100 protein-coding genes, 2 tRNA genes and 9 pseudogenes (1 of these 111 running past the window's edge) are annotated in these 113,978 nt (G+C 66.6%); 44 read left to right on the top strand and 67 right to left on the bottom strand.

Annotation, left to right across the window (positions count from 1 at the left end; genetic code table 11):
* The first annotated feature begins 137 nt into the window (after positions 1–137).
* Together CLG85_RS06770 and CLG85_RS06775 are read left to right on the top strand one after the other, a co-directional pair.
* Positions 138–554: a tetratricopeptide repeat protein gene (locus tag CLG85_RS06770; protein WP_235865482.1), complete on the top strand. Its 417-nt coding sequence runs from the start codon at positions 138–140 to the stop codon at positions 552–554.
* A gap of 215 nt (positions 555–769) precedes the next feature.
* Positions 770–895 carry a hypothetical protein gene (locus CLG85_RS06775; RefSeq protein ID WP_260348613.1) on the top strand — a complete coding sequence of 42 codons (126 nt, stop codon included), beginning with the start codon at positions 770–772 and terminating at the stop codon, positions 893–895.
* Positions 896–965: 70 nt separating this feature from the next.
* Here the strand turns inward: CLG85_RS06775 and CLG85_RS06780 are convergent, their stop codons facing one another.
* On the bottom strand, positions 966–2,024 hold the full coding sequence (locus CLG85_RS06780; protein ID WP_095883684.1) for a hypothetical protein: 1,059 nt from the start codon (positions 2,022–2,024) through the stop codon (positions 966–968).
* An 11-nt stretch (positions 2,025–2,035) separates the two neighbouring features.
* The gene (locus tag CLG85_RS06785) at positions 2,036–2,926 is read right to left on the bottom strand and encodes a ribosome-recycling factor (protein ID WP_260348614.1); all 891 of its coding nucleotides are present in this window, start codon (positions 2,924–2,926) and stop codon (positions 2,036–2,038) included.
* 355 nt (positions 2,927–3,281) lie between these two features.
* Here CLG85_RS06785 and CLG85_RS06790 point away from each other — a divergent pair, with 355 nt between their 5' ends.
* Entirely contained in the window at positions 3,282–3,413 is a 132-nt protein-coding gene (locus CLG85_RS06790) for a hypothetical protein (protein WP_260348615.1), read from the top strand.
* A 154-nt stretch (positions 3,414–3,567) separates the two neighbouring features.
* On the opposite strand, the gene CLG85_RS06795 is transcribed toward CLG85_RS06790, so the two are convergent.
* From CLG85_RS06795 to CLG85_RS06835, 9 genes and pseudogenes are all read right to left on the bottom strand, one after another.
* Positions 3,568–3,762, bottom strand: coding sequence for a hypothetical protein (locus tag CLG85_RS06795; protein ID WP_260348616.1), 195 nt, complete (start codon positions 3,760–3,762; stop codon positions 3,568–3,570).
* The gene (locus tag CLG85_RS06800) at positions 3,759–4,055 is read right to left on the bottom strand and encodes a hypothetical protein (protein WP_095883686.1); all 297 of its coding nucleotides are present in this window, start codon (positions 4,053–4,055) and stop codon (positions 3,759–3,761) included. The genes CLG85_RS06795 and CLG85_RS06800 overlap by 4 nt, the downstream gene beginning before the upstream one ends.
* 104 nt (positions 4,056–4,159) lie before the next feature.
* Positions 4,160–4,840 (bottom strand): Crp/Fnr family transcriptional regulator, encoded by a 681-nt coding sequence (locus CLG85_RS06805; RefSeq protein WP_176476683.1) that lies wholly within the window; start codon positions 4,838–4,840, stop codon positions 4,160–4,162.
* Between the two features lie 325 nt (positions 4,841–5,165).
* Positions 5,166–7,106 carry a methyl-accepting chemotaxis protein gene (locus CLG85_RS06810; protein WP_176476684.1) on the bottom strand — a complete coding sequence of 647 codons (1,941 nt, stop codon included), beginning with the start codon at positions 7,104–7,106 and terminating at the stop codon, positions 5,166–5,168.
* 467 nt (positions 7,107–7,573) lie between these two features.
* Positions 7,574–8,095, bottom strand: coding sequence for an ABC transporter permease (locus tag CLG85_RS06815; RefSeq protein ID WP_260348617.1), 522 nt, complete (start codon positions 8,093–8,095; stop codon positions 7,574–7,576).
* 145 nt (positions 8,096–8,240) lie between these two features.
* A pseudogene (locus CLG85_RS27680) lies at positions 8,241–8,495 on the bottom strand (ABC transporter permease subunit); the annotation flags it as partial.
* The gene (locus CLG85_RS06825) at positions 8,492–9,553 is read right to left on the bottom strand and encodes an ABC transporter permease (protein WP_260348619.1); all 1,062 of its coding nucleotides are present in this window, start codon (positions 9,551–9,553) and stop codon (positions 8,492–8,494) included. The pseudogene CLG85_RS27680 and the gene CLG85_RS06825, both read right to left, overlap by 4 nt.
* On the bottom strand, positions 9,546–10,943 hold the full coding sequence (locus CLG85_RS06830) for an ABC transporter ATP-binding protein (RefSeq protein WP_260348620.1): 1,398 nt from the start codon (positions 10,941–10,943) through the stop codon (positions 9,546–9,548). The genes CLG85_RS06825 and CLG85_RS06830 overlap by 8 nt, the downstream gene beginning before the upstream one ends.
* 159 nt (positions 10,944–11,102) lie before the next feature.
* The gene (locus tag CLG85_RS06835; protein ID WP_095883632.1) at positions 11,103–12,194 is read right to left on the bottom strand and encodes a BMP family ABC transporter substrate-binding protein; all 1,092 of its coding nucleotides are present in this window, start codon (positions 12,192–12,194) and stop codon (positions 11,103–11,105) included.
* A gap of 189 nt (positions 12,195–12,383) precedes the next feature.
* Between CLG85_RS06835 and CLG85_RS27685 the strand changes: the two are divergent.
* The 3 genes and pseudogenes from CLG85_RS27685 to CLG85_RS06850 all read left to right on the top strand — a co-directional run.
* Positions 12,384–13,160: pseudogene (locus tag CLG85_RS27685) on the top strand (LysR family transcriptional regulator); the annotation flags it as partial.
* Complete coding sequence (locus CLG85_RS06845; protein ID WP_260348622.1) at positions 13,160–13,342, top strand: hypothetical protein; 183 nt, start codon at positions 13,160–13,162, stop codon at positions 13,340–13,342. The pseudogene CLG85_RS27685 and the gene CLG85_RS06845, both read left to right, overlap by 1 nt.
* Positions 13,339–14,391 carry an isopenicillin N synthase family dioxygenase gene (locus CLG85_RS06850; protein WP_095883630.1) on the top strand — a complete coding sequence of 351 codons (1,053 nt, stop codon included), beginning with the start codon at positions 13,339–13,341 and terminating at the stop codon, positions 14,389–14,391. Before CLG85_RS06845 ends, CLG85_RS06850 begins: the two co-directional genes overlap by 4 nt.
* 102 nt (positions 14,392–14,493) lie before the next feature.
* Here CLG85_RS06850 and CLG85_RS06855 read toward each other — a convergent pair whose 3' ends face one another.
* Positions 14,494–15,444, bottom strand: a complete 951-nt coding sequence (locus CLG85_RS06855; RefSeq protein ID WP_095883629.1) for a DMT family transporter — start codon at positions 15,442–15,444, stop codon at positions 14,494–14,496.
* A 98-nt stretch (positions 15,445–15,542) separates the two neighbouring features.
* Here CLG85_RS06855 and CLG85_RS06860 point away from each other — a divergent pair, with 98 nt between their 5' ends.
* On the top strand, positions 15,543–16,325 hold the full coding sequence (locus tag CLG85_RS06860) for an AraC family transcriptional regulator (RefSeq protein WP_095883628.1): 783 nt from the start codon (positions 15,543–15,545) through the stop codon (positions 16,323–16,325).
* A gap of 163 nt (positions 16,326–16,488) precedes the next feature.
* Positions 16,489–18,054 (top strand): hypothetical protein, encoded by a 1,566-nt coding sequence (locus tag CLG85_RS06865; protein ID WP_095883627.1) that lies wholly within the window; start codon positions 16,489–16,491, stop codon positions 18,052–18,054.
* Between the two features lie 10 nt (positions 18,055–18,064).
* Here the strand turns inward: CLG85_RS06865 and CLG85_RS06870 are convergent, their stop codons facing one another.
* The 4 genes from CLG85_RS06870 to CLG85_RS06885 all read right to left on the bottom strand — a co-directional run bounded on the left by CLG85_RS06870 (position 18,065) and on the right by CLG85_RS06885 (position 22,354).
* Positions 18,065–19,987, bottom strand: a complete 1,923-nt coding sequence (locus CLG85_RS06870; RefSeq protein ID WP_095883626.1) for a DUF3604 domain-containing protein — start codon at positions 19,985–19,987, stop codon at positions 18,065–18,067.
* A gap of 134 nt (positions 19,988–20,121) precedes the next feature.
* Positions 20,122–20,397, bottom strand: a complete 276-nt coding sequence (locus CLG85_RS06875) for a hypothetical protein (RefSeq protein ID WP_095883625.1) — start codon at positions 20,395–20,397, stop codon at positions 20,122–20,124.
* A gap of 57 nt (positions 20,398–20,454) precedes the next feature.
* Complete coding sequence (locus tag CLG85_RS06880; protein ID WP_095883624.1) at positions 20,455–21,210, bottom strand: hypothetical protein; 756 nt, start codon at positions 21,208–21,210, stop codon at positions 20,455–20,457.
* An 85-nt stretch (positions 21,211–21,295) separates the two neighbouring features.
* Complete coding sequence (locus tag CLG85_RS06885) at positions 21,296–22,354, bottom strand: DUF1214 domain-containing protein (protein ID WP_095883623.1); 1,059 nt, start codon at positions 22,352–22,354, stop codon at positions 21,296–21,298.
* Positions 22,355–22,924: 570 nt separating this feature from the next.
* Between CLG85_RS06885 and CLG85_RS06890 the strand changes: the two genes are divergently transcribed.
* The 8 genes from CLG85_RS06890 (at position 22,925) to CLG85_RS06925 (ending at position 30,177) form a co-directional block, all read left to right on the top strand.
* Positions 22,925–23,080 carry a hypothetical protein gene (locus tag CLG85_RS06890; RefSeq protein WP_176476681.1) on the top strand — a complete coding sequence of 52 codons (156 nt, stop codon included), beginning with the start codon at positions 22,925–22,927 and terminating at the stop codon, positions 23,078–23,080.
* Positions 23,081–23,215: 135 nt separating this feature from the next.
* Positions 23,216–23,875, top strand: coding sequence for an alpha/beta hydrolase (locus CLG85_RS06895; protein WP_095883622.1), 660 nt, complete (start codon positions 23,216–23,218; stop codon positions 23,873–23,875).
* A gap of 265 nt (positions 23,876–24,140) precedes the next feature.
* Entirely contained in the window at positions 24,141–25,652 is a 1,512-nt protein-coding gene (locus CLG85_RS06900) for a multicopper oxidase family protein (protein WP_235865479.1), read from the top strand.
* Entirely contained in the window at positions 25,633–25,941 is a 309-nt protein-coding gene (locus CLG85_RS06905) for a c-type cytochrome (RefSeq protein ID WP_095883621.1), read from the top strand. The genes CLG85_RS06900 and CLG85_RS06905 overlap by 20 nt, the downstream gene beginning before the upstream one ends.
* On the top strand, positions 25,923–26,615 hold the full coding sequence (locus CLG85_RS06910; RefSeq protein WP_095883620.1) for a phytochelatin synthase family protein: 693 nt from the start codon (positions 25,923–25,925) through the stop codon (positions 26,613–26,615). Before CLG85_RS06905 ends, CLG85_RS06910 begins: the two co-directional genes overlap by 19 nt.
* Complete coding sequence (locus CLG85_RS06915) at positions 26,612–27,097, top strand: hypothetical protein (RefSeq protein ID WP_224845313.1); 486 nt, start codon at positions 26,612–26,614, stop codon at positions 27,095–27,097. The genes CLG85_RS06910 and CLG85_RS06915 overlap by 4 nt, the downstream gene beginning before the upstream one ends.
* Positions 27,094–28,710, top strand: coding sequence for a GMC oxidoreductase (locus CLG85_RS06920; RefSeq protein ID WP_260348624.1), 1,617 nt, complete (start codon positions 27,094–27,096; stop codon positions 28,708–28,710). Before CLG85_RS06915 ends, CLG85_RS06920 begins: the two co-directional genes overlap by 4 nt.
* Positions 28,711–29,010: 300 nt before the next feature.
* Positions 29,011–30,177 (top strand): hypothetical protein, encoded by a 1,167-nt coding sequence (locus tag CLG85_RS06925; RefSeq protein ID WP_260348625.1) that lies wholly within the window; start codon positions 29,011–29,013, stop codon positions 30,175–30,177.
* 19 nt (positions 30,178–30,196) lie between these two features.
* On the opposite strand, the gene CLG85_RS06930 is transcribed toward CLG85_RS06925, so the two are convergent.
* The 16 genes and pseudogenes from CLG85_RS06930 to CLG85_RS07000 all read right to left on the bottom strand — a co-directional run bounded on the left by CLG85_RS06930 (position 30,197) and on the right by CLG85_RS07000 (position 43,844).
* The gene (locus CLG85_RS06930) at positions 30,197–31,336 is read right to left on the bottom strand and encodes a CaiB/BaiF CoA transferase family protein (protein ID WP_095884320.1); all 1,140 of its coding nucleotides are present in this window, start codon (positions 31,334–31,336) and stop codon (positions 30,197–30,199) included.
* The gene (locus tag CLG85_RS06935; RefSeq protein WP_095884319.1) at positions 31,336–32,136 is read right to left on the bottom strand and encodes an SDR family NAD(P)-dependent oxidoreductase; all 801 of its coding nucleotides are present in this window, start codon (positions 32,134–32,136) and stop codon (positions 31,336–31,338) included. Before CLG85_RS06935 ends, CLG85_RS06930 begins: the two co-directional genes overlap by 1 nt.
* On the bottom strand, positions 32,133–33,011 hold the full coding sequence (locus CLG85_RS06940) for an amidohydrolase family protein (RefSeq protein ID WP_095884318.1): 879 nt from the start codon (positions 33,009–33,011) through the stop codon (positions 32,133–32,135). The genes CLG85_RS06935 and CLG85_RS06940 overlap by 4 nt, the downstream gene beginning before the upstream one ends.
* Entirely contained in the window at positions 33,008–33,571 is a 564-nt protein-coding gene (locus CLG85_RS06945; RefSeq protein ID WP_095884317.1) for a carboxymuconolactone decarboxylase family protein, read from the bottom strand. Before CLG85_RS06945 ends, CLG85_RS06940 begins: the two co-directional genes overlap by 4 nt.
* Positions 33,568–34,224, bottom strand: coding sequence for a glutathione S-transferase N-terminal domain-containing protein (locus CLG85_RS06950; protein WP_260348626.1), 657 nt, complete (start codon positions 34,222–34,224; stop codon positions 33,568–33,570). The genes CLG85_RS06945 and CLG85_RS06950 overlap by 4 nt, the downstream gene beginning before the upstream one ends.
* A complete protein-coding gene (locus CLG85_RS06955) occupies positions 34,221–35,531 on the bottom strand; it encodes a TRAP transporter large permease (protein ID WP_260348627.1) in 1,311 nt (436 codons plus the stop codon). The genes CLG85_RS06950 and CLG85_RS06955 overlap by 4 nt, the downstream gene beginning before the upstream one ends.
* On the bottom strand, positions 35,528–36,052 hold the full coding sequence (locus CLG85_RS06960) for a TRAP transporter small permease subunit (RefSeq protein ID WP_095881688.1): 525 nt from the start codon (positions 36,050–36,052) through the stop codon (positions 35,528–35,530). The genes CLG85_RS06955 and CLG85_RS06960 overlap by 4 nt, the downstream gene beginning before the upstream one ends.
* A 70-nt stretch (positions 36,053–36,122) precedes the next feature.
* Positions 36,123–37,154, bottom strand: a complete 1,032-nt coding sequence (locus CLG85_RS06965; protein WP_095881687.1) for a C4-dicarboxylate TRAP transporter substrate-binding protein — start codon at positions 37,152–37,154, stop codon at positions 36,123–36,125.
* Between the two features lie 115 nt (positions 37,155–37,269).
* On the bottom strand, positions 37,270–38,211 hold the full coding sequence (locus CLG85_RS06970; RefSeq protein ID WP_095881686.1) for a LysR family transcriptional regulator: 942 nt from the start codon (positions 38,209–38,211) through the stop codon (positions 37,270–37,272).
* A gap of 18 nt (positions 38,212–38,229) precedes the next feature.
* Positions 38,230–38,829 (bottom strand): flavin reductase family protein, encoded by a 600-nt coding sequence (locus CLG85_RS06975; RefSeq protein WP_095881685.1) that lies wholly within the window; start codon positions 38,827–38,829, stop codon positions 38,230–38,232.
* Between the two features lie 238 nt (positions 38,830–39,067).
* Entirely contained in the window at positions 39,068–40,459 is a 1,392-nt protein-coding gene (locus tag CLG85_RS06980; protein ID WP_095881684.1) for a styrene monooxygenase/indole monooxygenase family protein, read from the bottom strand.
* A gap of 32 nt (positions 40,460–40,491) precedes the next feature.
* Complete coding sequence (locus CLG85_RS06985; protein ID WP_095881683.1) at positions 40,492–40,989, bottom strand: flavin reductase family protein; 498 nt, start codon at positions 40,987–40,989, stop codon at positions 40,492–40,494.
* The gene (locus tag CLG85_RS06990; RefSeq protein WP_260348629.1) at positions 40,986–41,402 is read right to left on the bottom strand and encodes an SDR family oxidoreductase; all 417 of its coding nucleotides are present in this window, start codon (positions 41,400–41,402) and stop codon (positions 40,986–40,988) included. Before CLG85_RS06990 ends, CLG85_RS06985 begins: the two co-directional genes overlap by 4 nt.
* 82 nt (positions 41,403–41,484) lie before the next feature.
* Positions 41,485–41,775 (bottom strand): annotated as a pseudogene (locus CLG85_RS27690) (SDR family NAD(P)-dependent oxidoreductase); the annotation flags it as partial.
* A 195-nt stretch (positions 41,776–41,970) separates the two neighbouring features.
* Positions 41,971–42,972 (bottom strand): AraC family transcriptional regulator, encoded by a 1,002-nt coding sequence (locus CLG85_RS06995; protein ID WP_260348630.1) that lies wholly within the window; start codon positions 42,970–42,972, stop codon positions 41,971–41,973.
* A 353-nt stretch (positions 42,973–43,325) separates the two neighbouring features.
* Positions 43,326–43,844 carry a hypothetical protein gene (locus CLG85_RS07000; protein ID WP_095881680.1) on the bottom strand — a complete coding sequence of 173 codons (519 nt, stop codon included), beginning with the start codon at positions 43,842–43,844 and terminating at the stop codon, positions 43,326–43,328.
* A 244-nt stretch (positions 43,845–44,088) separates the two neighbouring features.
* On the opposite strand from CLG85_RS07000, the gene CLG85_RS07005 reads away from it, so the two are divergent.
* The 3 genes from CLG85_RS07005 to CLG85_RS07015 all read left to right on the top strand — a co-directional run bounded on the left by CLG85_RS07005 (position 44,089) and on the right by CLG85_RS07015 (position 47,403).
* Positions 44,089–45,615, top strand: a complete 1,527-nt coding sequence (locus CLG85_RS07005; RefSeq protein ID WP_095881679.1) for a phospholipase D family protein — start codon at positions 44,089–44,091, stop codon at positions 45,613–45,615.
* Positions 45,616–45,690: 75 nt separating this feature from the next.
* Complete coding sequence (locus CLG85_RS07010) at positions 45,691–46,785, top strand: AI-2E family transporter (RefSeq protein WP_095881678.1); 1,095 nt, start codon at positions 45,691–45,693, stop codon at positions 46,783–46,785.
* Between the two features lie 81 nt (positions 46,786–46,866).
* The gene (locus CLG85_RS07015) at positions 46,867–47,403 is read left to right on the top strand and encodes an HdeD family acid-resistance protein (RefSeq protein ID WP_095881677.1); all 537 of its coding nucleotides are present in this window, start codon (positions 46,867–46,869) and stop codon (positions 47,401–47,403) included.
* A gap of 42 nt (positions 47,404–47,445) precedes the next feature.
* On the opposite strand, the gene CLG85_RS07020 is transcribed toward CLG85_RS07015, so the two are convergent.
* Positions 47,446–47,847, bottom strand: coding sequence for an excinuclease ABC subunit B (locus tag CLG85_RS07020; RefSeq protein ID WP_095881676.1), 402 nt, complete (start codon positions 47,845–47,847; stop codon positions 47,446–47,448).
* Positions 47,848–47,966: 119 nt separating this feature from the next.
* Between CLG85_RS07020 and CLG85_RS07025 the strand changes: the two genes are divergently transcribed.
* Both CLG85_RS07025 and CLG85_RS07030 read left to right on the top strand, forming a co-directional pair.
* On the top strand, positions 47,967–48,242 hold the full coding sequence (locus tag CLG85_RS07025; protein WP_095881675.1) for an I78 family peptidase inhibitor: 276 nt from the start codon (positions 47,967–47,969) through the stop codon (positions 48,240–48,242).
* A 139-nt stretch (positions 48,243–48,381) separates the two neighbouring features.
* Positions 48,382–48,675 carry a hypothetical protein gene (locus CLG85_RS07030; RefSeq protein WP_095881674.1) on the top strand — a complete coding sequence of 98 codons (294 nt, stop codon included), beginning with the start codon at positions 48,382–48,384 and terminating at the stop codon, positions 48,673–48,675.
* A gap of 85 nt (positions 48,676–48,760) precedes the next feature.
* Here CLG85_RS07030 and uvrB read toward each other — a convergent pair.
* A pseudogene (gene uvrB / locus CLG85_RS07035) lies at positions 48,761–50,960 on the bottom strand (excinuclease ABC subunit UvrB).
* Positions 50,961–51,194: 234 nt separating this feature from the next.
* Between uvrB and CLG85_RS07040 the strand changes: the two are divergent.
* The 5 genes and pseudogenes from CLG85_RS07040 to CLG85_RS07060 all read left to right on the top strand — a co-directional run.
* Positions 51,195–51,506: an ETC complex I subunit gene (locus CLG85_RS07040; RefSeq protein WP_095881673.1), complete on the top strand. Its 312-nt coding sequence runs from the start codon at positions 51,195–51,197 to the stop codon at positions 51,504–51,506.
* Positions 51,507–51,671: 165 nt separating this feature from the next.
* Positions 51,672–53,108, top strand: coding sequence for a DUF6880 family protein (locus tag CLG85_RS07045; RefSeq protein ID WP_095881672.1), 1,437 nt, complete (start codon positions 51,672–51,674; stop codon positions 53,106–53,108).
* A 186-nt stretch (positions 53,109–53,294) separates the two neighbouring features.
* Positions 53,295–53,891: a transposase gene (locus tag CLG85_RS07050; RefSeq protein ID WP_095881671.1), complete on the top strand. Its 597-nt coding sequence runs from the start codon at positions 53,295–53,297 to the stop codon at positions 53,889–53,891.
* A 66-nt stretch (positions 53,892–53,957) separates the two neighbouring features.
* Positions 53,958–54,098 carry a hypothetical protein gene (locus CLG85_RS07055; RefSeq protein ID WP_176476537.1) on the top strand — a complete coding sequence of 47 codons (141 nt, stop codon included), beginning with the start codon at positions 53,958–53,960 and terminating at the stop codon, positions 54,096–54,098.
* A gap of 242 nt (positions 54,099–54,340) precedes the next feature.
* A pseudogene (locus tag CLG85_RS07060) lies at positions 54,341–54,863 on the top strand (transposase); the annotation flags it as partial.
* 133 nt (positions 54,864–54,996) lie between these two features.
* Here the strand turns inward: CLG85_RS07060 and CLG85_RS07065 are convergent.
* The 8 genes and pseudogenes from CLG85_RS07065 to CLG85_RS07100 all read right to left on the bottom strand — a co-directional run.
* Entirely contained in the window at positions 54,997–56,211 is a 1,215-nt protein-coding gene (locus tag CLG85_RS07065; RefSeq protein ID WP_176476535.1) for a DUF2272 domain-containing protein, read from the bottom strand.
* A gap of 227 nt (positions 56,212–56,438) precedes the next feature.
* Positions 56,439–57,539, bottom strand: a complete 1,101-nt coding sequence (locus CLG85_RS07070) for a hypothetical protein (protein ID WP_095881668.1) — start codon at positions 57,537–57,539, stop codon at positions 56,439–56,441.
* The gene (locus tag CLG85_RS07075; protein WP_095881667.1) at positions 57,536–57,928 is read right to left on the bottom strand and encodes a hypothetical protein; all 393 of its coding nucleotides are present in this window, start codon (positions 57,926–57,928) and stop codon (positions 57,536–57,538) included. Before CLG85_RS07075 ends, CLG85_RS07070 begins: the two co-directional genes overlap by 4 nt.
* Positions 57,929–57,938: 10 nt before the next feature.
* Positions 57,939–59,210 (bottom strand): hypothetical protein, encoded by a 1,272-nt coding sequence (locus CLG85_RS07080; RefSeq protein WP_095881666.1) that lies wholly within the window; start codon positions 59,208–59,210, stop codon positions 57,939–57,941.
* Positions 59,207–59,410 carry a hypothetical protein gene (locus CLG85_RS07085; RefSeq protein WP_260348631.1) on the bottom strand — a complete coding sequence of 68 codons (204 nt, stop codon included), beginning with the start codon at positions 59,408–59,410 and terminating at the stop codon, positions 59,207–59,209. Before CLG85_RS07085 ends, CLG85_RS07080 begins: the two co-directional genes overlap by 4 nt.
* 101 nt (positions 59,411–59,511) lie before the next feature.
* Entirely contained in the window at positions 59,512–61,587 is a 2,076-nt protein-coding gene (locus CLG85_RS07090; protein ID WP_260348633.1) for a hypothetical protein, read from the bottom strand.
* Positions 61,588–61,804: 217 nt separating this feature from the next.
* Positions 61,805–62,473: an AfsR/SARP family transcriptional regulator gene (locus tag CLG85_RS07095; RefSeq protein ID WP_217989732.1), complete on the bottom strand. Its 669-nt coding sequence runs from the start codon at positions 62,471–62,473 to the stop codon at positions 61,805–61,807.
* A 321-nt stretch (positions 62,474–62,794) separates the two neighbouring features.
* Positions 62,795–62,934, bottom strand: a pseudogene (locus tag CLG85_RS07100) (IS3 family transposase); the annotation flags it as partial.
* 285 nt (positions 62,935–63,219) lie between these two features.
* On the opposite strand from CLG85_RS07100, the gene CLG85_RS07105 reads away from it, so the two are divergent.
* The 11 genes from CLG85_RS07105 to CLG85_RS07155 all read left to right on the top strand — a co-directional run bounded on the left by CLG85_RS07105 (position 63,220) and on the right by CLG85_RS07155 (position 78,227).
* Positions 63,220–63,777 carry a sigma-70 family RNA polymerase sigma factor gene (locus tag CLG85_RS07105; RefSeq protein WP_095881663.1) on the top strand — a complete coding sequence of 186 codons (558 nt, stop codon included), beginning with the start codon at positions 63,220–63,222 and terminating at the stop codon, positions 63,775–63,777.
* Positions 63,778–64,071: 294 nt separating this feature from the next.
* A complete protein-coding gene (locus tag CLG85_RS07110; protein WP_375796904.1) occupies positions 64,072–64,467 on the top strand; it encodes an anti-sigma factor domain-containing protein in 396 nt (131 codons plus the stop codon).
* A 100-nt stretch (positions 64,468–64,567) separates the two neighbouring features.
* The gene (locus CLG85_RS07115) at positions 64,568–65,131 is read left to right on the top strand and encodes a fasciclin domain-containing protein (RefSeq protein WP_095881661.1); all 564 of its coding nucleotides are present in this window, start codon (positions 64,568–64,570) and stop codon (positions 65,129–65,131) included.
* Positions 65,132–65,507: 376 nt separating this feature from the next.
* Positions 65,508–66,314: a DUF4394 domain-containing protein gene (locus tag CLG85_RS07120; protein ID WP_095881660.1), complete on the top strand. Its 807-nt coding sequence runs from the start codon at positions 65,508–65,510 to the stop codon at positions 66,312–66,314.
* A gap of 260 nt (positions 66,315–66,574) precedes the next feature.
* Positions 66,575–67,039, top strand: a complete 465-nt coding sequence (locus CLG85_RS07125; RefSeq protein WP_176476539.1) for a sigma-70 family RNA polymerase sigma factor — start codon at positions 66,575–66,577, stop codon at positions 67,037–67,039.
* Positions 67,036–67,764 (top strand): anti-sigma factor, encoded by a 729-nt coding sequence (locus CLG85_RS07130; RefSeq protein ID WP_095881658.1) that lies wholly within the window; start codon positions 67,036–67,038, stop codon positions 67,762–67,764. The genes CLG85_RS07125 and CLG85_RS07130 overlap by 4 nt, the downstream gene beginning before the upstream one ends.
* Positions 67,765–68,264: 500 nt before the next feature.
* Positions 68,265–69,857 (top strand): hypothetical protein, encoded by a 1,593-nt coding sequence (locus CLG85_RS07135; RefSeq protein ID WP_095881657.1) that lies wholly within the window; start codon positions 68,265–68,267, stop codon positions 69,855–69,857.
* A 372-nt stretch (positions 69,858–70,229) separates the two neighbouring features.
* Positions 70,230–75,263 (top strand): AAA family ATPase, encoded by a 5,034-nt coding sequence (locus CLG85_RS07140; RefSeq protein ID WP_260348636.1) that lies wholly within the window; start codon positions 70,230–70,232, stop codon positions 75,261–75,263.
* A complete protein-coding gene (locus CLG85_RS07145) occupies positions 75,260–75,643 on the top strand; it encodes a DUF3307 domain-containing protein (RefSeq protein WP_095884204.1) in 384 nt (127 codons plus the stop codon). The genes CLG85_RS07140 and CLG85_RS07145 overlap by 4 nt, the downstream gene beginning before the upstream one ends.
* A gap of 24 nt (positions 75,644–75,667) precedes the next feature.
* Positions 75,668–77,758: a cyclic nucleotide-binding domain-containing protein gene (locus CLG85_RS07150; protein WP_176476729.1), complete on the top strand. Its 2,091-nt coding sequence runs from the start codon at positions 75,668–75,670 to the stop codon at positions 77,756–77,758.
* Positions 77,759–77,963: 205 nt separating this feature from the next.
* Positions 77,964–78,227 carry a DUF3604 domain-containing protein gene (locus tag CLG85_RS07155; RefSeq protein ID WP_235865514.1) on the top strand — a complete coding sequence of 88 codons (264 nt, stop codon included), beginning with the start codon at positions 77,964–77,966 and terminating at the stop codon, positions 78,225–78,227.
* A 141-nt stretch (positions 78,228–78,368) separates the two neighbouring features.
* On the opposite strand, the gene CLG85_RS07160 is transcribed toward CLG85_RS07155, so the two are convergent.
* The 4 genes from CLG85_RS07160 to CLG85_RS07175 form a co-directional block, all read right to left on the bottom strand.
* Complete coding sequence (locus CLG85_RS07160; RefSeq protein ID WP_095884201.1) at positions 78,369–79,646, bottom strand: TRAP transporter large permease; 1,278 nt, start codon at positions 79,644–79,646, stop codon at positions 78,369–78,371.
* A 9-nt stretch (positions 79,647–79,655) separates the two neighbouring features.
* The gene (locus tag CLG85_RS07165) at positions 79,656–80,252 is read right to left on the bottom strand and encodes a TRAP transporter small permease (RefSeq protein WP_095884200.1); all 597 of its coding nucleotides are present in this window, start codon (positions 80,250–80,252) and stop codon (positions 79,656–79,658) included.
* A gap of 70 nt (positions 80,253–80,322) precedes the next feature.
* Complete coding sequence (locus tag CLG85_RS07170) at positions 80,323–81,312, bottom strand: sialic acid TRAP transporter substrate-binding protein SiaP (protein WP_095884199.1); 990 nt, start codon at positions 81,310–81,312, stop codon at positions 80,323–80,325.
* A gap of 38 nt (positions 81,313–81,350) precedes the next feature.
* Entirely contained in the window at positions 81,351–83,093 is a 1,743-nt protein-coding gene (locus tag CLG85_RS07175) for an Ldh family oxidoreductase (RefSeq protein WP_260348637.1), read from the bottom strand.
* Between the two features lie 214 nt (positions 83,094–83,307).
* On the opposite strand from CLG85_RS07175, the pseudogene CLG85_RS07180 reads away from it, so the two are divergent.
* Positions 83,308–83,568: pseudogene (locus tag CLG85_RS07180) on the top strand (IS3 family transposase); the annotation flags it as partial.
* A 25-nt stretch (positions 83,569–83,593) separates the two neighbouring features.
* Positions 83,594–83,740 (top strand): annotated as a pseudogene (locus CLG85_RS07185) (IS3 family transposase); the annotation flags it as partial.
* Between the two features lie 155 nt (positions 83,741–83,895).
* On the opposite strand, the gene CLG85_RS07190 reads toward CLG85_RS07185, so the two are convergent.
* Both CLG85_RS07190 and CLG85_RS07195 read right to left on the bottom strand, forming a co-directional pair.
* A complete protein-coding gene (locus CLG85_RS07190; RefSeq protein ID WP_095882250.1) occupies positions 83,896–85,062 on the bottom strand; it encodes a CaiB/BaiF CoA transferase family protein in 1,167 nt (388 codons plus the stop codon).
* Complete coding sequence (locus tag CLG85_RS07195) at positions 85,059–86,024, bottom strand: hydroxymethylglutaryl-CoA lyase (RefSeq protein ID WP_095882251.1); 966 nt, start codon at positions 86,022–86,024, stop codon at positions 85,059–85,061. The genes CLG85_RS07190 and CLG85_RS07195 overlap by 4 nt, the downstream gene beginning before the upstream one ends.
* A 76-nt stretch (positions 86,025–86,100) precedes the next feature.
* Here CLG85_RS07195 and CLG85_RS07200 point away from each other — a divergent pair, with 76 nt between their 5' ends.
* The 4 genes from CLG85_RS07200 (at position 86,101) to CLG85_RS07215 (ending at position 89,802) form a co-directional block, all read left to right on the top strand.
* Complete coding sequence (locus tag CLG85_RS07200; RefSeq protein ID WP_260348638.1) at positions 86,101–86,820, top strand: GntR family transcriptional regulator; 720 nt, start codon at positions 86,101–86,103, stop codon at positions 86,818–86,820.
* A gap of 64 nt (positions 86,821–86,884) precedes the next feature.
* Positions 86,885–87,862 carry a Bug family tripartite tricarboxylate transporter substrate binding protein gene (locus tag CLG85_RS07205; RefSeq protein WP_260348640.1) on the top strand — a complete coding sequence of 326 codons (978 nt, stop codon included), beginning with the start codon at positions 86,885–86,887 and terminating at the stop codon, positions 87,860–87,862.
* Positions 87,859–88,290, top strand: coding sequence for a tripartite tricarboxylate transporter TctB family protein (locus CLG85_RS07210; protein ID WP_095882869.1), 432 nt, complete (start codon positions 87,859–87,861; stop codon positions 88,288–88,290). Before CLG85_RS07205 ends, CLG85_RS07210 begins: the two co-directional genes overlap by 4 nt.
* 9 nt (positions 88,291–88,299) lie before the next feature.
* A complete protein-coding gene (locus CLG85_RS07215; RefSeq protein WP_260348642.1) occupies positions 88,300–89,802 on the top strand; it encodes a tripartite tricarboxylate transporter permease in 1,503 nt (500 codons plus the stop codon).
* Positions 89,803–90,351: 549 nt separating this feature from the next.
* Here the strand turns inward: CLG85_RS07215 and CLG85_RS07220 are convergent.
* The 14 genes from CLG85_RS07220 to CLG85_RS07285 all read right to left on the bottom strand — a co-directional run bounded on the left by CLG85_RS07220 (position 90,352) and on the right by CLG85_RS07285 (position 106,235).
* Complete coding sequence (locus tag CLG85_RS07220; RefSeq protein ID WP_095882867.1) at positions 90,352–90,633, bottom strand: hypothetical protein; 282 nt, start codon at positions 90,631–90,633, stop codon at positions 90,352–90,354.
* 688 nt (positions 90,634–91,321) lie between these two features.
* The gene (locus CLG85_RS07225; protein ID WP_095882866.1) at positions 91,322–91,987 is read right to left on the bottom strand and encodes a PRC-barrel domain-containing protein; all 666 of its coding nucleotides are present in this window, start codon (positions 91,985–91,987) and stop codon (positions 91,322–91,324) included.
* A gap of 367 nt (positions 91,988–92,354) precedes the next feature.
* On the bottom strand, positions 92,355–93,392 hold the full coding sequence (locus CLG85_RS07230) for a zinc-dependent alcohol dehydrogenase family protein (protein ID WP_095882865.1): 1,038 nt from the start codon (positions 93,390–93,392) through the stop codon (positions 92,355–92,357).
* Between the two features lie 25 nt (positions 93,393–93,417).
* Positions 93,418–94,611 (bottom strand): dipeptidase, encoded by a 1,194-nt coding sequence (locus CLG85_RS07235; RefSeq protein WP_311734968.1) that lies wholly within the window; start codon positions 94,609–94,611, stop codon positions 93,418–93,420.
* Between the two features lie 5 nt (positions 94,612–94,616).
* Entirely contained in the window at positions 94,617–95,576 is a 960-nt protein-coding gene (locus CLG85_RS07240; RefSeq protein ID WP_260348643.1) for an isoaspartyl peptidase/L-asparaginase family protein, read from the bottom strand.
* Between the two features lie 72 nt (positions 95,577–95,648).
* A complete protein-coding gene (locus CLG85_RS07245; protein ID WP_095882864.1) occupies positions 95,649–97,187 on the bottom strand; it encodes a hydantoinase/oxoprolinase N-terminal domain-containing protein in 1,539 nt (512 codons plus the stop codon).
* Positions 97,184–98,260, bottom strand: coding sequence for an S-methyl thiohydantoin desulfurase family protein (locus CLG85_RS07250; RefSeq protein WP_095882863.1), 1,077 nt, complete (start codon positions 98,258–98,260; stop codon positions 97,184–97,186). The genes CLG85_RS07245 and CLG85_RS07250 overlap by 4 nt, the downstream gene beginning before the upstream one ends.
* 76 nt (positions 98,261–98,336) lie before the next feature.
* Positions 98,337–99,929 carry an ABC transporter substrate-binding protein gene (locus CLG85_RS07255; RefSeq protein WP_217989771.1) on the bottom strand — a complete coding sequence of 531 codons (1,593 nt, stop codon included), beginning with the start codon at positions 99,927–99,929 and terminating at the stop codon, positions 98,337–98,339.
* 32 nt (positions 99,930–99,961) lie between these two features.
* Positions 99,962–101,092: an S-methyl thiohydantoin desulfurase family protein gene (locus CLG85_RS07260; RefSeq protein WP_095882862.1), complete on the bottom strand. Its 1,131-nt coding sequence runs from the start codon at positions 101,090–101,092 to the stop codon at positions 99,962–99,964.
* A complete protein-coding gene (locus CLG85_RS07265) occupies positions 101,085–102,659 on the bottom strand; it encodes a hydantoinase/oxoprolinase N-terminal domain-containing protein (protein ID WP_095882861.1) in 1,575 nt (524 codons plus the stop codon). Before CLG85_RS07265 ends, CLG85_RS07260 begins: the two co-directional genes overlap by 8 nt.
* Before the next feature lie 14 nt (positions 102,660–102,673).
* A complete protein-coding gene (locus CLG85_RS07270; RefSeq protein WP_095882860.1) occupies positions 102,674–104,320 on the bottom strand; it encodes an ATP-binding cassette domain-containing protein in 1,647 nt (548 codons plus the stop codon).
* Position 104,321: 1 nt separating this feature from the next.
* Positions 104,322–105,206 (bottom strand): ABC transporter permease, encoded by an 885-nt coding sequence (locus CLG85_RS07275; protein WP_095882859.1) that lies wholly within the window; start codon positions 105,204–105,206, stop codon positions 104,322–104,324.
* Positions 105,206–105,679 (bottom strand): ABC transporter permease, encoded by a 474-nt coding sequence (locus CLG85_RS07280; protein WP_260348644.1) that lies wholly within the window; start codon positions 105,677–105,679, stop codon positions 105,206–105,208. The genes CLG85_RS07275 and CLG85_RS07280 overlap by 1 nt, the downstream gene beginning before the upstream one ends.
* The gene (locus CLG85_RS07285; protein ID WP_260348645.1) at positions 105,645–106,235 is read right to left on the bottom strand and encodes an ABC transporter permease; all 591 of its coding nucleotides are present in this window, start codon (positions 106,233–106,235) and stop codon (positions 105,645–105,647) included. The genes CLG85_RS07280 and CLG85_RS07285 overlap by 35 nt, the downstream gene beginning before the upstream one ends.
* 109 nt (positions 106,236–106,344) lie before the next feature.
* On the opposite strand from CLG85_RS07285, the gene CLG85_RS28000 reads away from it, so the two are divergent.
* Positions 106,345–108,915, top strand: coding sequence for a hypothetical protein (locus tag CLG85_RS28000; RefSeq protein WP_260348646.1), 2,571 nt, complete (start codon positions 106,345–106,347; stop codon positions 108,913–108,915).
* A gap of 277 nt (positions 108,916–109,192) precedes the next feature.
* On the opposite strand, the gene CLG85_RS07295 is transcribed toward CLG85_RS28000, so the two are convergent.
* The 5 genes and pseudogenes from CLG85_RS07295 to CLG85_RS07315 all read right to left on the bottom strand — a co-directional run.
* Positions 109,193–109,268: transfer RNA gene (locus tag CLG85_RS07295), tRNA-Val, on the bottom strand.
* Positions 109,269–109,302: 34 nt separating this feature from the next.
* Positions 109,303–109,782, bottom strand: a complete 480-nt coding sequence (gene soxR / locus CLG85_RS07300) for a redox-sensitive transcriptional activator SoxR (protein WP_095882856.1) — start codon at positions 109,780–109,782, stop codon at positions 109,303–109,305.
* Positions 109,783–110,143: 361 nt separating this feature from the next.
* Positions 110,144–110,218 (bottom strand) — tRNA-Val (locus CLG85_RS07305).
* Positions 110,219–110,502: 284 nt separating this feature from the next.
* Positions 110,503–112,909: pseudogene (lon, locus tag CLG85_RS07310) on the bottom strand (endopeptidase La).
* Positions 112,910–113,173: 264 nt separating this feature from the next.
* Positions 113,174–113,978 carry the 3' portion of an alkene reductase gene (locus tag CLG85_RS07315; protein ID WP_260348647.1) on the bottom strand. The gene runs 287 nt beyond the window's last position, so 805 of the gene's 1,092 nt are visible here — the last part of the coding sequence; the start codon falls outside the window, past its right edge; the stop codon is at positions 113,174–113,176.

The raw sequence follows: 113,978 nt of genomic DNA on the forward strand, positions 1-113,978 counted from the left end.
CCCCCGCGGCGCTCTCCAGCGCGCGAAGCGCCGCGCAACGCGGGGATTGGGCAGGCTGCCTTGCCCGGACCGCCAGCGCGCGCGACGCGGAGACCGTCGCGCAGCGCGGATGGTGCGCCTTGAATGCGGACCGCCCCATGCAGGCGCTCTCGGATTTCAAGGACGCCGCCAGCCGCGCGCGGAGCGCCGAGGCCCGCCGCGATGCCAGCTATGGCCAGGCGCTCGTTATGTTGCGGCTGAACATGGTTGACGAGGCCGCGGCGGTCGCCGCCGCCACGCATTTCACTTCTGAGCAACGGCTCGAGATCGAAAGCCAGATTCTCGATAAGCGCGGGGTCGCCGCGTACAACCGCCGGGATTATGCCCGGGCCATCGCCTATTTTGACGAGCTCGAACGCGTCACCGGCGTGGTGCGCCGCGATCTCGCACTGCTGCGGGGCTATGCCTATCTGAACTCGGGGCAGAAAGCGCAGGCCCGAAGAGAGTTCCAGAGGCTGCACGACCAGATGGCCACGCCCGCCTCGCGCCGCGCGCTGTCCGAAGCCCTGCGCTGATCCAATCCCGAAGACGTCACGTGCCAGCTTGGCCGGGCCATCCGATCGGATAGGCCTGGCCAAGCCCTTCGGACTAGGTACGCGCCCCAAAGCGCCAGGACCTAACCTGCCGTGGGACTGCCGTTCCTCCGAAACCGCGGATATCTAGTTAATCCAAGTTTAAAGACTGCAGGTTTGCAGATTGGGTTGAGCATTGGTCTAGGAGGACGCGTGACATGAGCAAAATTGAAATCGAGCACGAGTCCCAGAAGAAGACCCGCCGCTGGCTCCGCGCCCAGGCATTCGAGCTGATCATCGGCGCCGTGATCCTGCTGTGCGTCGTCAACTACGTCGCCGTCTGAGGTTCGACCCTCGCGAGAGCGGCCGCGATGTCCCGTTGCCCGCTCCAAGTGATGGTCGAGGCCTGCCCTGTCAGGGAAAGCTGTAGGACACACCGAAGCTGATCACCTCATCCTCGAAAAAGCTCACGGTCGATCTGGTCCGGCTGTAGGCCGCTGTCAGGACGAGCCTGCCATCGATGGCGAGCAATCCCGTCACGCCGAGGCTGTGGTCGCGTCGGTCCTCCCCCAGAAACTGCGTCTCCGGCGAGCGCGAGAGCGACAGGCCAAGCCCGACGACCTGACCGGCAACCGGCCAGCGGATTTCGCCCGCCGCGGTCAGCAGAGCCCCGGTCTCGTCCCCGGTCGGCGCGCCATACTCGAAGGAGAGGCGCGTCGCCGAGCCGGCCCAGACCGACTCGAGCCCGATCTCCGCAAGGCTGCGCAGCCGATCTTCGTCGCTCAGCCGGGACAGCGACAGCCCTAGCTCATGGCGGCTCGCGCTGCGCTCGAAAAGCGTGCTGACGCTGACGGTTGCCTCATCGCGCGTGACGTCCTGCAGATCGCGGTGATCCTCGTAGTGGTTCAGACACAGATCGACGAAATGCCAGTCGGTCAGATGGTTGCGCGAGCAAAGAGCCAGTCTTGCACGGGTCCTGCCCAGATCCGGTCCCGGCGCATAGAGACCGCCGAGCTGCGCCTGAAGCTGCAGATACCGCCCGCTGTCCCAGCCGTAGCGCAGGAGCCCGTCGTAGGTCGCGCCGACTGCCAGCCCGCCGCGCGCCACCAGATCGTCGCGCAAGTGAAAGGTCAGCCCGCGGAATTCCAGGCGTTCCTGAGGCGAGCCGCCATTCATGTTCGGCACGTAGCTGAGCTGCGGATAGAGCGCCTGGTCAACGGCAAGCCGCTGCCAGCCGGTCTCGTCCATGTAGAAGCCCTGCCGTCGCAGCAGCTGCTTGAGGTCAAGCGCGGTGCCGAGGTCGGGACCGCCCGCTGCGAGCCCGCGCGCCAGCGCAAATGTGCGCAGCCTCTCGGACGTCACAAGCTGCGTCAGATCGCGCAGCGAGGGGTTCGTCGCTTGTGCCCCCACCGCCTGCGGTCCGAGGGTGAGAACGCCCAGAAGTAGCGCCGCGAGCTGGCGCTTAATCCCCATAGTTGAGCTGGCTACCCCAGAAGACGCCGTCCGCCTGGAAGCGATCGCTGTCGCCCCCCCACGGTGAACAGCCCCGAGGTCGTCATGTTTTCGACGAGCCGCGAAAGCCCTTCCTCGTCGCCGTTGAGATTGCCCCGGAGCTGCCCTGTCGACGAAAGGATCTCGCCGGTGTCGGCCGAGCGCGTTGTCATCTCGACGGTTCCGCCAAAGGCACCGGTCAGCACGTTGAGCGCGAGGTCAGAAGCCTGGATGGCGGTCTCGATTTCCGACCCGGCACCGGGATCATAGGGGGTGCGCAGGTCGATCGTCACGGTTTCGCTGTCGAAGTCGACCACCATGTTCTCGAGATCACCGATGCCGCGCTGCAGGCTGCCACCGTCGACGCTGGCGTAGACCTCCGCGCCACCGCGGAAGTAATATTGCCCTGACGCGATCAGGTTGCCTTTGCCGTCGACGTTGTTAAACGGGGCCTGGTCCGCGGTCAGGCGCAGGATGCGTTCGACCTTCTCGTCCGCGCCCGTGCCCGAAACCTCCGCGATCACCTCGATCGTCATGTTGTCCAGGTAACGGGCCTCTGTCTGGGCGATCAGATTGCGATAGCCGCTTGGGTCGGCCGGGTCTGCATCGTCGAACTGGGCAAGGATCGCGGCGTCCCCGGGCGCGACCCCGGTTTGCAGGCGCACGCGGCTGTAGCCGTTGTGATCGGTGGAATAGGTCTCGAAAGCCGGGGTGTCGATCTCTGTCCCGGACTCCGGCGCATTGCCCCCGGAAGCGCTTTCGGTCCCGCCGCCCCCACCGCCCCCGCCACAGGCGGCGAGCGTCAGAACGAGGCTGCCTGCCGCGCAAAGCTTGAGGACGGGCCCTGGAGTCACGACGACCCCGCACATGGAAAATAACGACACGTCTCGGTTCCTGATCCCTAGCTCCACCGGACAGATGACTCCGCCCTGCACGGCAGGTCGGCATGCATGAAGCCCGCAGTTCGCACATACACGATCCGTCCGAGGTCTGCCAACCGTCGGGCCCAGGAGAGCTGCTGCCCCCTCCTTTGGGATAGGATCGATCTCCCTCCGGACGCGATCCGAGCCCAACTCGCTATCCCACGCGTCCCTTTTCGTCCGCCGCTAGCCCGCCGCGGGACTGCCCGCAGCCATCTCGGCAGGGTATTCAGGTTCCAGAGCCGGACGACAGCAAGCGTAGGGCTCGAGCGTAACCAGTATCGCAAGCGTAACAAGTCAGCGACGGAGGGAAGACACCATGATCAGGACCGAGATCGAGCGCGCCGCACAGCAGAAAAGCCGTCGCTGGTTCCGTGCACAGGCCTTTGAGCTGCTCGCCGGAAGCGCCATCCTTCTGACCGTGATCAACTACCTGGGCGGCGCTGCGTGACCCTCGGCGGTGACGATGCCCCGCTCCAGGTCTTCAGCCACCGCACCCGGTAGCACCGCCGCTCCCCTGCAGATCATGTGGGCACTGGCAAGCACCTGCAGGGTGTGAAGCGTCCAGAACGGGATCAGCACGGGTCAGACAGCGACGAGCATTGTTATCTGCCATGGGCGACCTGGAACGACACCGTCAGGCAATCGTTGACGAGCGTGCATCCCCAGGCGGCCTCGGATTGCGGGCGATGCGAAGCCTGCGGCAAACTTGGCGTTGCGCGAGGTGCGACCGCCAGAACACCGAATGCCCCTGACGCTGCAAGAAAGGCCAGCCCGGCAACGCGGGCATAGCTGCTCACGACCCATCCCCTGCGACGAGCGCGGGCTTGCCGGTCTTGGGGTGGCGATTGCCGCGCCGGGGCGGACCCAGGCGAGCCGGCTGGAGGTCCGCGCAATCGCCCATTGCCGCGGTGCCGCATTCGGCGGCGACAGTGTCGTCGATCAGCACCACGGTGGGCTTGGGGATCCTGTGGCCGCTCAGCTCGTCGAGGCGGGCCTCGATCTCCGGCGACATGGTCTTGACCGTGTCTGCAAGCGACGGCAAGGCGGGTGACGCCACGATGGCGGCGGTGAGGCAAAATGCTCGGAACATTGGAGTCTCCTCTCTTCTGGGGATCGGAGGCACCAGCGCGGTGCCCCGTGACACCGGACTACCGGCCAGAGGAGCGCCGGTAAGTGAACTGCTTCACACAACCGTCAAGAAAAGTCGTCTTCGGCGCGCTGTGCCAGCAGGTCCGGCCTGCGTATTGCGATGCCGCCCCGGTAGATCTCGATGATCTGCATCGACTTCCAGGTTCCGAGGATCTTGGAGACGGCCTCTCGGGTCGCGCCTGCATGCGCCCCCAGCGCGTGCTGCGAGACCGCTATTCGCCCGTCCGGGTCGCCGATGACCCCCTTCAGGTAGAGAAGCCGTCGTGCGAGGCGCACCTCGAGCGGTTCGAAGGTGAGAGTCTCGAGCTGCTTGCTGATCCACCGCTCGCGCGAGATGACGAGCTGCAGCAGCCAGATAGCCAGAGTCGGGGTTCTGGCCATTGCCTGCATCAGCGGCTCGCGCCCGATCCGCAAGACGCGGCTCTTCTCCAGCGCCGAAACCGTCGCCGTTCGCGTCGCGCCCGAAAGAAGCGAGAGTTCGCCGAAAATCTGGTTCGCAGAGAGGATGTCCAGCACGCTTTTCCTGCCGGCCTCCGACAGGATCGAAACCTCGAGCCGGCCCGACAGCACGGTGTAGATGCAATCGGCGGGATCGCCCTGCTGGAAGAGCATGGTACCCTCGGCCACGTCCCAGAGCGTTCCCAGATCGTGCATGGCCTCGATCAACCGAAGATTGGTCGAGGCCACGACATCTTGCGCCGGTCCGGAACTGCAATCATCGGTCACTGGACGTCCTCGCCTTCGTGATGACACCTGCCGGGCCACCCCAAGGTCGCGCACCCGTCGCATTTCATCAAGCGTCTTGGCGTCCGGCGCAGACCGGCGCGCGCGCCAGGTGTTGGGTGCGCTGACTTGATGGGACGATCCACTCGGCGCAACGGAGAAAGGAGCCAGCTCACGACGCACTTCGCGGCATCGTAACCATGCCCGTGAATGCCGACGCGGCGACGATTTTGCGCGGCTGCAGGAAAGAAGAGTGCCCCCTCAGACCCTGTGCATGATCCCATTTGCCGATGAAGTGTGACCTCGACACCCCATGGTGGGCGCAATGTCACGCCGCATGCGGACTCGCCACCTCGGTCGCTTCTTCACCGAGCTCTGCGGCCTGCTCGGCCAGGCCACGACCGGCTTCGAGGCAGCGATTGGCCAGCTTTTGGGTTTCCGCAAAACTGTGCTGGAAACTTGCCACAGTTGTGGACGCTTCCTGAACTGCGCCGGTCTGGTGCATGGAAGACTGCCCTACCGTATCGAGATGCCTTTCTAGGCTGATGATCGCCTCGCAGATCAGGTCCAATTGGCCCTTGGCATTGTCGACCGAATCCCGGCCGGTACGGATGTAGTCGTTGGTCGCGGTCATCAGCTCGGCAATGCTGGATGCCGCTTGCGCTGTCCGCTGAGACAGGTCGCGCACTTCATGCGCCACGATCGAAAAGCCCCTGCCCGCCTCGCCTGCCCGCGCCGCCTCGACCGCCGCGTTGAGCGCGAGCAGGTTGGTCTGGAACGAGATTTCCTCGATCGTCGTGACGTAGCCCGCCACGTCTTGGCCGCTTTGAGTTATCTTCTCCACTTCCTTGACGACACGGGCGACCAGCATGTTCCCCTCCTCGACCAGCCCAGTGGCCTTTGTCGCGACGTCGATCGCGTCGCGGACGACCTGCGTCGTGTCGGTTGCCGAGCCTTCCACATTCCCGATGAGTTTCGCGATGTCGCTCAGCAGTTCCGCCTGCTGCTCCTGCCGCTCGGACAGGTTGCGCGATATCTCGATCAACTTGATGGACTGATCCCCGACCAGGCGACCGACCTCGCCCAGGTGGGCATTGGCCTGCGCGCTCAGGCGTGCGGCTTTCTCCGCTTCGTCCCCCTGCGCTTCGGCACGGAGCATCGCCTGGCGGGCTTCCTCCTCGAGGTTGCGTTGCTGCAGCAGCGCGCGCTGAAAGGAGGCGATGGCCGCCTTCAGCCGCCCGAGTTCATCCTGAGAGGTCCAAGGCGGTAAGGCCGCTTCGAAATCTCCTTCGGCGACCCGTTCGATGCAGCCGGTCAATTCGGAGACCCGGGCGATGACACGCTTCGAAAGCAAACGATAGGCCAATCCGCAGAGCGCAAGGAACAGCACGGCTGCAGCGGCGAAGACGAGGCTTCCGACCCATCTGAGGCGGTTCATCTTGGCCAATTCGGCCGCAATGAAGGACTGCACCATGGTTTCGGCTTCATCGGCCTTTTCGAGAAAGCCATAAAAGGCAGCGTCGTAGGTGACGTCATCCCGGGCCTTGGCCTCGGCACCTGCGCGGGTGCGTTCATAGCGCGTCGTGGCCATGTCCGAGAGGTCGCCGAGCCGGTCGATGAGCGCGCCGAACAGCTCGGGCCGGGCAAGATCCGCAAGCGCCGCGCCCGCCGCTGCGAAGCTTTCCGTGACCTCGGAAAAATCCTCGCCAAGATCACCGCCGAGGATTTCCGCCGTGATCAGATGGCCGTGGGCCAACCTGTAGCGCGCCTCTCCGACGGCGGCCTGAAGCTGGATGTCCTGCGCATGGCTTTGCGCGCCCGCAAGCTCCGCGAGGTCGGCACCAATGCCATCGTAGAGGGCGTCGAACCGTCGATCCGCCTCGCTGCCGACGCCTTGGAGGTCGGCGAGTGATGCAAAGCGCTGTTCGGTCAAAGTCCAGACTGTTTCGAATTCCGTCAGGGCCTCGGTGATGCGCGCACGCACCTCGGGGGAGTCCGACGCGAAGAACCGGCCCTCCGTCGTCTCGCCCCCTTCGAGCAGGGTCAGCGCATAGTCTCGCGACGCCTCGAGGTGCTGCCAGACCTTGTCGCTCGACTCCGCACCATCCCCGCCCATGATTTCCTCGGTCAGCACGTGGGCATGCAGGGCCTCGAGCTTGATCTCCATCGCGGCGTCGACCTGCGGCGCCAGTTCGGTTCCAAGCCGTTCCGTATCGGAGCCGAGCCTGATCAGCAGGGCGATCGCCAGCGCCAACACCGCGACGGTCATTGCAGAGATCCCAAGAAATCCAAGAAAAACTTGGCGGGAAACCGAATGATCAGACATATCGGAGCCTCCGGGGCCGAACTCCTCTCAGATGATGCCGAGCGGGCTAAGAAACCATGAAAGCCGGCAGCCCTATGCGCCAAGTTTTCGATAGTTTGTGCGCAACAAGCGGCGCCGTGACGCAATCAACCTCGATCCCGCGATCGTGTGCCGATCTTCCAGGCGTTGACAGAGCGGAAGAGCTGCGGGATCTGGAAGGCGCCGACCATGCCCTGCAGGATCGACCTGATCATCCGGCCAGCGACCATTCCGGCAAGATACGGGCCAGCAAGATACGGGCCGGCATCGCTGTCGGCCCGATAGGTGCCCAGGGTGTCCGAGCTCTTCAGAGGTATCTCAGCGGATCAGCGGCGGCATGAACCTGCACGGTCCGAAAATTCGAACACGCGCCGCACCGGGCAAGGCGCGGGTCAGTGCTTGTCCTGCCGCAGGTACCTCAAGCCCAGGGCCGCCGGGGCGCCGCTGCGTGCGCCTCGGCGCATCGAGGCCAGGACCAGCACGCTCAGCGTCAGCACGTAGGGCAGCATCGCCCCGAGGTAGAGCGGGAAATCGACCCCCAGCGCCTGCAACCGCGGCATGATGGCCTCTGTCCCGCCGAAGAGGATCGCCGCGCCAAGGCAGCGCAGCGGACGCCAACGCGCGAAGATGACCAGCGCGATCACCACCCAGCCGCGGCCCGCCACCATGCCCTCGACCCAGACATGCGCCGAGGCGACCGACAGGAAGGCCCCCGCGAGCCCGCCGAAGGCGCCGCTCGCCAGCACCGCGCCCAGCTGCACCAGTTGCACGTCGACCCCGGCGACATCCGCCGCCGCCGGGTCCTCGCCCACCGCCCGCAGGCGCAGGCCGGCGGGGCTGCGGGCAAGGAACCAGGCGACCAGCGCCAGCAGCAGGATCGCAAGCGGAAGCAGCAGCGTCTGCTGCCCCAGCAAGCGCGGCAGTTCCGCCCCCCCAAGCGCTCTCCGAAAGGCGTGGCAGCCCCTCGAAGGGTTTCTGCACGTGCGCCCGGCCCAGGACCCCGGTGATGCCGAGCCCAAGCGCCACCGTGGCAAGCCCGGCCAGCGTCTGCTCGACACGGAAGACCACCACGGCAAGACCGAAGAGCGCCGAGAGACCGAGCCCCGCGGCAGTGCCGCCGAGCACCCCGAGCCAGGGTCCCTGCCCCGAAAGGCAGAACAGCGCCCCGGTCATCGCGCCCACCGCCATGAAGCCCTCGGGGCAGAGGTTCAGCACCCCGGCCCGCTCCGAGAGCACCACGCCGAGACTGGCCAGCAGCAGCGGCAGCACGTAGCCCGGCAGCACGGTGAGCCATGCGAGGAAGAAATCGCTCATTGCGGCCTCCGTGCCACGACGCGGTAATCGGCGAAGAGCTGCGCGCAGAGCACCGAGAGCAGCACCACGCCCTGCACCAGCAGGACCATGGCTTCCGATATCCCGTAGAACACCTTCAGCACCCCGCCCGCGGTATAGAGCCCGCCCAGCAGGAAGCTCACCACCAGCACCGCCAGCGGGTTCGACCGCGCGAGATAGGCGATGACGATGCCGCTGAAGAGATAGCCCGCGCCGATCGACTGGCTGAGGCGGAACTCGGTACCGGTGACGATCACCGCCCCCGCGAGCCCGCAGAGCGCCCCCGAGCCCAGCACGAAGATCGCGACGGTCAGCAGCACCGGCAGTCCTGCCGCCCGCGCCGCGCGGCGGTTTGCCCCCACCGCGCGGGCGTAGAAGCCGAGCCGGGTCACCCCGATGACCGCCGCCGCCAGCACCACGGCGGCGAGCGCCAGCCAGAGCCCCGCGTGCACCTGACCCCAGCCAAGCAGCGGCAGGCGCTCGGTGGCGTCCAGCGTCGGCGAGGTGGGAAAGCCCGTGGTGCCGTCGCGCCATGCGCCGAAGAGCTGGTGCTGCACCCAGAAGAAGGCGATGGATCCGAGCAGCAGCGTCGAGATCACCTCGCTCACGCCCCACAGGAGTTTCAGCGCCAAGGGAAGCGCGATCCAGAGCGCGCCCGCCAGCATCGAGAGCGCCAGCATCAGCGGCAGGCGCAGCGGCTCGGGCCCGAGGTCGAGGATCGATACCCAGGTCGCCGCCATGGCGCCGAGCCAGAGCTGGCCCTCGATGCCGATGTTCCAGAACTGCACCCGCAGCGCCAGCGCCGTGCCCAGACCGACCAGCACCAGCGGGATCATCGCGGTGACCGTCTGGCCGAGCCCCTGCGAGGTCAGGAAGGTCTGCACGACGAATTCCTGCCAGAGCGCCGCCGCGGGCACGCCCAGCTGCACGAGGATCAGCGCCGCCAGCGCCAGCCCGAAGACGAGGCCGCCGAGATAGCTCGCCGCGCTCAGTCGCAGCGGCACCCTCTGGCGGCGGACCAGGAGCGCACCGTCAAGCATGGCCCACCAGAAGCGCGCCGAGCCGGTCCGGGGTGACCTCGGACGCCGGCATCGGGGCGCTGAGCCGGCCATTGTTGATGACGCAGACGCGGGTGGAGAGGGACATGATCTCTTCGAGGTCCTCGCTGATCAGCAGGCAGGCCATGCCGCGCGCCACGCCCTCGGCGATGGCGCCATGCACCGCCCGGGTCGCGCGCAAGTCGAGCCCGCGGGAAGGGGAATGGGCCACCAGCAGCCGCGCGCCGTCCGAGACCTCGCGTGCCAGCAGCAGCTTCTGGGCATTGCCGCCCGAGAGCAGCGAGACGGGAGTCGTGGGACCACCGCCGCGCACCTCGTGATCGGCGATCAGCCGCTCCGCCTCGCGGCGCATCTTGCGGCCGTCGACCAACCAGCGCCCGCCGAAACGGCCCGAGGCGATGCCGGTCAACGCGAGGTTCTCGGCGAGGGTCAGCCCCGGCGCCATGGCGCTGTCAAAGCGGTCGGCGGGGACCACCCGCAATCCCGCGGCGCGGCGCGCGGCAGGGGACGCGGCGATGAGATCGGTGCCGCCGAGCCGGATCGTTCCGGCCTCGGGCCGACGCAGACCCGAAAGAAGCTCGACCAGTTCCGACTGGCCGTTGCCGCCGACACCGGCAATACCCAGCACCTCGCCCTCGGCCAGCTCGAGCGCCAGCCCGTCGAGCGCCCGGCTGCCGTCGCCGCGACGGGCGGAAAGCCCCGCAATCGAAAGGAGCGGCGCGCCGGGCCGGGCCGCGACGCGCGGCGCGGCGGCGGGGATCTCGCCCACAGCAAGCCGCGCCACCTCGTCCATCGCCAACCCCTGCGCCGGGGCGGCATCGAGCACCGTGCGACCCTGTCGCATGACGGTGATGCGGTCGGAATAAGCGGCAACCTCGCGCATCTTGTGGGTGATCAGCACCACCGCCCTGCCCTCGCCCGCAAGGCGTCGGACCAGCGACAGCAGCGCCTGTGCCTCCTCGGCGGTAAGCACTGCGGTGGGCTCGTCGAGGATCAGGATCCCCGCCCCCAGCAGAAGCACCTTGAGGATCTCGGCACGCTGCCGCTCGGCGATCGACAGATCGTCCACGCGCGCGGCGGGATCGAGCCGAAACCCAAGCTCTGCGGCGCGTGCCCCCAGAAGCCGCGCCGCCTCGGCCACGCTCACCTTCTGCCCCGCCCCGCGCAGCGACAGCGCGACATTCTCGGCCACGGTGAAACTGCCCACCAGCCGGAAGTGCTGGTGCACCATGCCGAGCCCCGCGGCCATCGCGTCGGCGGGACCGCGCAGCGGCACGTCACGGCCATCGACGATCACCTCGCCCGCATCGGCGGCATAGACCGCCGTCGCCACGTTCATGATCGTCGACTTGCCCGCGCCGTTCTCGCCCACCAGCGCGGTGCACCTCGCCCCAGTCGAGGCGGAAGCCCGCCCCGTCGAGCGCGCGGTGCCCGTCGAAGGACTTGTCGATCCCGCGCAGCAGCAGCGCGGGCGCGCGCCCCGGCCCCTCATGCGGTCCGGGATGCGCAATGGGCATGTCTTGCACAGAGCTCATTCGCCGGCCGGCATGGTCCCGGTGATGCCATCGACGAAGAAGTCCATGGTCCAGAGCGCGTCGTCGGGCAGCACCTCGCCCGCGGCCACCACCTCGCCGCCGTCACGCGCCATCAGTGGGCCGGCGAAGGGCTGCAGCTCGCCCGCGATGATCTGCGCCTTGGCCTCGGCGATCTTGGCCTTGGTCTCTTCGCTGACCGAGGGGCCGAAGGGGGCGAGGTCGACAACGCCCGACTCGAGCCCTTCGAACCAGCCCCATTCCTCGGGCTCCCAGCTGCCATCGATCACCGCCTTGATGCGCGGGGTGAGATAGGCATCCCAGTTGAACACCACCGAGGTCAGGATGTGCTCGGGCGCCGCTGCCGACATGTCGATCTGGTAGCCGATCGCCCCGGCGCCGCGCTCTTCGGCGGCGTTCAGCGCCGATGCGGCGGAGAGGTCGGTGGCGATGACATCGGCGTTCTGGTCGAGGATCGCCTCCGAGACCTGGCCTTCCTTTACCGGGTCCCACCAGCTGTTGGTGTAGACCACGGTGGTGTCGATCCCGGGCTTTACCGACTGCGCGCCGCGCGCGAAACCGTTGACGTCCCAGTTGACCACGCCCACCGGGAAGCCAGCCAGCATGCCGATCTTGCCGCTTTCCGAGGCCTCCGCCGCGGCGATCCCGGCAAGGTACCAGGCCTCGTAGGTGCGGGCGTAGAAGCTTTCCATGTTCTCGCCGTTGTGCACGCCCGAGGCATTGAAGAAGGCGACGTCGGGATAGGCCTGCGCCGCCTCGGACATCGCCTCGCTGTAACCGTAGGTGGTGCCGACGATGATGTTGTAGCCGCGCTGCACGTAAAGATCGATCGCGGCGCGCAGGCGAGTGGCCTCCTCGGGGATGTTCTCGGCCACCGCGATGTCGAGGCCCAGCTCTTCGGAGACCGCGGCACGGCCCTTGTCGATGGCCTCGTTCCAGCCGCCGTCCTGAACGGTCGAGGCGTAGATGAATGCGATCTTCGGTTCGGATTTCAGCTCGAAGGCCCCGGCGGCCACGGGCAGCGAGGCAGCCAGAAGGCCGGTGGCGAATGCGCTGCGCAATTTGATCATGAGGCGTTCCTTTCCCTGTTGGCGCCCGGCGGGCGGGCTGAGTGCTTTTTGTGCGTTTTGGGTCGGGGGGCGTTTGATTCCGGCGAATCCCGACAGGCTTTGCTTGCCTGATCCAAAGCCACATGTTCAGAAATTTGGACAGAAAACCTGTATCCTCGGATACGAATCCAAGAATATGGACGATTGCTGATGAATTTTCAGGCGCTGAGCACCTTCATCAAGGTCGCCGAAACCGGCTCGGTCTCGGTTGCGGCACGGTTGCACGGCTTGCCGAAGTCCTCGGTCAGCCTGAAGCTGAAGCAACTCGAGGAGGAGGTCGGCGCCGAGCTTTTCGCCCGCCGCGGCCGCGCGCTCGAACTCACCGATGCGGGGCGGGTGCTGCTCGAACGCGGCCAGCACATCCTGTCGCTGTGCGACGACACCGCCGCCGCGGTGGCCTCGATGCAGGACGACGCGGCAGGCGTGCTGCGGGTCGGCGCCTCGGGCGAGTTCGGCACCGCGCTCAACGCGCAGATGCTGCAGGCCTTCCGCGCCGCGCATCCGAAGATCCAGCTCGACCTCGTGTTCTTCGCGCCCTCGGTATTCCTTGACCTCAGCCGCCAGAAGGTCTTCGACGCCGTGCTCTCTTTCGACGACACCTCCGGCCCCGGTACCGAGGTGCTGGCGACGCTGCGCTACGGGCTCTACGCCAGCCCGCGCTACCTTGCCGAGCAGGGCACGCCGCAGACCGTCGCCGATCTGGCGCGCCACAAGGGGGTCATCTACCGCGATGCCGAGGGCGTGATGCCCTGGCGGCTGAGCGACGGATGCGACAGCGCCGAGATCCTGCCCCCCGCCGACATTGTCACCAACGACTACTGGACGACGAAATACTTCGCCGTCGCCGGTGCCGGGCTGGCGCTGCTGCCCGCCTTCTTCACCGATCTCGAGGTGCGCGAGGGCCATCTCGTGCCGGTGCTGCCCGAGTGGCAGACCGAGGCGCGCAGCATCACCCTGCGCGTTCCCGACCCACGCTACGTGCGCCCAAGACCCGCGCCTTCCTTGCCTTCTGCAAGAGCTATTTCCAGCCCGGCTTCGACTTTGCCGGGCCCCGCTACTTCGTGGAGGCGCTGTGCTTCCCCGACACCTCCAAAGGAGAGACCGAATGACCTCACTCACCACCGGAAACGGCCCGCGCCTGCTCAAGGACACCGGCCTCGACGCCGAGCGCGTGCCCTTCGACAAGCTGCCGGTGATCGACCTCGCAGCGATCTTCACCGAAGACGAGGACGCCAAGCGCGAGCTGGCGCTGGCGCTGCGCCGGGCATGTTCCGAGATCGGCTTCTTCTACGTGAAGAACCACGGCGTGCCGCAGGCGGTGATCGACGGCGCCTTCGCCACCGCGCGGCGCTACTTCGCCCTGCCCGACGCCGAGAAGCTGAAGATCCACGTCGCCAAGTCGCGCAACAACCGCGGCTACGCGGCGCTTCTCGAAGAGAATACCGACCCCACCGCGCGCGGGGACCTGCATGAAAGCTGGGACATGGCGCTTGAGGTGCCGGCGGACGATCCCGACGTGCTGGCCGGCAAGGTACTCTACGGCCCGAACCAGTGGCCCGAGGATGACGCTGCCTTCCGCGCCGACGTGACCGCCTATTACGACGAGATGCTGCGCCTGTCGCACGCGCTGCTGCACGCCTTCGCGCTGTCGCTGGAGCTGGAAGAGGCGCATTTCGACGCGCTGGTGGAAAAGCCCCTCGCGACGCTGCGCCTGCTGCACTACCCGCCGCAGGAGGGCGAGGTCGACGAGCGCCAGATCGGCATCGGCGCGCATTCCGACTACGAGTGCTTCACCATCCTCGCACAGGATGACCCGCGCATCCGCGCGCTGCAGGTGCTGAACTCCGAGGGTGACTGGATCAGCGCGCCGCCGCTGCCGGGCCATTTCGTGGTGAACATCGGCGACCAGATGGCGCGCTGGACCAATGATCTCTTTGCCTCGACCGTGCACCGGGCGATCAACCGCTCGGGCGTCGAGCGCTACTCGATCCCGTTCTTCTTCGGCCCGAGCTACGACTCGGTGATCCAGCCGCTCGACAGCTGCATCGACGCGGACCACCCGGCGAAATACGAGCCGATCACCTCGGGCGCCTACATCAACGGCCGCTTCGCCGAGACACTGGCACATTACGATCCGAACAAGGAGCTGGCGGACTGAACGCCGATCCTGACGACACCCGGGGCGGCGCCATAGCGCCGTCCCCCAGTTCATGCCGGCAGTGCCTCGTGCTGGGCGCCGGACGCAGGTCCAACCCGCGCGTCAGGTCTGTTCGCAGAGCGGCGCCTGCCCGGCCCGTGCCGCGCGGCGGGCGGTGATCCATTCCTGCGCCTGCACGATGATCATCCCCGCGAGCACCATCGCGCCTCCCAGCAGGAACTCCGAGGTCAGCGCATCGCCAAGCAGCAGCGCGCCGCTGATCACCCCGAAGACCGGCGTCATGAAGCTCAGCACCCCGAGCCGCGACGAACGGTAGATCTGCAGCATGCGGAACCAGACGAGAAAGCTGAGGCTGCAGACGATCAGCGTCTGGAACGACAGGCTCATAAGCACCGCGGGCGTCGGCTCGAGCGACAGCCGCCCAGTCAGCGCGCAGAACCCGAGCGCCGCCGCGCCAGCAATCGCAAGCTGGTAAAAGAGCGTCTGCGCCGGCGGCGCCTCGGAAACGCGGGTGGTGCGGATCACCACGGTGGTGAGACCCCAGCAAAGCCCTGCGCCAAGCCCCAGCATGTCGCCGAGAAGCATTCCCGGGGTCAGCGCCGCGCCCGGCCCGCGCAGCTCGGGCAGCACGAAGATCGCGGCAACGCCGAGAAAGGTGATCGCCACCCCGGCCCATTGCACCGCCCCCATGCGCTCGTCGGGCTGCGCCACGTGCAGACCGATCGCCGCGAAGATGGGCGCGGTATAGAGGAAGACCGCCATATGCGAGGCCGTGGTCCAGCGCAGCCCCTCGGCGACCAGCAGGAACTCGAGCGCAAATAACGCGCCCGCAAGCAGACCGGGCCCGAAGAAGAGCCCGCGGTGCCAGCGGTCGCGCAGGAAGACCCGGCTCAGCGCCAGAACGAGCAACGCGGCACAGACCGAGCGCAGGCCGATCTGCAGCATAGGATCGACCGAGTCCGCGACGATCTTCATGGCACTCTGCTGCAGCCCCCAGATCAGGCACAGCAGGACCATCACGGCGATGGCGGTGGTATCAATGGGTCGTTTCATGGGTGCACCTAGGCAGGCAAGTCATGGGCCCTATCTAGTCTGGCGGATAGCATATATATAGCTCGGATACGCCAAACGATTGCGCCGGACCGCCAGCCATGCCCCCTGCCCAGAGCCCTCCGCACCTGCGCCACCCGCCGTTCCGCGACCAGCTGCCCGCACCGATCTATTTCCGGCTCGAGAGCATGCCCGAGAATGCCACCTACCCGGTGATGCAGCACCCGTGGGGAGAGTTCGTCTATTCCTTCAGCGGGGTCACCGAGCTGCGGCTCGCGGGGCAACACCTGCTCGCACCACCGCACATGGGTTTCTGGATCCCGCCCCGCGTCGAACATGTCGGCTTCAACCGCCGCGCGGCGGTGCATTTCTCAGCCTATATCAGCGAGGACCTCTGCGCGGCCATGCCGGAGCGCACCTGCTCGCTTCTTGTGACCCCGCTCCTGCGCGCCATTCTCGACAGCCTCGCGGACTCCCGGTTCACCAATACCGAGGCGCAGTCCCGCCTGCTGCGCGTTATGGTCGACGAGATCGCGGCATGCACCATGGCCGACAGCTTCGTGCCGGAAACCTCCGACGCACGGCTGGCCCCGGTGCTCGAGGCGCTGCGCGACGCGCCGGCCGATCCGCGCAGCACCGCCCAGCTTGCCCGGGCGTTCGGGATGAGCGAGCGGACTCTGGTACGGCGCTGCACGCAGGAGCTTGGTATGTCGCTCAGCGAATGGCGCCAGCGCGTGCGCGTGGTCCGCGGCATCTCGCTGCTGCAGGATGGGGCCAGCGTCGAGAGTGTTGCGCTCGATCTCGGCTACGGCACCGCCTCGGCCTTCATCGCCATGTTCCGGCGCATCACTGGCAGCAGCCCCGCGCAGTTCATCGGACGATAGGGCATGGTCTCTGCGGCCTATGCCTCGGCAGACCGGCAGCGCCCCTGCGGAGCACTCAAGCGCTTTCCGGCATTTCTTTATGCGGAAATCCAAATATGTGTGATGCTGCTGCCCGGAGCCGGGGCCCGCAACCGGGAGCGTCTCCGGATACCGGGAGGGGCACATGGGCCAGAAAGGCATCGGATATGGCAGCTCTGCCCTTGCTGCTCTCGTCTTGCTCCTGACCATGGTGTCCGGCTGCGGCGGCGAAGAGCTGCAGGTGCCCGCCGAACAGGTGGTCTCTTCCGCACCCGTCGATCCGTCGCTCTACGCCGGGACTTTCGCGCTCGCGCTCTCGGAGACGATCGAAACGCCGGGCAATGCGCTGCCGTTCAGGGCGTATCTCGGACTCGCGCCGCAGAGCGGGACCCGGCTCGGCGTCCGGGCGGCCGTCGATCTGCGGGACATCCAGCGCGTCCTGCCGGTGCTCGTCTCCGGCAGTTTCGATCCCGATTGCGGGCTTGGCCTCGCGGTCGGGTTGACCAGCGCGCAGGCCGAGGGGGATGCGGTGCGCGCGCGCGGCACGGTGCGGGCCGAGCTCTACCGCTGCAAGGGCGGCGAGACTGAGAGCGCGGCGCGCGGCGCCCATCTCTGGTCGCAGATGGTGGATTTCGACACGCTTGTCGGCGCCGGGCTTACGGGGGAATGCGTGGGATTCGAGCTGCGCGACCTCGCGCTTGATCCGCGCGGGTTCATCGGCGGGCTCGGGACCCTCTTCGGGATCACCGAGAAGGTCCGGCTGGCCATCCTCGAACAGGGCAACGAAGCGCTGCGCGCGGCACCGGTCTGCCCGGAGATGCCCGACGCGCTGGCGCTCCTGTCGCCGGACTTCTCCAGCGGCGGCGCGGTCGAGATCGGCGAGGGCGGCATCGGGGCGGCGCTCGAGGGAACGGTCACCACGGATGCGGCGCGGCTGGTGGGGCTGCTCGGGCTCTGGCAACGCAAAGGAGCCCTGCCCGGCGCGGGGGAGGATTTGACCGACCTGCCGGAGGCTGCAGTGTCGTTCCGGTTCGAAAACGCGCTGAAAGACTTCGACCCGCCTGTCCCCTACCGCGTCGACATCGCGATGACCCCGAACACTCCGACACGTATCGGCGTCGGCCTGGAGCTTGACCTCCGGGCGCTTCAGATGCGCCTGCCCGAGATTGCCAAGGGTGCCCTTCTTGTCGACGACTGCCGCTCGCGCGTCGAGGTTCAAGCCATCGACACCCTCGCGCAGGGAGCGACCCTCGTCGCCCACGCCCGGCTCGAGGCACGCAGCTACACCTGCGAGCGGACCGGGGACAGTGCCTGGCAGCGCGGAGAGCTGGAACGCTCCGAGGAGGTCGACGTGCGCGCCGAGGTCTCTGCTTCGGTGGCCGGCAATTGTGCGGTCTTTCACCTCGTCGACCTGGCACGCGATCCCCCGCTTCCGGTGATTTCCAAGGGCAGGCAGGGGGCGCGCAGCGAAGCCGCGCGAACGCTCTTCATCGACGCCGTGGATGCCCTGCTGAAGACCCGCCCGCTTTGTCCGGAGCTCCCTGCGGAGTTTGGTGTGCTCGACCCGCAGTTCCGGTCCGGCGGTCCGCGGGAAATGGGCAGCGGCGGGCTCGGCTTCCGTCTCGAGGGATCGGTTGACCTGAGCACCACCACGATCATTGCCCTGCTACAGATGATGCAGGAGCGGGGCTTTCTGCCGCCCCGCCCTTAGGACCCTCAGATCACGGGGTGTACCAGATCGGCGAGGTGTAGGCGCGCTCCTGTCCGATGGTCTCGGCGCCTTCGGGTATCTCCACCCCGAAGCGCTGCGCGTCGTAGACCACCCAGCGCGGCGTCGGGATCTCCAGCACACGGGCGTAGTAGAAGGCCTTTTGCGCCGGATCGAACTCCGGGTCGGTCCAGATCGTCGCCAGTTCCGAGGCACCGATGGTGTTGTACCAGGTGGCGGCGGCGATATCGACGGTGTTGCCGACATCCGGCAGCGTGCCGTCCGCCTCCATCTCGCGCCCCTCGGACCAGGCGACGTCGAAGACCTTCTCGTGGGTCTCGCCCGCCGTGTCCATCCAGCCCTTGATGATCTGAATGCGGTCGAGGTTCGCGCCCACCGGATCGCGCAGCGCGTAGACCATGAAGCTCGGAGCGGTGGCGCCCTCGGGCACGGCGCTTAGATCACCACCCATGGGCACGCCCTTCTCGTAGCCGATGAAGGCCGGCTGGCGCGAGCGCAGGTCGTCGTCGGAATAGTCCCAGCCGCCGAAGAAGCGCACCATCATGCGCGGGCCGGTGGTGGCATAGACTTCCTTGCGCTCCATCGCGTCGAAGAGCGCCGCGCGGGTGTTCTCCTTGGCCCAGACCGCGGCGAGGCCCGAGGCGACAAGCTGGTATCCCTCGTAGGTGCCCTTGTCTGACTTGGCGAAGGGATGTTCCATGCGCGTCGGCGAGGGCTCGGCGGTGGCGGCCTTGCCGAAGAAGTTCTCCTCCTCGATGGCCGGCAGCGAGGTGTGGGAGTCGGTCGAGCCGACCATGCCGAACTTGTAGGGGTTGGTGCCGAACTTGTCCTCGAGCTGCAGCCCCATCTTCAGCGCCGAGCGCGCATACTCGTATTTGAGCATGTCATCGGTCTTGGCCTCGCTGAGGTCGAGGTTTCCGACGTCCCATGTCTCGTAGTCGGCGAACTTGTCGTCGGGGCTGAGCAGCGGGTGTGCCTCGCCATCGCCCTTGATCTGGGTCGCCTCGTAAAGCGGCTCCCACTTGGCGCGTTGCTCGACGTAGGTCTCATCGATCGCCTTGCCGGTGAACTGCTGCTCGAAGGGGAACATGATGCCGTTCGACAGGTTGCCGTTGTGCGCGATGGCCAGCACCGAGCCGCCGGTCTTGGCCTCGTAATCCTCGAGATACTGGTAGAGGTCGAGCGGGTCGGTGCTGCCGTAGGGCGGCTGGGTGACCATCGGCACGACCTGCGAGGCCTTCTCGCCCCCGTCCCGGAAGATCACGTTGCGGTGCAGGTTGTTGCCCTTGTCGAGCGACGTCCACTCGTAGCCGATGAAGGCGGTGAAGTTGCCCGGATCGTTAAAGCGCTCGGCGGTGTCGATGACATCCTGCCAGACGGTGTTGTAGATCTTCGAGCCGGGCGCATAGTCCTTCAGGAGCTGCTCGGGCAGTGTGGCCTGCGCGAAGTTGGTGATCAGGTTGAGTGCGGCATCCGCCGCGTCCTGACCGCCCGCCTGCAGGCCCTCGAACCACGCCTTGCCCTCGGGCACCGCGAGGATGTTGGGTGCGCCCGCGGCGAGATCTGTGGAAAAGCCCATCATGTCCGAGTGGTCGGCGATGACCACCCAGTCGAGCGGGCGTCCCAGCTTCACCGGCAGGCCGGTCGCCGAGGTCACCTCCTCGCCGCGGGTGAAGCGATAGGCGGGCTCGAGCCCCAGCGTGTTGCCGAAGAGCCCGGCATCGGCCGAGAGCGCCGTGTGCAGGTGGCTGTCGCCCCAGAACACCTGACTGGGGAAGGAGCGCTGCGCATAGGGCGAGTAGGTCTTGCCGTGGTAGAGCCCGGTGAGCGACTCCTCCGACGGGATGAATTGCGCCGATGTGGCGACCGGAAGGGCCGTCAGCAGCAGCGTTGTCCAGAGTGATACGGGTTTCATGTCTCTCCCTTTCGGTTTCCAGACCCCCCGGCGCGTCCCGTGTGCCGGAAGGGTTGATGCGAATGTCGCCGCGCCGAGAGGGAGGGGCGCGCCATTGGACGCGCCGCGCGGAAGAAGTGGTTGAGCGCTGCCCGCTATCTCGGGCATTCCGCCTTGTAGGTGGCGCCGGTCTGCGGATTGTAGAAATTGCAGAGCTTGGTGCCGCTGGAGCTAGTGGGCACATTGGCGCCGATGGCGGTGCCGATGGCCGCGCCGCCAAGGGCCGCCGCGGTCTTGTTACCGCCGCTCACCTCATGCGCGATGGCCGCCCCGGCGAGCCCGCCGGTGGTCGCGTTGATGGCCTGGTTGTCGGTGCAGGCCCCGAGGCAGGCCCCCGCGATCAGCGCGCCGGTCAGAAAGAGATACCGCATATCATCCTCCCTTGAGTGTCGGCCCCGGACGACCACCGCCCGGCGCCGCGCTGGATGTCAGAACTTGAAGGTCAGCCCGAGGATCGGGCCGGACTGGGTGGTGTCGTAGACGACGCCGTCCTTGTCGTAGTCGATGTCCAGGACCCGCCAGCCCATGGCGAGCGAGAAATTCTCGGAAAAGGCGTAGTTCACCGCGGCCAGGAGCGACCACTCAAAGTCGGAGCCCACGCCGAAGCCGCCAATGTCGGCAGCCCCGAAGGCCTGCCAGCGATCGTTTAGCGCGTAGCGCCCAGCCATGCCGAGGATCGGGTCGGTCCAGTCGGCATCCGCATCGCGCTTGATGCGTCCGCTGGTGGTGTAGACGCTGTAGCTGTTCTCGAGGTGCCAGTAGCGGAAGCCACCGTAGAGATCGAGATTATGGGCGTAGGACTGCGAGACGGTGCCGCCGAAGGCCATCGCAAGGGTCGAGGTGTCGCTGGTGATGTTCACCTTGCTCACGTAGGGGCCGCCCACCTTCTCGGTCGTGTCGGTCTTCACGACCGAGCCGTCGAAATAGATCACCCAGGGCCCGTTGCGGGCACTGCCGGCCAGGAAGAGCCCATAGTCGAGATCGTCCCAAATATCGCCGAACGAGAGATCGACCGCCTGCGCGGGAAACCCCGGAAGCGTGCCGAGGTCACCTTCGAGTCCGGCTGCCCAGACATAGGGGGTGATCCGGACCTCCCAGTCCTGCGCAGCGACGGGCGCCGTCGTGGTCGCGACAGCGGCAAGCGCAAGGCCGATCGCGGTCATGTTGCGTCTGAAGGATTTCATCTTGCACCTCCTTCCGGGCGATGGCCCGGTCCCAATGGACTTTCCCCTACCCGGGTGCGTCAGCTTGCTCGGCCCCGCGCCCCGCTCAGCCCGGCTCGACCTCCGGAAATTGCCAAGTGCCGTCGAGGATCTCGGCGCGCGGACGATAGAGCCGGACGGCGTAATTCCAGCCCTCCATGATCGGCAGGCAGTTCACCCGGCTCTCGTCGTCGCATTTGCCGAAATGCACGGTCATGCTTTCATCGTCGTTGCGCACGCCCGAGACCGAATTGATGTTGTAGGCTCCCAGCGGGTTCTTCTCGTAGAAGCCCTGCGCGTTGTAGAGGCTGACCGACCAGAAGGCGTCGACCGGTACATCCGCCGGAACCTCGATCTTGTAGGCTCCGACAGGCAAGCCCGGCTCGACGTTGAGGTAGAAGGCCTCTTTCTCGGGCAGCCCGCCCCAGCCGTAGGCGGTCCCGAGGAAATGCCGCAGCGGGGCAACCTCATCTTTGGCGCCGAAGGTGTCGGCGCTGTCGGGGACAAAACGCGACAAGGTCAGCGCGGCCTCCTTGACCTCCTCGAAATCCTCCAGGTCGTAGTTCGGCACGATGAAGGGGGTCGCCGAACCCGCCTCAAGCGTCATGGCATCCTGCACCGCATTCGCGGCAGCAAGATCGTCGGGGTCCGAGGCATCGACCAGCGTGCGCACCACGATCACCACGAAAGGCGTGTCGAAGGTGCCCTGGTCGAGCGTGTGGATCCCGCCTCCGAGAAACACCTTGTTGATATAGTGATCCTGGTTGACCACCATCGCCGAGACGTAGCGCGTGCCCGCGTCGGGCAGGGTCAGCGTGGCCCCCTTCGAGATGTCGACCAGCGCCATGCTGTAGATCGTGTCCCGGTTCATCCGGATGGTGGGCTGTTGCGCGATGGAGGTGACGTCCCGGATGTGCATCAGCTTGTTCACGCCGCCCGAGAGAGCGAGATATTTCTCGAATTCGATATTCGTCGCGGCCCGGACGAAATTCGTCGTGTCGATCCCGACCGTTGTGCCCGCGAGGACCTCGTGCAACGACCCGGGCTTGGATTGAGAAAACCCTGCCCCGGCGCTGGCCAGCAGGGCCGACGCCACGACCGAGGCTGCGAATGCATTGTGTCTCATCTTGTTCGACCTTCAGTTTACCGCAAAAGCCGATGCCGTCGGGAGCCGGACGTGCCCTGATCCTTCTGCGACTGGTTGAATGGCAAAATGCGCGCCTTCGACATCGGCAAAAGGTAGGCCGAGGCTGTAAAGGCTGAACTGATCACCGTACGGGTCTCGGCGCAGCGGAGATAATCGGATCAGCGACCCGGGGCGCTTGTCGGCCCGGGTCGGGATTGGACAGAAGAGATGCCTCAAATAGACGTCGCCCGGCCATAGAGAATGTTGACGGCCGAGGCGCTGCATACATGCGGGAAAATCTATGAAAGGACACTGATCTGGATCAATGTTCCCGGCTGCGATCAGGCGTTCGAGATAGCCGAAGATGATCGCGGGATATATGTTTCGAAATAGTTTATGGTTTTAAAAGCAAAATTCTTGTTTCCATGGGGATGTGTACTCAATTTGCGTGCGACACCCAAATTGTGTCACCGCGCGCGCATTGCTGCCGGGACAAATGAAAGGGGCCAGGGGCGATACAGAATTCCCGTCCTGGCTGCACAAAATTGACTTCAGTACCGCATAGATCACTTGCGCGACTCGCAGACAGCCACAGATCGGCTCTACCTGCTTGCCGGCGACCTGCGGGCCGGTCCCGGCGAGGTCTACGCGGGCGGTACGCCCTCGCTCGCCAAGACCGGGCCCCTGCGGTTCGACCATGGTCGGCTCGCCATCCTCACCGGCTGAATGACACTGTCGACCGACGCCGCGCGCCCTGCTACCCCTTGGCTGAGGCGCGCGTCCGCCGCGCCCGGAGAACTGGAGCTGAGAAATGCCCTACGCAGCCATGCCCGGAGTCCGTCCCGCCCGAAAGCCCGCGCAATGAGGCGCGCCGGTGCGCCCGCCGACCGCGCGAGCTCGGCCCTCGTTCTGCTGCACGGGCGCGGCAGCTCGGCAGCCGACATGCTCGGCCTTGGCGAGGTGCTTGCCCTGCCCGAACTCGCGTTGCTGGCCCCGGACGCCCCGGGCCGATCGTGGTGGCCGACGAGTTTCCTCGCCCCGATGTCCGAAATGGCCCCCTGGCTCGACCGCGGGCTCGCCGCGGTCCGGCAATGTGTCGACGCCTTGCAGGACGAGGGCTTCGCGCGCAACGCGATCAGCGTTGTCGGGTTCAGCCAGGGCGGCTGCCTCGCGCTGGAGTTCGCCGCGCGCGAGGGCGCCGGCCTGTCTGCCGTCTTCGGCCTGTCTGCCGGGCTCATCGGCACCGGCGATGCCGAGGCGCCACCCCGCGACGAACTCTACGGCTTCACCCCCAAGCGCTTCGACTATGCGCAGCGGCTCGATGGGCTCAAGCTGGACATGAGCGTGCACGAACGCGATCCGCACATCCCGCTTGCCCGCTTCACGCAAAGCGCGGCGGAGTTCCAGTCCCTCGGCGCCGAGGTCTCCCAGCGGGTCTACCCCGGCGCGGGACACGCGCTGATGCAGTCGGATGTGACTGCCCTCAGACTGCATCTCGACACGGGCGGCTCGGGGCGCTGACCCCCTTACGCGCGGAGCGGCACCGCGGGCCTCGAGGAGTTTTTTTCCCGTAGGGCGAGCGGCGCGCTCCTCGTTGCAATCAAAGATTGTTGCCAGTCTGGAACCAGTCTGTGCCTGCATATCAGCTATCAAATTCTCGCATAGGTAGTATGCAGGAAGGGCACTCCAACTAGCCCTTGACGACCGGACACTCTGACCTATGCCGCAGGCCAAGCCCGATCCCATAGCCAAACACGCAAGACATATAACGCGCAGGAAATTGCTCTTGTCCGCGGCAACGATCGGAGGGGCGGCCTACCTGGCGGCGGGCGGAATGAGCCGCGCCTTGGCGGATGGGCCCGCCACCGAGATCCCGGCGAGATCGCCCCTCGGGCTGGCCGCCGACCTGCCCAACCCGCGCGAAGTGCATTCCGCGGACGGACGCTTCCGGCTCGATCTCAGGATGCTGCAATCCGAAATCGAACTGCCCTATGCCACGGCCCGGCTGCGGCTCTACGAGGGCGAAATCCCCGGCCCCACCTTCCGCGTCCTGCCCGGCGACGACATGGAGATCACCCTCCACAACGACATGCCGCCGAATGCCGATCCCTCCCCAGCGGTGCTCAACACGCCCAACGAGTTCAGCACGACGAACCTGCATTTCCACGGTTTCCACGTCAGCCCCAAGGGCAATTCCGACAACGTCTACCTGCAGATCCACCCCGGCGAGAGCTTCAACTACATCGTGCGCCTGCCTCAGGATCACCCGGCGGGCAACTACTGGTACCACCCGCACCGGCACGGTTCGGTGGCGCTGCAGGTCGCCTCGGGCTGCGGCGGCATGATGATCGTCGGCGGCACGCTCGACGAGGTGCCCGAGGTGGCCGCCGCGATCGAGCGGGTGCTGGTCTTCCAGTGCCCGGTGGTCGATTCCAAGGCCGAGGACCTCGAGAGCTACGATACGATCTGGTCGCTGGACGCCGAGCGCTTCTGGCTGGTCAACGGCCAGTACCGCCCGCGCATCTACATGCGCGCCGGAGAGGTCCAGCACTGGCGGATGCTCAATGCCGGCGACCAGCAGTTCCTGCCGATGACGCTGGACGGGCTCGAGCTTTACGAGATCGGCTTCGACGGCAACCCCTACCCCGAGGCGCGGCAGACGGACGAGATCTTCCTTGCGCCCGGCAACCGGATGAACCTGATGGTCAAGGCCCTGGAGCCGGGCAGCTACACGCTGCGCCGTCCGGCTTTCAGCCAGGGCAAGCAACCGCTCGACGAGGTGCCGATGGCCGAAGTCGTGGTGTTGCCCGCGAACACCAGCCGCATCGCGCCAGAGGTGAAGATGGGCACCGAGCTGCCCAAGGGGCCGCTGCCGAAGAACAAGGTGCTCACCGACATCACCGATGCCGAGATCGTCCGCACCCGGCAGATCGTGCTCGGTGTCAGCGACGTGCAGGGCATGTTCAAGGACACGGTGTTCACGCTCAACGGCGAGCCCTTCGATCCGCAGCGCGACGACATCGTTGCCAGGCTGGGCGAGGCCGAGGAATGGGAGCTGGTGAACACCACGCCCTTCCCGCACCCGATCCACGTGCACGTCAACCCGATGCAGGTGATCAAGATCAACGGCGAGCCGCTGGCCAATCCGCAATGGCAGGACACCATCGCGGTTCCGGCGGCGGGGACCGTCACCCTTCGGATGCGCTTCACCGATTTCGACGGGCGGTTCGTCATGCACTGCCACATCCTGCCACATGAAGACCTGGGAATGATGTTCAATGTCGCCATTCAGGCCTGAGCTTGCCCTGCTCGCGCTGCTCGCCCCCGGCGCAGCCTGGGCAGATGATGCCCCCGCCGTGCCCGCCAGCGTTTCGTCCTGCGTGTCGTGCCACTCGGCCGATGGCAACCCACTGGTCGCGGGCGTGCCGATCCTTGCCGGGCAGCGCGAGGATTACCTGCAGAGCGCGCTGAAATCCTACCGCTCCGGCTACCGCAAAGGTGGCATGGCCGACGTCATGGGCGTCTACGCCAAAGAGCTTTCCGACAGCGACATCGAGGAGATCGCAAAATGGTTCGCCGCAAACTGATCGCTGCCCTGCTGGGGCTGACGCTTGCCGGGCCGGTGATGGCCGATGATCTCGTCTACCTGACAAGCGCCGAGGGAGAGGACCGTCTGCTGGCGACCTCGATGAACCGCGATTACTTCCCGCTCGCCTCCTATCTCGAGTTCGAGCAGATCCTGACGTTCTGCGGCCCGGCCTCGGTCGCAGCCGTGGCGAACTCGCTGGACATCTCGCGACCCTCGCCCGACCGGCTCTACCCGTGGACCCTGTTCACCCAGGACACGCTGTTCAACGAGGCCAACCAGAAGCTGAAGCCCTATGCCATGGTCGAGCACGAAGGCCTGACGCTGGACGAGCTCGACACCTTCATCGAGAACCTCGGGATGAAGGCGGAACACCATTTCGCCGACGAGACCTCGGTCGACGCGCTGCGCGATGCGCTGAAGTCCACCTTGTCGGACCGCAACGCCCGCTTCATCGCCAATTACTCGCGCAAGGCGCTGCCGCAGGACGGCGACGGGCACATCTCGCCGGTTGCTGCCTATGACGAGGCCACGGACAGCGTGCTGATCCTCGACGTGGCGAAGTACAAGTACCCGCCGGTCTGGGTCTCGGTGGAGACGCTGCACGCAGGCATGATGATGGTCGACAGCGGCTCGAACCGCTCGCGCGGCTTCGTCGTGGTATCGGTACCATGACCCCCGCCCCGCAGACCCGCCGCGCCGTGCTGTGCGGCGGTGCGAGCCTGTTGGCGCTGGCGTCCCTGCCCGGCGGCGCGCTGGCAGCCTCGCTCAACGGCGCACGGGACCGGACCATGTTCCGCTCAATCCTCTACGCGCTGGCCGGGCCGGTCGAGGTCGCGCCGCAGCTCCTCGAGAGCGTGACCGCACTCTTCGAGGCGAAGTTCGGCTCGTCGGCGGCGGACGTGCTTTCAGCCCATGCCGCGCAGGCCGGCGTCGCGCCGCTGCTTGAGCCGCAGGAGGACAGCGTCCGCGAGGCACAGCTGCAATGGCTGACCGAGGCGCTCTTCACCGGCACTGCCGATCCCGAGGACGAGGGTGCGCGGATGATCAACTACCCCCACGCGCTCGGCTGGAAGTCGCTCAGCTTCGGCAAGGCGCCGGGGCTCTGCGCCGGGCCCGAGTTCGGCTACTGGCAAGATGAATGGAGCGCGGCGTGACCGGTCCGGCTGATCTCACCGCCGACATCGTCATCGTCGGCTCGGGCATGGGCGGCGCGCATCTGTCACGCAGCCTCGCCGAGGCCGGGCGCGACGTTCTGGTGCTCGAGGCCGGGGGCCGCAAGACCCGCGGCGAGTACCTTGCCGATTTCTACGAGAACCCGGTGAAGGGACCGCAGGCGCCCTATCCCAGCCAGGATTTCGCGCCGCATCCGACCGACACCGATTACGACAGCTTCTACGACCAGGCCGGGCCCGCGCGTTTCGTCGGCGCCTACCTGCGCATCTACGGTGGCACCAGCTGGCATTGGACCGGCTTCGCCGACCGGCTGCGCCCCGAGGACTTCAAGACCGCCACACTCTACGGGCGCGGTGCCGACTGGCCGATCAACTATGACGAGTTGCTGCCCTACTACCGGCAGGCCGAGGCGCGCTGGGGCGTCGCCGGCGATCCGGCGCACACCTGGGGCGCACCGCGCGCGGCGGAGGATCCCTATCCGATGCCGCCGATCCCTGCCTCCTTCATGGACAAGCAGATACAGGCGCAGGCGCTCGGCGCCATGGGGCTGAACGCCGCGATTTTCAGCCATGCGCGCAACTCGGTGGTCCACGACGGCCGCCCGCCCTGCTGCGGCAACAACACCTGCGTGCCGATCTGCCCGATCGGGGCGAAATACGACGCCTCGGTCGACATGGACAAGGCTGTCGCCGCCGGTGCACGGATCGAGCTGCAGGCTCTGGTGACCCATGTCGCGGTGGGCGCCGATGGCAAGATCAGCGGGCTCACCATCCGCCGCCCCGACGGCACCATGCAGAGCGTCTCCGCCAACACCTATGTGCTCGCCTGCCACGCCATCGAGACACCCCGGCTGTTGCTCAACTCGAAACAGGAGACCGCCCCCAATGGCGTCGCCAACGGCAACGACCAGGTCGGGCGCTACCTGCTCTCGCAGTGGAATATCGACGTCTGGGGCGAGGTGCGCGATCCGGTCTTCCCCTATCGCGGACCACAGCAGACCTCGGGCATCACCGAGTACCGCGACGGAGCCTTCCGCAAGGACTACGCGCCCTTCGGCACCTCCTTCATGAACAACGGCTGGAGCGGCAACGCCGATGCCACCAAGCTCTCGAAGGAGCTGATCGCCAAGGGCCTGCGCGGCGCGGCGCTGGTCAAGGCGCTCGACAGCCGCATCGCGCGGCACGTGCGGCTCAATTCCTCGGCCGAGACGCTGGGCAGCCCCGACAACCGCATCACCCTGTCGGACCAGCTGGACAGTGCCGGGATCCCCAAGCCGCGCATCGCCTTCACCGTCGACGACTACACCAATGCCGGGATCAAGGTGGCGACCGAGGTCTCGCGCGAAGTGCTGACCCGCATGGGCGCACCCGAGGTGCAGACCGACGATCCGTACCTCTCGAACGCGATCATCGGCGGCACCACCCGCATGGGCACCGACCCGGATCATTCCGTGGTCCGCCCCGACCTGCGCAGCCACCAGCACGACAACCTCTACATCCTTGGAGCCAGCACCCACGTGAGCTGCCCGGTCAACGCCCCCTCGCTCACCATCGCCGCCATGGCGATCCGACTCGCCGGGCACCTCGGCGCATGAACGGTCTCGGTCTTCTCCTGCTGATCCCGCTGGTGCTGCTCGGCAACGGGCTGCGCTCGGTCATCGCGTCCACGGTGTTCGTCTCGGAGGGCAGTTTCGCCAGCTTCCTGTCGATCACCGTCGAGGCGACGGCGGCAATCATGGAGCTGCTCATGGGCGCGGTGCTGGTCTCGCTGCTGATGGCGCCCTGGTTGATGCGGCGCATCCCGGCACGGCGGCTTGCCGTGTGGATGTGCTTGCTGGCCGGGGGGGGCGGCGCTGGGGCTGGCGGCACTCTTCCGTTTTGCCCCGCCGGTGGACATGCGCGTGACGCTGGTGGTGCTGCTCTTCCCGATGGTCGGCTTCGCGCTCGCCACGCTGGCGCCGATCTCGCAGGCCTGGGCCGGGCTCGGCGGGCCGCGCTGGAACAAATTGCTGACCGGCGTCTGGTCCGTGGCCATGCCGCTCGCCTTCCTGGTCACTCCGCAGCTTGTCCGGGTCATCGCCCCGCGCCACGGGCTCGACACCTTCTTTGCCGGCTTCGCCGTGGTCGTGCTGCTGCTGATCGGTGCCATCCTGCTCCTGCGGACACGCGCGCCGGAGGCGGCCGGGGAAGCCGCCAGCGAGCAAGGCCCCGCGCTGATGTCGGGCCGGCTCATGCTGGCCGCGCTGCTGGCGCTGATCCTCTTCGAGGGGCTCACCTTCCTCACCTCGCTCGAGACCATCCGCTCGCCGCTCGTGCTGCCGCTCGCGAGCCTCTTCGCCGCCAGCCTCTGGTACCTGCAGCGGAGCTGGCGCGCCGAGCCGCGCAGCGCCGCGACCGACGCCGGCACCCGCCGCCGGATCGCCGGCCTATTCGCGGCGCTTTTCCTGCTGAACGTCGCGACCACGGGCTTCTTCGACACCGCTTATCTCATTCGCCACGCCTGCTCGACCACTCTGATCGACGACCGCGCCACGCTGGCGGCCCTCGCGCAGGTGATCGCCGCGACCGGAACCGCCGCCGCCCTCGCCCGCTGGAACCTGCACGGCACACTCATCACCTGCGGCATCAGCATCGCCGCGCTGGGGCTGCTGTCCTATCTGGCCTACCCGGGCCTGCTGGTGCTGAATTTCTACCCGATCCCCGATAATGCCATCTTTGTCGGCTCGCGCCTGTTCACCGGCTTCGGCAGCGGAATGGCGACCACCGCCACAATCTTCGCCGTGGGCCGGATCGCGGGCCCCAAGAGCGCCGCCCAGCTCTTTCTCGCCTTCGTGATCATCGTCGGCACCGAGATCGGCCTCGAGGGCTTCGAGCTGCTGAGCCAGCTCGTCACCCTCTCGGACCGAAGCACCCTGCCGCCCTATACGATGATCTTCGGGCTGCAGGCCGCGCTTGCCTTCGCCGCGATGCTCCCCCTGCTGCTGACTTCCCGCGGCCCGGCCGCAATGGCCAGCGCCGGCATCGCCGGAGACCCCGAGCCCGCGAGGGGCGTGAGGAGCTGAGCCGAAGGACCTGATTGCGCTAGGGCCGCCAGCGCGCGAGTGCCAATTGCCCTCCGACGGGCTCCGGCGGCGTGCGGACGCGGGCTGGGCTTTCGGAGAGACTGAACCCGGCGACCGGCACCGTGAGCCCGCGCCCGTCCGGCCCCCAGCCTTCGTGCCTGCCAAGAACGCCCCGCGCGGCGATCTGGGGATCCGCCATGGCCTCCTCCAGCCGCCTGACCCGCGCCGCGGGAATGCGCTCGGCCAGCAGGATCTCTTCCCATTCCGCCGCGGGACGGGTGGCGAAGATCTGCGCCAGAAGCGCCTTCTCCTCGGCATGGGCGGCCAGACGCGCGTTGTTCTCCTGCTGGATCCTCTCGGGACGCCCGAGCAGGCGCCACAGCCGCTCCTGCTGGGAAAGGTTCGAGGCGGCGATCATCAACGGTTCGTCGGCGGTGTCGTAGCAGCCCAGCGTGGCGAAGAAGAAATCATTGCCCTGCGCTTGCGGATGCGCCCCGTTCCAGAGGTAGCCCGTCAGCGGCGCGCTCATCAGCATCAGTGCCACGTCGAGCATCGACACATCGACGTGCTGGCCGCGTCCGGTTCGCGTCCGCTGCAGGAGCGCGGCGGTGATGGCAAAGGCGGCGGTGGTGCCGGTCGCATAGTCGATCACCGGCGCGCCGCATTTGAGCGGGCCGCTCGCCTCGGTGCCGGTCATCGCCATCATGCCGCAAAACGCCTGGATGACGTTGTCGTACCCGGTCTGCTCGCGCCGCGGTCCGGTGGCGCCGAAGGCCGAGATCGAGCAGTAGACCAGCCCCGGGTTGCGCGCGAAAAGCGCCTCGTATCCAAGCCCCAGCGCCTCGAAGGCGCCGGGGCGGTAGTTTTCGACGAAGACATCGGCCCCGTCCACCAGAGCCAGCAGCGCCTCGCGCCCGTCCTCGGTCTTGAGATCGAGCGCCATGCAGCGCTTGTTCGACCCCTGCGCGAGAAAGGCGGTGCCCATCTCGGCATCGGTCAGCGCCGGGTCACTGCCCTGCATCCGGGCCTGGTCGGGATCGTTCGGATCCTCGATCTTGATGACATCCGCGCCCAGAACCCCGAGCTGGTAGGCCGCGAAAGGCCCCGCCAGCACATGAGTGGTGTCGATCACCCGCAGGCGTTCGAGCGCGCCGCCCATCAGTCGCAGCGCACCGACATGCCGCCGTCGACGACGATTTCGGTGCCGGTGATGAAGCGCGCCTCGTCGGAGGCGAGAAAGAGCGCGGCGTTCGCAGTGTCGCGCCCGTCGCCCATCCAGCCCATGGGGATGCGCGCCAGCCGCTGCGCCAGAAGTGCATCGACGTCACCGCCAGCGCGCTGGCCCGCCAGCCGTGCTTCGACCATCGGCGTGTGCAACTGCCCCGGAACGACGGTGTTCACGCGCACGCCCCTGGCCGCGTATTCCACCGCCGTGACCTTGCCGAACTGGATCACCGCAGCCTTCGACGAGGCGTAGGCGACTTGCGCCGCGCCGGTCCAGCGGGTGCCCGAGGTCGAGGAGGTGTTGATGATCGCGCCCGAACCCTGCGACTCCATTTGGGGCAGCACCGACTTGCAGGTCAGGAAGACGGACTTCAGGTTGAAGTCCATCTGCCGGTCCCAGTCTTCCTCGGAGAGCTGCGCCGCACCACCCTTGAACGAGCCGCCGACGTTGTTGACCAGGATGTCGACCTTGCCGAAGCGGGCGATACAGGCCGCCACCATCGCCTCGACGCTGGCGCGGTCGGTCACGTCGCAGAGGTGGGGTTCCACCTCGCCGCCCGCGTCGCGGGTACGGGTCAGGGTCTCTTCCATCGTGTCGGCGCGCAGGTCGACGGCGAAGATTTTCGCGCCTTCCTCGGCGAAGCGGACGCAGGCGGCGCGACCATTGCCCCAGCCCGGACCGACGCAACCCGCGCCTGTGATGATGGCAACCTTGCCTTCGAGCCGTCCGGTCATGCGAGGTCTCCGAAATCGTAGAGTTTGGCGGGGTTGTCCACGAGCAGGCGCTGGAGCGCGTCCTGGGTCGGGGCGATAACCTTCAGCGTGTCGACCAGAATTCCGTCATCCGGCGGCGCGGCGCGGAAGTTGGGATGCGGCCAGTCCGTGCCCCAGATGGTGCGCTCGGGGTAGAGGTCCACCAGCTTGGCGGCAAAGGGCGTCGCATCGGCATAGGGCGGCTCCTCGACCGAGCAGCGCTCGGAGCCCGAGACCTTGAGCCAGATGTGCTCTTTTTCGCCCAGCCGGATAAGCTCCTGGAACGCCGCCTGATCCATGCCGAGGCTGGCGTCGATCCGGCCCATGTGGTCGATCACCACCGGGCACGGCAGCTCGGCCAGCACCGGGGCGAGTTCGGCGATCAGCTTCGCCTCCATGTGGATCAGCAGCTGCCAGCCGTGCTCCGCGAGCCGGGGGGCAAGCGCACGCAGCTGGTCGTGGGTGGCGCCGGGCGCAAGATGCGACATGTAGTTGAAGCGCACGCCGCGGAAGCCCTGGGCGTGCAATTCGGTGATCTGCGCGTCCGGGATCTCGGGCGAGGCCAGCGCGATGCCGAGGTAGCGGCCCGGCCGCGCGGCGATTGCGTCGGCGACCACCGAGTTGTCGTGGCCGTGGCAGCCGGACTGGACGATCACGCAGCGGTCGATCCCCAGCATGTCGTGAAGCGCGAAAAGCTCTTCCTTGGGCGCGTCGCCGGGCTTGAAGCCGCTCTCGAGCGCGTAGGGGAAGCGGGAGGTCGGGCCAAAGACGTGCACGTGGCAGTCGGTGGCACCCTTGGGCAGGGACAGCGTGGGAGCGCTGCGGTCCGGGTTCCAGGTGATGGGGGCGTCGTTCATGTCAGCTCCTTCGGCGCGTCCTGCGGAGGGGAGATGCGGAACACGTTGAGCGTGGCGGAGATCAGCGTGTAGTAGCCGATGACCCCGACCAGATCGACGAGCCGCTGGGTGCCGAGCACCGACACCGCCTCGGCGTAGAGCGCATCGGGCACGGCGTTGGTGGTCAGCACCGAGACGGCAACGCGGTGGGTCACCCGCTCTTCGGCATCGGCGTAGGGCGGCTCGGCGCCGGTGCGCAGGGCTTCGACCAGTTCCGGCGAGAGGCCGGCCTTCAGCGCCGGCGGCTTATGCGCGAACCATTCGTATTCGGCGCTCCAGTGGCGGGCCATGGTCAGGATCGCCAGCTCGCTCAGCCGCGGCTCGAGGGAGCTGTCATAGCGGCAGTAGCGGCCGAGTTCCTGCGCCTTGGCAGCAAGTTCCGGGCGGTGCAGCCAGACGGCCAGCGGACCGCGCACCCCGCCGCGCGGGCCCGAGGCGATGGCCTCGTGGATCTCGCGCTGGCGGTCGTTGTAGGTCTCGGGGTCCGGCGCGGCGAGGCGCTGCTTGGGCCAGTCGGTCATTTCGGGGCCTCCGTGGCCGTGAAGGCGGGTTCGGCGGCGGCGAAGCGCTCGAGCCAGGTCACGAGATCCGGCCACCGGTCGCGCCAGGTAACGGGCGCGCGCCAGTCGAGGTAGCCAAGCGCGCAGGCCAGCGAAATACCCGCCGCATCGGTGCGGGTCGGATCCGGCGGCAGGGCCGCGAGCGCCGTGAGGCCCCGCTCGACCTTGCCGCGCTGGTGCGCCAGCCACTCCTCCGAGATCTTCTCGGCGCTGCGGAAGCGCCCCTCGTAGACCATGAGCAGTGCGGCATCGGTCACCCCGTCGGCGAGGCAGGACTGCGTCAGGCAGTGAAAGCGTTCGCGACCTTCGCGCGGGATAATGCCCTGCCCCTCGGCGAGGCTGTCGAGGAATTCGAGGATCACCCGGCTGTCGTAGAGCGTCTCGCCGTCGGTCATCAGGCAGGGCATCTTGCCGAGCGGGTTCTGCAGGCGCAGATCGTCCGCAGGGTCGCGGGTGTCGGCGGCGATCAGTTCGATCCGGTCCGAGAGGCCCAGCACCTGCGCCGCCATGCGCACCTTGCGCCCGTAGGGGGAGGTCAGCGTCGTGCGCAGGATGGCGCGGCCGCTGTCCCCCGCGCCACGAAGCGCGAGGGGTTTGTCGAGGGTCATGCTCATAGCATCGTCTCCGGCAGGAAGAGGGCGATCTGCGGGACAAGGCACAGCAGGATCAGCATCGCGAAGCCCGCCAGCACGAAGGGCAGCAGCCCCTTGAACACCTGTTCCAGCGAAACCCGCCCGTTCGAGGCCGATTGCACCACGAAGCAGTTGATCCCCACCGGCGGAGTCACCGCGCCGATCTCGACCAGCAGCACCACGAAGATGCCGAACCAGATCGGATCGAAGCCGAGGTTCATCATCACCGGGTGGGTGATTGGCAGGGTGATGGCCAGCAGCGCAGGTGCGTCCATCATCATGCCGAGCGCGAGATAGATCAGCGAGACCAGCAGCACGATCACCCAGCGGTTCACGTCGAGCCCGGTCAGGTAACCGCCTACCGCGTTCGCCACACCCGAGAGGGCCAGGAACTTCGAGAAGACCAGCGCGCAGATCAGGATGCCGAAGATCATCGCCGTGGTCTGGATGGTCTCGAGCAGGGTCTTGCGCAGCTCGACGCCCTTGAAGCCACGGTGGCGGACGATCGCCATCAGGAAGGTGGCAAAGGCACCGATGCCGCCCGCCTCGGTCGGGGTGAAGATGCCGACGTAGAGACCCACGACGATGAGCAGGATGATCAGCACCAGCGGCCCGGCCAGCTTCAGCGAGGCGATCTTCTCGCGCAGGGTGAAGCTGTAGTTTTCCTGCGGTGCCAGCGCCGGGTTGCGCAGCACGGTCAGCCAGATGGCAAGGCAGAGCACCAACGCGAAGACTATGCCGGGGATGAAGCCCGCGATCAGCAGCGCGCCGATCGAACTGTCGGTGAGGATGCCGTAGACCACCACCAGCGCCGAGGGCGGGATCATCACCGCCAATGTACCGGCGATGGCGATCGAAGCCGAGGCGAGGCTCTTGTCGTAGCCCCGGTCGAGCATCTGCGGCAGCGCCAGCTTGGTGAAGACGGTCGCCGTGCCCACCGAGGAGCCCGAAGCCGCGCCGAAGGCCGCCGCGCCGAGCGTGGTCGAGATCGCGAGGCCCCCGCGCAGGTTGCCGAGCCACTTGGTGGTGGCCTCGAAGAGGTCCTCGCCGAGGCCCGCGCGCATGGCGAAGAAGCCCATGAGCAGGAACAGCGGGATGACCGAGAAATGGAAGCTGTGGGTGGTGTCGAAGAAGACGGTGCCAAGGATCGCCGTCGCGGCCTTGAAGCCGACGAGCGAGGCAAGGCCGAAGGCGCCCACGAGGCCCAGCACCACCATCACGTTGATGCCCAGCAGGATGCCGCCGAACAGCGCGGCCACGCCAATCCCGCCAATCAGGAGCGAGCTCATTCCATCACCTCATCAGAGTCGTCGTCGAGAGTTCCGCCGAGCGCCACCCAGATCCCGTCGAGCAGGTACTGGATCGCCAGCAGCGCGAGGCCGAAGCAGATCGCGAATTTGATCGGCCAGATCGGGAAACGGATCGCGCCGCGTTCGAGCTCGCCGATGGCGAAGCTCTTGGCCGCCATCACCCAGCCCGCATAGGCGGCCCAGGCAAAGAGCACGCAGCCCGCCAGCATCGCCAGCACCTTGGCGGCGCGCGCGAGGCCCACCGGCAGGCGCTGGGTCAGCAGCACCACCTTGATGTGGCCGCCATGCATCTGGGTCATTGCCAGCGATAGGAAGATGATCAGCGGCAGCGCGCTTTCGGTCAGCTCCAGCGTGCCGGCAACCGGTTGGTTGAAGGCGTAGCGCATCACCACGTTGGCCACGACCAGCAGCATGACCGCGAAGATCAGCACACCGGCGACCGTGCCGCATAGCGACAGGAATGCGCCGTAGCGACGGCGCAGGGTTTCTAGCGTTTGCATCTTTGGGACTCTCGCGAGGGGAAAGTCCCGCGCCGGGGATAGGCTTTGGCGCGGGACCGGTCACGTCCGGTCAGGACGGCGTGTCGAAGTCAAATCTCTTGACGATCTCGTCCGCGGGAACGCCAAGCCCGTTCGCCTTGTCGATCCACTCCTGGCGAACTTCCTTGACGCCGGCGTCGTCCAGCACTCCGAGCAGTTCCTCTTTCGGGAAGGGGATCACCTCGACGCCGAGATCGCCTTTCCACAGCTCGCGCACGCGCGCCGCGTCCTCGTCCACCACGCGGGCGTATTCCACGAGGTAGTCCTTGCCGAGCTGGTCCACCACGGCGCGGGTCTCGTCATCCATGCCGTTGTAGCTGTCGAGGTTCATCGCCAGCAGGTGACCGAAGGAGGCGCCGAGCGGGACCTCGATGTAGTATTTCGCCACTTCGTCGTACTTCCAGCCGCGCGCCAGCGCGGGGCCGATCGGCGTGCAGTCGATGATCGAGCGCTGCAGCGCCTCATAGGCCTCCGAGGTGGCGATCGACACGGGAGATGCGCCAAGCGCCTCGATCAGCTTGGGGTAGGCAAAGCCGTAGGAGCGGATGCGCAGGCCCTTCATGTCGGCGACGCTCTTCACCGGCTTGGTGCAGAGCAGGCCATAGTCCTCGAGCGGGCGGAAGCCGAAGGCGTGCAGGTTCTGGCTTTCCAGCTCCTGGCTGAACTCCGGGTAGGTGGCGTGCATCTCTTCCATGAACTGGCCGACCTGGAGCGTGTTCATCGGCTGCGGGATGAAGAAACCCACCGCGTTGTTCAGCGGCATCTGGTCGGGGAAGTAGGGCGTGATGATGTCGCCGAAGTCACCGACGCCGGCGGCCAGCGCCTCGGGGATCTCGCCGGTCTTGGCGACCGAGCCGCCCCAGAAGACCTCGATGCTGTGCTTGCCGCCGGTGCGTTCGGCGAACTGGTCGACGAGCCACTGCGTGGTGATCGCCTGTGCGTCCCCCGCGCCCTGCGGCTTGAAGGTGATCCACTTGTAGGTGTCGGCCTGCGCTGCGGCGGCAAGACCGGTCACGGCCGCGAGCGCAAGCGCCGACGACCGCAGAATTGCGTTTAGAGACATGAGTCCTCCCAAGGTTGCGGACCATCCTCCGGGTCCGTCTGCGGCGATCCTCGGTGATCGCGAGACATGATTCAAATACTGTTATCTCATGGCTTCGATACCTTTGCGGCATCGCCTAGCGCCAGATCCCCGCGGCGACAAGCTCGCCCACGATGTCGCGCACCAGCGCTTCGACCACCTGGATCGCCTTCTTGCGGCGCTGGTCGGCCTTGGTCGCGGTGCACAGCGTCCAGGAGATCTGCGGGCTGACGATGGGCCGGGCCTCGAGCGTGCCGTTTTGCACCTCCGAGAGCACACCGCCATAGGTCAGGATGGTGAAGCCATGCCCGTGACGAACCAGGGACTTGAGGTGCCACACGCCGTCGACGCGCTGCACGATGTTCAGTCCGGCACCGATCTCGTCGGCGTGCTTGTCCACGAGGATCCGCAGGAAGTTCGGCCGGCTCGGCATGATCAGGGGCATCGCCGCGGCCTCGGCCAGCGTGTAGCTGTCCTTGTCGAAGGAGCCGCAGGGGCCGATCACATTGAGATGCTCGACCAGCAGTTCGGTCGTCACGATGTCGTCCTGCAGCGGCGCGTCATGCATCACCGCAAGGCCGATTTCGCCCTGCGAGAGCTTGTGCTCGAGCGCGTTGGAGAAGCCCTCGACGAAGCGCAGCTCGATCTCGGGGTACTCGGCCTTGACCCGCGAGAGCAGCGGCGGGGTGATGAATTCGCCCGGCGTGGGCGGCATGCCGACCACCACCACGCCCTGCGGCTTCTCGGCATGGGCGGTCACGTCGTGATGCGCCTGCGCGATCTGCGCCATGATCGCATAGGCCCGGCGCTGCAGGATCTCGCCCGCCTCGGTCAGCTCCATGCCGCGCGCGGTCCGGTTGAAGACCCTTAGTCCGAGATCACTCTCGAGCCGGGCGATCTGCCGACTGAGCGCGGGCTGCGCGATGCGCAGCCGCTCCGAGGCGCGGGTCATGTTCTTTTCCTCGGCCACGCAAAGAAAATAGCGCAACGTGCGCAACTCGGGCTGCCAGTCGCGCAGCGTGCTTCCGGTCTCGACCATCTCCCTCCCCTCCCCGGCTCAGTCGTCCGGCCGGACCAGCTCCCAGGCCTCGGTCACCGTGGAATAATCGCGATAGCCCATGCGCGCGATCGGCCGCGCCTTGGCCGTGTCGAAACGGCCGCCGGTGATGTACTCGTCGCGGATGTGGGTCTGCACCACCTGCCCGATCACCATGAAACGGTTGATCGGGGTGCCGCTGCGGTCGGTCAGCTCGGAGACCGAAAGCGTCACGCATTCCAGCGCCGCCGGGCTCTCGGCCACGAAGGGCGCATTGGTCTCGATGCTGGTGCCAAGGGTCAGCCCGGCCTTCTCGAATTCGTTGGCCCCGTCAGGCATCGCCTCGGACGAGATGTTCATCGCCTGCGCCAGCTCCTCGGTCGCCAGCGAGAAGGTGAACTCGCCCCGGTCCCGCGCATTGACCACCGAGTGCTTCAGCCCGTCCGAAGTAAAGCAGATCATGTGCGGGCTGTTGCCGATGGCGTTGAAGTAGGAATAGGGCCCGAGGTTCGGCACGCCGTCGGCGTTGCGCGTGCCGATCCAGCCGATGGGACGCGGCGCGATGATCGCCTTGAACGGATCGAAGGTCAGGAGGTCGGGGCGGGCGTCACCGTAGTGCATGGGGTCTCCTCGGAATTTCACCAGCTTTTCTAGGTCGAAACGGCGCGGAATGACCACCGGTTTCGACGCGATGCGGCTGATGTGAGGCTCTGGCTGATGCGCGCCGGGGACCCGCACCGGGTGCGGGCTGGCAGGTCATCCCGGCGACGCGCAGGGCGCGAGACTTTCCCGGGAATGGGGTCGGGACAACGCGGGCCGATCGCCGCGCTGCCCCGTGATGGAGAGGTCGCGCCGGACTCTAGGCGAGCTTGGGGCGTGCCAGCGGATGGCTGCTGCGCGGCGCCCCCAGCACCTGCCGAAGCTGCCCCAGGGCGATCGCCAGCTTGGCCTTTCGGTCGACGCTGCCGGACCTGCCGCCCGAGAGCTGGTTGATGTACGCCTTGGCGAGGCGATCATCCAGGAACCGTTCGGTCATCAGGTTCGGGTCGTCGAAATTGTTGACGAAGTCGTTCGCGATCCGCTGCTGCAGCGATCCGTCCTTTGCATCGCCGGTGCTGCCGTATTGCGCGCAGAGAAGCCGGATGCCGGCGGGCGTGATCTCTTCCAGCAGAACGTTGTTGAACGCGTTGGTGTTGCGCCCGATCTGCGCATAGTAACGATCGAAGGTCGCGGTCATCCAGGCTTCGCCGAATTCGCGGCCCTTCCTGCCCCGGGTCTCCTCCAGCAGCACGCGGATCTGGCGGTAGCAATTGTTGGCCCCCTGCCCCCCGATCGGATCGAGCGTGTTGGCCGTGTCGCCCAGTGCCATCACCTTTGCGCCCGAAGGCAGCGTGCCGACGGGCCGCTTGTAGCAGGGCCGCACGGCGCCCTTCAGCCAGCCGCGCTCGTCCGCCAGGACCGCATCCTTGAACCAAGTGTAGTCCCACGGGATGTACTCCCGGAACAGCGCCTTGGCCTGATCCAGCACCTCCTGACCCGACGTGCAGTTGTCGAAGCGATCGAAGGCGCGGCCCGGCTTGGCCTCGAAGATCGCGTTGAAACACTGGTACCCGTCGCGGTGCCAGTAGGGCACGCTGAACTGCTCGCCCTCGGAGCCGAAGAAGTTGAACTTGATGCCATGGGTCATCAGGATGCCCTCGTCGGAGCGGTCCATCCGGACGTTCTTGACAACGAACATGGCCAGCTTGCGCTGCGGTTTGCCGTAGACCGAGCGCTGCTCGTCCACCTCGAAGAGCGCGCTGATCTCTCCCTTGCCCGCGGCGACCAAAGTCAGGTCGCTGGCTGCGGCGATCTCTTCCAAGAGGGGGATATCGACGTTGGCGATAACGACCTTTCCGCCGCGCGTCTCGAAGTCGAGCGTCCACCGGTGCGACTGCAGGCGCACGTCGATGGCAAGCGCAGGCCGGTCCAAGCGCCCCATGAGGTCAATGAGTTGTCGGCCCGGCTTCGGGCAGAAGGTCAGGTGCACGCCATTGATCGGCGTCGTATCTTGCCAGTGGTTCAGCCCGAGCTCCTCTTCGAGATCGAGCGAACTTGCGAAGCGGCAGGCGGTGCCCGTCGGCGGCACCTTGGTGAGCCAGTCCTCGGCGCTCAGGTTGGAATAGATCGTCACCTGATGCCCCTGCTCGAGCAGGCCGATACCGGCAACAAGACCACTGATCCCGGAGCCGATGATTGCGATGTTAGCCAAAAGTCGTTTCTCCCTGTTCGGGTCCGCGCCGGTCAGGCCAGACCCTTGTAAGTGCCGTTGTGAAACAAGAGCGGGCGCGCCTCGCCATGGGCGTAGGCCCTGACCCTTCCGACCACGATCCTGTGGTCGCCCGCAGCGTGCACGGCCTCGAGGTCGCAGGCGAACTGCGCGGTCGCGCCGCGGATCATCGGAACGCCGTCCAAGTCGTGGAACGCGACCTCTTCCAATCGCGGCGTGCCGGCGAAATGGGCGGAGCAGTCCTGCTGGTCCTCCGACAGCACGCTCACCCCGAAGACCCCGCCCTTTTCGATTGCGCCGAGGCACCGCGCGGAGTTCGACAGGCAGACCAGCAGCATCGGCGGCGCCAGCGAGACAGAGGTGAAGGCATTCGCGGTCATGCCGAGGGGCGCGCGACCCGAACGCGCTGTCACGACGGTGACGCCGGTCGCGAACCGCCCGAAGGCGGCCCGCAGATCGCAGGGATCGACCCCGAGTGTCAGCTCCTCGCCGTCCGATCGATGGCCTGTCATGCCATCAGCTTGGCAACGGCATCCACCATCCCTTCCGGGCCCATCGCCGTATAGCCGCCATCCACCGCGATATCCGTGCCGGTGATGAACCGGGCCCGGTTCGAACACAGGAAAAGCACCGCCTCGGCAACCTCCTCGGGGTTCCCGGTCCGGCCGAACATGTGGAAGGGCGCGGCGACGCGGTCGGTCTTCTCGCGATCGTTGCCGGTCGCCATCTGCATGATGCTGGACCAGGTCCAGCCGGGCGAGACGGTGTTGACGCGGATGTTCTGGCCCGAAAGCTGCATCGCCGCGTTTCCGGAGATACGCAGGATCGCGGCCTTGGCGGCGGAATAGGTCATCCGGCCGGGCTGCGACACCTTTCCCGCGATCGAGCCGAAATTGACGATGGCACCACCCCCGCGCCTGGCCATTTCGGGGGCGATCTTCTGCGAGAAGATCTGCCCCCCCCACCAGGTTGATGTTCAACGAGGTCAACCAGTCCTCGCGCGAGGTCGCGATCCCGTTGTCGAGATAGGTCGAGGCCATGTTGACGAGGAAGTCGACCCCGCCGAAACGCGCGACGGCGGCAGCGATGCAGGCGTCGATGCTCTCGTCGCTCGTCACGTCGGTCCTGACGAAAACCACGTCATCGCCCAGCTCGCGCGCCAGGGCCTCGCCGTTCTCGGTGTCGATATCGGCCATCACGACCTTTGCGCCCGCCGCCACGAAAGCGCGCACGATGCCCTGCCCCAGCAAGGTCGATGCGCCGGTCGCAATAGCCACCTTTCCACTGAATTCGGTCACTTAGAGTTTCTCCCGTCCTGTATTTCCGCGAAGTCTCGGAAAACACTGCGGCGCCCCCGCACCTCCGGGAAACAGGAAAATTGGGCGGTCAGGGATGCAATTTCACATTGCCGCACTTTCCGGACAGAGACCGCAGAAAGCGGATATCGCGCCGGACTCATCCGCCCGGAAATTCCGCCAATCACCAAGATGACCTCAGCTATTGGCCTTGCGAAGGGTCTCGGACGGGGTCTCCCCGAACCGCCGCGCATAGTCTGACGCGAAGCGGCCGAGGTGCCCGAAGCCCAGCCGGGCGGCGACATCCGCCACCCGCTCCTCGGGACCGGATCGTAGCAGGATGTCGCGGGCGGCCTGCAGACGGCGGAACCGGACGTATTTCATCGGCGACAGGTCGCGGAACTGCCGGAAGCTCTCGAACAACGCCCGGGTCGAGACCTCGGCGGCCCGCGCCACATCGTCGATGGAGAACGGCTCGCTCAGATGTGCCTCGATATACGCCTCGGCGCGGCGCACGGACCTAGGGCAGGCCGAGGAAATCGCCCCGTCCCGGATGGCCGCCGAATAGTCGCTCGGGTGGCTCCAAAGCAAGGACGTGTAGAGCGCATCCTCATGCGCCGCGCACATCAAGTCGCGACCGGGGCCCCGCGGCATCAATGACAGGGCACAGAGACCGTCGATGGCATGGCGCACCAGGGGCGTCTCCGATCCGAGGTCCCGGGCGGCCAGATCGAAGCGGGGCGACCGCGGCAGGCTTCGGCCGAGATGCGCCTCGAGCTTCTCGGTGAGTTTCCGGCGGTTGATCTGCAGGACGAGCTTGCGCGTCTGCTGCGACCAGAGCATCGACACCTCTTCGTCGGCTGGCAGGACGAGAGCTGACCCGACGCTGCCGACATGGTGAGCCGCGCCACTCCGGATCTGCGCGGCGCCGGAAAGCGGCGCCAGCAGGAGGTAGAACTCCTCGAAGGGATCCGGGTGGATTTCGACCCCGCGCCCATAGTCGAAATGGCACAGGGCCACGCTGTCCAGCTGGCAATAGCGGATATTGATCGGACGACTGGCCGCGGCTTCGAGCCCGCGCACGCGATGCTCTACGAAGATGCCGCTGACGAGCGCCCGGGCGTGCTCCAGATCGTCGCCATCGGCGAGCAGTTCCCCGTCCGCGGGGCGCGCGGCGGCACGGGCCGCGGCGGTCGGCATCCCGGGGCGGTTCATGAGCCCTCGGGCGCGGGCAATGGGCCATTTCCGCCCTGCCCCGCGAATTGAAACCCCGACGCCGGACACCATTGCCGGAGGTCGTCTGGGAAACGCCGTGGCCTCATCTGATAGTCACCCCGTTCATTGCCCCAATAATCCCGCGATCGATGGGATCGGAGAATTCAAGACAAACGCGTGCGGGTGTTTCCGTCAAGAGAACCCACGCCGCGCAATTGCCGGAGTTGCAATTTGCGCGCGCGAAAAGGACGTCTGGGATCACAACTGCGCCGTGGCGGGTCATGCTCTGAATGTCGGCGGGCGCGCCGCGCGGGCACGCCCAATGCTTCAGCCCTGCGTCAGCGCAGCGCCTCGGTCACCGCGTAGCTGCCGCCGGCGCCCGGCAGATAGCAGGTCGCGGCCGACAGCGGGTAAAGCTGGGACATGACCGGCCGGGTCGCATCGCCTGCGGGGCATTTCGGGATCGTCGCCAGCCTGTATCCCTTGCCCGAAAGGCACTGCCCCTCCGCCCTTGCGCGCAGACCCTCGTTGGCGTCGTAGGAATAGGTTTCCCCGCCGTAGATCTCGCCGCCGGTCGTCGTGCAGGTGACGGTCTTGCCCTTGGTCACGCATTGCGTCTCGGCCGGGGTCGAGTGGGTCGGCGTGGTGGTTGTCAGGATCTGCTGCGGCACCCTCTGGGCCGCTTCGATCTGGCAGTCGGTCACATCGTTCTGCAATTGCCCCGCCGTCACCCCCGCCTTGACGGGATAGACGATATCGATCGGTTTGCCCTGCGTGACCAGCTGCGCCGTCGTCGGCTCGCATGCCGCGAGGAGAGAAAGGGCGCATGCGCCCGCCAGAACCCTTGAAAACACCATGTCACCATTCCCCAACAGTGGTTCGGACCAGCCGTAGCGGGCGTGTGAAAATCCGCCTAACAAAAAAACACAATCGGCGGAAATCCAGCGCGCCCTGTGACCTCGCTACACCGTTGCCACGCGCCACGGCCCGTGTGCCCTGCGGCGCAAATGCCGCGCTTTGGCACCCACGTCATCCGGCCCGCTTGCCGTGCAGGCAGCGCTCGGCGAGGCTGGTCCTCCGAGCCCAAGATCCGAGGCCCCCATGTTCCGGTCCCTTTGCGCCTTTCTCGTCTGTCTCCTCCTGGCCAGTTGCACCAGCCAGCCACCCGAGGGGCCGCGGACCACGAGCGCCGCGCTGCAAGCGCCTCAGGGCGCCTGGCTCTCTCGGTTCACGCAGGAGTGGCAGGGTCGCGCCGACGGCGCCTCGGGGGTGAAGATCATCGGCAACGGCATCGACGCGCTGGCGCTGCGGCTCGGCCTTGCGGAGCAGGCGGAGACCAGCATCGACGCCCAGTACTACCTGCTGCACAATGACGAGTCGGGCCGGCTCTTTGCAGATGCGCTGCTGCGCGCCGCGGACCGAGGCGTGCGGGTCCGGCTGCTGCTCGACGACATGGACACCCGCGGCTACGACGAGGCCACCCACGCGCTCGAAACCCACCCCAATATCGAGGTGCGGCTGTTCAACCCGTTTTCCCGCGCGCATGGCAAGGCACTCTCGGCACTGTTCGAGTTCCGGCGGATCAACCGGCGCATGCACAACAAGTCGATGACCTTCGACGGACGGATGACCATCGTCGGCGGGCGCAACATCGGCGACGAGTATTTCTCGGCGCGCGAGGAGTCGAACTACGACGATCTCGACCTGCTGGCGGCAGGGCCGGTGGTGGACGAGGTGGGGCGCACCTTCGACAGCTACTGGAACAGCCGCTACGCCATCCCTGCGTCGCAGGTGATCACGCCGGAGGAGGACGGGGCCGACCTCGAAACGGTGCGCGCCACGCTGGCGCAGCATCGGCAGCGGATCGCGCAAACGCCCTACGGCGGCGCGCTGCTCAGCCACATCGCGACGCTGAAACGGCAGCCGCCGCAGCTCACCGCCGCCCGGGCGACGCTGCTGTCGGACCCGCCGGAGAAGGCTGCGGGTGACCTGCCGGCGTCCGAGACCTTCGCCGCCTCGATGCTGCCCTACGTGAACGCGCTCGAAAGCGAGTTCCTCGTGGTCTCGGCCTATTTCGTGCCGCGAGACAGCGGCACCGCCCTGCTCCGCTCGTTGGAAGCGCGAGGGGTCGATGTGACCGTGCTGACCAATTCGCTCGATGCCACCGATGTACCGGCGGTCTATGCGCATTATGCCCACTCGCGCCGCGACCTGCTCGAGGCGGGCGTCGACCTCTGGGAGCTGAGGGCCGAAAAGGAGCGCCCCGACCGCACCCTCTCGGGGCTCGGCCTGTCGCGGTCCGCGCTGCACGCCAAGGCCTTCGTGCTCGACCGCAAACTGCTCTTCATCGGCTCGTTCAACTGGGACCCGCGCTCGGTGCGGATCAATTCCGAGATGGGGATCCTCGTGGAGTCCCCTGCCCTTGCCGCGCAGGCCGCGACGAATTTCAAGAAACTGCTGCCCCAGGCCGCCTTCCACCTGCAGCTCGGCGAGGATGGCCGGATGCAATGGCTCGAACATGACACGGGCAGCCGCTGGCGGCTCTACCGTTCCGAGCCGATCCTGTCGCAGATGCGCGCGACCACGGCCTGGCTGACGGGTCTGTTACCGATCGGCGGGCAACTCTGAGCCTGCTCGCGTTGACATCCCCGCCTGCATCGTCCCCACTCCGGCAAAGCCTGCCCGGAGGATGACAAGGTGCCGATGAGGGATACGCCGTTCCAGACACTCGTGCTGTCCACGATCTTCGTGCTGGCAGCCGGAACGCTGCTGGTGCTCGGCCGGTCCATCCTGCTGCCGATCGTCACCGCGACGATCCTCGTCTACCTGCTGGAGTCGGTGGCCGGCGCCCTGCGCCGCCTGCCCGTGCTCGGGCATCTTCCGCTCGGCGCTTTGCGTCTGCTGCTGCTGGTCTTCGCCGCGGCGGTGGTCTTCGTTCTGGCGGCGGTCTTCTCGGCAACGGTGCGCGAGATCATGGCGGTCGCCCCGACCTACGAGGACAACCTGCGCACCATGGTCGACGGGATCGCGGGCTATTTCCATTTCGAGAACGACGAACTCTGGGAGCGTGTCACGGCCGAGACTGTCGGGCGGATCGACTTGCGGCGCTTCTCGCTGGCGGTGCTGGGCGGCTTCACAAACCTTGGCTCGGTGGTGCTCATGGTGATCATCTACGCAGCCTTCATCACCGCCGAGCGGCGCTCCTTCCAGCGCCGCCTGACCGCGGGACTGCGCTCGCCCGAGCAGAGCGCACGCGTGCTGGCCGTCGTCGGCGCCATCAACGAGAAGATCAGCCGCTACCTTGCCTTCAAGACGCTGATCAATATCGTTCTGGGAACGATTTCCTACGCGATCCTATGGGCTTTCGAGGTGGACTTCGCGCTCTTCTGGGCGGTGGTCATCGGCGTGCTCAACTACATCCCCTACCTCGGCTCGCTGTTGGCCGTGGCCTTTCCCGTGGCGCTGTCACTGGCGCAATTCGGCTCGATCGGGCTCACCGTCGGGCTTGGCGCCTCGCTGACCGCGGTGCAGGTGACGCTGGGCAATATCATCGAGCCTCGGCTGATCGGACGGCAGCTCAACCTCAGCCCCTTTGTCGTGCTGCTTGCACTGGCGCTCTGGACGACGCTCTGGGGCATTCCCGGCGCGATCCTCGCGGTGCCGCTGACCTCGATCCTCGCCATCGTGCTCGCGAGCTTCGACAAGACCCGCTGGCTCGCCCTGCTGCTGGCCGAACGGGTCGACGTGCCGCCCGCCCCCGAATCCACACCCCGGCACGGCGAACTTCCCGAACGTTAACGGGAGGTTGACAGAACCGTGATCACGGGCGCACCGTCGAGGCACCGGCCCTGCGCCGGGTGTTATTCAGGGAATTTGGAAATGCAGCATTGGCTTATGTGGATCATCCTCGGTATCGCAAGCATCCTCGGCGGGCTGTTCGCGCTGTTTAACCCCTTTGCCGCCTCGATCGCGGCGCAGACCATCGTTGCCTGGTTCTTCCTGATCATCGGCGTCGTGCAGGCCATCAGCATCTTCCGCGTGACCCGCATGAAGGAGCGCCTGCTCGCCATCCTGCTGGCCCTCATCTACCTCTGGCTCGGCATCAGCTTCCTTGCAAACCCGCTTGAAGGGCTGATCTCGCTGACACTGGTCGCGGCGATCATGTTCCTCGTCAGCGGCGTGGCCAAGGTGATCTACGGCTTCTCCGTCGCCGAGGGGCGCTACAAGCTGGCGCTGCTGATCAGCGGCGCGATTTCGGTGATCCTGGCGATCATGATCTTCACCAACTTCCCGTCCTCGGCGGCCGTGGTGCTGGGCGTGCTTCTCTCGGTCGAACTGCTGTCGACCGGTGTGGCCCTCGTCGCCTTCGGATTGGTGCTGAAGCAACACCCCGAGCTGCGCAAGCCCGCGGTCTGAGCCGCGCACCCGCGTGTCCCGTCCGGCCCCTACGGGCCGGACCTATCCCTGCGGAGGGGTTTCGGCAGCGACTTCCGCCGGGAACCGCTTGCGGCATTCCGCCTGCCCCGCTGCGGCATCCCGGCCGAGCTGCGGCAACGCCGCCGAGATCTCGTCGAGCCGCCGGTGCAATTCATAGGGGTTCACCGGAACGCGGCGGGTGACCGGCTCGGTGTCCGTGCGCCAGCAATAATGCGGGTGCTCGTGATAGATCCCGCAGAGCTGCCAGCGCCGGCGGGTCTCCCATTCGGTAACCGTGGTGTAGCCGCGCGCCAGATCGCGCGAGATTCGGCTCTGCTCCTGCAGCGCATCGGCGTAAAAGCGCGCTGCCTCGCGGTTGCAGCGCTCATATGGCGTGCCGCAGGCCGCCAGCGCGAGACAGGATATGAGCAAAAACCGGCGCATGTGGAAAAGCCTAGCTGCGAACGCCCCGCCGGTCGAGCGTCACTTTTGCGGCGTATCGGCGCTGGACCGCACGTTCCCGTGACCTACCTGCCCGTCAAAGCAATACAAGGAGACAGACGATGTTGGGACGGATCGGGATCGCGCTCGGCCTCTGCGCGGGCATCGCCGGCTGCAGCGAGACGGACAGCGGTGCCCCCGGCGGCACCACGGACAGCTGCGGCGCCGCGGCCTATCAGAGCCAGATCGGCCATGCGGTCAGTGACCTCGAGCTCACCCCCGGCGCCAAGCTGCGCATTCTGGGGCCCGGTCAGGCGATGACCATGGACTACCGGGCGGACCGGATGAACATTGAGACCGACAGCGCCGGACAGATCCTGCGGGTGTTCTGCGGCTGAGCCGAAAACGCGCTAGAACGCGCCGGATAACACATTGGTTCCGGAGAATATTTCTGGAACCATCAAGCCTCTCTCACGGTTCCTTTATCGAAACACCACGGCGCCACAAGCGCCGGACCAAATCGGAAGGGAACTGAACATGCGTACTGGATCCATTGTCGCCCTCGTTGCCGCCGCTGCCGTCGTGATCGGCGTCGGCGCCTATATGATCGATTTCGACGTCACCAAAGAGGGCAGCCTGCCCGACGTGGACGTCTCGGTCGACGGCGGCGAGCTGCCCGAGGTCGATGCCGAGGTCGGCTCGGTCGAGGTCGGCACCAAGACCGAGGAAGTGACCGTGCCGGATGTCGACGTCGAGGTCGACACCAAGGAAGCCGAGGTCACCCTGCCCGACATCAAGGTGACCCCGCCGGACGAGAAGAACGACGGCTGATCGCTCAAGCGATACCAAGGTAAATAGAAAAGCCCCTCTCCAGCCACCGTGGAGAGGGGCTTTTCCATGTCGCTGGCAAACCGGCCTAGCGCTTGCGCCGTTTCACATTGCCGCCGCGCTGGCCGGGTCGGCCTGCGGTCGAGCGTCCCTTGGATTTCACCGCCGCCTCCGAGGCGGCCTCGACCGCCGACTGCCGTGCCAGAGGGTCGTCGTGGATCGCCAGATCCACCGCCTCGAGCCGCTTGACCTCGTCGCGCAGCCGCGCAGCCTCTTCGAACTCGAGATTTTCGGCGGCCTTGCGCATATCGGCCCGCAGCCCCTCCAGCACCGCCTCGAGGTTCGAGCCCTGTTGCTTGGGATCGATGGTCGCGGTGACGCGGTTCATATCGACATCGCCCTGGTAGAGACCGGCGAGGATGTCGTCGACGTTCTTCTTGACCGTCGCCGGGGTGATGCCGTGTTCCTCGTTGTAGGCCTGCTGTTTCTCGCGGCGGCGCTCAGTTTCGGCCAGCGCCCGCTCCATCGAGCCGGTGACCCGGTCGGCATACATGATCACCCGCCCCTCGGCGTTCCGCGCGGCACGACCGATGGTCTGGATCAGAGAGGTCTCGGAGCGCAGGAAGCCTTCCTTGTCCGCATCGAGAATGGCCACCAGCCCGCATTCGGGAATGTCCAGACCCTCGCGCAACAGGTTGATGCCGATCAGCACGTCGAAGGCCCCGAGCCGCAGGTCGCGCAGGATCTCGATGCGCTCGATGGTATCGATATCCGAGTGCATGTAGCGCACCTTGATGCCCTGCTCGTGCAGGTATTCGGTCAGGTCCTCGGCCATGCGCTTTGTGAGCACGGTGCAAAGCGTGCGGTAGCCGTCAGCCGTCACCTTGCGGATCTCGTCGAGCAGATCGTCGACCTGCATCTTCACCGGGCGGATCTCGACCTGCGGGTCCAGAAGGCCGGTGGGGCGGATCACCTGTTCGGCAAAGACCCCGCCCGCCTGCTCAAGCTCCCAGTTCGCCGGGGTTGCCGAGACGAAGACCGACTGCGGCCGCATGGCGTCCCACTCCTCGAATTTGAGGGGGCGGTTGTCCATGCAGGAAGGCAGGCGGAAGCCGTGCTCGGCCAGAGTGAACTTGCGCCGGTAGTCGCCCTTGTACATGGCACCAATCTGCGGGACCGAGACATGGCTCTCATCGGCGAAGACGATGGCGTGGTCGGGAATGAACTCGAAGAGCGTGGGCGGCGGCTCGCCCGGCGCGCGCCCCGTGAGGTAGCGCGAGTAGTTCTCGATGCCGTTGCAGACCCCGGTCGCCTCCAGCATCTCGATGTCGAAGTTGGTGCGCTGCTCGAGCCGCTGCGCCTCCAGGAGCTTGCCCTCGGCGACCAGCTGGTCGAGCCGCTGGCGCAGCTCCTTCTTGATCTGGATGACCGCCTGCTGCATCGTCGGCTTCGGCGTCACGTAGTGCGAGTTGGCGTAGACGCGGATGCGCTCGAAGCTGCCGGTCTTCTCGCCGGTCAGCGGGTCGAACTCGGTGATGCTCTCCAGCTCCTCGCCGAAGAACGACAGTTTCCACGCGCGGTCCTCAAGGTGGGCGGGCCAAATCTCCAGCGAGTCCCCCCCGCACCCGGAACGCCCCGCGCGAGAAGCCCGCGTCGTTGCGGCGGTACTGCTGCGCCACCAGGTCGGCGATGATCTTGCGCTGGTCGTACTCACTGCCGGCATGCAGGTCCTGGGTCATCGCGCCATAGGTCTCGACAGAGCCGATGCCGTAGATGCAGGACACCGAGGCGACGATGATCACGTCGTCGCGCTCGAGCAGCGCCCGGGTGGCCGAGTGGCGCATCCGGTCGATCTGCTCGTTGATCTGGCTTTCCTTCTCGATGTAGGTGTCCGAGCGCGGCACATAGGCCTCGGGCTGGTAGTAGTCGTAGTAGGACACGAAGTATTCCACCGCGTTGTCCGGGAAGAACCCCTTGAACTCGCCGTAGAGCTGCGCCGCCAACGTCTTGTTAGGGGCAAGGATGATCGCCGGGCGCTGCGTCTGCTCGATTATCTTGGCCATGGTGAAGGTCTTGCCGGTGCCCGTGGCCCCGAGCAGCACCTGGCTGCGCTCGCCGTCCCGCACCCCCTGCGCCAGCTCGGCGATCGCCGTCGGCTGGTCGCCGGCCGGCGAGAACTCGGTCTGCATGCGGAAGCTGATGCCGCCCTCGAGCTTTTCCCGCGTCCGGACGTCCGGCGCGGGGGCGTGCATCATCGGGGCGGTCTTGTCGGAATGGGCATAGGGCATGGGGGTCATCTCCGGGCGCCTGCAAGACGTGTCGCGCCGCACGGCAATTTCAAGGGGTTTCGGGCTCGGTCGGCAGAGGGACTCGCTCCCGGGCGCATGGTATTTTCACGGAATGTTCCTCTTCTTCGGGCAAGACGCAAGGGTTCGAGAAGATTTGCCGCACTGCCGCGCCGCGATCTCTTGCCCCGGCAGTATAAATTCCCGATAACGCCAATGAATGTCAGGAGGGATTCCATGCGCGCACGGATTTACCAGCCGTCCAGGACGGCAATGTCGTCGGGACAAGCCAAGACGAGGGACTGGATTCTCGAGTTCTTCCCCGCCTCCCCGCGCGAGGTGGACCCGCTGATGGGCTGGACGTCGTCCTCGGACACCCAGAGCCAGGTGCGTCTGAAGTTCGACAGCAAGGAGGCCGCCCTCGCCTATGCCGCCGAACACGGCATCGAGGCGCAGGTGAACGAGCCCAACAAGCGCAAACCAAACCTCCGCGCCCGCGGCTACGCCGAAAACTTCGCAGTGGATCGCCGGAGCGCCTGGACGCACTGAGGGTGTAAGAGACACCTGAATTTTTCCTATGGAAGGCTAAGTCTTTCCCGGGATCTACATCTAGGGCGCCCACTGGGCGCCCTTTCCACATCTAGCGCATGCTTGCAAAGCGCGCGGCTGGGCGCATGGTCCGGCGCAAGGATGCTTCACCAGAGGAGGACCCCGATGGCAGGCAAGGCTCTGAACAAGAAGAACCTCCTTGAGCTGGGTGCCGACACGCTGGCCGACCTGCTGCTCGAGGCGGTGAAGGGCGACGCGGCGCGGCAGCGGCGGGTGCGCATGGCGCTTTCCGCCGATCTGGGGCCAGAAGCGATCACTGCCGACGTGCGCAAACGCTTCGCCTCGATCCGCCGCGGCCGCAGCTTCATCTCCCGCAAGGCGCAGAAGAAGCTGGCGCAGGAACTGGCGGAGCTGACGACGCTCATCGAGACCAGCATCGCGCCCGATGCACCGGACGCGGCCTTCGATCTGCTCTGGGCGCAGCTGCAGCTCGCCGCCGGCCTCCATGAGCGTACCGACGACAGCTGGGGCACCATCGGTGACGTCATGCGCGAGGCGATGGCGGCGATCAGCCAGCTGGCTCCCAAGCTCAGCAAAGACCCCGAAGCGCTGGCCGACAGCGTCTTTGAGGCGATCTCGGACGATGGCTACGGTGCCTTTGACCATGCCGTACCTGCACTGGCGGAGGCTCTCGGGAACGCGGGCCTGTCCCGCCTGAAGGCGCTGGCCGAAGCGGCCTGCGAAGCGCCGCTGACCGATGCCGACCTCGCCCGCTACGATTTCATTTCCGACCGCGATGCCCGCACCGAGCGCGCCCTTGCCGGGCGCAATCGCACGGCTGAGATGATCCTGCAGGACGTAGCCGATGCCGAGGGCGACGTGGACAGTTGGCTGGCGCAATACACCCCCGAGCAGCTGTCCTACTCCACGATCGCTCCCTCCGCCGCGACCCGGCTGCTGGCGGCGGGCCGCCCCGAGGACGCGCTGCGGCTGATCGAGACCGCCCTGTCCGGCGAAAGCGGCGATCCGTGGTTCGACACGCCCGAACTGGACGAAGCGCATTTCGCCTGCCTTGAGGCACTCGGTCACAAGGACGACCTGCGGGCCGCACTCTGGTCCCGCTTCGAGCGCCGTCTCTGCCCCGACGCGCTGCGCCGTCACCTCAAGCTGCTGCCCGACTTCGAGGACTTCGAGGCCGAGGACGCGGCGCGCCGGATCATCCTCGCCTACAAACCCGTCGAAAAGGCGCTGGCCTACTGCCTGCAGGCCCCCGACCTGCCGCTGGCGGCTGAATTGATCGACGCCCGCAGCGAGGAGATCGACGGCGATGCCTATGATATCCTCACCCCGCTCGCCGACGCCCTCGTCCCGTCTCACCCGCTCGCCGCCGTGCTAGTGTGGCGCGCGATGATCGACTTTGCGCTAAGTCGGGCGCGCTCCGGGCGTTACGGCCACGCCGCCCGGCACCTGATGGACTGTGCTGCCGCGGACGCCGAGATCCTCGACTATGGCATCCATCTGCCGCACGCGGACTATCTTGGAGCGCTGCGCAAAGCCCATGTGAGAAAATCGGCCTTCTGGGAGCGCCTGCGGGAAGGGTAACCCCCGCGGGTCATCACGTGGTCGGCAGCAGCCCTTGATCGTCCCTGAGCATTTGATCTGCGTATCAAGATCCGCCATTTCAACTCGTTCCTGGCTGGGATCAACTGTCCGCGGCTTTAAGGCTTGCCGGGCATCCAGCAGCATCGCCGCGACGATGCATGACGGCACTGAGCTCAAGACTTCCAATTGCTCGATACCGACGCCCGCCAAGCCCACGCAGTGCTCGGTCAGATGCATACCAAGTCCGATGCCAACGACGCTGCAATGCTGGCCGATCCCGCGCGGACGGGCTTCTACCGGAAGGTCGAGGTTAAGAGCCGACATGCGCAGGAGCGTCGGGCCCTGCTGGCCGCGCGCGACGCTGCGATCGGCGCTCGGCGAAACGCGGAGAATACAATCCGGGCCCTGCTTGCCAGCTTCGGGTTGCGAGTTCCGGCTCAGCCCCGAACCTACGAGGGCCGCATACACGCAGCTCTCGAGGGACACGACGCCTTGGCTCCCATCATTCTGCCACTTCTGGCGGTGCGCACGGAAGCCCTGCGACAGGCAGCGGCGCTGACCAAGGAGCAGGTCCGGCAGGTGAAGGTGTCAGACGCTTGCATGCGCCTGATGACCGTGCCCGGCGCGGGCACGGTCACGGCCGCGACTTTCGTGGCGACGATCGCCGCGCCGGGGCGCTTTGCGAAGTCGCGCTCGGCGGGGGCCTACGCCGGACTGACCTCCCGGCGGCACCGGTCGGGGGCAATCGACTACGGCGGCCGTATCTCCAAACACGGGGACTGATTGCTGCGGACCATGCCATACGAAGCAGCCAACTCCTTGCTCTGCCGAGTAAAGCTCGGACGAGGAATGGCGCTCAAGAACTGGGTGATGGCGGTAAAGCAGAGAACGAGCCACAAGAAGGCCGTCGTCGCCCTGGCACGCAAGCTGGCCGTGATGATGCACGCGATCTGGACACGTGCCGGCGTCTTCGAGGGGCGGGAGGCATGAGCATGTCCAAGACCTGACCCATCGGGACGCGCTACACGGTTGCCGCGTCGGCCAGAGCGGCAGGCAACCGATCGATCCCGTGAGATCTACCGGCGGACCTTACCGGGTACCGCGCATATCACCTAGGGACGTCCGAGCCTTGAACGCCGAGATGAAGCTCCTTCGTGGATGACTTCGGAAAGAACCTTGCAGGCAGCCGACCGGAACGACGAACTGAGCGAGCGCGGGGGATCAATCAAGGAACCTACATTCCCATGCGGCGCGGCTTCATCCACCTGGTCGCGATCATGGACGGGGCGACGCGCCGGGGTCTTTCCTGGCGGCTCTCAAACGGTCCGGTATGCGTCCGCCATGGGTCCGAGGCCCATGCCGGACGGACACCGAGTTCTGCATTGAGGCGCTGCAGGATACCTTTCGGCGAAACAGACGGGTCGAGATCTTCAACACGGATCGGGGCCAGCGCTTCACGCAACCCTTGCTGGACGCGACGGTGAAGGTCTCCCCTCTCGGCAGATTGCTTCGCAATCGCCTGCCGGGGAATGCATGGGGTCGGGGGCGATGGATGGACAACGTCATGATCGAACGCCTATGGCCGTCCGTGAAATACGATTGCGTCTACCTTCACGCCTTCGAAACCGGGTCCGCGGCCCGGGCAGGCATCGGCAAGTGGATGACCTTCTACAACACCGAGCGCCCTTTTCCGCATGTGCAGGCAGAACACCGGCCGAGGCCCATCAAGGCCCTGACCTACAAGCGGCAGCATGATCAAAAGGCAAGCCTAGCTGCGCCGCAAACCTGTCCGGGAAATGGGGGCCACCTCAGTCCAAACCCTTCCTTACGAGGCGCCATAGGCCGTCACATCATCATAGTGCGACGATGAAACCTGAACGCATGGGTATCACGGCGCCGCACCTCGGCAGCGCAGGATGGCATAGAACCGGGATTGCGACCCCGAGAGATCGAGCCGCCCATCAGCGCGGAGACGCAGCCATTTCTCGCCGACATCATTGCGGACATTCCCGCCGATCACGCGGATACGGCTGTTTTCTATCTCGGTCACGATATCACAGTGGGTGGCGTAGGATTGGCCGGAATCGATGTTGTCGTAGGTCGCCCCGCTGTCCGCGCGCGATGCGCAAACGAGGTCGCCGACCTCGGGCGCCACTTCTGTCGGCCTGTAGGCCCAGAACGGGCTCGCCGAGTTCGACTGGAGCCGGTTGCGTTTGCCCTGCGCAACATAGACATAGTGGCCTCGCGAGTAGCGGAAGGCCGCCCCGGCACCCGCTGTGCGCATGCAGTAGCTGATGAAGACCGCGCTCCAAGGGTGCTTTGATTGCCAGGCCGCGTTCTGCAATTGGCTGGCGCTAACCGTTCCGTTGACACCATCGCGGTAGTAGCGCTGCAGGTGTGGCGTGGCCGCGGCCTGTGTTTCCTTGAGGTTGGTCCCGCCGGCGTGCCAGATCCTCCATTCGGCTTCGGCGGCCTCGGCGATCCGCTGCCCAAGATCTCTGCTTGGCCCAGTCGACGGCACGCCAGCAGGGGATCCGGACTGCAGCAGGGCGAGTGCAGCTTTCGTAGCCAGATCGGCGATACCCGTCGGCTGGATATTCACCCCGCGCTGAAACGCCGACACCGCACCTTCCGTGGCGGGGCCAAAGGCACCGTCCTGCGCGATCCGAGCGCCCGCCCGGATCAAGAGCTGCTGCAGGATCTTGACCGGACTGCCCCGGTCGCCCCGTTTCAGGACGGGGCCTAGCGCGAATGTGGTGATGTCGAAAATCCGGCCAGCAAAGCCCGGGGCCTCGCTCTGCAGAAGCGTCTCAAGCGTCGAGAGGCGCGAAGGAGCAACGCCGTTGGTGTCGAGTCCCGGTTCGCCTTCCTCCCAATCGGCTTCGCTTTCGTAGAACTCGTCGTAGTGGTCGAAGTCCTCGGAACCGGCCTCGGGAGGTTCGCTCTCTTCGCCCGCCTCTCGCTCGAGGTCGAGCCAGGCCAGGTTCTCGCCCCGGCCGCTTCCGTAGTCCGAAAGGTGGGAAAAATAGTCCGAGGGCCCCGAGTGCTCGTGGAGTTCGCGCTGGTCGAGTGCGTAAATCGATTCCATGTCTGCGTGGCGCATCGTGCGGCTCCCTGTTCCTGAATTTCCGGTCATCGCGACACCGTCACGCGCATCCTTCCGCGACTGACGCATTGGCGACTCCGTGCTCACCAACCGGCCACCGGCCCTTGCACGCTCAAACGTCTCAAACGCTGAAGAGCTCTCGCCTCGAAACGGGCTTTCGTACTCCGAAAGCAACAGGTCACTGTCCAACTGAGGCACGATGACGGCCCTCCTTGTCCTCAGCCCTATGCACGCGCCGGCATCGCGTTGCCGCGAATGTCAATCGATCTGGCTCGCGCCTTCAGGTCCTTGCCACTGGCCGCCGCCCATTCGGTGATGACGCGGCGCGAGGCATTGCCGATCTGCCCGGGTCCACTCTGGAAGAAGATGTTGGTCGTCGCCGGGCTCGACACGACCCCCGACTCGATCACCCGCAAGAGCAGGGACAGATCGCTTGCCATCGAGAACATCGCCGATGACCGGCTATGGGCCGACAGACCCACCCTCTGGCCAATCATCATGAGCCGGTCCTGGGCGCTCGTCGCCTCGGCTTTCAGATCCACCACGATCGAGGTGTTGAAACTCACGGACAACTGCAGCCAGCTGAGCGCCGTGGCGGCCGACAACTCCTCGCGGTCGAGGTTGAGCGCTTGGCGTCGCGACCGAAGGATGAACTGCAGCTCTTCAGCGATCCGGAAGATGCGGTCGAGGTCGGCGACATTCTGGCCCGACGTGTTGAGGCTATTTGAGATCGCCAGCCAGATTTCGTGGAGCAGTTCTTCGAACAACGCGACGAAGCTCGTGTTGGCGGCCCGCGCCTTGTGATAGCTGGGTGGAGCGTTGTCTTCGGTTCCGAAGGCAAGGTCGAGCCCGAACATCCGCCAGTAGGCGTTTCGCCGAACTGCTTCGGGGTCAGGGCGCAGCTGACTGGTCGATAGCCAGGCGGCAATCGGATTGTCTGCCCCAAAGACCAGCGTCTCCGTGATGTCGAGCCAGCGCTGGGTCTCGCGAGAGGGGATGCCGAGCGTTTCGCCGCCACGATATTCTTGAACCACCTTGCGGAAGATTTGCAGCACCCGGCTGTTCTCCAGCACATAGCTCGCACCCAGATGGTACCATGCCGGGTTATTCACCGGCGTGCAGTCCTGAAATTCCGCGAGGTTCCAGAATGCTTGTCGCGCCGTCCCGGTCGGCGCCGGCGAGGCCTGCGCCTGGCGATAGGCTTCCCAGACCTGCTCCTGGTAAAGGACAAGATCGAGCGGGTCCGCGCGAAGAACGAGTGCGGTCGCCACAGGACTCGTAAGTCCGCGCTGAGCCGCGACGCGGCCAATCATTTCGGTGATCATGACCCCAGACTCCTGATCTTGGCACTCTCATCCGCTGTCTTGATGATTTCCGGCCATTTGCTGCCGAACTCGGGCAGGGAAAAATCGATCCGCTGGTGCAGGGCGATAATGCCCTCTAGTATTTTCAACTCGCGCTCTTTTAGCGACCCGAAAACCTGCTTTGGCGCCAGATCCCGGATCGCCTCGGTGAGCGCGTCAAAGCCGTTCTCCACAGAGGTCTGAAGCGCAATCTGGTCCCGTAGGAGCGAAAGGTCGTGCTTCAGCGTCTCGACGGTCGTTTGCAAAAGGGCAACTGCCTCCGGGCTCAGTTCATTCTTGCCCGCGTCGCTTTGCGTGTATTTGGACCCGCTTTTCTTGGGGTCATCTCCTGATCTTGGATTGTTGGGCATGGTACCTCCTTCAGGCTCGCTCGGGCTGGGCGGTCAGCCAGCCTCGAGCACGTTCGATCCATCCCGAGGCCTCGGACGGGGTCTCGGCCTCGCGCAGCCCGGCGAGGGCGACAAGTCGGATACCCTCGAGCGCGCGCCAGGCCGGCGAGGTCCACAGCGCCGCACCGCCTAGTCTTTCCAGCTCGGCGAGCGCGCGCGGTGATACCCTGTCGGGCTCGAGAACCGCCGACATTGGCCGGCCGCCCAGGGCCGGCACCGGCGCGTCAAGACAGGCCCTCGCAATGCCGGTGATCTGCGCCCGAGACCTCGCCAGCAACGGCTGCAGCGTCTCGTCCGCGCGTGAGGCCGGAAAATGTGCGAGCATCGCGGCTTCCATCGCGTTCCAGGGACCCCGCTCGCCAAATGCGATGCGCGACATCGCGCAGCCGAAAAGCGTGCGCAACCAGCCGATTGGATGGGGATCGCCCAGGCGCCACGTCAGAATTGTTCGGGCGTCGCCCACCACGTCGTAGAGCGCGGCGATTGAGGCAAACCCCGTGTGAAGGAACGCGTAAACATCCGCTGCGATTTCCGAAGCCCAGGGCTGCCACATCCGCCGCAAAGGCGGATCAGAGGCCAGCGCGCGACCGATCGCAGCCTCGACAGAGGCCGCCCAGCCGGTCAGATGCGCCACCTGATGCCCGGTCTCGTGAAAGAGCGAGGTCGGTCGGTACAGATTGTGCCGCACGATCTTGATGGCAGCCACCGGCATCACCGCCCCGGGCGTCCACAGACGCACACCCGCCCTGAGGATGGAGGCGCCTGTGCCCTTGTCCTGATACACCAGGACCGGCGGGCAGGCGATCCGGGCTTCGGACAGCACCGGGAGCATGCTCGCCTTGGCCATGCGGTCGAGCGCGCCGAGCGCGCCGCGAATTTTAGGGCTCGTGCGAGAGTTGACCGCGTCGCCGAGAAAATCGAGCGTCGTGTCGACCTGACCGTAGCGTCGCCGAAACCGCTGCACCCCTGCCACCGCGCGTGGCGTCAGGCTGCTCTGGGTCCGACTGCGTCGAATGAGTTCTGCTGTCGCCTCGCCGAGCGAGATCAGCTCCTCGACAATGCGGTGCATCTGTTTGCGGAGCGGCGATCCGATTTCGCGCTCCACCGACCGCCAAGCCTCTATCGACGCGAATTCCTCGGCGTCGCGAAACGTGCGCGCCGCGCCGAGCCAGTGCATCACCTGCCGTTCCAGATCGTCGCTCAGCAGCAGGTGGGGCGAAGCGGAGTGCAGGGGCGCGTTCATTTCGGTCGGCCCGGATTGAGCGCGATCGCGATCGCGGGTTTTCCGGCAAAGGCCGATTTCAGCGCGCCGGGATTGGTCAGGATCTTGCTGGGGTTCGCAATGAGCGACAGCCCGGGCACTTCGGTAAGACGCACAGTCAGCGTAACGCCCTGTGCGGGATGCTGGACGGCGCGCTGGAAGACCTCGGAATTGTCCCGCAACCAGGCGACAAGAGCCGGCAGGGTCCATTGACGAATCCGGCGAGCCAGCCCCCCCCTTGAGCCCGCCGAGGGCCGATTTCAGCGACGACAGAGACAGCTCCTCACCGGCAAGACCCCCTAGCGCAAAGGCTTCGACCTCGCCTAGGGGACTGCCCCCCCCTGCGCTGCAAGCCGCCCATCATGCCGATCAGGGTGCGGGCAAGCGCCGCGGCGCTCGCGCTGCTTTTCATCTCCAGCGCCACGCGCTGCGCACGGCGCTCGGACAGATAGTAACTCAGGACAACCGAGCGTCCGGTGGCATCGACGTGCTGGCGGAAACGGCTGGCGTCCGCAGGCCGGCTGCGGCGGCCGGTACCGCCTTGTCCCAAGGGTTCGATCACGTAGTAGCGATCGCCGGGTTTGGAGAGGCCCGGACGGCGGGCCCGCCTCTTTGGTCCATCCGTCCCAAGGCGAGGCTCCTGCAACAAGACACCTGCGGCGGCGCGGGTCAGAGGCTGCAGCGCTGCCGTCCCCATCGCGCCATGCCTGAGACCCAGTCGGCGAAGGATTTGCGAAGGGGTCGTCCCGGACATCGCCTGAACCAAGTGCAGGCGGCCGCGGAGCGGGAAGCCAAGCTCGGCCGCACCAATAACGGCGCCCAGTGCTTCGCCTCCGAAGGCAGGCAGCGCCTCGGCCATCTGTTCGGTGATCGTGACCTCGGGCACCCGGCTGTAGCGCGCATAGGGGCGCAACTCGTTCATGCGCTGCGGGACGAAAACGCCTCCGAGGCTTGGCGCCTCTTGCAGCGACTCCTTGATCAGGCTGCTGGGGAAGAATGTCGCGACGGCGCCCGAGAACGCCTCGCCTGCGGCAATCCTCACCAGTTCCTCGTCGTCGAGAACATAGGCCTCGTTCTCGGCAAAGCGCCGCACAGTGTCTTCGATGACCGCAGCAAGCGCCTCGGTCGCCACGCGGTCTTCGTCGAGCGCGCCCTCTGCTTCGGCTTCTGCTTCGAGAGAAATCAACCTCAAGCCGGCATCGACAATTGCCCGCGAGAGCGGGTTGGAGAGCTTTGGCCCGACCCAGCGCTGGATCAGCTGGGCAATAAAGCGGGCGAGGAAGTTCACGACCTTCGGGCGCCCGACAAGCCGGATACCGATCCGCAGCGCGCCAAGGAGTGCGGGGACGAATTGCTCGATCTCTGGGGAAAGATCCTGGCGGGCCTCGGCCTCTCTGAGCTGTCGAAGCAGCGTGCCGCGGGCCTCCGCCAACTTCATCGGGCGGTTTGCCCCCTGCGCATAGTCGCTCGCCTCGTCCTCCTCGGCTTTGCCGAAACCGTCGGGCATCTCGTCATCGATCACCGCTTCGGCCACCAGCATGTCGAACGACTGTGCAAGCTCGCCCATGTCATCCAGTTGCGCGGCGAAGACCCTTGCTTCGCCCTCATCCTCGCCTTCGGCCTCGAAGCGAAGCCGGGTCGCGAGCTTGCGGGCGATCGGCTGCAGCGGCGCAGGCAGCTTGCCGATTGCAAATCCCAGCACCCGCTTCAGCAACGGGCGCACCAGACCTTTCAGACGTTTCAGAACCGGACCGAGCAATTTGGACCCAGCCTTACCGATGGTCCTGGCGACGGATTTCGCCTTCTTGGCGACCCATTTTACGGCTTTGCGCGCCTTCTTGATGAGGCCGCCGATGAATTCCTCGCCGGCCGGAGTAAGATCGCTCTGGTCTGGGTCGAAGCGCTCAAGAAACTGGTCGAGTTGCGCATCGCTCAAGGACGCGAAGTCGGTCTCGGCAATGCCCTGGTGCAGACGGTCGAGATAGCTCTCGGCCTCAAAGCGAAGTCCTTCGAGTTGCATTTCCGCAAACCGCTCGCGCTCGCCTGCGTTTTCGACCGTTTCGGAGGTGAACCGGTCCGCCACCGCCATCTCTGTCTCTTCGGCGAGACCTAGAAGCGCCTCGTCGAAAGCTTCGTCCCGGAGTTCGGCAAGAAGTTCGGCGATCAGGGCTTCACTTTCACTCGGTGCCTCTCCCCAACTGTCGTCGGCGAGGCTCGAAGCACTCTCGTTCCAGGGCGTCAGGCCGGTATCCAGAGGCGAACTGGGCTCCGAAGTTTCGCGCTGGCGTATCGGATCGCCGAAAGGCGTCTCGATCTCCATGGTCTCCCATCCCGCGCTCGTGCCGCCGAATTGTTCCATCACCGCCTCCATCCGAGTCCCCCACAGACTCGCATGCCGAGCGTGTCCAGGGCGTCAGCCATGCGTTCGCGGCCTGCGCGTGGCGTGGCGTTCTGGCGTCAGCAAATCGCGCGCATTCCGTCCGACAAGAAATCTAACAGCGTCGGCGCAACGTCTTGCCGCCGTTCAGTTGGCGTTCGCAAAGCGTCCTGTGAGAGAAAGGGCGTCGTGGTTCGCGCTAGTGGATGTGCAGGGCGCCAACCATTGCTTCGAGCCTGCGGCGCAGTTGCGGATCGGGGGCGACCCCCAGTTCTTGGACCAGCCGTGCGGCGAGCGCACGGTAGCATTGCACAGCCTGGAAACGATTGCGCTGTGCCAGATGCGCCAGGATCAGCGCCTCCGCGACCGATTCATTGAGCGGCTCAGCCGTCACTGCTGCCGCGCCGGCCTGGATCGCAAGAGCGTACTGGCCGTCCTCGCTAAGGGTCCGGCAGGCGGTCTCGAGCGCCTGGACCCGCAATAGCCGAAAGCTCTCCTGCATCGGAATGAGCCATTCCTCGTGCCACCCGGGAAGGATATCCTCGCTCAAGGCCGTGATCTCTTCGAAATCCAGCTGGGCGCCCGAGATGGCACGCAGAGCAGATGCGCGGGCCTCGGTGAGATCGAGATCGGCGTCCAATGCCAAGTCGTCCCCATTCGAGCGGATCCAACCGGCGGGAGCTTGGAAAAGCGTGCGCCGGAGGTTCGACCGCGCGACCTGGTCGGTTCGGTCTGGCCAGAGCCGCGCGGCAGCGAGGGCGCGTTCGACAGGACCGTTTGAAATCGCCAGAAGAACGAACAGCCGCCTGACGGGGATCGAAAGCCGCGCGATAGGATGCATGCCCATTGATCCCACGATGCCGAGCAATCTTCCGCTCTTGTCAGACTGCATATGCTTGGGCACCGGCCTCCTCCAATCTTTTCCACGAACAAAATGCGGCCCAGTGCCACGCGTGGCCGGAGCCAGAGAAAAAAACCGTAAAAGAGAGGTCAAATACTACAGCACATCCTCGAGCCAACCGCAAGTTTGACCCCTCGAAGGGGGGGGTTCGGCGATCATTCATTTTCCCATGCGCGTTCGCTTTCGCGAATGTGCCAAAGGCTATGAGCAGTTGCAGCGAAAGCGCGTTTTCTGAAGTGGCCCCCATTTCCCGGACAGGTTCGCGGCGCTGCCGGGCTTGCCTTTTGATCATGCTGCCGCCTGTAGGTCAGGGCCCTGATGTGCCTCGACCGGTGTTCTACCTGCACGTGCGGACTAGGGCGCTCGATGTTGTAGAAAGTCATCCATTTGCCGATGCCGGCCCGGGCCGCGGACCCGGTTTCGAAGGCGCCATACACGGTGAGACATCCGGCGCGTGCTTGTCCTCGGCAGCCGCCCGGACCAGAATCGACGGGCTGGGTGCGGCGTCCCGCCGGCTGCAGGGTGATATCGACATCCAAGACCGCGCCACACATTTGACCGGCTTCCGGATGACCTGCGTTTCACCCGCAGCCCGACCGCTGGCGCAAGGCCCACAGGAAGCAGGCAATCCACCGCCGTGATCGCCATTTTCTTCGTTTTCCTTGACATCGGGCGTGTTTGGCATGCGTCCTGCCCTCATAAGAGGGGGACCCATGACCGAGGAACCGCTGGCTGACATCCTCTTGCGCATGGCGCAGGGGGAGAGGACCGCGCTGCGCAACCTCTATTCCGAAGCCGGCCCGAAACTTTTCGGGGTCTGTCTTCGTATGCTCAGGGACAGGGCCGAAGCAGAAGACGCGTTGCAGGAGATCATGGTCAAGCTGTGGAGCAAGGCGCATCAGTTCGATCCCCTGCGCGGCCAGCCCATGTCTTGGGTTGTGACCGTCGCGCGCAACCATTGCCTCGATCGCCTGCGGTCGCGCACGGCCGCACTGCGACGTGAGGCCGCCACTTCGAACGATGCGGCCATGTTCGAGGTTGCCGACGCCGCGCCGGGGCCTGAAACTCTCGTCGAACTGAAGCATGAGGCGCGACGCATCGCCGATTGCCTCGCAACGCTCGACCCGGACCGTGCCGCCGCCATCCGGAGCGCCTACCTTGACGGGCGCAGCTATGACGACATCGCGCGCACCTTCGGGATCCCGCTGAACACCCTGCGCAGCTGGCTGCATCGCGGCCTGCGCAAGCTCAAGGAGTGCATGGACGCATGACGGAAGACGAGACCCCCGATCTCGCGGCGGACTACGTGCTGGGGCTTGCCTCGGCCGAGGACCGCGCGCGGGCCGAGGACCGGATCACCCGCGATCCGGCCTTCGCGCGGGAGGTCGAGATGTGGCAGGCGCGCTTCTCGGAGTTGAACGTCGAGTTCGCGGCCGTAACGCCCCCCCTCCGCCGTGCTGGACCGGGCCGAACACAGGCTCTTCGGGGCACCCCTGCCCCAGCGCGGCGGCGTGCTTGGCTGGCTGCGCCGGGCAGTCACGGACCGGAGGACGACCGCGGGGGGCGTGCGCAGGCGTGGAGTTGCGGTTCTACTCGGGCTCGCCGTGGCGACGGCTGTGGCGCTCGTGGCGATCTGGGGCGTCCCGCTGCACCGCCCTGGCACCCATCTTGCAGAGCTTAGTGCGCCGGACCTGCAGATCGCTGTCCGCGGCGACAGCCAACGGCTGGTCTTCCGCCGACTGTCCGATGCACCCGACCCCGAGGGGAGGTCCTATCAGCTGTGGCTGATCCGCGACGGACAGGTCGCGTCCCTCGGGCTTCTCGCCCCGCGCACGACAGAGGTGCGCGCAGAGGTGCGCGCGGGCGATGTGCTGGCGGTCAGCCTGGAGCCGGCGGGGGGATCGCCCGTGGCAGGCCCAAGCGGGCCGGTGCTGGCAACAGCGCAGGTTCCGAGCCTCTAGCGCCGCGGAATTTTTTCCACGCCTTGGTGCAACGCGGCCAATCGCGCCTTCGTATCCTCTGCAGCCCCGGACAAAACCGGCGCATTCTGGAGGAAACATCATGACCAACATCAAATGCACGTCCGCCCTCGCTCTCGGCCTTGTCGCGGCCCTTGGCTTCGCGGCCCCGGCCTTTTCCGCAAACCCGATGGTCGGCGGCGCGCCGATGTACGAGTCCAAGAACATCGTCGAAAACGCGGTGAACTCTGCCGATCACACGACCCTGGTCGCCGCGGTTCAGGCGGCCGGCCTGGTCGAAACCCTTCAGGGACCCGGGCCGTTCACGGTGTTCGCCCCGACAAACGCCGCCTTCGACATGCTTCCCGCCGGAACGGTGGAGACACTGCTGAAACCCGAAAACAAGGCGATGCTGACCAAGGTTCTGACGGCGCATGTGCTGGCCGGCGACTGGACCGCCGCCAAGATCATGCAGAAGGCACGGGCGAGCTCGGACGGGCTGGCGAACTTCACGACCGTTTCTGGCGACGCGCTATCGGCCCGGATGAAGGACGGGATGCTCTACATCTATGATGAAAGCGGCACGGTTGCCCGCGTGACGATCGCCGATGTCGATCAGTCGAATGGCGTGATCCACGTCGTGGATCACGTCCTGGTGCCCAAGTAAGCGCGCCATGGACAAGCGCGCCCGCGACATCACACCTGTCGCGGGCGCATACTGCCTCGACCTCGGATAGAAGAGAAAGGGGCGCGTGGCGCTCCTTCTTCGTCACCCGCGGCTGATCGACAGCAGACAAGTCTTGGCGAATGCAGTCATGCCGCGCCAGTTACCTCTCCGCAGCTGTCACGAAAGCTCTTGGAACCGGCCCGGGAAAGGACGTTGCGGGCCTCGCGGCCGCTCTGCGCCGGGAGTTGGCCGACACCGGAGCCCCGGGAGGCCAAACAAAATTTTGGCCCCGACGCATCCAAACGGGCGCGAGCCCGAGTCCTAGGGATATCGAAGCCGCGGAATGGCCGCGCTCGAGACCTGAGGAGACTGAACGATGCACAAGACAATTTCCGCCCTGACCCTGCTGCTGACCACCTCTGCCGCCACCGGTGCGCTGGCCGACGATCATGGCGCGATGACCGCGATCGGGCTCAGCGGCGACAAGATGCTGCACGTGATCGACACGAGCTCTGCCAAGGTGACGGAGTCCATGGAAGTGACCGGCGTCGACCGGCTTCTGGGTATCGACCTGCGCCCCTCGAACGGGCAGCTGATCGGCGTCACCGACACATTCGACATCGTCGAGATCGATCCCGAGACCGGGGCGGCCACCGTGATCTCGACCATGGACAAGGAGCTTATGATCGAGGCGGGCGCGCCGGTGATCGTCGACTTCAACCCGATGGCCGACAAGCTGCGCTTCATGTCGGGCACCACCAACCACCGCGTCGACATCGAAAGCGGTGCGGTGACGGTCGACGGCTCGCTGGCCTTCGAGGAGGCCGACATGCACGCGGGCGAGGCCCCGGCCATCGTTGCGGCGGCCTATATCAACAGTTTCGGCAAGCCCGAGAGCACCGCGATGTACGACATCGACAGCACCATCGTCGCGCTGATCCGGCAGACCTCGCCCAATGACGGCACGCTGGCCGCGGTCGGCAAGCTGGGCATCGAGGGCGCGGACCACTACGCCTTCGATATCGCCACCGATGCCGAGGGCACCAACACCGCCTGGCTCGTGGCTGCGGGTCAGTTGCACACTCTCTCGCTCGACGACGGCTCCGTGCAGGAAAGCTGGGATCTCGAGGGCGCGGGCGGCGCGATGCTGCGCGACATCACCTTCATGACCGCGGAGATGTGAGGTCTCGCCTTACGTCCATGTCGGGCGCAGGCTGCATGCCTGCGCCCGGCTCGAAGAGGTCACGCAAATCGGCCACGTCTCAGCGCGCATCCGGCCCTGCCATCTCGTGTAAATTGACAGGCCGGCAAGCGGCCTCTAGCCGTAGTCCCATTGCCGCAGCGCTAGAGGGCGGCACAGGGAGAGCAGGAAGTCACGTGACGGATCATGCAGCCTTGATCAGGGCCTGTGCCGGGGGCGACAAATCCGCCCTGCGCGGCATCATGACAGCGGAGGGCGGGCGCATGCTCGGTGTCGCGCGTCGGATGCTGGGCCGGATCGACCTTGCCGAAGACGCGGTGCAGGAGGCCCTCGTGCTGGTCTGGCGCCGGGCGCATCAGTTCGACGAGAGCCGGGGCAGCGCCAAGGGCTGGCTCTACACCATCCTGCGCAACCGCTGCCTGACCATGCTGCGCAGCGAGGACCGCGAAGTGCCGACCGAACCGCAGGCAATCGACCGCGCCTCCGAGGGCGCCCTGGTCGATGCGGCCTTCGACCGGCTGCCCAGCTCGGCAGACCTGCGCGGCTGTCTCGAAGGGCTCGACGAGGCGACCCGGCGGGCGATCCTGTCCTCCTACGTGCTCGGGCACAGCCACGGCGAGATCGCCGGCCGGCTGGCAACGCCGCTGGGCACGGTAAAGGCACGTATCCGGCGCGGCCTGCTCAAGCTGAGGGAGTGCCTGTCATGACGGACCGTTCTCTTGACCTGCTGATCGACGAGGTTGTCCTCGGGCTTGCCTCGGAGGCTGATACCGCGCGTCTGGAGGAGCTCGCCGCGCGCGACCCCGAGGTGGCGGCGCGGCTTGCAAGCGCGCGTGACCGCTTCGCTCCGCTCGACGAGACTGCCGACGACCTGCCGCTGCCCGACGGGTTCTGGGATCGCCTCGCGCCGCGGCTGGATGTATCGGAGGAGAAGCCGCCTGCCCCGGAGCGTGAAACGGCGGGTGCCGAGGTGATCGACCTTGCCCCGCTGCGCGCGCGCCTGACCCGCTGGCGCTACGCCGCCGTGACCGGGATCGCCGCCAGCCTGCTGCTGGCTTGCCTGCTGGGCTGGTCCCTGCTCATGCCATCTGACCCCTTGGTCGTGGCGGTGCTGCTGGATGACCGCGGCGAAGCCATCGCGCTTGTCGAAAGCGGCCCGGACAACACCACACGCGTGACCCTGCTCGAGCGGCCTGACGTGCCTTCGGGCCAGGTGATGCAGGTCTGGACCAAGCCCGAAGACGACGGCCCGCCCGTCTCGCTGGGTCTGCTCTCTACCGGCCTGTCGCGCGTGCTGAGTGTCGAAGGTCTGCCCGAGCCGCATCCGGCGCAGCTTTACGAGATCACCTTCGAGCCCGCCGGCGGCTCGCCGACCAACCTCCCGACCGGGCCTATCCTCGGCAAGGGTCTGGCCAAGGAGCCGGTGACATGAGGCGACAGGATTGGTGGCTCTGGGCGTGACCAAGTTGGAAACCGCCCCGGGTTTGCCGGAGACTCCAACTCCCAAGAAGAAGCATCGTCGGCAAGATCACGAACAAGCCCTCTCCTGAAGTCCGCGCGCGCCGTGCGGATGGGTCTCGACGGCGCGAGCCCGCAAGGTTCTCGGTGGCGGGCGATCATGTCGATTGCCGCGAAGATAGGCCACTCGGGACACGCTGGACGACTGGGGCAAGAAGGCCGAGGTCGACGGCGGCAGGCGCGCAGGCTTTCCCGGCGACATGGCTGAGAAGAGCAAGACATTGCCCCAGTCGGCCCGAAGCCAATGGCGAGCCGACCGCGCCACCTTGCACCGGGAGACGAACGTACATTCCTCAAGCGCACGCAAAACGCGCAATTAAGTTGCGCAATTTCCCGGATTCGGGTCACACTTCTTATGTAAATGGGTGCGGGTTTCCAAGAAGACCGACGTCTTTCAATGACAGGGGCACGACCATGAAAATGAATGACCTGCCGGACCAATTTCTTTATGCGCGCAAGGGGCCTTGGCCCCAGCCTTCTCCGTCTCACCCTCTGATCTGCGCCGACGAGGTGCTGAACATCCCGCCGATGGAAGAGTTGCTTTTCAACGAAACCATCGGCGCACGCTACCTCAAGGCGCGTGTCGGCTACCCGGCTTATGCCGCGCAATACGCGGCCAGCATGGCGGGATGGAGGGGTGTTACAGCCGAGCGGTTCAATCAAATCATGACCGAAACGCTGTTCACCCGCTTCCGCGTCGAGATGCAGGACGAGGAACTTGAGGCCTGCCGCGCGGCCTTTGCCAAGGACGACGATGGGCCGGAACTGGGGAAGGCGCTGGAAACCGGGACCTGGACGAAATACGACTTCTCGGCGATGAAGAAGATCGTTCCGCTCGACGGAATGCATGTCGCTCCCACCAAGGTCTATTTCGAGGAGGACGCGACCGGAAGGAACCTCTGCCGCGTCATCGAGGTCGATGGGCTCCTGGTCCGCGACACCGACAGCTCCTTCGGCATCGCGATGGTCTACGCGCTGCAGGGCGCGTCCTACCATGTGCTCTTCGTGGTTCATCCGGCGCTGCATTTTCCGATGAATTCGGTCAATGCGATCACCAAGACTGCCCTGCCCATGAACCACCCGATCTTTCAGATGTTCCTGCCACACAGCGCCTATTCGCTGGCGCTCGACAATGCCGTGCTGGAAAGCGCGGAGTCGGTGGTGAACAACAATGCGCAGGGTACGCGGTTCGACCCGCTGACCGGCAATGCCTACAACCTCAAGCTGCTCTTCGGGGCGGGCTATGCCGGGCTGACCGAGCGCGAGGGGTACGACCCGCGCGCCTACCCCCGCTACAACTACATGAAACCGCAAATGGCGGACAGCGAGCACCCGCTGTTCCATTCCTTCTACGGCACCTGGCTGGCGCGCTACTACGAGGAGGCCTTCCTGCCGTTCTGCAAGATCGTGGCCGACTACATCAAGGATTCCGCCAATGACCCGATGATGGAGTATACCCGCCTCTGGGCGAAATACCTGCACACCCATGTCCACGGCTTCCCGAACGCAGATCAGATCGGCGAGGGCGACACGCTGGCGAAGGTCATGGCGATCTACATGTGGAACGCGTCGGTGTCGCATGGCGGCGATCACTGGAGCTTTTCCAACCAGATCACGGCGGTCGAGAAATGCCTCCGCATCCGGCGCCCGCCGCCCAAGACCCGGACTGAAGCGGAGGTCGACAACGCCAAGGAGCGGATCTTCAGCCCCAACGACATGCAGCGTGCGGCGCTCTGTCAGTACATGTTCTTCCAGGCCTGGGCGATCGAACCCAATCTCTTCGAGACCCGCTACGCCTTGCCCGACTACGGCCTGCAACAAGCCGCCAAGGCCTTCACCGAGAACCTGAGCGCTGTGAACGCAGGCCTCTTGCAGCGCGTTGCGCCGAGTACGAGCCCGGACGGCCCCAGCGCGGTTACCAACTGTCAGCCACTGCACCCCATCATGGACGGGGACACGACCATCGTGCCCTATGAGCGGACCATCCCGCAGAGCATACAGTACTGACCGGCCCGGCACGGCCCGAGGTGAAGGTGAACGAGGACATTGCCGCGGCCTCCACGCCGGTGGTCGCCGACTTCGGCCAGAAGATTGCCGAGGACCGATGCGGTGCGGTCTGGCAGGGCTCGATGCCCGATGGAACGGTGGCCTGGTTCGTCTTGCAGAGCCCGAGACGGGATACGATCGCCGTCTCGGCAGGCTTCCGCTCCGCGATCGCGCGCGCCTCGGAGGCAGGGGTCGCGCTTTGCGCACGGCCCCTCGGTCAGCTCGCGAGCGCCGGGGGCACCGTGCTGGCGGTCAACGCGGCCACGGCGGCCGGGACCGACGAGCGTCTCCTCGCGAGCCTGATCCCCCCCGCGCGGCATGCGGGTCGAGCCCTTGATCCGCAGCATGCTGGCGCTCGCGAGGCTGGTCGCGGCGCTTCATGGCCGGGGGCTTCTGCACCGGGACCTGCGCCCTGCCCGGCTTCTCATTTCGGGCGATTTCGAACAGGCGCGTTGCCTCAGCCTCGAATGTGCGACGCGGCATCATGGCCAGATCGGGCTACCTGCCTCCGAGATCGGCGCCTCGCCCGATTATGCGGCGCCCGAACTCACCGGACGGATCGAAGTGACCATCGACGTCCCCGCGGATCTCTACGCGCTCGGCGCAACTTTTGCCGAGATGATGTGCGGGCGCGTGCTTTACCCCGAGACCGGCATCGCCGAGCTGACCTATGCGCATGTCGCCCGGGACATCCCCGATTTCCACAGCGACCGCCCGGATCTGCCCGCAATGCTGGCGCGCATCACCCGGCAGCTGCTGCAGAAGGACCCAGACGACCGCTACGCCAGCGCCTTCGGACTGGTGCGCGACCTCGAACGCTGCCTTGCCCAATTCGAGAAATCCGGCGTGATCCGTCCCTTCGAGGATCTGTCCACCGAGGTCGCGACCCGCTTCCGCCTGAGCACGCGGCTCTACGGTCGCGCGCCGGAGCAGGCACGGCTGATCGACATCCTGCGCGCCGGAGTGCTTCGGGGGCAGCGCACCACCGTGTCGGTCGCCGGACCCAGCGGCATCGGCAAGACCGCCTTCGTGGCGCAGTGCCGCTGGCAACTCGTCCGGGCCGGGGCGCAGCTCGTGACCGGCAAGTTCGACCGCTTCAAGCTGGACCAGCCCTATGTCGCCTTCACCCAGGCGGCACAGGCGCTGATCCGACCACTGCTCGGTGCCGAGCCGGAGGTGCGGGATCGCTACCGCAGCGCGCTGGAGAACCAGCTTGGGCCGTCCGCCGGCCTGCTGACCGAGCTCGTGCCCGAGCTCGCCGAGGTGATGGGGCCTCAGCCGCCCCCCGAGGACATCCCTCCTGCCGAGGCGAACCGCCGCTTCGTCGGGATCGTCGCGCGGTTCATCTCTGTCTTCGCGACGCAGGACACGCCCCTCGTGCTGTTCCTCGACGATGTGCAATGGGCCGACCACGCGTCACTCAACCTGCTCGAGGCGCTGGCCGAGACCTCCGGCCTTGGTCATTTCATGGTCATCCTCGGATACCGCTCGACCGATGTGGACCCCTCGCATCCCGCCCACCGGGTGATCGAGGCCTGCCACGCGGGCGCGGCCCTGTCCGAGACACTCGTGCTCGGCCCGATGCAGAGCCGCGACGTCGCGCAGATGATGGCCGACAGCCTGGTGCGGGATCCCTCGGAACTGTCCTCGCTCGCCGAGAGGCTGACCCATGTGTCGCAGGGCAACGCCTTCTTCCTGCGCGAATATGTGACCAAGCTGGCCCGCGACGGCACGCTCTATTTCGACCCGACCGCCGCCCGATGGGAGGTCGACGACGAGGCGATGGCCGCGGCCGAGATACCCGGGTCCGTCACCGGATACATGACGGCCCGCCTGCGCAGCCTGCCGCCCCAGACGCTCGACCTGCTCGACACCGCCTCCTGCGTCGGCAGCCGGTTCGATCTCGACACGCTGGCGCGCGTCGGCAAGATGACCCGCCCGGAGGCCGCGCGATGGCTTGATCACGCCATCGACGAGACGATCATCCTGGCGCTTGGACCCGAGCATTCGGTGCTGGCGGCGCTCGGCGGGACCTCCGAGGGCACCGACCCCGGGCTGAACGCAGGCTACAGGTTCCGGCACGACCAGATCCGGCAGGTGGTGCATGAGCGGCTGCATGACGGCGCCCGGCGCGCCCGCCACCTCATGATCGCCCGCCTCGACCTGCAGGCGGCGGGCGACGACATGCTGCCGCGCCAGGCGGTACAGATCTTTGGCCATCTCGAATGGATCGATCCTGCCCAGATGACCGCCGAGGAGGTGCCGAGGTTCTTCCGGATCGGGCTCATGGCCGCGGAACAGGCGCAACTCGCGCTCGCCTTCGACAGCGCCCGGCTCTATCTCGAAACCGTCGAGGGGATGCTCGCTGCCCAGACGGCGCAGGCTCGGCCCGAGCACTGGCTCCGGCTGCACATGGCGCGAGCCAAATGCGCCTTCGCGCTCAACGACCGCGACACGATGGAGCGCAGCTCGCAGGCGGTGCTCGCGCAGTCCAAAGACCCCTATGTCATCGCCGACATCCAGAGCATGCGGATCCGCTACCTCTCGATGGAGAATGAGATGGACCAGGCCGCGGACCTCTGCATTTCCACCGCGGCGGCGCTCGGGGTCACGCTGCCGCGCCATCCCGGGCTGGGGCGCGTCCTGATCGAGGTCCTCCGAACGCTGGTGCCTCAGGGGCGACGCGACCCGCGCAGCTTCGCCGCCCTTCCCGAGGCCGAGGATCCGCGGGTGCGCGCCGCTGTCCGCCTGATGTCGCAATCCTCGACCGTGGCCTATTTCTCCGAGCCCAACCTGTTGCCGCTGCTGTGCATTTCCGGCACACGCCTGTCGCTGAAACACGGGCTCAACCCGCATGCACCCTATTCCTTTGCCGTGCTGGCGCTGGTGCTCTGCGGTGCGCTGGGGATGCTCGACCGGGGGTATAAATACGGCCTGCTGGCACTGGAGGTCGGCGCGCGCTACGGCGGCACCGCGCAATCCAAGACGAAATTCGTCTTCGACACCTTCGTGCGGCATTGGAAGGAGCCGCTCGGCGACGTGGTCACCCAGCTCTACGACAGCTGGGTGCAGAACCAGAACGCCGGGGACCAGGAAGACGCCACATATTGCGCCGGGGTGATGCTCTACACCGATTTCCTGCTGGGGCGGAGCGTCGATACGCCCGGCCGCCATCCTGAGGTTGTGGACTTCCTGCGGCGCACCAACATGCCCCATGTGAGGGACTGCTTCCTCGCTTGGGCCGAGTTGCTCGCGCTCCTGAGTCAGCCCGAGTTTCCCGAAGAGCTGACCGGTCCGGAGTTCGACTACCCGTCGCAGGTTCGGGAGTTCCTGCGCGCCGGCAACGGCGTGCAGGTCGCCATCAGCTCGATCGCCGCCGGGGTGCTCGACTTTCTCGCCGGGCGGTTCGACCGGGCCGAGGAACGTCTCGCGCTCGCCGCCAAGTACGAGAGCAATATCGTCGCGCAGGTGCTGGTGCCCGGGCTTGCCTTCCTGCGGGCGCTCAACGCGTGGCGCTTGGCCGAGGCTGACACGTCGCAGGCGCGGCGGATGCACCGCATCGCCCGCGCCCAGACCCGGCGGCTGGCCTATTGGCACCGCCACGGCAACGTCAACCTTGGGCATCCGCTCGCGCTGCTCCGGGCCGAGAGCCTCGCCGCAGAGGGCGAGGACGCGCAGGCCCTGCTCTGCCTAACCGAGGCCGAGACGCACGCCGGCCCCAACAAGCCGTTCTACACCGCGCTCGCCGCACGGGCGCAGGCCAGGCTCCTGAACCGGGCGCACCACCCGGACGCGGCCAGTGAGGCCGCCCGGCGGGCCAGCGCGGCGGCGGATACTTGGGGGTGCCCGGCGCTCGGCGACGCGATCCGGTCCGAAGCCGCGCTCCCCGCCCGCCAGAAGGACCCCGATCAGCCCGACACGCTGGCGGCCACGGACCTGCGGAACTTCATGGACCTGCTTGCCGCCATCACCGCCGAGACCGACGCCAGCATGCTGCTGCCACGGCTCGCCGAGCTGGCGCTGGCGACGGGGAGCGCCAACTTCTGCGCAATTGCGCTGCACGATCCCGCCAGCCCGGAGGGCGGCGGCGCACCGTATATCGAGGGCATGACCGCCCCGCCAGGTGGCGCCCTCACCGAGCTTGCAAGGCTGGACCGGCCACCTGCCCTTCTGCGCGCGGTCCTGGATGTCTGTCTGCGGACCGGCGCCCCGGTCGTGTCGCAGAATCCCGCCAGCGAAGACTTCGCCCCGGCAGCGCGGGACGCGGCAGAGCCGTTGCCCCGGTCGCTGTGCTGCGTGCCGATCCAGCAGGCCCGCTCGGTGCTCGGTGCGCTCTATCTGCACAGCGAGGTCACCCGACATGCCTTTTCCGGCTCGCGCATGGCGCTGGTACAGGCGCTGGCCGACCAGGCGGCGATCGCGCTGCAGAACACCCGCCTGCTGCACCATCTGCAACGGGCGCTCGATGCGCAGACCCGGCAATCCGAAGCCAACCGCCGGTTCGTCCCAGAGCACCTGATGCAGACCCTCGGACAGGCCGAGATCACCGATGTCGGGCTGAACCAATACGCCGAGACCGAGATGACCGTCGTATTTGCCGATATTCGCGGCTTCACCGCGATCTCGCACCAGGTCGGCCCGAAACAGACCATCGAGATGATCAACCGCTATCTCGAGCACGTCCAGCCGGGGATCGCCGCGCATGGCGGCTTTGTCGGCAACTACATGGGTGACGGGCTGCTGGCGCTGTTCCCGGGCGGGCCGGACATGGCGCTCTTCGGTGTGACCGCCATGGCGCGCGGCTTGAACGGCTACAATGCCAGCCGGGGCGATCTGCCGGCCCTGGCCATCGGCGCCGGTGTGCACTTGGGGCAGGTGACGCTGGGCATGATCGGCGATCCCGATCACATCCAGGTCGGCGTGCTCGGCAGCCCGGTCAACGTGACCGCGCGGCTTGACGGTTTGAACAAGGAATTCGGCAGCCGCGTTCTGGTCTCCGAAGAGACCGTGGCCCGGCTGGCGCAGCCGGAGCGCTTCGCCCTGAGGTCGCTCGGCGAGATGCGGGTCCGCGGCCTGTCGTCCGCCCTGAAGGTCCACGAATTCCTCGAGACCCACGACCCTGCCATGATCGAGGCGCTGATACGGGCACGGCCGACCTTCGAGCGGGCGGTCGCGGCCATGGCGGGGGGGGGATCCAGACCGGGCAGCGGCTCTCTTCCAGCAGGCGAGCGCGGTCGCCGGGGGCGATCCGGTTGCCGAAGCGCTGGCCCGGCGGTGCCGCGCAGGCAGCGGCGCGGAGCCGGAGGAGCACAGGCATCACGCGAGGGCGGCGCGCCCCGCGGCGGCAGGGAGGCTGCGGTCGGATGAGTGAGGCTGCGTCCCTCCTGCTCCTTGTCGCCTGCCTGCAAGCCAAGCATCTGGTCTGCGACTTCACCCTGCAATCTGCCGCTATGGCGGCGAACAAGGGCACCTACGGTCACCCGGGAGGGATCAGGCATGCAGGGCTGCACGGCTCGGTGACGCTGGTCGTGCTGCTGTTCTGGGTCTGGCCGCTCTGCGCGCTGCTGCTCGCGCTGGGAGAGATGACCCTGCACTACCACATCGACTGGGCCAAAGACCGGGTCGTGCGGCGGTATGGGTTCACCCTGCGCGATCGGGGCTTCTGGGTCGGCCTCGGCGTGGATCAGTTCCTGCACCAGTGGACCTACCTTTTGATCGCGGCCCTGGCCGCGGTGACAGATCGGTGAGCGATGCGAAGACCGGAACTGTCCATGGTTGCCTTGAGCCACGCCCTGCGCCGCCTCTTTGCCGGCGCGCTGGCCGGTCTTCTGTCCTGCCTCTACCTGTCGCTCTTCATCTCGCTGCTGTTCAGCGCCGCGGCCCCGGCCTTCCAGCACGACGCGCTGGCCTTCGGGCTGGTCGCCAGCCTCGGCGGCAGCCTGACGATCCTTGTCCCCGAGCGGATCAAGGGGCTCCTGTGGCAGGCGCAGTCGATCACCGTCATGGTCCTGCTGACGCCGGCAACCCAGATCGGCGAGGCGTTGCAGGGCAGCTCGCAGGCCTCGGCCTTCGCGACGATGGCCGCGCTGCTGTCGCTGACGGCGCTGCTCTCGGGACTTGCCATGGCGCTCTTCGGGCGGCTGCGGCTCGGGCGCCTCGGCGTGGCGGTGCCCTATCCGGTGCTGGGCGGCTTTCTCGCCGCAACCGGGATGCTGCTGGTCCTGCGCGGCCTGAGCCCCGGCGATGGCCTGCCCGCCGTGCTTGCCACCGCCGCGGATTGGGCCCCTCCCCTGCTCTGCGCCCTGGGCGCCTTTGCGCTCGCCCAGAAAGGCCATCAGACCATCGGCCTGCTGGCGTTCGGCGCTCTCTGCGTCGCGATCTCCGGCATCCTGCCGGGCGAGCCCGGTCCGCTCGCCGCGCCCGCCCCAGAGATGGCGGACCACCGGCTGCCGCTGCTGGCCGGCGTGATCGACTGGGGGCTGGTCTGGCAGCTTGCCCCGTCGATCCTCCTCGCCGCGGGGTTGAGCGTGCTGAGCGTGCTAGTCAACCTGACCGCGCTGAACCGGCAGGACGCGGACGGCCTTGATCCCGACCCCTTCCTGCGCTGGTGCCTGCCAGAGAACCTCTGGAACGCCGCCTTCTCGAGCATCGTCGCCTTTCCATCCTACGCGTTGACCCAGCTTGCCTGGCAGATCGCGCCGGCCCGCAGCCGCCTCGCGCCCCTGGGCATGGTCTTGGTCGTCGCGGGGTTTCTCGCCGTGGGCCCGGGCCGGATCCTCGACATGCCGCAGGTGCTCTTCCAGTTTCTGATGAACTACCTTGGGCTGGGTCTGATCCACGCCTGGCTGTGGAGCGCCCCGCGCCGGATGCCTCGGCCCGACGCCGCCCTGCTCTTTGCCATCCTCGGCGTGACCCTGACCTATGATTTCCTGACCGGCATTGCCGTGGGAACCGTCGCAGCGGCCCTGCGGTTCAGCTTCGCCTACGCCCGGCTGCCGGTGCGCCGGGCGCGGTTCGACGCCGCACTGCGCCGCTCCTCGGTCGAGCGCAGCGAAGCCCGGCAGCTGCGCCTTGCCGGCTCGGAGCAGGAGGCGGTCGTGGTCCAGTTGACCGGCTTTCTCTTCTTCGGCTCGGCGCCGGCGCTCGACTCCGTGCTCGACGAGGCGCTCGGCTGTGGCGCTGCCCGGGTGATCCTCGATTTCCAGGCCGTGCGGGGTGTGGACGTCTCTGCCGTCACCGGGGTGCGCCAGTTCCTGCAGCGCGCCGCCGGGCGGGGCATCGAGGTCTATCTTGCCGGCATGAACCGCGAGGTCGAGGCCGACCTGAGCCGCAGCATCGGCACGACGGCCATCGTTGTCGAACGCCTCGATGATGCGCTGCGGCTGGTCGAAGAGGACATCCTCAGCGCCGCCCCGCAGGACGATGAGCAGGACGAGTTGCGCCAGACTCTGGCGCAGATCGAGGCCGAATTCCCCGACCCTGTCCTGTCACGCCGTGCGCTTGCCGCCGGCGAGGTGTTGTTTCGGATCGGCGAGCCGCCGGACGCTCTCTACGTGCTCGAGCAGGGAACGTTGGTCGCCGAGATCAACCGCTCCGGTGTCGCCGCTTTCAGGGTCGCGGAATTCCGCCCCGGGGCGGTGGTGGGCGAGATGGGGATGGTCTCCGGCGCCCGTCGGAGCGCCTCGGTCCGGGCGTTGGAGCCCTGCACCCTGATGGAGCTGGATGCCCGAGCAATGGACCGCCTGAAACGGGACCGGCCCGACCTCGCGCTTGCGGTCACGGAACGGATCGCCGCGACGCTCGCCCGTCGCCTATCGCAATCGACTCGGCTGCTGCACATCTACGAACGCCCGCCGCAATAACCGTTGCCCGGAAGCCGCCCTTGGCGGCAACGCATTCACATCTCGGGCAGGGAATATCGCGGCAATTTGGTCTCTGTAGGGTTCCTGGTGCTTCCTTTTGGCCTTCGCCTTGGGGTATAGACATCCGAAGCAGAATTTATTCAATCATGGAAACATCTTATGTTTCCGCGCGCCTCTGACCCTGACGCTCCGCGCGCGGGCTGTCTTGCCGCCTGCCGCCCACGCCCAGGAACATTCGACAGAACAGGGGCGGCTCCGGTACGGGGCGCTGAAGCGCGGCCTTGCCATCGAGCGGGAACCCGGGGTGAACCCTTTCAAGGTCGGCATGGTCGGAGCCACGAAATCGCACGCTGGCATGGCCACCGCGCAGGAGGACACTTTCTTCGGCACGCACTCGGGCCTGCAGCCCGAGCTGCACCGCCGGGAGCGCGTGGTGATCGAGGCGCCTGACCCTGCGCTCAGTTCCTAGGGCTGGAAGCAGGCCACGGCCGGGCGCGGCGCGGTCTGGTCGGGCGACCGGGTACCGGGAGGGCGCGGGCAAGCCGCGTGAGCTGGAAGAATTCCATCGGCGCGCCCGAGCTCATCGGCGTCTGGAAGGCCCCCGCGGGGATCAGCGGTAGATCAGCGTCGGGAGCCACATCGTGATGCCCGGCACGAAGGTGACCAGCAGCAGCACGAGAACCAGCGGGATCAGGAAAGGTGCCGTGCCCGATAGCGCGCGTTCAAAGGGGATGTTGGCGACGCGGCTCAGCACGTAGAGCACCATCCCCACCGGCGGCGTCAGCAGGCCGATCATCAGGTTCAGCACCACGATCACCCCGAAGTGCACCGGGTCCACCCCGAGGTGCACCGCCACCGGCAGCAGCACCGGTACGAGGATGGTGATCGCCGCGACCGTCTCCATGAAGCAGCCGACGATGAGCAGGATGAGGTTGATCAGCAGCAGGATCACCACCGGGTTGTCCGACGCGCCGAGCAGCAGGTTCGCCGCCATCTCGGGCACCCGGTTCGAGGTCAGGATCCAGGCGAAGATCGACGCCGCGCCCACCACCAGCAGCACCACAGCCGTGGTCTCGATCGTGTCGTAGCTGACGCGGATCAGGCGGCGCAGGGTGAGCGTGCGGTAGACCACTGCCCCGAGGAAGATCGCGTAGGCGCAGGCCGCCACCGCGGCCTCGGTCGGGGTGAAGGCGCCGGTGAGGATGCCGCCGACGATGATCACCGGGGTCAGCAGCGACAGGAAGGCGCGCTTGAAGCTGAGGCCGAGCACCTTCAGCACGAAAGGCTGGTCGCGCTTGAACCCGTCGCGGCGGGCGAAATAGGCCACCATCAGCATCAGAGCCACGGCCATGACGAGCCCGGGGATGAAGCCCGCGGCGAAGAGCTGGCCGATCGAGGCGCTGGCCACCACGCCGTAGATCACCATCGGCAGCGACGGCGGGATGATCGGCCCGATGGTCGAGGAGGCGGCGGTGATGCCGACGGCGAAGTCGGTCTTGTAGCCCGCATCGCGCATCGCCTTGATCTCGATGGCGCCAAGCCCGCCCGCATCGGCCACCGCCGCGCCGGACATGCCCGCGAAGATCACCGAGGCGCCGACGTTCACATGGCCGAGCCCGCCGCGCATCCAGCCGACCAGCGCCAGCGCGAAGTTGAAGATGCGCTCGGTGATCCCGGCGGTGTTCATCAGGTTGCCGGCAAGGATGAAGAAGGGCACGGCGAGCAGCGGGAAGCTGTCGACCCCGTTCACCATGCGGTGCGCCACCACCATCGGCGGCACGGTGCCCGACAGGATGAAGGCAAGCGATGCCCCTGCCAGCGCGATGGCCACCGGCACGCCCACGATGATGAGCACGAAGAGCAGGACGAAGAGAAGCGTGATGGTCATGTCCGGGTCCTAGTCGATGGCGCGGGTTTCGTCCGCATGGGCTTCGGGGTCGATGAGTCGGCTGGTGCCGCTCGACAGGTGCCTCAGGCCGTTGATCGCGGCGTGGATCGCCATGCCCCCGAAGCAGACCGCGACGAACCAGTAGACATAGGACTTGGGCACGTCGATCGAGACCATCATGCCCCCGGTGCGGGTGGCCAGTTGCCCCGAGAGCCACGCGAGCGTCGCGAAGAAACCGGTGGTGACGAGGTCGATCACCACCTGCATGACGCGGCGCAGCGGACGCGGCACCCAGCGGTAGAGAAACTCGACCGCGATGTGGCTGTTCTTGCGCGCCGCCATGACCGAGCCGGCGAAGGTCACGCCAATCAGCAGGTAGCGGGCGATCTCCTCGGTCCAGCCGAAGGAGTCATTCAGCACGTAGCGGGTGAAGAACTGCAGGAAGACCACAAAGGCGAGCACCCAGAACAGGGCCAGCACCAGGATGTCCTGCGGGCGGATGTCGGAGAGGTCGATCTCCTTCGAATCCTCGTCGGAGATGTCGAGGGTGAAATCCTCGGGGCCGGACTCTGCGCCGATCTTGCGCGGCTCGGTATCGTCATACATGGGGGCGCCTCACGTGAGGGTCGGTTGGCCGGGGGCGAACTCCGCGCCCCCGGCTCGGGACAGCTCGGGCTTACTGACCGATGGCCTGCAGCCGGTCATAGGTCGCCTGGTCCCAGGTCGCCATGTCACCGTTGTGCATGGCTTTGACCGCCTCGATGAACGGGCCGCGGTCCACTTCGTTGACCGTCACGCCCTCGTCGATGAACCACTGCTTGAGGTTGTTCTCGGCCTCGATCACCTGCTCGGTGGCACAGGTCGCCGTGTCATCCAGCACCTGCTCGAGCGCCGCCTGGTCCTCTTCCGAGAGGCTGGTCCAGGTCGGCCCGCCGACGATGGTCAGCAGCGCGTCGGTGATGTGGCCGGTGAGGTTGATGTTGGACTGCACCTCGTAGAACTTCTTGGCCTGGATCGTCGGCAGCGGGTTCTCCTGCGCGTCCACGGTGCCCTGCTGCAGCGCGAGGTAGACCTCGGCGAAGGCGATCGGCGTCGGGTTCGCGCCGGTGGCTTTCGGGAACATCATGTAAAGCGGCGCGTTCGGCACGCGGATCTTCAGCCCGTCCATGTCGGCCGGGGTGAGGATCGGCTTGTTCGAGGTCACGTGGCGCTGCCCGTAGTAGGTGAGCGAGGTCACATGGTTGCCGGTCGCATCGGCGTAGCCCTGGGTCAGCTCGTTGAAAAGGTCGGAATTGCGGTAGGCGTCCCAATGCGCGTAGTCGCGGAACATGAAGGGTGCACCGCCGATCGCGAGCGGGCCGTAATAGCGCCCGGCGAAAAGCTGGCCGGTGTAGATGATGTCGACGGTGCCGAGGCTCAGCCCCTCGTTGATGTCCGACTCCTTGCCCAGCGTCGAGGCCGGGAAGACCTCGATCCCAAGGCGGTTGTCGGTTGCCGTCATCAGCGCGTCATTCGCCGCCACCGCGCAGGTGTGATAGGGCTCGGCGGTCTCGTAGACATGCGCGAACTTGAGCACCCGCTCGGCCTGTGCCGACGCGGGCAGCGCCGCCCCAAGCGCCACCGCCGCTGTTGTTAGGAATGCTAGTGTCTTCGTGATCCGGGTCATTTGGTTCTCCTCCCTAAATTCCCAAAACTTGGACCTTTTCAGCCGCCCACCACCTCCAATGGCGGGATGCCTTTCTCCTCCGCGAAGCGCGCCAGCGCCTCGACAGCCGTCTGATCAAGCGTCATGCCCTGCACCAAGCGGCGCCTGCCTTCCGCCCATTCCCTGTCTCCGGCCGCCATCACTTCGGCGCCCTGAGCGGTGCTCGAGCCGCGAATGGCATCCCGGTAGCGGCGGACCGTCCCGGTGAAAATCTCGAGCCCGGCAAAGGCCGCAGGGTCAAAGGCCATGACGAAGGCGCCGAGCCCGCGCGGGGTGGCCATGTCGTCGGATATCATGCCGGGCAGCTCGAAGCTGAGCGGCGCGCCCGAAAGCGCCGTGCTGAGGATCTCGGAGATCCCAGCCAGGCCCGCGCCCTTGTAGCCGAACTCGCCGCCGAGCGGCGCGAGCATCTCGGCCAGCTCGGGATCGGTGACGTTCTCGCCAAGCCCGTTCGAGGCCGTGTCGGCTGGCAGCTCGATGCCGAGCGCACGGCTGAGTTGCACCTTATTGAAGGGGATAGCGCTGGTCGCCATGTCGAAGAGCCAGGGCTCTTGCCCATCCCCCGCGGGGCCAGCCATCGAGATCGGGTTGGTGCCGTGGAACTTCTCGGCACCGCCGTGCAGCCGCACGAAGCTGTCGGAGTTGCAGAAGCAGAACCCCAAGAGCCCCTCTTCGGCAATGGCGCGCGCGTAGGCCCCAGCCGCGCCGAAGTGCGAGCTGGCCCGGATCGCCACCGCGCCCGAGCCGCTGGCGCGGGCCAGCGCCACGGCCTTGTCGACCGCGGCATAGGTGGCACGCGCCCCATGTGCATCGCCACCGTCGAGCAGCGCGGCCCCGGCGCTTTCGCGAAGGAAGCGCAGCTCGGGCGCGGGATTCAGTCGGCCCTTGGTGAAGCCTTCGAGATAATGCGGCAGCAGCCGGTAGCCATGGGTGTCGACCCCCAGCGAAGAGGCATGGCTGAGCGCACGGATCACCGCCGCCCGGGTCGGAGCATCGCAGCCCGCCGCGGCCATGGCGGCCCCGGCAAAGCGTTCCATCTCGGCCTGCATGACCCGCGACGGCGGACGCGGCGCAGCACTCGCCCCACGCTCCTGCGCCAGGTAGTTCTGCGTGGTGTCGCGAATATGGCTGCGCATCAGCGCCTCGGCTGCCTCGGTGTCGCTCGCGGCAATCAGCGCGGCGAGCTGCTCGTGCTCAGCCAGCGAGCGCGCATTCAGCTCGTGTTCGCGGCTCAACTTGTTGCGGAGCGCCTGGATGCGGAAGGACAGCATGTGATGCGTCTTTTCCAGGTACACGTTGCCGCATTCGGCAAAGATCGCGTGATGAAAGGCGTTGTCGAGCAGCTTGTAGCTGCGCGAGTCGCGGGTGGAGAGCGCGCCGGCCATCTGCCCGGTGATCTCGCGCAGTCGGGTGGCAAGCGGCAGGGCGCGGCGGGCGATGGCGAGGCGCAGCGCCTCGATTTCGAGCATTTCGCGCAACTCGCCGAGACTGCGTATGTCGTCCGGCGACATCTCGAAGACGCGCGGGCTGCGGTTCGGCCTGGTGGTTATCATGCCCTCGCACTCGAGCTGCACCAAAGCCTCGCGCACCGGGATCTTCGACATGCCGAGGTTCGCGGCCAGCTCGGACTCTCGCAGCGCCGAGCCCATGGGCAAATCGCCCGAGATGATCTGTTCCCGGATCGCATCGCGGGCCCGGTCGGACAGTTTCGGCGTGCCCTCACGCAGGGTCGGTGCATCCACGATCGTCCCTCCTCCACCTCACCGAACGGTATATGGTATACCAACGCTAGGTCAACTGTGATCTTAGAGTGGCGATGCTGAGCCTGTCGAACCGGCGGCACTCGAAGAGGTCAACGCCCTCGCCTGTAAACGCTGGGGGCAGCCACATCCAAGGCAGTGCACATGTATGGACCGGGCTTTCGCGGGTCCGCTCGGACCTGTGGCGCTCACCTGCGCACTCCTAAAAGCCCGCGACCTCGAGCAATCCATGAGCCGACGCGGCAATTTCCATGACACGGCCGTCGCCGAGAGCTTCTTCACCTTCCTCAAGCGCGAGAGGATCAGTCGCCACCCTAACCCGACCCGCCACGAAGCGCGGCGGGACGTGTTCGACGACATCGAGATGTTCAACGATCCAAAGCCCAAGCACGCGCGGAACGGAATGCTGTCACCCGTCGCGTTCGACCGGCAGCAGAAACTGCAACCAGAAGGCGTCCACGATACACGGGGCTATTCACCCCAACCTGTCCGTCGCACGGGTTGCCCGTCAGCTCAGCGCCCTGATCCGGGCCTACGGCCAGCCCGGCTGCATTGTCAGTGATAATGGCACCGAGTTCACCAGCCGGGCGATCCTGGAATGCGCCGACGAAAACGAGGCGCCATCGCACTAAATCACTCTGGGCAAGCCCCTGCAGAATGCCTTCGACGTTCGATTGTGAATCCACCGAAGCCGAGTTCCAGAGGGTCCCCCTTCGGCCCGCCCGATCGCCGCCGTCCCGCGCCAACCCGCTGGCGCGCAGCGGCGACCCCAGGTCCGGCAGGCTCAGTTCTGCCGGACGCGCAGCGCCGCCAGCACCTCTTCGGTATGCTCGCCGAGCCGGGGCGCCGGCAGACGGGCCTCGCAGGGGGTGCGGCTCAGCTTCACCGGGAAGCCCAGCATCCGCACCATGCCGCGCTCGCCGCCATGCGGCACGTCGATCGCCATCTCCTGTGCCTGGATCTGCGGGTCGGCGAAGACTTCCTTCAGCGTCTGGATCTTGCCGGTCGGCACACCCGCCCGATTGAGGCGCAGGATCCAGTTCTCGCGCGTGTCATGCGCGAGCGCCGCGTCGAGGATGCCGTGCAGCTCCTCACGCAGAGCGAAGCGCTTGTCATTGCTGTCGAACCGAGGGTCCGACAGGAGGTCCGGCAGGCCGATTTCGGCCAACAGCCGCCCCAGCACCTGGTCGTTCGAGGCGGCGATGGCGATCTGGCCATCAGCCGCGTTGTAAAGCCCGTAGGGCGCCACCAGCGGGTGATCGTTGCCGGTGCGCTGCGGGTTCTCGCCGGTGACGAAATGCTCCGACGCAAGATAGGCCATCATGCTCAGCACGCCGTTGACCATCGAGGTCTCGACCGCCTGCCCCACGCCATCGCGGTTGCGCCCATGCAGCGCCGAGACGATGCCGAAGGCGGTATAGAGCCCGGCGACGAGATCGGTCACCGGCTGCGCCGCACGCAGTGGCGGCTCGCCTTCGGGACCGTTGACGCTCATGAAACCGCTCATCGCCTGCGCAATGAAATCGAAGGCCGGCCGGTCAGTGTAGGGGCCGGTCGAGCCGAAGCCGTTGACGCTTGCCACCACCAGCCGCGGGTTGATCTCGTCGAGCCGCTCGGGCGGGAAGCCCATGCGCGCCAGCACGCCGGGGCGGAAATTCTCGACCAGCACGTCGGCGGTTTCCAGAAGCTGCGCCAGCGCGTCGCGCCCCTCGTCCGAATAGAGGTCGAGCACCACCGACTTCTTGTTGCGGTTGAAGCCCGCGAAATACCACGAGAAGCCGTTCTTGTGGTGGCCCTGCCCGCGCACCGGATCGCCGCCGGGGCTCTCGATCTTGATCACCTCGGCCCCCATGTCGCCGAGCAACATGGAACAGAAAGGCCCCGAAAGGACGCGGGTCAGGTCGATGACGCGGATGCCGTCGAGCGGCGGCTTCAGGTCCGTGCCGCTCATGCGCGACTCCCGCTCGACGAGCGGACCTCGTCGCGGCGGTACTGGCGCAGGCGCGGACCGGCTTTCATCACCTGCCCCGGCAGCCTCTCGCCGAGCGCCGCCTCGGTGCGCCGCGCGACCTCGATCAGCGCGTCCAGATCGATACCGGTCTCCACGCCGCTTTCGTGGAGCATGTAGACCAGATCCTCCGTGCAGGCGTTGCCGGTCGCACCCGGAGCGAAGGGGCAGCCGCCAATGCCGGCGACGCTGGCCTCATAACGGGTGATGCCCTCCATCAGCCCGGCATAGGCGCAGGCCAGCCCGACGCCCCGCGTGTTGTGGAAGTGCAGCGCGACATCGGCCTGCGGCACCTCGGTGGCCAGCGCCCGACAGCGCTCCTGCACCAGACGTGGCGTCGCCATCCCGGTGGTGTCGCCGAGCGTGATCTTGGTGATGCCATTGTCCGCATATGCCTTGGCCACATGCAGGATGTCCGTCACCGGCACGTCGCCCTCGAAGGGGCAGCCGAAGGCGGTGGCAATGGCGCCATAGACGGCGACCCCGGCCTCCTGCCCCATCCTTGCGATCTCGGCGGCGGCGGCCAGAGAGACGTCACGCGCGCAGTTCACATTGGCCTGGTTGTGGCTCTCGGAGGCCGAGAGGAACACCACCATCGCGTCGACCCCCGCCTCGATCGCGCGGGCGGCGCCACGGGCATTGGGCACCAGCGCGGTCAGCTCGGCGCCGCGGCTGCGGTCGATGGCCGCCATTACCTCGGCGGCATCGGCCATATTGGGCACGGCGCGCGGTGCGACAAAGGAGGTGACCTCGAGCTGCGGCACCCCTGCCGCGATCAGCCCGTTGATCATCTCGATCTTCACGTCGGTGGACACCGGCACCGGCCAGGCCTGCAGCCCGTCACGGGGGCCCACGTCCACGATCCGCACTCTTTCGGGGAATCCCTCCAGTGTGACCTGCGACATAAGCCCTCCTCCAAAAGCTGTTGATGTGGTCTACCGTCGTGGTATACCACTCGCGCAGGGAGGGTCAATCCAGACCATGAACACGGACAGGGCGGCGGATAACGCGGCATTGCCGCAGGCGGAGCGCGCATTGCAGGACATCCGGACGGATATCCTGTCGATGGCCTTTGCGCCCGGCGAGCCCGTATCGGAGCGCGCCCTTCAGGACCGCTACGGCATGTCGCGAACCCCGATCCGCGCGGCGCTGGCGGCGCTGACCGCCGAGGGGCTGGTCGACCGCGATCCGCGCGGCGGCTATATCATCGCCCCCATCGACCTGCAGGAGATCCGCGACCTCTTCGAATTCCGCGAGGAACTGGAGGACACGGCCGTGCGCCTTGCCTGCCGCCGCGCCAGCCCCGAGGCGCTGGCGGCGCTGCGTGCCACGGTCGACCGCGGCCGCACAGATTTCCGCGTCGAGGACTGGCTCGCCTCGGGGCTCGACGTGCACGTCGAGCTGGCGGCGCTCTCGGGCAACCCATTCCTGCGCGACGCGGTGCGGGCCGCTGTGGGCCGGGCGCTGCGCCTGCGCTGGCTGCTGGCCAGCGACGCCGCGCAGCGCGAGGCGGCCTGGCAGGAACATACCGAAATCCTCGATCTCGTCGCCGCCGGCGACGCGGACGAGGCGGCCCGAAAGGTCCGGTTGCACACCCGTGCGGTGCGCGACCAGATCCTCGAGGCCGTGGAGGGCGCGCGCCGGTTTCTCGGCATGCGCGGTGTCGTCGACCACAAGAGGAATGACGGCGACACGCAATGACGCCCCGGGGAGGGAGACCCCGGGAACAGGGACCCATAGGGCCACAGGACGAAAGGGAGGAACCATGTCCTACATGCGCAAATTCATCACCGGGGCCATGCTCGCCGCCGGTCTGACCGGCGTCAGCGCCGTCACCGCCAGCGCGGCGGAATGCATCGCTCCGGCCGATCCCGGCGGCGGCTGGGACTTCACCTGCCGCACCGTCGGCCGCCTGCTCACCGAGCTGGGCCTCGAAGAGAGCTCGGTGCAGGTCACCAACATGCCCGGCGGTGTCGGCGCGGTGGCCTTCGCCAACGTCGCGGGCAAGCGCGCCTCCGAGGGTGACCTGCTGGTCGCGACCTCGACCGTGGGCGTGACGCAGATCGCGCAGGGCAAATACCCGGGCGGCGTCGACGTGATGCGCTGGGTCGGCATGCTGGGCACCGATGTCGGTGTCATCGTGGTGCCCGCCGACTCCGACTACGAGACGGTCGGCGATCTGCTCGACGCGCTCAAGGCCGACCCGACCTCGGTGCCGGTGGCGGGCTCCTCGGGTGCCGGCGGCTGGGATCACATCCGCCTTCTGATGCTGGCCGATGCCGCGGGCATGGAAGGCGACGACTACAAGGCGATCCGTTGGGTGCAGTTCGACGGCGGCAGCCCTGCCGTGACGCAGATGCTCGGCGGTCAGGTCGGCGCCGTGTCGACCGACCTCGGCGAAATCGCCGGCTTCGTGGAATCGGGCGACATCAAGATCCTCGCGGCGCTCTCGGACGAGCCGATCCCGGCCTTCCCCGACGCCCCCACCGCCAAGGATCAGGGCTTCGACGTGACCGGCTACAACTGGCGCGGCTTCTACACCGGCGGCGACGTTTCGGACGAGGATTACCGGGCCTGGGTCGACGAGCTGAAATCGCTCTTCGACACGCCGGAGTGGAAGGAAGCGGCCGAGGGCAATGGGCTGATCACCGTCTGGCGCGGCGGCGATGAGTTCGAGGCCTATGTCGCCGATCAGGCCAAGCAGATGGAAGAGATCTCGCGCAGCATCGGGGTCATCAAATGATCGACCGCATCGTCGGGGCCGTGGTCTTCATGATCTCGGCCTCGGCCTTCTGGGTCGCGCGCGGATATGAGGCGGGTTTCGGGGATCCCCTGGGCCCTGCCGTGTTTCCGCAGATGGTCGCCGGAGCGGCGGCCATCCTCAGCCTCGGGCTGATCCTGCGCCCCGATCCCGACCCGGCCGCCCAGTCCCGCCCCGCGATGACCCGCCAGATCGCCACGGTGGCGGTGCTGGCGGGCTACGTTCTGCTGCTCGAGCCGCTGGGCTTTCCGCTGTCGACCACGCTCGGGACCGGCTGCCTTGCGCTGCTGTTCGGCGCGCGCCCGCTGAAGGCCGGCATCACCGGGCTTGCGGTCGGCCTGTCGCTCTTCGTGATCTTCGACACCGTGCTGGGGCTGCCCCTGCCCTTCGCTCCCGCGCTCTTCGGCTAACGAGACCTCATGGATATCCTGACCTCCCTTATCGGCGGCTTTGCCGTCGCCATGACGCCGCTCAACCTCGCGCTCGCGGTCTTCGGCTGCTTTGCCGGCACGCTGATCGGCGCGCTGCCCGGGCTCGGCCCGGTGAACGGCGTGGCGATCCTGATCCCCGTGGCCTTTGCCATGAAACTCGAGCCGGGCTCGGCGCTCATCATGCTGTCCTGCATCTACTACGGCTGCATGTATGGCGGGCGAATCAGTTCGATCATGCTCAACATCCCCGGCGACGAGCCCGCGATCATGACGACGCTCGACGGCTATCCCATGGCCCGCAAGGGCCAGGCCGCCAAGGCGCTCGGCATCTCGGCGGTGGCCTCCTTCACCGGGGCGACCTTCGCCACGCTCGGGCTGACCTTCTTCGCGCCGCTGCTCGCCAAGGCGGCGATCCACTTCGGCCCGGCGGATTACTTCGCGCTCTACGTCATGGCCTTCGCCACCATTGGCGGGGTGACCGGGGTGAACCCGTTCAAGACGCTGCTCGCGGCGGTCCTCGGGTTGCTGCTGGCCAGCGTCGGGCTCGATCCCGCAACCGGCACGGCGCGCTTCACCTTCGGCTCCTACCACCTCTACGACGGGTTCGATCCGATCGTCGCCATCGTCGGCCTCTTCGCGGTGAGCGAGATCATCATGTACTTCGAGAGCCACGCCACCTCGGGCGCGGGACCTGCCAAGCTCGGCCGCGCCCTGCCCCGGCTGCGCGAGGTCTTCGAGGGCTTCCCCGCCGCCTTGCGCGGCTCGGTGATCGGCTTCATCTGCGGCGTGCTGCCCGGCGCGGGCGCCTCGCTCGGCGCCTTCGTCTCCTACAGCACGGAAAAGCAGATCAGCGACAAGAAGGGCACCTTCGGCACCGGCGACCCGCGAGGCATCGCGGCGCCGGAAGCGGGCAACAACGCCACCGTGGGCGGCGCGCTGATCCCGATGCTGACGCTCGGCGTGCCCGGCTCCGGCACCACGGCGGTGATGCTGGCGCTGCTGGTCTCGCTGAACATCCAGCCCGGACCGCTGCTCTTCGAGCGTCAGCCGGATATCGTCTGGGGCCTCATCGCGGCGCTCTACCTGGCGAACGTGGTGCTCTTGCTGCTCAACGTGCCGATGGTCGGGCTGTTCACCCGCCTGCTGTCGCTGCCCCAATGGCTGCTTATGCCCATCGTGGTCATGGTCAGCTTCATCGGCATCTACTCGATCAGCCATTCGACATTCGATCTCTTCGTGATGATCGGTTTCGGGCTGCTTGGCTATGCCCTGCGCAAGTTCGAGATCTCGCTGGTGCCGGTGGTGCTCGGTCTGCTGCTCGGCGCCGACATGGAGAACAACCTGCGCCGGGCGCTGTCGATCTCGGGCGGGGATTTCGGCATCCTGCTGCAGAGCCCTATCGCGCTGGTCATCTATGGCTTCACCGCGCTGATGCTGATGTTCTCCTTCGGCATCGCCATGCGCCGGCGGCCCGATCCGCTGTCGGACTGAAACGGGGAGCACCCGAGGCCCTCGTCGCGACGCTTGCGCATCCGCTTTGGGCCAGAGATTTCGGTCTCCTGCGTTGCGCCTGATCTCCGCGGTGCTGCTGGCAAGTCAGCCCTAAGAAGCTGACGCCGGGGCACCGCGGTACCAGACATCAACCGGCTGGCATCTGCTTTGGCCCGGCTGGCCGCATACGGCGATCCGCCACAAAAGCGGCGTCTCCATGGCAGAGATCCAACCCCGGCTGGACACCGCTGGAAATTGCAGGTGGTCCTTCGTGATTTCTTGATCAAACATCCCGCAGCGGCGGCAGCTTCCGGCATCACGTCGAGGTCCGATCAGGCTTGTCGGGCAGGTACGAGGGATAGCTCAGCTGACCTTGTCCGCGAGCAGCGCGTCAGTATCGCGGGCGGCGGGAAGGCTCGACTGGCTGCCCCTGCGGCTGCAAGGACGCGGTCGGGGTCAGGCCCCGGTCAAGTGCAGCGGCGAACACCCCCACGAAGCAGTCACGGGCGGCGGTTGTGTCCTGCATTTTGCAGGGCACTGCGGGAACACTCACCGTCTCACCCCGCCAGCAGCTCTCGGCCCCCGCCCCCCGAGCGTACGCAGGACACCGGTGTTCACCCTGTTGGCCAGCGCAACGGCGGTGGCGTCGCAGCTGGGCCATCCCGCCATGGCCTCTGCCTCGTCCTCGTTGACGACGATCAGATCGCCCGGCGACAGGACCTTGGCCTCGAGCCGATAGGCCGGAGCAAGGTTCAAGACGCTGACTGCCTTCGACCTATGGCACCGGCGGATCAGGCGGATGACCTGATCGGGCGCGCTCTCCATTTGCATGAGCACGACATCCGCGCGGCCCAGAAGCGTGACCCGCCGCCTGTGTTGCGGACACCAGCTTAGGGTGGCCTGGCCCGGACCTCGAGCGCCACCGGGCTCAAATAGCCCGGCTCGGGATGCCGACGCCTCGGACGATAGAAGCCTTCCATCTAATCAAGAACATCGGCCCGGGCGGCGTCACCCGACGCCTCGGGAACTGACTTCGCGCGGTCCGGATCGTGGTGGAAAGACCACGAAATTGAGAGGATCGCCACGACCAATCCAGAATGGGAACTTCTCCTGGCACAAAGAGCCCGTGATGTTTGGCGAAAGGAAGTGCCCGGTTCTGATCGCGGCACCGAGGATCGCGATCGCGGAGAGGAATAGACCGAGCTCGATTGGGATCGCGCGAAGGTCGGGGCATCCCGCGCATTGATAACACGGTCTTACGCGCCTGCGTGGTTGGCCGGTCGAGCCGGACAGCAAGAATGATGGGTCCTGGATGAGTGCCCGGAGCGCACAGGGCATCAGAACTCCTGAAGCCTTCCGAAGGGGTGGTGCTCTCACGAGAGAAAGAAAATCAGGCGCATGAACGTGCAGCCGTCTTGGTGTCTCGATGCAATCCTACCGCCGAAGATCCGCAAAGCGCCCGGCTGAAATTTCAGCCGGGCGCTGGCACGTGCGACAACTCAGTCACGGACGATATGCGTCATTCCGTCGGTGTGCCACCCATCGTCCCGGCTTCGCCATCGGTCATACCGGTCCCGCTGTTCATCTCGGTGCCGGTGGCCCCCATCGCGTCACCCGTCGCCGGGGGCGGGGTCTCCTTGTCCCGGTATTGGTATTCAGGCGCGGCATCTGCTTCCTCTCGCGTCATGGCGAGCTGAATCGCGTCGCCGTCGTACTGGATGTCCAACTGGCTGTAGTCGACCGCGATATCCTTTTGGCCGATGCCGAGGAAGCCCCCGACCCCCAAGATTACGGCAGTGATCTGCCCGTCCGCGGTGATGATGAAATCCTTGATGCTGCCGATGGTTTCCCCATCCGGTGAGGTCACTGACGTGCTGAGCAGCCAATCGCCAAGCATCTCGGCGCTGTCCTGTTGCGGCACGACAGCCTCAGAGGTCGGCGGCGGGGTTTCACCTTCGGCGCTTTCGGCAGCCAAGCCCTCGGCAGGTGCGGGCTCGCTCTCCATGTTGTCGGTCGCCATGTTGTCGGTTGTGGGCGCGTCCCCCGCCATCCCAGCGTCCGGAGTTTCGCCCTCTGTCTGTTCCGCGGGGGCCTGGTCCGTCGGCTGGATGGTCGCCTCCTGTGCCCAAACCGGGCCAGTCATGATGGGGAGCGCGATGGCCGTGATATAAAGATACTTTTTCATGGTCTTGGTCCTCCTGAAGAGCCAACGGGTTCAGGCAGGAGATGGTTCGGCTGGTTTCCTGGCCTTGGCTCTCGTGACCGCCAAAGGCGCGTTTTCCCGCCTACCCAGCCAGCACAGAAAAGCAATTCGGCGCTTTCCTCGACGTGCGCGCCAACGCAGAGGAACCGAGGGGGCCTTTGCAACGTTCGCTCCGATGGCGCGTGCGTTCGTGCCACGCCCGACACAGGGGTCGGGAGCCGCAGGGGTGCCGCATTTGCATTCGGCTGGTGTCCGCCTTGAGGACTGCGGCTTGGTGGAATTCACAGGCTTGCAACCAGGCTGAAGCACACTGCGACAACAGCCTGCCCGCCGCGCATCAAGCTCTGGGTCAGAACCGTGTGATGACAGTCGCCCCGACGGACCGGAACTCGTTCATGTTCATCAGCGCCTCAGGGGCATCGGCAAGGCTGATCTTCTCCCCCACAAGCCGCGCCGGGTCGAGCTTGCCGCTGGCGACCATGTCGAGCATCGCGCCATAGCGATGCGCCTGCATGCCGTGGGAACCGAGAAGTTCGATCTCTTGGCCGACGATCTTGGGCATGGGCACCGCGGGGGCCGCGTGCTCACCAAGCATCAGGCCCACCTGCACATGCTTGCCGCGCGGGCGCAGGCAAAGGATCGAATTGGTCATCGTCACCGGGTGCCCGAGCGCGTCGAGCGAGACATGCGCGCCGCCGCGGGTGATCTCGCGGATTGCCTCGGGCACATCCGCCTCGCCCCCGTTGATGACAGCCACGGCCCCAAGATCCTTGGCCAGTGCCAACTTGGCCGGGTCGAGATCGACACCGATGACATTCGCGCCCGCCGCGGCTGCGATCATCACCGCTGACAGGCCGACACCGCCGCAGCCATGCACGGCCACCCATTGCCCGGCGCTGACCTTGCCCTGGTCGATCACCGCGCGGAAGGAGGTGGCGAAACGACAGCCGAGGCTCGCCGCGGTGGCGAAATCCATGCTCTCGGGCAGCGCCACGAGGTTCAGGTCGGCCTGGTGAATGCCGACATATTCGGCGAAGGAGCCCCAGTGGGTGAAGCCCGGCTGCTCCTGGTGCAGGCACACCTGCTGCTGCCCCGCGTGGCATTCCGAGCAACTGCCGCAGCCGCAGATGAACGGCACGGTCACCTTGTCGCCCACCTTCCAGTTGACGACGTCCCTGCCCACGGCCTCGACCACGCCAGCAAGCTCGTGCCCCGGGACATGCGGCAGTTCGATGTCGCTGTCGTGGCCCATCCAGCCATGCCAGTCGCTGCGGCAGACCCCGGTGGCCCTGACCCTGAGCACGACGCCATGCGGCTCCGGCGAAGGGTCAGCCACGGTGACCAGTTTCGGGGCTTCCTGGAATTTCTCGAACAAGACGGCTTTCATCGCAGGATCTTTCGGCTGTTCACGTTCAGTCTTCGGGAGCACAGCGGCATCGGGGAAACCCTGCTTGCCGATCTTCGTGCCGCTCGCATGTCATGCAGCAGTTCCGCCGCGACGACCAGTGGTGGCGGGGCACCCGCCACCGCTCCGGCGGCGGGCGACCTAAGGATGTCGGGGCGCGATCGCCACGGCCGGGGCTCACTCCCCCCCAGGTGCGCTCCAGCGTCGCAATCCAGTTGCGGTGGGCGATCTTCGCCAGATCCTCTTCGCCGTAGCCTGCCGCGCGCAGAGCTCCCAGCAGACGCTGCACGCCCGCCACATCCCCCATCTGCCGCGACATGAAGGTGCCGTCGAAGTCCGAGCCGAGCGCGACATGGTCAATACCGACCCGTTCAACCAGATAGTCGATGTGGCGGATCATGACGTCAAAACCCATTTCGGGGTCGCGGATCCCCTCGGGGTGAAGGAAGCGCACGCCGAAGTTCAGCCCGATCAGGCCGCCGGTCTCGCGGATCGCATCCAGTTGTCTGTCTGTTGCATTGCGGCTGTGCGGGCAGAGCGCGAAAGCGTTCGAATGCGAGGCCACCAGCGGCGCATCCGAGATCCGCGCGACATCCCGGAACCCGGCATCGTTGAGGTGCGACAGGTCGACGAGGATCCGCAGCTCGTTGCAGAGCCGAACCAGGTCCTTCCCGGCCGCGGTCAGCCCGCCACCGATATCGGGCTCGCGCCCCATCACAAAGGGCACGCCGTGGGCAAAGAGGTTGGGGCGGCTCCAGACCGGGCCCATGGTGCGCAGGCCAGCGGCATGCAGCACGTGCAGCAGGTCGAGGTCTTCGGTCGCAGCCTCGATGCCCTCGATGTGGAACACGGCGGCAAAGCTGCCCGCTGTCATGGCCGCGCGGATATCGGCGGTGCTTCGGCAGAGCGTGACCGCCCCGTCCGACTGGCGCACGATGCGATGAAGCAGCGCCGCCTGAGCAATTGTCTGCTGTAGCGCCGAGGCCTGCGGCACGCGCGGCAGGTCGCCGTTCTCGTCAAGCGTCTGATCGTCGGTGCTCACCCAGACCGCACAGAGCCCGCCCGTAAAGCGCGCGGCCTGTGCCCGAGGCAGGTCGATCTGCATGCCCGGCGCGCCGGTCAGGAAGCGGGCCTCGGCCCCGTCCCGCGCCCGCAGCAATTTCGACAGGACATCGTTATGGCCGTCGAAGACGGGGATCATCTCGCTCACAGCTGCACCTCGTGGATTTCCTGGTGGGTCGCGACGAAGGCCCGGCCCTCGGGCGTGACCCAGCCGCGGAACATGCCGGCGGTGTTGAAGGGGGCGCTGACTTGACCAGAGGCGTCCAGCGCCACCAGCCCCGCACCGATGATCCCGGTGGTCTGCGACGAGCCCGATAGGTCCACGTGCACCACGTGCTCGGCCGCCGTGCGGACGTCTTCCTTCAGGTAGGCGATCCGCGCCGCGATCTCGTGCCCGACCACGTGCCGGATGAAGAACTCGCCCTTGCCGGTGCCCGACACGGCGCAAACCCCGTCGCGCGCGTAGGTGCCGGCGCCAATCACCGGGCTGTCGCCGACCCGGCCCGCGGGCTTGTTGGTGTAGCCGCCGGTCGAGGTGGCCGCAGCGAGGTGCCCTGCCCCATCCAGCGCCACCGCGCCGACGGTGCCGTGCTTCTCGTTCTCGGTCGCCTCGGTCCCGGCGGCGGCATGCGCCTTCATCGCCGCGAGGGCCTCGATCCGTTTCGGCGTGGTGAAATAGTCCTGCGGCTCGACCGCGAGACCCGCGTCCTCAGCGAAATTGTCAGCCGCAATTCCTGTCAGGAACACTGCCCGACCGTCTTGCATCAGCGCCCGCGCCGCGCGCACCGGGTTGCGGATGCCGCGCGCGGCACTGACCGCCCCCGCCTCCAGCGTGGCCCCATCCATGATCGAGGCATCAAGCTCGTGGATGCCGTCCTCGTTCAGCGCGGCGCCGTGTCCGGCGTTGAAATGCGGGCTGTCTTCCATGACGACGACGGCGGCTTCCACTGCGGCGACGGCGGAGCCGCCTCCGGCCAGTTCCGCCCAGCCCGCAGCAAGCGCGCGCGCCAGGTCCTGCCGGGCCACGGCCCAGTCTTCCGTGCTCATGCTGTCGAGGGGCAGCACGCCGCAGCCCCCGTGAATGGCCAGTGCAATTGTCGTCATTGTCGTCTTCCTGTTGTCGTTCGGAGCCGCTCCGGTTTCCTTGCCGGGGCGGCTCGGTCTTCAGCCTAGGCGTCAGCCAAAGGAGATATCACCGATCACCCGCACACGCACACGCCGCGCACCCCCGGGGAGGTAGGCAATGGGGATGTCCTCGACTTCCAGCACCTTCAGGCTCCCGGCATCGGCACCCGCGGCGACCGCGGCGGCGCGCGCCTCGGTCTCGGCCGCCGCCAGCGCCTGCTCGCGGCTCATGTCCGAGAACACCTGGTCGACCTCGCCCGAGACCTGCGCCATGGCCGCGCCGAGCGCGTTTGCGACGCCGGCATTCTCGACCCGCAGCACCTCGGAGGCGCCGGGCACCTCGTCGGGGATCAGGAAGGCACCGCCGCCGACCGCGATCAGCGGCACATCCTCGGCCGAGGTCTTCATCTGATCGAAGTTCTCGGCCACCATGGCCCGCATCCGGGCAAGCGTGTCGTGCACGAAGGTCGGATCGAGGTCGCGGACCAGCGAGGGGTCGCCCATCTCGATCATCCCGGCGGCCACCGCGATGTCCGATGTGGTCAGCGTCTGGCCTCCGAAAACCCGGGCTTCGTGCAGGATGCGGTAACCCACCGAACGCGGTCCGATGGCGCCGGTCTCGGGGTCGACCACCGTGCCGCCGCCAAGCGCGATGGGCAGCAGGTCGGGCATCCGGAACAAGGTCCGCACGCCGCCGATATGCACGATGTTGTTGGCCTCGCGCGGGAAGCCCCCGATCAGGCAGCCGATGTCCGAGGTCGTGCCGCCGACGTCGACCACCATCGCGTCGTCGAGCCCGGTCAGGAAGGCCGCCCCGCGCATCGAGTTGGTCGGGCCCGAGGCAAAGCTGAACACCGGGTTCGCCGCCGCCACATCGGCCAGCGCCACGGTGCCATCGTTCTGCGTCAGGAAGAACGGCGCATCGAGGCCGATCTCGGCGAGCGCCGTCTTGAACGCCTGCACCGTGGTCCTGCCGAGCGATTGCAGCGAGGCGTTCAGCAGCGCGACGTTCTCGCGTTCCAGCAGGCCGATACGGCCCAGGCTGTTCGACAGGGTGATCCGCGCCTCGGGGATGATCGAGCGCACGATCTCTGCGGCGCGGTCCTCGCATTCCGTGGTCAGCGGCGAGAAGGTCGCCGAGATCGCCACCGAGGTCACCCCGGCGTCGCGGATCTTCATCGCCGCCTCGCGGATCTCGTCCTCGCGCATCTGCACCAGCGGGCTGCCATCGTATTCGTGCCCGCCATGCACCATGAAGATCATCGGATCGACCGCGCGATACAGATCCTCGGGCCAGTCGCACATCGGCGGCAGCGACGCGCCGGTCGGCAGGGCGATGCGGATCGCCGCCACCCGTTCGAGCCGGGCACGTTCCACCACGGCGTTGGTGAAATGGGTCGTGCCGATCATCACCGCGTCGAGCGGACGCGGCGTGTCGCCGATATGCGCGGCCACATGCGCGAGCGCGGATTTCACCCCCGACATCACGTCTTGCGTGGTGGGAACCTTGATCGAGGCGGTGATCTTGTCGCCGTCGATCAGCACGGCATCCGTATTGGTGCCGCCGACGTCAATGCCAATACGCTTCATTTGAATACCGATTTGAAGTCAATGTCGTAGCCGAAGGCGCGCGGGCCGACCGCGGCCACGCCCGCGGGCGTCGTGAGGATCTCGGGCGCCGGAAGCGCCACCACGCTGACGCGCTGGCCGTAGCGCACGGACTCGGTGCCGATGGCGCTGCCCGAAACGCTGTCGAGAAGGCACAGCAGGTCCGGGGTCATGGCCACGGGCTCGCCATTGCGGAAGGCCACCGCCCATTCGTTCTGGAAGGCCAGTTCGAGCGTCGCGCCGCGATCCGCGTCGATGCCTTCGATCACCGTCTTGCCGCGCAGGAAGCCGCCGGTGGTGGTGCGGTCCACGTCGACGATCTTGCCGCGGAAGATCTGCTTGCCCTTGGCGTGGTCCAGCACGGCAGCCACCGGGTCGTCATGACGGGCGCGGGCCTCGAGCACCACGCGGCCCAGCTCGGTCGCCTGGGTGATCGTGTCGTGGATGCCCCAGTCCTTGACCTCCCGGCCCGTGCGGGGCGCCTTGCAGGTCGCCGCGGTCGAGCCCACGGCGGTGCAGACCGCGCGGGAGACCTTCTCCATCCATTTCCAGCTTTCGGCGCGGGTGACGATCACCTCGTTGTCGCGCACGTCCACCAGCGACAGCGGGAACATCGACAGCCCGCCGATCGCGAAGGAGGTCATCTGTGCCTCGGGATAGGCGCGGCCCATGCAGTCCGCGTTGACCACGGGACGGCCCAGCAACGCGGCGGCGAGGAAGGGCGAGAGCGCGTTGGCTCCGCCGATCTCCAGCGCCATGATCGCGCGGAACGGGCGGCCGAGGTAGTCTTCCATCAGCTCGACGGCGCGGGCCATGTGCCGCGGATCCTTCAGCCGTTCCTGGCCGACCAGCGGTGCGCCCATACCGGAGACCACCGCGACCATGTCGTCGTCCTCCAGCTCGTCCGGTTGCAGGATCTGGATCCGCGCGCCCTCGGCATAGAGACGGCGGAGGTTCAGGGTTGAAAGATAGGGGTTGCCGCCGCCGCCCGTACCCAGAATCCACGCGCCGGTCGCGAGGGCTTCGATATTCTCTTCCGGAAATTCCTGGAGCATCTGTCCACCTTGGGCCTTGCTTGTGCCGGCCCCGCGCGTCGCGGGACCGGTCGATATCATCGGGTGTCGCCGCCGATCAGTTCGACGGGCATTCCCAGGTGAAGTTCCAGAAGTTCAGGTCCCAGCTCTGCATGGGACGGAACTCGTAGCCCTGCAGGCAGGCGTTGGCCGCGTAGCGGCGCATCGGAGCAACGGCCCAGACGGCGGGCTGCAGGTCATAGATCGATTGCTGCAGTTCCTTGTAGGTCGCGTTGATCTCGGCCGGGTCGGTCTGCGCGCGCGACTGGTCGATCAGCGCGTCGATCTCCGGGTCCTGCAGCCATTCCATCGACCACCAGGTGCCCGAGGCCTTGGAGTGGTACTGGTTGAAGAACATCGAGTCCGGCGAGGGGTAGCTCGGGCTCACGTTCACCTGCGTCGAGGCCGGGGTGGTGTCGGGGTTGGACGCCAGCTCGACGATGCGGTTCCACGGCTCGGGACGGATGTCGAGCGTGATGCCGATCTGCGCGAGGTTGGCCTGCATCAGCAGCGCCACTTCCTGCTCGAAGGCCAGCGAGGCGACGTAGCTGTTCACCAGCGTGATGTCCTCGCCCGCGTATTTGGACAGCGCCAGCTCTTCCTTGGCCTTCTCCAGGTCATAGACACCGGTCGGAATCTCGGTGTTGAAGGCGGTCTCGAAGGTGTCCGAGAGCGGGCCGTGCATCGGAACGCCGGGGTAAATGATCTCCTGGATCGTCTCGTAGTCGGTCGCATAGGCGATGGCGCGGCGCACGTGCACGTCATCGGTCGGGTAGACCTTGGTGTTCAGCTTGATCTGGAAGCCGCCGGCGGTGCGGGTCTGCAGCAGCTTGTAGCCGGGCATGTTGCCGATGGATTCGAAGGTGTCGTTGCCGAGGCCGTGCGACGAGAGGCCCAGCTCGCCCTTTTCCGCCAGCGCGCGCACGGTGGCGTCGTCCGAGGTCTGAACGAAGCGCACCTCGTCGATCGGCGTGCCCTTGTCCCAGCCGAGGAAGTAGTCGGGGTTGCGCTCGATCACCATGTCCGCCGAGCGGTTGTAGCTGACCAGCGAATACGGGCCCGAACCGACCGAGTTGTCGCCGACGTAGGCTTCCCCAAGCGTGTCATCCGCCGTCGCGTTCGCCTCGACCAGCTTCTGGTTCAGCACCAGCAGGATCGGGGTCGAAGCGAGGAAGGGCGAAAACGGGCGGTTCAGCTTGATCTCGACCGTGGTTGCGTCGGGTGCGGTCACATTGGCCGGATCGATCAGGTCGACGAGCAGGTTCGACGGGCCCTTGTTGATCTTCAGCAGGCGCTGGATCGACCAGACCGCGTCGGAGGCGCTCAGCGCCGAGCCGTCCTGGAAGGTCACGTCGTCACGCAGGTGGAAGGTGTAGGTCAGGCCGTCCTCGGAGATGTCCCAGGATGTCGCCAGATGCGGCACGATCTCGCCCGAGGGTGCGACGGTGGTCAGACCGTCGTACATGTTCACCACCGCCATGTAGCCGGTATAGTCGGTGACCTTCGCCGGATCGAGCGAGCTGAAGATCTGCATGGTGTTGACCACGGTCGACACCTTTTCCTGCGCCATGGCGACCGGTGCGGCACCAAGGCCGAGCACAGCTGCGAGGGCGAGGGCCGACAGCCCGCGTTTCTTTGCCAGAATAGACACTTTTATACTCCTGTTGGGTTTTCTTCTTGGCCTCAGGCGGCCTGCCCCAGCGGGGCAAGCGGCGCGAAGGGGATCTCGGGATAGCCAAAGGCGGCGGGGCCGACGACGTCGAGCGCGCGCGCGGAGCGCAGCAGGTCGTGGCAAGGCACGGCGAGCACCGCGATGCGCTGGCCGTAGCGCAGCATCTCGGTGGTGATCGGATAGCCGGTGTCCACGTCGAGGACGATGATCAGGTCCGGCACGGTCACCTCGACCTCGCCCTCGCGGCGGAAGATCAGGAACTCGTTCTGGATCGCGATGCTGGCGGTCTGACCCTGGAAGCCGTCGAAGCCGCCGAGCTCCAGATCACCCACGGCAAAGCCGCCGCGCAGGTGGCGCTTCAGGTCGGTGATCTTGCCAGTGAAGACATGCCGCCCACCTTCCAGCGCGCAGACGGTCGCGACCGGATCGTCGCCGTTGCGGCGCGCGTCCAGCACCGCGCGGCCAAGGCGGATCGCCTTCGTGTAGCTTTGCGGTATGGCGTTCTGCCGCACGAAGCTCGCCGGCATCGGCGCGGTGGCCAGCATCGCCGCCCCGCCCTGCGCCACCACGCAGGCCCGCGCCATGCGTTCGTGGAACACCTCGGTCACCGCGTGCTGGAACACCACCCGGTTGCCGTGCAGGTCGCACATCACCGAGGGAGTCGAGCTGTGGCCGTAGATCGAGAAGGTGGTCATCTGCATCTCGGGGAAGGCGCGGCCCATGCCGTCGCAGTCCAGGACCGGCAGGCCGCCGAGCGCTGCCGTGACCAGCGGGTTCATCGAGTTGGCGCCGCCGATCTCCTCGCAGACGATGGCGTCCATCTTGCGGCCGGTCAGCTCTTCCATGCCCTGCAGGCAGCGCAGGCCCTCGCGGCCCTCGCGGATCCGCTCGGTGCCCACCACCGGTGCGCCGATGCCGCCGATGGACATGCACAGCGCGTCATCGGCGATCTTGTCGGTCGAAAGGATGGTCATCTTGTGACCCGCCTTCATCGCCTCGCGGGTCAGCAGCTTGCCCTGATAGGGGTTGCCGCCGCCACCGGTGCCGAGGATCCCGGCGCCGACTTCCAGCGCCTCGAGATCGTCGAGTGTCAGCTCCCACAGGTCGGCGGGATCGTAGGTCAGCTCACGGGTATCAGGCATTTTCGACTTCCATTTCTGCGAGGGCCCCCATTTCCCCCACGACCTTCACGTGGATGCGGGTGGCATTGCCGGGCAGGTAGGCGAGCGGCATGTCCTCGCGCTCGATCACCTCGATGGTCTCGGCGACGGCCCCGGCGGCGATGGCCTGGGCCCGGGCTTCCGCCTCGGCCTCGGCCAGCGCGCTGTCGCGGGTGACGCCATCGGTCAGGCTGAAGATCCGGTCGGTCTCGCCCGAGATCTGCGCGATCGCCGCGCCCACCGCGTTGGCCACGGCGAAGTTCTCGGGGCGGATCACCTGCAGATCGCCGATCTGGTCGGGCATCAGCACCGAGCCGCCGCCGACCGCGATCACCGGCACCGGCTCGGCCGAGATGCGCGCCCGCTCGACACAGGTCTCGAACATCTCGGTCATGCGGGCTGCCGCTGCGGTGACCAACTCGGGATCGAGGTTTGCCAGCAGCGCGGCATCGCCGATCTCGGCCTTGCCGGTGGCCACGGCGATGTCGGTCGCGGTCAGGGTCTGACCTCCGAAGACCAGCGCCTCCTGGCGGACACGGTAGCCGACGGACTGCGGACCGATCACCACGCTCTCGGGGGTGCCCTTCACCAGCGAGCCGCCACCGAGGCCGATCGAGAAGACGTCGGGCATGCGGAAGTTCGTCCGGACCCCGCCGATGTCCACCGAGGTGGAGGCCTGCCGCGGGAAGCCGTGCGACAGCGCGCCGACGTCCGAGGTGGTGCCGCCCACGTCGACCACGATCGCCTCCTTGAGGCCGGTCAGGAAGGCCGCGCCGCGCATCGAGTTGGTGGGGCCCGAGGCAAAGGTCAGCACCGGGAAGGCGCGGACCGTATCGGCGGCCATCAACGTGCCATCGTTCTGGGTGATGAAGAAGGGCGCCTTCACGCCGGCCTGCTCCAGCGCGTGACCGAAGGCCCGCACCGTCTTGTCGGCGAGCCGCAGCAGCGAGGCGTTCATGATCGCGGCGCTTTCCCGCGCCAGCAGCCCGTGACGCCCAATGTCGCGCGACAGCACGACGCTGAGGCCGGGGCATTCCTCGATGAGGATCTCGCGGGCGCGCAGCTCCATCGCGTCGTTCACACCGGAGAAGACGCCGGTGACCGAGGCCGCCCGGATGCCTTTCTCACGAATTTCACCCGCGATCCGGCGGATCTCCCCCTCGTCCAGCGGCGACAGGATGCGGCCGTCGAACTCGTAGCCGCCCTTCACCTGGTAGCCGTGGTCGCCGACCATCTCGCGGATGTCCTCGGGCCAGTCGACCATCGGCGGCAGGCCCGCGCCCGAGGGCAGGCCGAGGCGGATGGCGGCCACCGGGTCGAGGTGCCGGCGCTCGATCACCGCATTGGTGAAATGGGTGGTGCCGATCATCACCGCGCCGATACGGGCGCGGTCGATCCCCGAGGCGTCGATCACCTGTTCCAGCGCCTCGAACACGCCCGAGGTCACGTCCTCGGTGGTCGAAGCCTTGATCCCGGCGAGGACCTCACTGCCCTTCAGCACGACGGCATCGGTATTCGTGCCGCCTACGTCAATTCCTACGCGATACACCAAAGGCTCCTTCATCAATCAGTGGTTTTGACCAGGAAGGCTGCACGCTCTTCCGGGCTGACCGCGGGCTTGTGGCGTTCCTCGTCGTCGGTAACGACCGGGATCGCCGCGATCAGCGCGCGGGTATAGGGGTGTTTCGGATCGGCGAAGATCTCGGGCGTGGCACCTTCCTCGACGATTTCGCCGCGCAGCATGATCGCCAGACGCGAGCAGAAATTGCGCATCAGCGACAAGTCGTGCGAGATCATGAAGTAGGTCAGCCCGAGCTCCTCGCGCAGTTGCAGCAGCAGCTCGATCACCGTCTTCTGCACCGACACGTCGAGCGCCGCCGTCGGCTCGTCAAGGATCAGCACCTTGGGATCGGCAGCCAGCGCACGCGCGATGGCAACGCGCTGTTTCTGCCCGCCCGACAGCTCGTGCGGATACTTGGCCAGGTAGGACACCGGCAGGCGCACCAGCTCCATCAGCTCGGCCATGCGCGCGTCGCGCGCCCCGCCTGTCAGCCCGGCGTATTTCAGCGGCAGACCCAGGCTCTGCTTCACCGTCCGCTTGGGGTTCAGCGAGGTGCCGGGGTTCTGGTAGACAATCTGCGCCAGCGGGCGACCGGGGTTCGGCGTACCGTCCACCGAAACGCTGCCGGAGGTGGGGCGCGACAGCCCCATCATCATCCGCGCCACGGTGGTCTTGCCCGAGCCCGACTCGCCCGCGAGACCGAAAATCTCGCCCTCGCGCAGGGCGATCGACACATCCTTCACCGCGGTAAAGCGCTTGCCGTGGCGGCCGAATTCCTTGCCGAGCCCGGTTGCGCTGACGATGGGCGCCTGCGCGCTGATCTGCTGGGTCTGCACCCGCGGCCCATAGAGCGGCGGCACCGCGTCCAGCAGGCCGATGGTGTACTCATGTTCGGGGGACGCGAGGATCTTCGCGCAGGGGCCGGCTTCGACGATATCGCCGTGCCGCATCACCACCACGCGGTCCGCGACCTTGCGCACCACCCCGAGGTTGTGGGTGATCATCAGCAGCGCCATGCCCTCTTCGGCCACCAGCGTGTTGATCAGGTTGAGGATCTCGTCCTGCGTGGTCACGTCGAGCGCGGTGCCCGGCTCGTCGGCGATCAGCAGCTTCGGCTGGTGCAGCAGCGCGAGGCCGATGAGCACACGCTGGCGCATGCCGCCCGACAGTTCCGACGGGTAGGCATTCATCACCCGGTCCGGGTCGGCCAGCTGCACGCGGCGCAGTACGGCGGCGATACGGGCGCGCCGCTCCGCGCGGCTCGATTTGACCCCCTCGCGACGGTCGGCGAAGCGCAGCACGTCGTCGAGATGGGTGCCGATCTTGAAGACCGGATTGAACGACGACAGCGGGTCCTGCATGATCAGCGAGAAGGCCGACCCCTTGAGGGCATCGCGCTCGCCGCGGGGCAGTTCCAGCACGTTGCGCCCCGCGACCTCGATGCGCCCGGCGCTGACCGTGGCATTGCGCGGCAGCGTGCCGAGGATCGCCTTGGCGGTGACGGATTTGCCCGAGCCGGTCTCGCCGATCAGCGCCACGCGCTCGCCCGCACCGACGGTGAAGGAGATGTCGCGCAGAACCTGACGGGTCTGGCCGTAGGAGGTGAAGAGGACGTCGAGTCCCTCGACTTTCAGAAGTGCGTCGCTCATTTCAGCCCTCCATATCGAACATGTCGCGCAGACCGTCGCCAAGAAGGTTGAAGCCGAGCGTGACGTAGAGAATGACCGCCCCGGGGCACAGCACTTCCCACCAGAAGTCGGGCATGAACTGCCGCCCGTCGGCCACCATCGAGCCGAGGTCGGGGGTCGGGGGTTTCACGCCGAAGCCGAGGAAGCTCAGCGTCGCGCCGAAGAGGATCACGAAGGCCGCATCCAGCGTCGTCTTGACCGAGATCACCGAAACGCAGTTGGGCAGGATCTCGCGGAAGAGGATGTGCATCGGGCCGGCCCCGGCGATCCGCGCGGCCTCGATGAAGTCCTCCGACGCCACCGATTTCGACACCGCGTAGATCAGCCGGGCGTGCCAGGTCCACCACAGCAGGGTGATCGCGATCATCGCGTTCATCAGCGTCGGCTGCAGCAGGTTCGACACGGCCAGCGCCATCACCAGCGGCGGCATCGCCAGCATGACGTTGGTCAGCCCGGTGATGATCCGCTCGGTCCAGCCGCCGAAATAGCCAGCGGCGAGGCCGAGCACCGTGCCGATCGGCACCGAGATCCCGAGCACGCCGATCACCAGCAGCAGCGAGATGCGCAGGCCGAAGACGGCGCGCGAGAAGATGTCGCGCCCGACTTTGTCGGTGCCGAACCAATGCGTCGCGTCCGGCGGCAGGTGGCGCGCACGGAAGTTCACCACGGCGCCCACGTCCTCCGGCTTCGGGGTGATGTAGGGCGCGAGGATCGCGAAGATCACCGCCGAGAGCACGATCAGGGTGCCGATCACCGCCGCGGGATTGCGGCTGAAGCGGTACCACATCATGTAGCTTGCGCTCAGGTCCTTGTTCGCTCCGTCCAGAGCCATCTTAACCTCGGCCATCAGCGGGCCTCCTTTCGGCGCATGCGGGGATCGATGATGGCGATCAGCACATCGACGATCAGGTTGGCGACGATGAAGAACAGGCCCGACACCAGCACCACGGCGGTCACCGCGTTCAGGTCCTTCTGCAGGATCGCGTTGAGGCCGTAGGAGGCGAAGCCGCCCCAGGAGAAGACCATCTCGATGACGAAGGCGTTGCCGATCAGCGAGGCGAACTCGAGCCCCATGATGGTCAGCGGCGCGATCGACGAGAGCTTCAGCAGGTAGCGGAAGATGATCACCCGTTCCGGCACGCCGAAGCTCTGCAGGGTCAGCACGTGATCCTTGCGGCGGTTTTCCAGCATCGCCGAGCGGGTGATGCGGGTGATCTGACCGATCCCGGCCATCGACAGGGCGACGGCAGGCAGTGCGAGATGCTGCAGCGCCGAGACGAAGACGTCAATCCGGCCGGCAAGCAGCGAGTCCACCAGCATCAGCCCGGTCGGCCCCCCCGGCGAAGCCGAGGCTGTGATCCATCCGCCCGATGATCGGCCAGTCGCCGAAGTAGCGCGCGGCCAGCAGTTGCAGCGAAATCGCGAAGAGGAAGCTCGGGATGGTCACGCCGACGAGCGAGAACAGCCGCCCGACGTGATCGACCCAACGATCGCGGAAATGGGCGGTCATGACGCCGAGTGGGATGGCCACGGCGAACATGATGACCACCGCCACCAGCACCAGTTCGACCGTCGCCGGCACCGTCTGGCCAAGGTCCGCCGTCACCGGGCGCTGCGACAGCAGCGACATGCCCAGATCGCCCTGCAAGGCGCGCCCCATGTAGGAGACGTATTGCACCGGCAGGGAGTCATCGAGCCCCATCTCGGTACGCAGCGCGCTGACCTGTTCCGGCGTGGCGGTGGGTCCCAGTGCCATGCGGGCGGGGTCGCCCGGCACCACGCGGGCCAGCACGAAAATCATGATCGAGAGCACGACCATCACCAGCACGAAAGTGCCGAGTCGGGTCAGGATCGCTAAGAACGGGTTTTGCTGCATCAGCCGGAAACCTCCCGGTTGGTCTCTTTCGGCCGACTATTCTGCAGCGTCGAGGTCTCGACAATTTGCGGATGGTATGGGTTTTGATAAAAATGGTATAGGTTTTGGAATGATCGATACCTCCCCCACTTCGGCAAGATTGTTGCGCCCAGAGCTGGTTGCTCGCATCCTGAGTGATCAGACCGGCACGGTTTTCCTCCGCGCCCCCGCTGGCGCCGGGAAATCTCTCTTGATGCGCGACGCGGCGGAACAGGTGGGGACGTCGGTCTGCGCGCTGCACACGCCGCGCGAAAGCGACGTGCAGAATGGCTGGCTGTTCTGGGATGTGCCGGGCTCTGCGCGCACCGCGCGCCTTTCGGCGCAGGTGGCGGAGACCGTCGAATATCTGGTGATCGCGCACCGCCCCGGCCAGAAGATCACCGGACTTGCCCGGCGGCTGTTGCACGGCGGCATGCAGACACTCGACGCGCGCGCGCTGAGCTTCAGCGCCGACGAGATCGGCACCCGTCTCGCCGCCCCTGTAACCCGCAGGCTGCTCGAGACCTTTGCCGGCTGGCCGGCGTTTCTGCCGCTCGCGGCGGCGCCAGACCCGGAGCTGGCCGCGTCCTACGTCGGCGAGACCTTCCTCGCGCAGCTCTCTCCCGCGCCGACGACCCGGCTGTCGATCTGGCTCGAAGCCCCCACCCCGGACCCCGACGACGATTGGTGCGACGCGCTTCCTCCGTTCCTGCTCAGCGCCCCGGAAACACAGACAGCCCTCATCGAAGCGCTGCGCAGCGCGACCACGGCGCGGCTCGAGGCGTTTTCGAAGTCTGCCGCCGTGACCGAGGTCGCCAACGCCCTCGAAGCCGCGCATCGCCCGCTGGCCGCAATGGAGCTGCTGCTCGATCACGGATATGAGGCGCATGCGGCGCAGATCCTCGCGCATTCACGCGGGCTGGAGCTCATCTACGATTCGAACCTCGACGAGTTCAGCCGGATCGTCCTGCGCTTCTCGCCCGAGGTCGTCGCGACCAACGAGACGGTGCTCTTCGCGATCACACGGACCCTGATGAAGCAGGGCGAGTTCCAGCGCGTCCGCCAGCTCGTCGCCAAGCACCTGGGCTCGGACTATCTCGACCCGCTCAAGGTGCTGTCACGCGGGACGCGGTTCTCCTTCGCGGCGCGCCGCTTTCGCCTGAACATGATGATCAGCGAGGACATGACGCCCTCCGACGCGATGCTGCAGCGGCTCGGCGAGTTCATGGCCGACTACCCGGTGGGCGACGATCAGAAATGGGCCGCGTTCTACAACGCGCTGCTGGAATTCGAGATCCGGCGGCGAAACTTCCGCGAAGCCGAGGCCGCTGCAGCCAGAGCGCTGATCTACTTCCGCAAGATCGGCGGCCATCCTTTGCTCGAATTCTTCATCCACCTGCACCTGATCGTCCTGCACCTGACGAACGGCGATGTCCGGCTCGCCCGTCCCGCCGCACGCATCGCCCGCGAAAAGCTGCAGGCCGTCACCCATCCGGTCGAACAGGAATTCCGGATGCTGCATCTAGCGGAGGCAGCGCTGGCCTACGAAGACGGCCAGCCGCAGAAACTCGTGGCCTTCGTCGAGCAGGAGTTCGACGCCTTCGCGCGCGCCGAGATCTGGCCGAGCCTGTTCCACTTCGCGGTCCAATATGCGTCGCAGGCCGTGATGGACCACTACCCCGCCAGCATTCGCCCGGGCTTCCTCGACGGTCTATGGTTGCATCTGGCCGAGCGGATGGACCTGTTTCCGGCTGTCCAGATCCGCACCGCCAACGCCTACCAGAACGAGGGCCGTATCGGCGAGGCGGAGGCAACCCTGCAAAGCCTGCCTGCCGTGCAGGCAACCCCCGCCGAGGCGATGACCCCTGACTGGCTTTCCTGCCTGACGCAGCGCAACGACATCCTGCTGGCCGCAGCCCGCCTGCGCTGCACTGTCCAGGACCCCGCGCCCGGGCCGGGCATCGACCGGCAGCTTGCCGCGCTGGAAAGCAATCCAAAGGCGACCCTGCGGGAAACCGTCGCCCTGAGGATCTGGCGGTCCCACCTTGCCCACAAGCGGCGCGACACCGCCGCGGCCCGGAGCCATCTTCAGTCGGCTCTGATCTCCGCCTCGCGGCTTGGCTGCTTCGGCGTCCTGTCCGAGCAGCGGATCTTCCTTGCCCCCCCTGCTGCGCGAGGCGCGCATCCGCCAGCACCTCGAGACCGCGCCGGACATCCGGGGAACCCTGTCGATCTACGCCGGATCCATCTCGACACCCAAGGCGAAGGCACGCGCCGGGGGCCTGACCGAGCGCGAGGCCCAGCTTTTGCAGCTGATCGCGGGGGGCTACCCCAACAAGCGGATCTCGCAGACATTGAACATCGCCGAGCCCACGGTGAAGTTCCACCTCTCGCGTCTCTACGCGAAATTGGGCGCGAAGAAACGCGGCGAAGCCATTCAGTCCGCCCATGCGCTCGGCTGGCTGTGATCGGAGCGGCGGGGGCCGCTCACGCGCGGCTCAAGCTCCATGAGCACCCGTGGTTCCCCGAAAGTCTCCGGGGGCGCCGCGCCGTATCATGGGCCAGTTGGTCAGCTCCACGAGCACCCGAAGGCTCGTTCCAGCCCTGCGTCGCTGGTCAGAAAACTGGAAGATATCCGCAAGGTATGGCTACCCCTGCTTGAGGTGATCCCTGAAGACCGGACAGCTTGCCAAGCTTGCCGCCAATGATGACGAGGAAGAACAGCATGGCCATTCACCCGATGCCCCGAGCTATTCGGCGGCAGCCAGCGCGTTCAGGCAATGCTCGGGCACCTGTCCGAGCGCATGTCCAAGCACGAACAAGACGCGCCGAGATTGAACACATGAACCACGAGCCTGTGTTGTTTCTATCGGGCCTAGGGAAACGGAATCCCGAAATTGGGAACCATGAGGGCAATGAAGCCGCTAAGTTATTGAAAGTGGTGGGTGATGAGAGACTCGAACTCCCGACATCTTCGGTGTAAACGAAGCGCTCTACCAACTGAGCTAATCACCCGTGAGGGGCGGTTTAGCCAAGCTTGGGGCGGCTTTCAAGCCTGATCCTTCGTCATCGCATCAATCCAGACGCGCGGTCCCGCCCCCTCGCGGCCGCGGCGGTCCGAGGGATTGTAGAGCGGGCAGCTCTCCAGCGACAGGCAGCCGCAGCCGATGCAGCCGTCGAGCTCGTCGCGGAGCTGCTCGAGCTGGGCAATGCGCGCATCAAGCCGCGCCCGCCAGCCCTGCGACACCGCCTGCCAGTCGGCCTTGGAGAGCGCCTTGTCGCGCGGCAGGGCGGCCAGCACCTCACGAATTTCCGCCAGCGGGATCCCGAGTTGCTGCGCCATTCGGATGACCGCGATCCGGCGCAGCTCGCGGCGGTCGAAGCGGCGGTGGTTTGCCGCGGTGCGCCAGCTTTCGATGAGGCCCTCGGATTCGTAGAAATGCAGCGTCGAGACGGCAACCCCGGCGCGGGCGGCAACCTCGCCGACGCTGAGATCATTGGCACGGGGACGGCCGACAGGGCGGGGCATGGAGGTCTCCTGCAGGGTGAGAAAGACGCTTGACCTAAAGTGGACTTGAGGATGCAGGGTCGCAGGCGTTCCGCGACTCTGCAAGCAAAGAGAGAGACACAGTGACCGCTCCGACACCCAAGACCGCCCCGCACCGCCTGAGACCCGGGATTCTCGAGCTTTTCCAACGCTGGAGGACGGCGCGCCGGATTGCACGGCGCAGCGCCGAGCTGCGCGGCGATCCCTGGCTGGCGCGTGACGTGGGCCTCGCGGATGGGGGCCCGCCGCCCCCGCCGCCGCTTCGCTACCGCGGCTGAACCGATGTGCTGAAACGAGAAGAGGCGCGCCTCGGGAAGACCGGACAGCGCGCCTCTTGGAAGAATGGTGGGTGATAAGAGATTTGAACTCCTGACATCTTCGATGTGAACGAAGCGCTCTACCACTGAGCTAATCACCCGGTAGGCGGGCTTTTACTCATATGGCATGGGGGGGCGCAAGAGGGATCGGGGCAAAAAAAATCACAAATCTTTCGGCCTGCCGCGACGACATCCCGGAGGGCGCGACCGCCGCGGCGCTTGGCCCGGCCGTCGGTGATTTCGGGGGCTCTGCCCCCGTCCGCTGGCGCGGACTCCCCCGGGATATTTGGACCTAGAAGAAAGGCAATGCGCTAACGGGCACTCGAAGAAATGCAAAGGGGCGGACCCGAAGGCCCGCCCCTGAAACTTTGTGCCGTGGTGCCGGTCAGTGCGCCGTGGCGCCGGTGGCCTTGTCTTCCTTGGCGCGCAGGGCGGCGGCGGCCTCCTCGGCCTCCTCGTCCCACTCGATGGGTTCGGGCTTGCCGATGAGCGCCATCTCCAGCACCTCGGAGACGTGCTTGACCGGGATGATCTCGAGACCGGTCTTCACGTTCTCCGGCAGCTCGGCAAGGTCCTTCTCGTTCTCTTCCGGGATGAACACCGTCTTGATGCCCCCCCCGCAGAGCCGCGAGCAGTTTCTCCTTGAGGCCGCCGATGGCCGAGGCGTTGCCACGCAGGGTGACCTCGCCGGTCATGGCGATGTCCTTGCGCACCGGCAGGCCGGTCAGCACCGAGACGATCGCCGTCACCATCGCCAGGCCGGCCGAGGGGCCGTCCTTGGGCGTGGCGCCGTCCGGCACGTGGACGTGGATGTCCATCTTGTCGAACTTCGGCGGCTTCACCCCGAGCTGCGGCGAGATCGAGCGCACGTAGCTCGAGGCCGCCTCGATCGACTCCTTCATCACGTCGCCGAGCTTGCCGGTGGTCTTCATCCGGCCCTTGCCCGGCAGGCGCAGCGCCTCGATCTGCAGCAGGTCGCCGCCGACCGACGTATAGGCAAGCCCCGTGACGACACCCACCTGGTTCTCATCCTCGGCCAGGCCGTAGCGGAACTTCTTCACGCCGAGGAAGTCGTCGAGATTCTCGCGCGTGACCTCCACGTGCTTGGTCTCGCCCTTGACGATCTTGGTCACGGCCTTGCGCGCCAGCTTGGCCACCTCGCGTTCGAGGTTCCGCACACCGGCCTCGCGCGTGTAGTAACGCAGGATGTCGGTGAGCGCCTCGTCGGTGACCGAGAACTCGCCCTTCTTCAGGCCATGCGCCTTGATCTGCTTGTCGAGCAGGTGGCGCTTGGTGATCTCGAGCTTCTCGTCCTCGGTGTAGCCCGAGAGCGGGATGATCTCCATCCGGTCGAGAAGCGGGCCGGGCATGTTGTACGAGTTCGAGGTCGTCACGAACATGACGTTCGAAAGGTCGTATTCCACCTCGAGGTAGTGGTCGACGAAGGTGCCGTTCTGTTCGGGGTCGAGCACCTCGAGCATGGCCGACGCCGGGTCGCCACGGAAGTCCTGCCCCATCTTGTCGATCTCGTCGAGCAGGATGAGCGGGTTCGTGGTCTTCGCCTTCTTCAGCGCCTGGATGATCTTGCCCGGCATCGAGCCGATGTAGGTCCGGCGGTGGCCGCGGATCTCGGATTCGTCACGCACGCCGCCCAGCGAGATGCGGATGAACTCGCGCCCGGTGGCCTTGGCCATCGACTTGCCCAGCGAAGTCTTGCCCACGCCCGGCGGGCCGACGAGGCAGAGGATCGGCCCCTTCAGCTTCTGGCTGCGCGCCTGCACAGCGAGATACTCGACGATGCGTTCCTTGACCTTGTCGAGGCTGTAGTGGTCGTGGTCGAGGATTTCCTGGGCGCGGCCTAGGTCCTTCTTCACGCGGCTCTTCACGCCCCACGGAATGGACAGCATCCAGTCGAGGTAGTTGCGCACCACGGTGGCCTCGGCGGACATCGGGCTCATGTTGCGCAGCTTCTTGAGTTCGGCCTCGGCCTTTTCCTTGGCCTCTTTCGAGAGCTTGGTGGCCTCGATCTTCTCGGCCAGCTCGTTGATCTCGTTCTGGCCGTCCTCGCCGTCGCCGAGTTCCTTCTGAATGGCCTTCATCTGCTCATTCAGGTAGTACTCGCGCTGGGTCTTCTCCATCTGCGACTTGACGCGGGTCTTGATCTTCTTCTCGACCTGCAGGACCGAAAGCTCGCCCTGCATCAGGCCATAGACCTTCTCGAGACGCTCGCTCACCGGCAGCGTTTCCAGAAGCTCCTGCTTCTGCTCGACCTCGATGCCGAGATGGCCCGCGACAAGGTCGGCAAGCTTGGCCGGATCGGTGGTCTCGGACACCGCCGAGAGCGCCTCTTCGGGGATGTTCTTCTTGACCTTGGCGTAGCGCTCGAATTCCTCGCCGACGGTGCGCACCAGCGCGGTGATCGCGGCGGGGTCGCCCGGCATCTCGGAGAGATACTCGGCCTTGGCTTCGAAGAAGCGCTCGTTCTCGAGGTATTCGGTAATCTTGACGCGCGCCTGCCCCTCGACCAGCACCTTCACGGTACCGTCGGGCAGCTTCAGCAGCTGCAGCACGTTGGCGAGCACGCCGGTCTTGTAGATACCGTCGGAATCTGGATCATCGACGGCGGGATCGATCTGGGCGGCAAGCAGGATCTGCTTGTCGTCCGCCATCACCTCTTCCAGCGCGTGCACCGATTTCTCGCGCCCTACGAAGAGCGGCACGATCATGTGCGGGAACACGACGATGTCCCGCAGCGGCAGCACCGGATAGGATGTGTTGAGAGGCTGTTGCATACGCATTCCTTGCTACTGGCAGGACGGTCCGGCCCCGGATATCGGCGACCTCTGCCGTCCCCTGTCGAGGTATTCAGGTGGGGCGCAGACGCTAACATTTCAAGCGTGCCGGACCCGTTTCCCACCAATGTGACGCTCCGCTGCGCCGGGCGCAAGCGGGCAATTCGCGGAAGGCGGGAGATTGCGGGGGGGCGCGGCACCAAAACCTTGAATCAGCCTTAACGGCAACACCGGAAACCACCGGTGCCGCGTCCCCCACCGCCCTCAGGCGGCCTCGGTCAGCGTCGGGTAGTCGGTGTAACCTTCCGCCCCGCCGCCGTAGAAGGTGCCCTGATCGCCCTCGTTGAGCGGCGCGGCCTTCTCGAGGCGCGTCACGAGGTCGGGGTTCGAGATGAACGGCCGGCCGAAGGCCACGAGATCGGCCTTGCCCGAGGCGACGGCCTCGATGGCCATCTCGCGGTCATAGCCGTTGTTGCCCATCCAGACGCCCTCGTAGAGCGCGTGCAGCTTGTCGAGGCTCTCGCCCTCGTTCAGCGCGCGCGGGCCGCCGGTGGTGCCTTCGACCACGTGCAGATAGGCCAGCTTGTAGGCGTTGAGCTTGCGCACGACGTAGTCGAACAACGGCTGCGGGTCGGCGTCGGTGATGCCGTTGGCCGGCGAGAAGGGCGACAGGCGCAGGCCAGTGCGATCGGCACCGATCTCGTCGGTCACCGCGTCCAGCACCTCGAAGAGGAAGCGTGCCCGGTTCTCGATCGAGCCGCCGTACTGGTCGTCGCGCTGGTTGGCACCGGTCTTGAGGAACTGGTCGATCAGGTAGCCGTTGGCGCCATGCACCTCGACGCCGTCGAAGCCGGCCTCGATCGCGGCGCGGGCGGCGTGGCGGTAGTCGGCGACGATGCCGGCGATCTCATCGGTTTCCAGCGCGCGGGGCGTCGAGGTTTCCTCGAAGCCGTTCAGCGTGAAGGTCTTGCCGCCTGCCGGGATGGCCGAGGGCGCGACGGGCGCCTGCCCGTCCGGCTGCAGCGAAGTGTGGCTGATCCGGCCGACGTGCCAGAGCTGGATGACGATC

The sequence above is a fragment of the Alloyangia mangrovi genome, from assembly GCF_002300555.2.
GTDB lineage: Bacteria > Pseudomonadota > Alphaproteobacteria > Rhodobacterales > Rhodobacteraceae > Salipiger > Salipiger mangrovi.

Bases quoted from the DNA above. Each gene is read 5' to 3' on its own strand.
- CLG85_RS06950 (WP_260348626.1), bottom strand. From the start codon at position 34,224: ATGAGCATGACCCTCGACAAACCCCTCGCGCTTCGTGGCGCGGGGGAC.
- CLG85_RS06875 (WP_095883625.1), bottom strand. From the start codon at position 20,397: ATGCGGTATCTCTTTCTGACCGGCGCGCTGATCGCGGGGGCCTGCCTC.
- CLG85_RS07045 (WP_095881672.1), top strand. From the start codon at position 51,672: ATGGCAGGCAAGGCTCTGAACAAGAAGAACCTCCTTGAGCTGGGTGCC.
- CLG85_RS28000 (WP_260348646.1), top strand. From the start codon at position 106,345: ATGATCGATACCTCCCCCACTTCGGCAAGATTGTTGCGCCCAGAGCTG.
- CLG85_RS07005 (WP_095881679.1), top strand. From the start codon at position 44,089: ATGTTCCGGTCCCTTTGCGCCTTTCTCGTCTGTCTCCTCCTGGCCAGT.
- CLG85_RS06990 (WP_260348629.1), bottom strand. From the start codon at position 41,402: ATGGCCAGGCGCGGGGGTGGTGCCATCGTCAATTTCGGCTCGATCGCG.
- CLG85_RS07115 (WP_095881661.1), top strand. From the start codon at position 64,568: ATGACCAACATCAAATGCACGTCCGCCCTCGCTCTCGGCCTTGTCGCG.
- CLG85_RS07000 (WP_095881680.1), bottom strand. From the start codon at position 43,844: ATGGTGTTTTCAAGGGTTCTGGCGGGCGCATGCGCCCTTTCTCTCCTC.
- CLG85_RS06930 (WP_095884320.1), bottom strand. From the start codon at position 31,336: ATGGGCGGCGCGCTCGAACGCCTGCGGGTGATCGACACCACTCATGTG.
- CLG85_RS07220 (WP_095882867.1), bottom strand. From the start codon at position 90,633: ATGCAAATGGAGAGCGCGCCCGATCAGGTCATCCGCCTGATCCGCCGG.
- CLG85_RS06775 (WP_260348613.1), top strand. From the start codon at position 770: ATGAGCAAAATTGAAATCGAGCACGAGTCCCAGAAGAAGACCCGCCGC.
- CLG85_RS07195 (WP_095882251.1), bottom strand. From the start codon at position 86,024: ATGTCGCAGGTCACACTGGAGGGATTCCCCGAAAGAGTGCGGATCGTG.
- CLG85_RS06970 (WP_095881686.1), bottom strand. From the start codon at position 38,211: ATGGTCGAGACCGGAAGCACGCTGCGCGACTGGCAGCCCGAGTTGCGC.
- CLG85_RS07245 (WP_095882864.1), bottom strand. From the start codon at position 97,187: ATGAAGCGTATTGGCATTGACGTCGGCGGCACCAATACGGATGCCGTG.
- CLG85_RS07075 (WP_095881667.1), bottom strand. From the start codon at position 57,928: ATGCCCAACAATCCAAGATCAGGAGATGACCCCAAGAAAAGCGGGTCC.
- CLG85_RS06960 (WP_095881688.1), bottom strand. From the start codon at position 36,052: ATGCAAACGCTAGAAACCCTGCGCCGTCGCTACGGCGCATTCCTGTCG.
- CLG85_RS06870 (WP_095883626.1), bottom strand. From the start codon at position 19,987: ATGAAACCCGTATCACTCTGGACAACGCTGCTGCTGACGGCCCTTCCG.
- CLG85_RS06865 (WP_095883627.1), top strand. From the start codon at position 16,489: ATGGGCCAGAAAGGCATCGGATATGGCAGCTCTGCCCTTGCTGCTCTC.
- CLG85_RS06880 (WP_095883624.1), bottom strand. From the start codon at position 21,210: ATGAAATCCTTCAGACGCAACATGACCGCGATCGGCCTTGCGCTTGCC.
- CLG85_RS07150 (WP_176476729.1), top strand. From the start codon at position 75,668: ATGGTTGCCTTGAGCCACGCCCTGCGCCGCCTCTTTGCCGGCGCGCTG.
- CLG85_RS06910 (WP_095883620.1), top strand. From the start codon at position 25,923: ATGGTTCGCCGCAAACTGATCGCTGCCCTGCTGGGGCTGACGCTTGCC.
- CLG85_RS07215 (WP_260348642.1), top strand. From the start codon at position 88,300: ATGGATATCCTGACCTCCCTTATCGGCGGCTTTGCCGTCGCCATGACG.
- CLG85_RS07160 (WP_095884201.1), bottom strand. From the start codon at position 79,646: ATGACCATCACGCTTCTCTTCGTCCTGCTCTTCGTGCTCATCATCGTG.
- CLG85_RS07280 (WP_260348644.1), bottom strand. From the start codon at position 105,679: ATGCTGGTGGACTCGCTGCTTGCCGGCCGGATTGACGTCTTCGTCTCG.
- CLG85_RS07125 (WP_176476539.1), top strand. From the start codon at position 66,575: ATGACAGCGGAGGGCGGGCGCATGCTCGGTGTCGCGCGTCGGATGCTG.
- CLG85_RS07025 (WP_095881675.1), top strand. From the start codon at position 47,967: ATGTTGGGACGGATCGGGATCGCGCTCGGCCTCTGCGCGGGCATCGCC.
- CLG85_RS06975 (WP_095881685.1), bottom strand. From the start codon at position 38,829: ATGCACTACGGTGACGCCCGCCCCGACCTCCTGACCTTCGATCCGTTC.
- CLG85_RS07030 (WP_095881674.1), top strand. From the start codon at position 48,382: ATGCGTACTGGATCCATTGTCGCCCTCGTTGCCGCCGCTGCCGTCGTG.
- CLG85_RS07260 (WP_095882862.1), bottom strand. From the start codon at position 101,092: ATGCCTGATACCCGTGAGCTGACCTACGATCCCGCCGACCTGTGGGAG.
- CLG85_RS06945 (WP_095884317.1), bottom strand. From the start codon at position 33,571: ATGACCGACTGGCCCAAGCAGCGCCTCGCCGCGCCGGACCCCGAGACC.
- CLG85_RS06915 (WP_224845313.1), top strand. From the start codon at position 26,612: ATGACCCCCGCCCCGCAGACCCGCCGCGCCGTGCTGTGCGGCGGTGCG.
- CLG85_RS06850 (WP_095883630.1), top strand. From the start codon at position 13,339: ATGACCTCACTCACCACCGGAAACGGCCCGCGCCTGCTCAAGGACACC.
- CLG85_RS07270 (WP_095882860.1), bottom strand. From the start codon at position 104,320: ATGAGCGACGCACTTCTGAAAGTCGAGGGACTCGACGTCCTCTTCACC.
- CLG85_RS07205 (WP_260348640.1), top strand. From the start codon at position 86,885: ATGTCCTACATGCGCAAATTCATCACCGGGGCCATGCTCGCCGCCGGT.
- CLG85_RS07275 (WP_095882859.1), bottom strand. From the start codon at position 105,206: ATGGCCGAGGTTAAGATGGCTCTGGACGGAGCGAACAAGGACCTGAGC.
- CLG85_RS07130 (WP_095881658.1), top strand. From the start codon at position 67,036: ATGACGGACCGTTCTCTTGACCTGCTGATCGACGAGGTTGTCCTCGGG.
- CLG85_RS06860 (WP_095883628.1), top strand. From the start codon at position 15,543: ATGCCCCCTGCCCAGAGCCCTCCGCACCTGCGCCACCCGCCGTTCCGC.
- CLG85_RS07210 (WP_095882869.1), top strand. From the start codon at position 87,859: ATGATCGACCGCATCGTCGGGGCCGTGGTCTTCATGATCTCGGCCTCG.
- CLG85_RS06955 (WP_260348627.1), bottom strand. From the start codon at position 35,531: ATGAGCTCGCTCCTGATTGGCGGGATTGGCGTGGCCGCGCTGTTCGGC.
- CLG85_RS06925 (WP_260348625.1), top strand. From the start codon at position 29,011: ATGCGCGTGACGCTGGTGGTGCTGCTCTTCCCGATGGTCGGCTTCGCG.
- CLG85_RS06800 (WP_095883686.1), bottom strand. From the start codon at position 4,055: ATGTTCCGAGCATTTTGCCTCACCGCCGCCATCGTGGCGTCACCCGCC.
- CLG85_RS06995 (WP_260348630.1), bottom strand. From the start codon at position 42,972: ATGCCGACCGCCGCGGCCCGTGCCGCCGCGCGCCCCGCGGACGGGGAA.
- CLG85_RS07015 (WP_095881677.1), top strand. From the start codon at position 46,867: ATGCAGCATTGGCTTATGTGGATCATCCTCGGTATCGCAAGCATCCTC.
- CLG85_RS07145 (WP_095884204.1), top strand. From the start codon at position 75,260: ATGAGTGAGGCTGCGTCCCTCCTGCTCCTTGTCGCCTGCCTGCAAGCC.
- CLG85_RS06885 (WP_095883623.1), bottom strand. From the start codon at position 22,354: ATGAGACACAATGCATTCGCAGCCTCGGTCGTGGCGTCGGCCCTGCTG.
- CLG85_RS06965 (WP_095881687.1), bottom strand. From the start codon at position 37,154: ATGTCTCTAAACGCAATTCTGCGGTCGTCGGCGCTTGCGCTCGCGGCC.
- CLG85_RS07080 (WP_095881666.1), bottom strand. From the start codon at position 59,210: ATGAACGCGCCCCTGCACTCCGCTTCGCCCCACCTGCTGCTGAGCGAC.
- CLG85_RS07225 (WP_095882866.1), bottom strand. From the start codon at position 91,987: ATGAAAAAGTATCTTTATATCACGGCCATCGCGCTCCCCATCATGACT.
- CLG85_RS06855 (WP_095883629.1), bottom strand. From the start codon at position 15,444: ATGAAACGACCCATTGATACCACCGCCATCGCCGTGATGGTCCTGCTG.
- CLG85_RS07055 (WP_176476537.1), top strand. From the start codon at position 53,958: ATGGCGCTCAAGAACTGGGTGATGGCGGTAAAGCAGAGAACGAGCCAC.
- CLG85_RS07065 (WP_176476535.1), bottom strand. From the start codon at position 56,211: ATGCGCCACGCAGACATGGAATCGATTTACGCACTCGACCAGCGCGAA.
- CLG85_RS07285 (WP_260348645.1), bottom strand. From the start codon at position 106,235: ATGCAGCAAAACCCGTTCTTAGCGATCCTGACCCGACTCGGCACTTTC.
- CLG85_RS06935 (WP_095884319.1), bottom strand. From the start codon at position 32,136: ATGACCGGACGGCTCGAAGGCAAGGTTGCCATCATCACAGGCGCGGGT.
- CLG85_RS07040 (WP_095881673.1), top strand. From the start codon at position 51,195: ATGCGCGCACGGATTTACCAGCCGTCCAGGACGGCAATGTCGTCGGGA.
- CLG85_RS07235 (WP_311734968.1), bottom strand. From the start codon at position 94,611: ATGATCCCCGTCTTCGACGGCCATAACGATGTCCTGTCGAAATTGCTG.
- CLG85_RS07240 (WP_260348643.1), bottom strand. From the start codon at position 95,576: ATGACGACAATTGCACTGGCCATTCACGGGGGCTGCGGCGTGCTGCCC.
- CLG85_RS07070 (WP_095881668.1), bottom strand. From the start codon at position 57,539: ATGATCACCGAAATGATTGGCCGCGTCGCGGCTCAGCGCGGACTTACG.
- soxR (WP_095882856.1), bottom strand. From the start codon at position 109,782: ATGCCCCGCCCTGTCGGCCGTCCCCGTGCCAATGATCTCAGCGTCGGC.
- CLG85_RS06790 (WP_260348615.1), top strand. From the start codon at position 3,282: ATGATCAGGACCGAGATCGAGCGCGCCGCACAGCAGAAAAGCCGTCGC.
- CLG85_RS06810 (WP_176476684.1), bottom strand. From the start codon at position 7,106: ATGACCGTCGCGGTGTTGGCGCTGGCGATCGCCCTGCTGATCAGGCTC.
- CLG85_RS06825 (WP_260348619.1), bottom strand. From the start codon at position 9,553: ATGCTTGACGGTGCGCTCCTGGTCCGCCGCCAGAGGGTGCCGCTGCGA.
- CLG85_RS07170 (WP_095884199.1), bottom strand. From the start codon at position 81,312: ATGACCCGGATCACGAAGACACTAGCATTCCTAACAACAGCGGCGGTG.
- CLG85_RS07010 (WP_095881678.1), top strand. From the start codon at position 45,691: ATGAGGGATACGCCGTTCCAGACACTCGTGCTGTCCACGATCTTCGTG.
- CLG85_RS07090 (WP_260348633.1), bottom strand. From the start codon at position 61,587: ATGGAACAATTCGGCGGCACGAGCGCGGGATGGGAGACCATGGAGATC.
- CLG85_RS06895 (WP_095883622.1), top strand. From the start codon at position 23,216: ATGAGGCGCGCCGGTGCGCCCGCCGACCGCGCGAGCTCGGCCCTCGTT.
- CLG85_RS07135 (WP_095881657.1), top strand. From the start codon at position 68,265: ATGAAAATGAATGACCTGCCGGACCAATTTCTTTATGCGCGCAAGGGG.
- CLG85_RS07230 (WP_095882865.1), bottom strand. From the start codon at position 93,392: ATGAAAGCCGTCTTGTTCGAGAAATTCCAGGAAGCCCCGAAACTGGTC.
- CLG85_RS07165 (WP_095884200.1), bottom strand. From the start codon at position 80,252: ATGTATGACGATACCGAGCCGCGCAAGATCGGCGCAGAGTCCGGCCCC.
- CLG85_RS07200 (WP_260348638.1), top strand. From the start codon at position 86,101: ATGAACACGGACAGGGCGGCGGATAACGCGGCATTGCCGCAGGCGGAG.
- CLG85_RS06985 (WP_095881683.1), bottom strand. From the start codon at position 40,989: ATGACAGGCCATCGATCGGACGGCGAGGAGCTGACACTCGGGGTCGAT.
- CLG85_RS07020 (WP_095881676.1), bottom strand. From the start codon at position 47,847: ATGCGCCGGTTTTTGCTCATATCCTGTCTCGCGCTGGCGGCCTGCGGC.
- CLG85_RS06835 (WP_095883632.1), bottom strand. From the start codon at position 12,194: ATGATCAAATTGCGCAGCGCATTCGCCACCGGCCTTCTGGCTGCCTCG.
- CLG85_RS06940 (WP_095884318.1), bottom strand. From the start codon at position 33,011: ATGAACGACGCCCCCATCACCTGGAACCCGGACCGCAGCGCTCCCACG.
- CLG85_RS07190 (WP_095882250.1), bottom strand. From the start codon at position 85,062: ATGAGCGGCACGGACCTGAAGCCGCCGCTCGACGGCATCCGCGTCATC.
- CLG85_RS06905 (WP_095883621.1), top strand. From the start codon at position 25,633: ATGTCGCCATTCAGGCCTGAGCTTGCCCTGCTCGCGCTGCTCGCCCCC.
- CLG85_RS06780 (WP_095883684.1), bottom strand. From the start codon at position 2,024: ATGGGGATTAAGCGCCAGCTCGCGGCGCTACTTCTGGGCGTTCTCACC.
- CLG85_RS07105 (WP_095881663.1), top strand. From the start codon at position 63,220: ATGACCGAGGAACCGCTGGCTGACATCCTCTTGCGCATGGCGCAGGGG.
- CLG85_RS07120 (WP_095881660.1), top strand. From the start codon at position 65,508: ATGCACAAGACAATTTCCGCCCTGACCCTGCTGCTGACCACCTCTGCC.
- CLG85_RS07250 (WP_095882863.1), bottom strand. From the start codon at position 98,260: ATGCTCCAGGAATTTCCGGAAGAGAATATCGAAGCCCTCGCGACCGGC.
- CLG85_RS06770 (WP_235865482.1), top strand. From the start codon at position 138: ATGCAGGCGCTCTCGGATTTCAAGGACGCCGCCAGCCGCGCGCGGAGC.